This window comes from Streptomyces sp. NPDC002640 (assembly GCF_053592575.1).
The window spans coordinates 1-108,844 of record NZ_JBSFVZ010000012.1 but is presented as its reverse complement, the minus strand read 5'-3'; the positions used below and the strand labels follow the sequence as shown (position 1 = coordinate 108,844).

110 protein-coding genes, 1 pseudogene and 1 riboswitch (1 of these 112 cut by a window edge) are annotated in these 108,844 nt (G+C 72.9%); of the genes and pseudogenes, 52 read left to right on the top strand and 59 right to left on the bottom strand.

From position 1 onward, the window contains the following. Together ACWD3O_RS17945 and ACWD3O_RS17940 are read left to right on the top strand one after the other, a co-directional pair. Window positions 1-86, top strand: the 3' portion of a protein-coding gene (locus tag ACWD3O_RS17945) for a molybdopterin-dependent oxidoreductase (protein WP_451416503.1). Its footprint begins 2,161 nt before the window's first position; only the last 86 of its 2,247 coding nucleotides appear in the window; its start codon lies beyond the left edge, outside the window; its stop codon occupies window positions 84-86. A gap of 258 nt (window positions 87-344) precedes the next feature. Next, window positions 345-1,604 (top strand): PP2C family protein-serine/threonine phosphatase, encoded by a 1,260-nt coding sequence (locus tag ACWD3O_RS17940; RefSeq protein WP_451416597.1) that lies wholly within the window; start codon window positions 345-347, stop codon window positions 1,602-1,604. Window positions 1,605-1,642: 38 nt separating this feature from the next. Here the strand turns inward: ACWD3O_RS17940 and ACWD3O_RS17935 are convergent, their stop codons facing one another. The 6 genes from ACWD3O_RS17935 to ACWD3O_RS17910 form a co-directional block, all read right to left on the bottom strand. Continuing rightward, complete coding sequence (locus ACWD3O_RS17935; RefSeq protein ID WP_451413613.1) at window positions 1,643-2,878, bottom strand: MFS transporter; 1,236 nt, start codon at window positions 2,876-2,878, stop codon at window positions 1,643-1,645. A gap of 133 nt (window positions 2,879-3,011) precedes the next feature. Further along, a complete protein-coding gene (locus tag ACWD3O_RS17930; protein ID WP_451413614.1) occupies window positions 3,012-3,212 on the bottom strand; it encodes a ferredoxin in 201 nt (66 codons plus the stop codon). Between the two features lie 23 nt (window positions 3,213-3,235). Continuing rightward, window positions 3,236-4,450: a cytochrome P450 gene (locus ACWD3O_RS17925; RefSeq protein ID WP_451416502.1), complete on the bottom strand. Its 1,215-nt coding sequence runs from the start codon at window positions 4,448-4,450 to the stop codon at window positions 3,236-3,238. A gap of 248 nt (window positions 4,451-4,698) precedes the next feature. Next, window positions 4,699-5,565: a carbohydrate ABC transporter permease gene (locus tag ACWD3O_RS17920; RefSeq protein WP_451416596.1), complete on the bottom strand. Its 867-nt coding sequence runs from the start codon at window positions 5,563-5,565 to the stop codon at window positions 4,699-4,701. A 47-nt stretch (window positions 5,566-5,612) separates the two neighbouring features. After that, complete coding sequence (locus ACWD3O_RS17915; protein WP_451413616.1) at window positions 5,613-6,548, bottom strand: carbohydrate ABC transporter permease; 936 nt, start codon at window positions 6,546-6,548, stop codon at window positions 5,613-5,615. Between the two features lie 80 nt (window positions 6,549-6,628). Beyond that, window positions 6,629-8,065, bottom strand: a complete 1,437-nt coding sequence (locus ACWD3O_RS17910; protein ID WP_451416501.1) for an ABC transporter substrate-binding protein — start codon at window positions 8,063-8,065, stop codon at window positions 6,629-6,631. Between the two features lie 219 nt (window positions 8,066-8,284). Here ACWD3O_RS17910 and ACWD3O_RS17905 point away from each other — a divergent pair, with 219 nt between their 5' ends. Beyond that, window positions 8,285-8,719, top strand: coding sequence for a hypothetical protein (locus ACWD3O_RS17905; RefSeq protein ID WP_451416500.1), 435 nt, complete (start codon window positions 8,285-8,287; stop codon window positions 8,717-8,719). Between the two features lie 83 nt (window positions 8,720-8,802). Further along, window positions 8,803-9,219, top strand: a complete 417-nt coding sequence (locus ACWD3O_RS17900) for a DUF6766 family protein (RefSeq protein WP_451416499.1) — start codon at window positions 8,803-8,805, stop codon at window positions 9,217-9,219. A gap of 101 nt (window positions 9,220-9,320) precedes the next feature. Here the strand turns inward: ACWD3O_RS17900 and ACWD3O_RS17895 are convergent, their stop codons facing one another. From ACWD3O_RS17895 to ACWD3O_RS17860, 8 genes and pseudogenes are all read right to left on the bottom strand, one after another. After that, window positions 9,321-10,187 (bottom strand): alpha/beta fold hydrolase, encoded by an 867-nt coding sequence (locus ACWD3O_RS17895; RefSeq protein WP_451416498.1) that lies wholly within the window; start codon window positions 10,185-10,187, stop codon window positions 9,321-9,323. Window positions 10,188-10,255: 68 nt separating this feature from the next. After that, window positions 10,256-11,227, bottom strand: coding sequence for an acetamidase/formamidase family protein (locus tag ACWD3O_RS17890; protein WP_451416497.1), 972 nt, complete (start codon window positions 11,225-11,227; stop codon window positions 10,256-10,258). Then, window positions 11,224-11,550: an extradiol ring-cleavage dioxygenase gene (locus ACWD3O_RS17885; RefSeq protein ID WP_451416496.1), complete on the bottom strand. Its 327-nt coding sequence runs from the start codon at window positions 11,548-11,550 to the stop codon at window positions 11,224-11,226. Before ACWD3O_RS17885 ends, ACWD3O_RS17890 begins: the two co-directional genes overlap by 4 nt. A 13-nt stretch (window positions 11,551-11,563) precedes the next feature. Then, window positions 11,564-12,430 (bottom strand): DODA-type extradiol aromatic ring-opening family dioxygenase, encoded by an 867-nt coding sequence (locus tag ACWD3O_RS17880; RefSeq protein WP_451416495.1) that lies wholly within the window; start codon window positions 12,428-12,430, stop codon window positions 11,564-11,566. A gap of 28 nt (window positions 12,431-12,458) precedes the next feature. Further along, window positions 12,459-14,222 carry a hydantoinase B/oxoprolinase family protein gene (locus tag ACWD3O_RS17875; RefSeq protein ID WP_451416494.1) on the bottom strand — a complete coding sequence of 588 codons (1,764 nt, stop codon included), beginning with the start codon at window positions 14,220-14,222 and terminating at the stop codon, window positions 12,459-12,461. A 14-nt stretch (window positions 14,223-14,236) separates the two neighbouring features. Then, window positions 14,237-16,330: a hydantoinase/oxoprolinase family protein gene (locus ACWD3O_RS17870; RefSeq protein ID WP_451416493.1), complete on the bottom strand. Its 2,094-nt coding sequence runs from the start codon at window positions 16,328-16,330 to the stop codon at window positions 14,237-14,239. A 205-nt stretch (window positions 16,331-16,535) separates the two neighbouring features. Further along, entirely contained in the window at window positions 16,536-17,276 is a 741-nt protein-coding gene (locus ACWD3O_RS17865; protein ID WP_451416492.1) for an IclR family transcriptional regulator, read from the bottom strand. A gap of 209 nt (window positions 17,277-17,485) precedes the next feature. Further along, a pseudogene (locus tag ACWD3O_RS17860) lies at window positions 17,486-18,169 on the bottom strand (IS5 family transposase); the annotation flags it as partial. A gap of 182 nt (window positions 18,170-18,351) precedes the next feature. Here ACWD3O_RS17860 and ACWD3O_RS17855 point away from each other — a divergent pair. Beyond that, a complete protein-coding gene (locus ACWD3O_RS17855; protein WP_451416595.1) occupies window positions 18,352-18,771 on the top strand; it encodes a DUF6766 family protein in 420 nt (139 codons plus the stop codon). A gap of 89 nt (window positions 18,772-18,860) precedes the next feature. Here ACWD3O_RS17855 and mmsB read toward each other — a convergent pair whose 3' ends face one another. The 9 genes from mmsB to ACWD3O_RS17810 all read right to left on the bottom strand — a co-directional run bounded on the left by mmsB (window position 18,861) and on the right by ACWD3O_RS17810 (window position 28,648). Then, a complete protein-coding gene (gene mmsB, locus ACWD3O_RS17850; RefSeq protein ID WP_451413630.1) occupies window positions 18,861-20,105 on the bottom strand; it encodes a multiple monosaccharide ABC transporter permease in 1,245 nt (414 codons plus the stop codon). Further along, on the bottom strand, window positions 20,102-21,661 hold the full coding sequence (gene mmsA, locus ACWD3O_RS17845) for a multiple monosaccharide ABC transporter ATP-binding protein (RefSeq protein ID WP_451416491.1): 1,560 nt from the start codon (window positions 21,659-21,661) through the stop codon (window positions 20,102-20,104). The genes mmsB and mmsA overlap by 4 nt, the downstream gene beginning before the upstream one ends. A 32-nt stretch (window positions 21,662-21,693) precedes the next feature. Then, window positions 21,694-22,806 carry a multiple monosaccharide ABC transporter substrate-binding protein gene (gene chvE / locus ACWD3O_RS17840; protein WP_451413632.1) on the bottom strand — a complete coding sequence of 371 codons (1,113 nt, stop codon included), beginning with the start codon at window positions 22,804-22,806 and terminating at the stop codon, window positions 21,694-21,696. A gap of 1,226 nt (window positions 22,807-24,032) precedes the next feature. Beyond that, the gene (locus tag ACWD3O_RS17835) at window positions 24,033-24,644 is read right to left on the bottom strand and encodes an ADP-ribosyltransferase (RefSeq protein ID WP_451413633.1); all 612 of its coding nucleotides are present in this window, start codon (window positions 24,642-24,644) and stop codon (window positions 24,033-24,035) included. A gap of 141 nt (window positions 24,645-24,785) precedes the next feature. Next, entirely contained in the window at window positions 24,786-25,469 is a 684-nt protein-coding gene (gene ligK / locus ACWD3O_RS17830) for a 4-carboxy-4-hydroxy-2-oxoadipate aldolase/oxaloacetate decarboxylase (RefSeq protein WP_451416490.1), read from the bottom strand. A 106-nt stretch (window positions 25,470-25,575) separates the two neighbouring features. After that, window positions 25,576-26,601 (bottom strand): amidohydrolase family protein, encoded by a 1,026-nt coding sequence (locus ACWD3O_RS17825; protein ID WP_451416489.1) that lies wholly within the window; start codon window positions 26,599-26,601, stop codon window positions 25,576-25,578. A gap of 126 nt (window positions 26,602-26,727) precedes the next feature. After that, a complete protein-coding gene (locus ACWD3O_RS17820; protein ID WP_451413636.1) occupies window positions 26,728-27,120 on the bottom strand; it encodes a MarR family winged helix-turn-helix transcriptional regulator in 393 nt (130 codons plus the stop codon). Window positions 27,121-27,186: 66 nt separating this feature from the next. After that, window positions 27,187-27,558, bottom strand: a complete 372-nt coding sequence (locus tag ACWD3O_RS17815) for a VOC family protein (protein WP_451413637.1) — start codon at window positions 27,556-27,558, stop codon at window positions 27,187-27,189. Between the two features lie 184 nt (window positions 27,559-27,742). Further along, entirely contained in the window at window positions 27,743-28,648 is a 906-nt protein-coding gene (locus ACWD3O_RS17810) for a universal stress protein (protein WP_451416488.1), read from the bottom strand. Between the two features lie 149 nt (window positions 28,649-28,797). Between ACWD3O_RS17810 and ACWD3O_RS17805 the strand changes: the two genes are divergently transcribed. The 3 genes from ACWD3O_RS17805 to ACWD3O_RS17795 all read left to right on the top strand — a co-directional run bounded on the left by ACWD3O_RS17805 (window position 28,798) and on the right by ACWD3O_RS17795 (window position 30,578). After that, window positions 28,798-29,286, top strand: coding sequence for a fluoride efflux transporter FluC (locus ACWD3O_RS17805; RefSeq protein WP_451416487.1), 489 nt, complete (start codon window positions 28,798-28,800; stop codon window positions 29,284-29,286). Then, the gene (crcB, locus tag ACWD3O_RS17800; RefSeq protein ID WP_451413640.1) at window positions 29,283-29,663 is read left to right on the top strand and encodes a fluoride efflux transporter CrcB; all 381 of its coding nucleotides are present in this window, start codon (window positions 29,283-29,285) and stop codon (window positions 29,661-29,663) included. The genes ACWD3O_RS17805 and crcB overlap by 4 nt, the downstream gene beginning before the upstream one ends. A gap of 105 nt (window positions 29,664-29,768) precedes the next feature. Continuing rightward, window positions 29,769-30,578, top strand: coding sequence for a maleylpyruvate isomerase family mycothiol-dependent enzyme (locus ACWD3O_RS17795; RefSeq protein ID WP_451416486.1), 810 nt, complete (start codon window positions 29,769-29,771; stop codon window positions 30,576-30,578). A gap of 27 nt (window positions 30,579-30,605) precedes the next feature. Here ACWD3O_RS17795 and ACWD3O_RS17790 read toward each other — a convergent pair whose 3' ends face one another. Continuing rightward, window positions 30,606-31,766 carry a D-alanyl-D-alanine carboxypeptidase family protein gene (locus ACWD3O_RS17790; protein ID WP_451416485.1) on the bottom strand — a complete coding sequence of 387 codons (1,161 nt, stop codon included), beginning with the start codon at window positions 31,764-31,766 and terminating at the stop codon, window positions 30,606-30,608. 131 nt (window positions 31,767-31,897) lie between these two features. On the opposite strand from ACWD3O_RS17790, the gene ACWD3O_RS17785 reads away from it, so the two are divergent. Further along, window positions 31,898-32,611 (top strand): class I SAM-dependent methyltransferase, encoded by a 714-nt coding sequence (locus ACWD3O_RS17785; protein WP_451416594.1) that lies wholly within the window; start codon window positions 31,898-31,900, stop codon window positions 32,609-32,611. A gap of 7 nt (window positions 32,612-32,618) precedes the next feature. Here ACWD3O_RS17785 and ACWD3O_RS17780 read toward each other — a convergent pair whose 3' ends face one another. Continuing rightward, window positions 32,619-33,023 (bottom strand): MarR family winged helix-turn-helix transcriptional regulator, encoded by a 405-nt coding sequence (locus tag ACWD3O_RS17780; RefSeq protein WP_451416593.1) that lies wholly within the window; start codon window positions 33,021-33,023, stop codon window positions 32,619-32,621. A gap of 259 nt (window positions 33,024-33,282) precedes the next feature. Between ACWD3O_RS17780 and ACWD3O_RS17775 the strand changes: the two genes are divergently transcribed. Then, window positions 33,283-34,143, top strand: coding sequence for a putative protein N(5)-glutamine methyltransferase (locus ACWD3O_RS17775; protein WP_451416484.1), 861 nt, complete (start codon window positions 33,283-33,285; stop codon window positions 34,141-34,143). 133 nt (window positions 34,144-34,276) lie between these two features. Here ACWD3O_RS17775 and ACWD3O_RS17770 read toward each other — a convergent pair whose 3' ends face one another. Further along, the gene (locus ACWD3O_RS17770; RefSeq protein WP_451413459.1) at window positions 34,277-34,855 is read right to left on the bottom strand and encodes a hypothetical protein; all 579 of its coding nucleotides are present in this window, start codon (window positions 34,853-34,855) and stop codon (window positions 34,277-34,279) included. 237 nt (window positions 34,856-35,092) lie between these two features. Next, window positions 35,093-36,097, bottom strand: coding sequence for a fibronectin type III domain-containing protein (locus ACWD3O_RS17765; protein ID WP_451416483.1), 1,005 nt, complete (start codon window positions 36,095-36,097; stop codon window positions 35,093-35,095). 445 nt (window positions 36,098-36,542) lie between these two features. On the opposite strand from ACWD3O_RS17765, the gene ACWD3O_RS17760 reads away from it, so the two are divergent. The 5 genes from ACWD3O_RS17760 to ACWD3O_RS17740 all read left to right on the top strand — a co-directional run bounded on the left by ACWD3O_RS17760 (window position 36,543) and on the right by ACWD3O_RS17740 (window position 40,751). Beyond that, the gene (locus ACWD3O_RS17760; RefSeq protein WP_451413461.1) at window positions 36,543-38,081 is read left to right on the top strand and encodes an AMP-binding protein; all 1,539 of its coding nucleotides are present in this window, start codon (window positions 36,543-36,545) and stop codon (window positions 38,079-38,081) included. Between the two features lie 19 nt (window positions 38,082-38,100). After that, complete coding sequence (locus tag ACWD3O_RS17755) at window positions 38,101-38,484, top strand: PPOX class F420-dependent oxidoreductase (RefSeq protein WP_451416482.1); 384 nt, start codon at window positions 38,101-38,103, stop codon at window positions 38,482-38,484. Window positions 38,485-38,753: 269 nt separating this feature from the next. Next, window positions 38,754-39,476, top strand: a complete 723-nt coding sequence (locus ACWD3O_RS17750) for an N-acyl homoserine lactonase family protein (RefSeq protein WP_451416481.1) — start codon at window positions 38,754-38,756, stop codon at window positions 39,474-39,476. Window positions 39,477-39,507: 31 nt separating this feature from the next. Next, window positions 39,508-40,029 carry a hypothetical protein gene (locus ACWD3O_RS17745; RefSeq protein ID WP_451416480.1) on the top strand — a complete coding sequence of 174 codons (522 nt, stop codon included), beginning with the start codon at window positions 39,508-39,510 and terminating at the stop codon, window positions 40,027-40,029. A gap of 35 nt (window positions 40,030-40,064) precedes the next feature. After that, window positions 40,065-40,751 (top strand): leucine-rich repeat domain-containing protein, encoded by a 687-nt coding sequence (locus ACWD3O_RS17740; protein WP_451416479.1) that lies wholly within the window; start codon window positions 40,065-40,067, stop codon window positions 40,749-40,751. Window positions 40,752-40,807: 56 nt separating this feature from the next. Here ACWD3O_RS17740 and ACWD3O_RS17735 read toward each other — a convergent pair whose 3' ends face one another. Next, window positions 40,808-43,204, bottom strand: a complete 2,397-nt coding sequence (locus ACWD3O_RS17735; protein WP_451413466.1) for a SpoIIE family protein phosphatase — start codon at window positions 43,202-43,204, stop codon at window positions 40,808-40,810. Window positions 43,205-43,406: 202 nt separating this feature from the next. Here ACWD3O_RS17735 and ACWD3O_RS17730 point away from each other — a divergent pair, with 202 nt between their 5' ends. Continuing rightward, on the top strand, window positions 43,407-44,723 hold the full coding sequence (locus tag ACWD3O_RS17730) for an MFS transporter (protein WP_451416478.1): 1,317 nt from the start codon (window positions 43,407-43,409) through the stop codon (window positions 44,721-44,723). 106 nt (window positions 44,724-44,829) lie between these two features. Here ACWD3O_RS17730 and ACWD3O_RS17725 read toward each other — a convergent pair whose 3' ends face one another. The 3 genes from ACWD3O_RS17725 to ACWD3O_RS17715 form a co-directional block, all read right to left on the bottom strand. Beyond that, window positions 44,830-45,180: a hypothetical protein gene (locus ACWD3O_RS17725; protein ID WP_451413525.1), complete on the bottom strand. Its 351-nt coding sequence runs from the start codon at window positions 45,178-45,180 to the stop codon at window positions 44,830-44,832. A 59-nt stretch (window positions 45,181-45,239) separates the two neighbouring features. After that, window positions 45,240-45,605, bottom strand: coding sequence for a DUF6479 family protein (locus ACWD3O_RS17720; protein ID WP_451416477.1), 366 nt, complete (start codon window positions 45,603-45,605; stop codon window positions 45,240-45,242). Between the two features lie 74 nt (window positions 45,606-45,679). Further along, entirely contained in the window at window positions 45,680-46,087 is a 408-nt protein-coding gene (locus ACWD3O_RS17715; RefSeq protein WP_451416592.1) for a ChaB family protein, read from the bottom strand. Between the two features lie 96 nt (window positions 46,088-46,183). Between ACWD3O_RS17715 and ACWD3O_RS17710 the strand changes: the two genes are divergently transcribed. The 6 genes from ACWD3O_RS17710 (at window position 46,184) to ACWD3O_RS17685 (ending at window position 50,512) form a co-directional block, all read left to right on the top strand. Beyond that, the gene (locus tag ACWD3O_RS17710; RefSeq protein ID WP_451416476.1) at window positions 46,184-46,558 is read left to right on the top strand and encodes a ferredoxin; all 375 of its coding nucleotides are present in this window, start codon (window positions 46,184-46,186) and stop codon (window positions 46,556-46,558) included. Window positions 46,559-46,600: 42 nt separating this feature from the next. After that, window positions 46,601-46,792, top strand: a complete 192-nt coding sequence (locus ACWD3O_RS17705; protein ID WP_451413469.1) for a DUF2795 domain-containing protein — start codon at window positions 46,601-46,603, stop codon at window positions 46,790-46,792. A gap of 139 nt (window positions 46,793-46,931) precedes the next feature. After that, entirely contained in the window at window positions 46,932-48,449 is a 1,518-nt protein-coding gene (locus tag ACWD3O_RS17700) for an acyl-CoA synthetase (RefSeq protein ID WP_451416475.1), read from the top strand. A 121-nt stretch (window positions 48,450-48,570) separates the two neighbouring features. After that, the gene (locus ACWD3O_RS17695) at window positions 48,571-48,816 is read left to right on the top strand and encodes a DUF397 domain-containing protein (RefSeq protein ID WP_451413471.1); all 246 of its coding nucleotides are present in this window, start codon (window positions 48,571-48,573) and stop codon (window positions 48,814-48,816) included. 217 nt (window positions 48,817-49,033) lie between these two features. After that, on the top strand, window positions 49,034-49,969 hold the full coding sequence (locus ACWD3O_RS17690) for a universal stress protein (RefSeq protein ID WP_451416474.1): 936 nt from the start codon (window positions 49,034-49,036) through the stop codon (window positions 49,967-49,969). A gap of 45 nt (window positions 49,970-50,014) precedes the next feature. Continuing rightward, on the top strand, window positions 50,015-50,512 hold the full coding sequence (locus ACWD3O_RS17685) for a hypothetical protein (protein WP_356127269.1): 498 nt from the start codon (window positions 50,015-50,017) through the stop codon (window positions 50,510-50,512). Between the two features lie 84 nt (window positions 50,513-50,596). On the opposite strand, the gene ACWD3O_RS17680 is transcribed toward ACWD3O_RS17685, so the two are convergent. Then, entirely contained in the window at window positions 50,597-52,582 is a 1,986-nt protein-coding gene (locus ACWD3O_RS17680) for an N-acetylmuramoyl-L-alanine amidase (RefSeq protein WP_451416473.1), read from the bottom strand. 186 nt (window positions 52,583-52,768) lie between these two features. Continuing rightward, the gene (locus ACWD3O_RS17675; RefSeq protein ID WP_451416472.1) at window positions 52,769-53,893 is read right to left on the bottom strand and encodes an aminoglycoside phosphotransferase family protein; all 1,125 of its coding nucleotides are present in this window, start codon (window positions 53,891-53,893) and stop codon (window positions 52,769-52,771) included. A 231-nt stretch (window positions 53,894-54,124) separates the two neighbouring features. On the opposite strand from ACWD3O_RS17675, the gene ACWD3O_RS17670 reads away from it, so the two are divergent. Further along, window positions 54,125-55,609, top strand: a complete 1,485-nt coding sequence (locus ACWD3O_RS17670; RefSeq protein ID WP_451413475.1) for a DNA-binding protein NsdB — start codon at window positions 54,125-54,127, stop codon at window positions 55,607-55,609. 199 nt (window positions 55,610-55,808) lie between these two features. Here ACWD3O_RS17670 and ACWD3O_RS17665 read toward each other — a convergent pair whose 3' ends face one another. From ACWD3O_RS17665 to ACWD3O_RS17645, 5 genes are all read right to left on the bottom strand, one after another. Beyond that, complete coding sequence (locus ACWD3O_RS17665) at window positions 55,809-57,203, bottom strand: PP2C family protein-serine/threonine phosphatase (RefSeq protein WP_451416471.1); 1,395 nt, start codon at window positions 57,201-57,203, stop codon at window positions 55,809-55,811. A 225-nt stretch (window positions 57,204-57,428) separates the two neighbouring features. Beyond that, entirely contained in the window at window positions 57,429-59,045 is a 1,617-nt protein-coding gene (locus ACWD3O_RS17660; RefSeq protein WP_451413477.1) for an alpha/beta hydrolase, read from the bottom strand. A gap of 241 nt (window positions 59,046-59,286) precedes the next feature. Then, on the bottom strand, window positions 59,287-59,550 hold the full coding sequence (locus tag ACWD3O_RS17655; RefSeq protein WP_451413478.1) for a GlsB/YeaQ/YmgE family stress response membrane protein: 264 nt from the start codon (window positions 59,548-59,550) through the stop codon (window positions 59,287-59,289). Window positions 59,551-59,709: 159 nt separating this feature from the next. Then, window positions 59,710-60,141, bottom strand: a complete 432-nt coding sequence (locus ACWD3O_RS17650) for an SPW repeat protein (RefSeq protein ID WP_451413479.1) — start codon at window positions 60,139-60,141, stop codon at window positions 59,710-59,712. Between the two features lie 151 nt (window positions 60,142-60,292). Next, window positions 60,293-60,802 carry a mycothiol transferase gene (locus tag ACWD3O_RS17645; RefSeq protein ID WP_451413480.1) on the bottom strand — a complete coding sequence of 170 codons (510 nt, stop codon included), beginning with the start codon at window positions 60,800-60,802 and terminating at the stop codon, window positions 60,293-60,295. Between the two features lie 111 nt (window positions 60,803-60,913). Here ACWD3O_RS17645 and mgrA point away from each other — a divergent pair, with 111 nt between their 5' ends. From mgrA to ACWD3O_RS17630, 3 genes are all read left to right on the top strand, one after another. Then, the gene (gene mgrA, locus ACWD3O_RS17640; protein ID WP_451413481.1) at window positions 60,914-61,912 is read left to right on the top strand and encodes an L-glyceraldehyde 3-phosphate reductase; all 999 of its coding nucleotides are present in this window, start codon (window positions 60,914-60,916) and stop codon (window positions 61,910-61,912) included. Between the two features lie 195 nt (window positions 61,913-62,107). After that, the gene (locus tag ACWD3O_RS17635; protein WP_451413482.1) at window positions 62,108-62,560 is read left to right on the top strand and encodes an ATP-binding protein; all 453 of its coding nucleotides are present in this window, start codon (window positions 62,108-62,110) and stop codon (window positions 62,558-62,560) included. Window positions 62,561-62,669: 109 nt separating this feature from the next. Beyond that, window positions 62,670-63,017 (top strand): helix-turn-helix domain-containing protein, encoded by a 348-nt coding sequence (locus ACWD3O_RS17630; RefSeq protein ID WP_451416470.1) that lies wholly within the window; start codon window positions 62,670-62,672, stop codon window positions 63,015-63,017. Between the two features lie 47 nt (window positions 63,018-63,064). Here ACWD3O_RS17630 and ACWD3O_RS17625 read toward each other — a convergent pair whose 3' ends face one another. Beyond that, on the bottom strand, window positions 63,065-63,658 hold the full coding sequence (locus ACWD3O_RS17625; RefSeq protein WP_451413483.1) for a ClpP family protease: 594 nt from the start codon (window positions 63,656-63,658) through the stop codon (window positions 63,065-63,067). Window positions 63,659-63,660: 2 nt separating this feature from the next. Then, window positions 63,661-64,311, bottom strand: coding sequence for an ATP-dependent Clp protease proteolytic subunit (locus ACWD3O_RS17620; protein ID WP_451413484.1), 651 nt, complete (start codon window positions 64,309-64,311; stop codon window positions 63,661-63,663). Window positions 64,312-64,502: 191 nt separating this feature from the next. On the opposite strand from ACWD3O_RS17620, the gene ACWD3O_RS17615 reads away from it, so the two are divergent. From ACWD3O_RS17615 to ACWD3O_RS17605, 3 genes are all read left to right on the top strand, one after another. Further along, window positions 64,503-65,000: a VOC family protein gene (locus tag ACWD3O_RS17615; protein ID WP_451416469.1), complete on the top strand. Its 498-nt coding sequence runs from the start codon at window positions 64,503-64,505 to the stop codon at window positions 64,998-65,000. Window positions 65,001-65,192: 192 nt separating this feature from the next. After that, complete coding sequence (locus ACWD3O_RS17610) at window positions 65,193-65,990, top strand: VOC family protein (protein WP_451416468.1); 798 nt, start codon at window positions 65,193-65,195, stop codon at window positions 65,988-65,990. 63 nt (window positions 65,991-66,053) lie between these two features. Continuing rightward, a complete protein-coding gene (locus tag ACWD3O_RS17605; RefSeq protein ID WP_451413487.1) occupies window positions 66,054-66,773 on the top strand; it encodes a ribonuclease H family protein in 720 nt (239 codons plus the stop codon). A gap of 25 nt (window positions 66,774-66,798) precedes the next feature. On the opposite strand, the gene ACWD3O_RS17600 is transcribed toward ACWD3O_RS17605, so the two are convergent. After that, complete coding sequence (locus tag ACWD3O_RS17600; protein ID WP_451416467.1) at window positions 66,799-67,251, bottom strand: SRPBCC family protein; 453 nt, start codon at window positions 67,249-67,251, stop codon at window positions 66,799-66,801. Between the two features lie 150 nt (window positions 67,252-67,401). Here ACWD3O_RS17600 and ACWD3O_RS17595 point away from each other — a divergent pair, with 150 nt between their 5' ends. Further along, entirely contained in the window at window positions 67,402-68,385 is a 984-nt protein-coding gene (locus ACWD3O_RS17595) for an aldo/keto reductase (RefSeq protein ID WP_451416466.1), read from the top strand. A gap of 81 nt (window positions 68,386-68,466) precedes the next feature. Here the strand turns inward: ACWD3O_RS17595 and ACWD3O_RS17590 are convergent, their stop codons facing one another. Continuing rightward, the gene (locus tag ACWD3O_RS17590) at window positions 68,467-68,814 is read right to left on the bottom strand and encodes a hypothetical protein (protein WP_451416465.1); all 348 of its coding nucleotides are present in this window, start codon (window positions 68,812-68,814) and stop codon (window positions 68,467-68,469) included. 144 nt (window positions 68,815-68,958) lie between these two features. After that, the gene (locus ACWD3O_RS17585) at window positions 68,959-69,195 is read right to left on the bottom strand and encodes a hypothetical protein (RefSeq protein ID WP_451416464.1); all 237 of its coding nucleotides are present in this window, start codon (window positions 69,193-69,195) and stop codon (window positions 68,959-68,961) included. An 820-nt stretch (window positions 69,196-70,015) separates the two neighbouring features. Between ACWD3O_RS17585 and ACWD3O_RS17580 the strand changes: the two genes are divergently transcribed. Then, complete coding sequence (locus ACWD3O_RS17580; protein WP_451413528.1) at window positions 70,016-70,498, top strand: DUF6328 family protein; 483 nt, start codon at window positions 70,016-70,018, stop codon at window positions 70,496-70,498. Window positions 70,499-70,641: 143 nt separating this feature from the next. On the opposite strand, the gene ACWD3O_RS17575 is transcribed toward ACWD3O_RS17580, so the two are convergent. After that, window positions 70,642-71,085 (bottom strand): SsgA family sporulation/cell division regulator, encoded by a 444-nt coding sequence (locus ACWD3O_RS17575; RefSeq protein ID WP_451416463.1) that lies wholly within the window; start codon window positions 71,083-71,085, stop codon window positions 70,642-70,644. Between the two features lie 93 nt (window positions 71,086-71,178). Then, entirely contained in the window at window positions 71,179-72,153 is a 975-nt protein-coding gene (locus tag ACWD3O_RS17570) for an LLM class F420-dependent oxidoreductase (RefSeq protein ID WP_451416462.1), read from the bottom strand. Between the two features lie 208 nt (window positions 72,154-72,361). Between ACWD3O_RS17570 and ACWD3O_RS17565 the strand changes: the two genes are divergently transcribed. From ACWD3O_RS17565 to ACWD3O_RS17550, 4 genes are all read left to right on the top strand, one after another. Continuing rightward, on the top strand, window positions 72,362-72,781 hold the full coding sequence (locus ACWD3O_RS17565) for a helix-turn-helix domain-containing protein (protein ID WP_451413494.1): 420 nt from the start codon (window positions 72,362-72,364) through the stop codon (window positions 72,779-72,781). A gap of 10 nt (window positions 72,782-72,791) precedes the next feature. Further along, window positions 72,792-73,205: a VOC family protein gene (locus ACWD3O_RS17560; RefSeq protein WP_451413495.1), complete on the top strand. Its 414-nt coding sequence runs from the start codon at window positions 72,792-72,794 to the stop codon at window positions 73,203-73,205. Between the two features lie 186 nt (window positions 73,206-73,391). Beyond that, entirely contained in the window at window positions 73,392-74,087 is a 696-nt protein-coding gene (locus ACWD3O_RS17555; RefSeq protein WP_451416461.1) for a DUF998 domain-containing protein, read from the top strand. A gap of 271 nt (window positions 74,088-74,358) precedes the next feature. Next, window positions 74,359-75,117: a class I SAM-dependent methyltransferase gene (locus ACWD3O_RS17550; RefSeq protein WP_451416460.1), complete on the top strand. Its 759-nt coding sequence runs from the start codon at window positions 74,359-74,361 to the stop codon at window positions 75,115-75,117. Between the two features lie 22 nt (window positions 75,118-75,139). On the opposite strand, the gene ACWD3O_RS17545 is transcribed toward ACWD3O_RS17550, so the two are convergent. Together ACWD3O_RS17545 and ACWD3O_RS17540 are read right to left on the bottom strand one after the other, a co-directional pair. After that, window positions 75,140-76,000 (bottom strand): aldo/keto reductase, encoded by an 861-nt coding sequence (locus tag ACWD3O_RS17545; protein WP_451416459.1) that lies wholly within the window; start codon window positions 75,998-76,000, stop codon window positions 75,140-75,142. Window positions 76,001-76,143: 143 nt separating this feature from the next. Then, window positions 76,144-76,893 (bottom strand): hypothetical protein, encoded by a 750-nt coding sequence (locus ACWD3O_RS17540; protein WP_451416458.1) that lies wholly within the window; start codon window positions 76,891-76,893, stop codon window positions 76,144-76,146. A 118-nt stretch (window positions 76,894-77,011) separates the two neighbouring features. Between ACWD3O_RS17540 and ACWD3O_RS17535 the strand changes: the two genes are divergently transcribed. Together ACWD3O_RS17535 and ACWD3O_RS17530 are read left to right on the top strand one after the other, a co-directional pair. Beyond that, entirely contained in the window at window positions 77,012-77,719 is a 708-nt protein-coding gene (locus ACWD3O_RS17535; protein WP_451413500.1) for a carbon-nitrogen hydrolase family protein, read from the top strand. 50 nt (window positions 77,720-77,769) lie between these two features. After that, window positions 77,770-77,973 (top strand): type II toxin-antitoxin system VapB family antitoxin, encoded by a 204-nt coding sequence (locus ACWD3O_RS17530; RefSeq protein ID WP_451413501.1) that lies wholly within the window; start codon window positions 77,770-77,772, stop codon window positions 77,971-77,973. A 60-nt stretch (window positions 77,974-78,033) separates the two neighbouring features. Here ACWD3O_RS17530 and ACWD3O_RS17525 read toward each other — a convergent pair whose 3' ends face one another. Beyond that, window positions 78,034-78,696: a response regulator gene (locus ACWD3O_RS17525; RefSeq protein ID WP_451413502.1), complete on the bottom strand. Its 663-nt coding sequence runs from the start codon at window positions 78,694-78,696 to the stop codon at window positions 78,034-78,036. A 14-nt stretch (window positions 78,697-78,710) separates the two neighbouring features. Continuing rightward, complete coding sequence (locus ACWD3O_RS17520; protein ID WP_451416457.1) at window positions 78,711-79,994, bottom strand: sensor histidine kinase; 1,284 nt, start codon at window positions 79,992-79,994, stop codon at window positions 78,711-78,713. Window positions 79,995-80,102: 108 nt separating this feature from the next. On the opposite strand from ACWD3O_RS17520, the gene ACWD3O_RS17515 reads away from it, so the two are divergent. Both ACWD3O_RS17515 and ACWD3O_RS17510 read left to right on the top strand, forming a co-directional pair. Next, on the top strand, window positions 80,103-81,044 hold the full coding sequence (locus tag ACWD3O_RS17515) for an ATP-binding cassette domain-containing protein (protein ID WP_451416456.1): 942 nt from the start codon (window positions 80,103-80,105) through the stop codon (window positions 81,042-81,044). A gap of 2 nt (window positions 81,045-81,046) precedes the next feature. Then, window positions 81,047-81,796: an ABC transporter permease gene (locus ACWD3O_RS17510; protein ID WP_451416455.1), complete on the top strand. Its 750-nt coding sequence runs from the start codon at window positions 81,047-81,049 to the stop codon at window positions 81,794-81,796. A 25-nt stretch (window positions 81,797-81,821) separates the two neighbouring features. Here ACWD3O_RS17510 and ACWD3O_RS17505 read toward each other — a convergent pair whose 3' ends face one another. Further along, window positions 81,822-82,139, bottom strand: coding sequence for a DMT family transporter (locus ACWD3O_RS17505; protein ID WP_451416454.1), 318 nt, complete (start codon window positions 82,137-82,139; stop codon window positions 81,822-81,824). 35 nt (window positions 82,140-82,174) lie between these two features. Further along, window positions 82,175-82,238: riboswitch (guanidine-III (ykkC-III) riboswitch) on the bottom strand. Between the two features lie 188 nt (window positions 82,239-82,426). Between ACWD3O_RS17505 and ACWD3O_RS17500 the strand changes: the two genes are divergently transcribed. The 6 genes from ACWD3O_RS17500 (at window position 82,427) to ACWD3O_RS17475 (ending at window position 91,028) form a co-directional block, all read left to right on the top strand. Further along, window positions 82,427-83,800 carry an alkaline phosphatase PhoX gene (locus tag ACWD3O_RS17500; RefSeq protein WP_451416453.1) on the top strand — a complete coding sequence of 458 codons (1,374 nt, stop codon included), beginning with the start codon at window positions 82,427-82,429 and terminating at the stop codon, window positions 83,798-83,800. Between the two features lie 167 nt (window positions 83,801-83,967). Next, window positions 83,968-84,852: a universal stress protein gene (locus ACWD3O_RS17495; protein ID WP_451413508.1), complete on the top strand. Its 885-nt coding sequence runs from the start codon at window positions 83,968-83,970 to the stop codon at window positions 84,850-84,852. Between the two features lie 193 nt (window positions 84,853-85,045). Then, the gene (locus tag ACWD3O_RS17490) at window positions 85,046-86,719 is read left to right on the top strand and encodes an FAD-binding dehydrogenase (protein WP_451413509.1); all 1,674 of its coding nucleotides are present in this window, start codon (window positions 85,046-85,048) and stop codon (window positions 86,717-86,719) included. Window positions 86,720-86,811: 92 nt separating this feature from the next. Further along, the gene (locus ACWD3O_RS17485; protein WP_451413529.1) at window positions 86,812-87,240 is read left to right on the top strand and encodes a DUF6098 family protein; all 429 of its coding nucleotides are present in this window, start codon (window positions 86,812-86,814) and stop codon (window positions 87,238-87,240) included. Window positions 87,241-87,378: 138 nt separating this feature from the next. Continuing rightward, a complete protein-coding gene (locus ACWD3O_RS17480) occupies window positions 87,379-88,755 on the top strand; it encodes an NAD(P)/FAD-dependent oxidoreductase (RefSeq protein WP_451413510.1) in 1,377 nt (458 codons plus the stop codon). Further along, complete coding sequence (locus ACWD3O_RS17475) at window positions 88,752-91,028, top strand: FUSC family protein (protein ID WP_451413511.1); 2,277 nt, start codon at window positions 88,752-88,754, stop codon at window positions 91,026-91,028. The genes ACWD3O_RS17480 and ACWD3O_RS17475 overlap by 4 nt, the downstream gene beginning before the upstream one ends. Before the next feature lie 111 nt (window positions 91,029-91,139). On the opposite strand, the gene ACWD3O_RS17470 is transcribed toward ACWD3O_RS17475, so the two are convergent. Further along, window positions 91,140-91,571: a hypothetical protein gene (locus tag ACWD3O_RS17470; RefSeq protein WP_451413512.1), complete on the bottom strand. Its 432-nt coding sequence runs from the start codon at window positions 91,569-91,571 to the stop codon at window positions 91,140-91,142. Window positions 91,572-91,894: 323 nt separating this feature from the next. Here ACWD3O_RS17470 and ACWD3O_RS17465 point away from each other — a divergent pair, with 323 nt between their 5' ends. After that, window positions 91,895-92,341 carry a cyclic nucleotide-binding domain-containing protein gene (locus ACWD3O_RS17465; RefSeq protein ID WP_451413513.1) on the top strand — a complete coding sequence of 149 codons (447 nt, stop codon included), beginning with the start codon at window positions 91,895-91,897 and terminating at the stop codon, window positions 92,339-92,341. Between the two features lie 33 nt (window positions 92,342-92,374). On the opposite strand, the gene ACWD3O_RS17460 is transcribed toward ACWD3O_RS17465, so the two are convergent. Beyond that, the gene (locus ACWD3O_RS17460; protein WP_451416452.1) at window positions 92,375-93,718 is read right to left on the bottom strand and encodes an MFS transporter; all 1,344 of its coding nucleotides are present in this window, start codon (window positions 93,716-93,718) and stop codon (window positions 92,375-92,377) included. Between the two features lie 125 nt (window positions 93,719-93,843). Then, complete coding sequence (locus tag ACWD3O_RS17455) at window positions 93,844-94,728, bottom strand: RNA polymerase sigma factor SigF (protein WP_451413515.1); 885 nt, start codon at window positions 94,726-94,728, stop codon at window positions 93,844-93,846. A gap of 466 nt (window positions 94,729-95,194) precedes the next feature. On the opposite strand from ACWD3O_RS17455, the gene ACWD3O_RS17450 reads away from it, so the two are divergent. The 3 genes from ACWD3O_RS17450 to ACWD3O_RS17440 are packed head-to-tail and all read left to right on the top strand — an operon-like array spanning window position 95,195 to window position 96,924. Further along, window positions 95,195-96,052: an RNA polymerase sigma factor SigF gene (locus ACWD3O_RS17450; RefSeq protein WP_451416451.1), complete on the top strand. Its 858-nt coding sequence runs from the start codon at window positions 95,195-95,197 to the stop codon at window positions 96,050-96,052. 4 nt (window positions 96,053-96,056) lie between these two features. Next, window positions 96,057-96,437 carry a DUF5133 domain-containing protein gene (locus ACWD3O_RS17445; RefSeq protein WP_451416450.1) on the top strand — a complete coding sequence of 127 codons (381 nt, stop codon included), beginning with the start codon at window positions 96,057-96,059 and terminating at the stop codon, window positions 96,435-96,437. Window positions 96,438-96,456: 19 nt separating this feature from the next. Next, a complete protein-coding gene (locus tag ACWD3O_RS17440) occupies window positions 96,457-96,924 on the top strand; it encodes an ATP-binding protein (RefSeq protein ID WP_451416449.1) in 468 nt (155 codons plus the stop codon). Between the two features lie 49 nt (window positions 96,925-96,973). On the opposite strand, the gene ACWD3O_RS17435 is transcribed toward ACWD3O_RS17440, so the two are convergent. Beyond that, entirely contained in the window at window positions 96,974-97,414 is a 441-nt protein-coding gene (locus tag ACWD3O_RS17435) for an ATP-binding protein (RefSeq protein WP_451416448.1), read from the bottom strand. 206 nt (window positions 97,415-97,620) lie between these two features. On the opposite strand from ACWD3O_RS17435, the gene ACWD3O_RS17430 reads away from it, so the two are divergent. Beyond that, a complete protein-coding gene (locus tag ACWD3O_RS17430) occupies window positions 97,621-97,854 on the top strand; it encodes a DUF6480 family protein (protein WP_451416447.1) in 234 nt (77 codons plus the stop codon). Between the two features lie 99 nt (window positions 97,855-97,953). Here ACWD3O_RS17430 and glgB read toward each other — a convergent pair whose 3' ends face one another. From glgB to ACWD3O_RS17405, 5 genes are read right to left on the bottom strand one after another with little or no spacing between them, the layout of a single operon-like run. After that, entirely contained in the window at window positions 97,954-100,299 is a 2,346-nt protein-coding gene (gene glgB, locus ACWD3O_RS17425) for a 1,4-alpha-glucan branching enzyme (RefSeq protein ID WP_451416446.1), read from the bottom strand. A gap of 8 nt (window positions 100,300-100,307) precedes the next feature. Then, window positions 100,308-101,672, bottom strand: a complete 1,365-nt coding sequence (locus ACWD3O_RS17420; RefSeq protein WP_451413522.1) for a maltokinase N-terminal cap-like domain-containing protein — start codon at window positions 101,670-101,672, stop codon at window positions 100,308-100,310. A 25-nt stretch (window positions 101,673-101,697) separates the two neighbouring features. After that, window positions 101,698-103,416, bottom strand: coding sequence for a maltose alpha-D-glucosyltransferase (treS, locus tag ACWD3O_RS17415; protein ID WP_451416445.1), 1,719 nt, complete (start codon window positions 103,414-103,416; stop codon window positions 101,698-101,700). Next, on the bottom strand, window positions 103,413-105,419 hold the full coding sequence (locus tag ACWD3O_RS17410; protein ID WP_451416444.1) for an alpha-1,4-glucan--maltose-1-phosphate maltosyltransferase: 2,007 nt from the start codon (window positions 105,417-105,419) through the stop codon (window positions 103,413-103,415). Before ACWD3O_RS17410 ends, treS begins: the two co-directional genes overlap by 4 nt. Before the next feature lie 59 nt (window positions 105,420-105,478). Continuing rightward, window positions 105,479-105,799, bottom strand: a complete 321-nt coding sequence (locus ACWD3O_RS17405) for a DUF5133 domain-containing protein (protein ID WP_451416443.1) — start codon at window positions 105,797-105,799, stop codon at window positions 105,479-105,481. 251 nt (window positions 105,800-106,050) lie between these two features. Between ACWD3O_RS17405 and ACWD3O_RS17400 the strand changes: the two genes are divergently transcribed. Both ACWD3O_RS17400 and glgX read left to right on the top strand, forming a co-directional pair. Continuing rightward, window positions 106,051-106,578, top strand: a complete 528-nt coding sequence (locus ACWD3O_RS17400) for a pep a2 (protein WP_451414333.1) — start codon at window positions 106,051-106,053, stop codon at window positions 106,576-106,578. Then, window positions 106,575-108,722, top strand: coding sequence for a glycogen debranching protein GlgX (gene glgX / locus ACWD3O_RS17395; RefSeq protein ID WP_451416442.1), 2,148 nt, complete (start codon window positions 106,575-106,577; stop codon window positions 108,720-108,722). The genes ACWD3O_RS17400 and glgX overlap by 4 nt, the downstream gene beginning before the upstream one ends. The last annotated feature ends 122 nt before the right edge of the window (window positions 108,723-108,844 follow it).

The window sequence follows — 108,844 nt, the reverse complement described above, 5'->3', positions numbered from 1 at the left end:
AGCTCCTCGACGGCACCCTCCTCGACCCGCTCTCCGGCACCGCCGTCCTCAACGGCTTCCCGGTCACCCTCCAGCCCGCCGGCTGACCCGGAGGGCACGGGTGACGCGCCACGCGGCCGGAGCAGCCGGACGGGCCGCCCCGGCCGCCCCGTGCCAGGGTGGAGACCGTTCGTTCACGGCCGGGACAGGAGCGGGACGGGAGGCGGGGTGCACCGCGCGAGGCAGGAGCACGTCCGGCGGGCGCACCGCGCCGCACGCGCCGGGAGGCGGACGCGGTGAGCGAGCAGCAGCCACGGGGCGAGGCGGTGCCCTTCGCCGACCTGCGACGGCGCCTGGACACCGAGATGGACCAGATCGCCGGGCAGCTGCGGGCACTCGCCCTCACCAAGGAACGCCTCCAGAGCCTGCTCGACGCAGTGCTCGCCATCACCGGCGAGCTCGAACTCGACGAGGTGCTGCGCCGCATCGTCACCACCGCGATGCACCTGTGCGACGCCCGCTACGGCGCGCTCGGCGTCCTCGACGAGGAGGGCGACCACCTCGAGGAGTTCATCACCGTCGGACTCGACGAGGAGGAGTACCGGGCGCTCGCCGGCATCGACTTCCCGCACGGCGAAGGCGTCCTCGGCCTGCTCATCCGGAACCCGGAACCGCTGCGGCTGGACGACATCGCCGGCCACCCCGCCTCGGTCGGCTATCCCCCCGGCCACCCGCACATGCGGACCCTCCTGGGCGTCGCCATCAGCGTCCGCGGCGAGATCTACGGCGACCTCTACCTTTCCGAACGCCTCGACGGCCGCCCCTTCGACCACGCCGACCAGGAGGTGCTGGTCGCCCTGGCCAGCGCCGCCGGCATGGCCATCGAGAGCGCTCGCCTCTTCGAACAGGTCCGCGACAGCGCCGAGACCTTCCAGCGCCTGCTGCTCCCCACCCTGCCCGACCTCGGCCCGCACACCGCCGCCACCGTCTACCGCCCGGCGCTGGAGCCCAACCACCTCGGCGGCGACTGGTACGACGCGATGCGGCTGCCGGACGGCGCGCTGGGCATCGTCATCGGCGACGTCTACGGCCACGACCTGCCGGCCGCCGCGACCATGTCGCAGATCCGCAACATGCTGCGCGCCCTGTTCTACGACCGCCGCACCCCGCCCAGCGACGTCCTGCGGCAACTCGACGTCACCGTGGAGGCGGGCACCGACCAGCCGGTGACCACCGTGCTGGTCGCACGGGTGGAGGCCGCCGGGGGCGAGTGGGTGCTGCACTGGAGCGCCGCAGGCCACTTCCCGCCGCTTGTGATCATGCCCGACGGCCACGCCGAGTACCTGCTGCACGAGCCCGGCCTCCCGCTGGGCGTCGACCCGTCGGTGCCACGCCCCGACCACCGCCGGACGCTGCCGCCCGGGGCCACGGTGGTCTTCTTCACCGACGGGCTGGTCGAGCACCCCGCCCACGCGATCGACGAGGGCCTGGACGCCCTGCTCGAACTCGCCGTGACCTATGCCGCGTTGCCGGTGGAGGAACTGGTGTGCGCGCTCGCGGACCGCCACCCCAGCGACGGACGCGACGACCTGGCCATCCTCGCGCTCCGCCTGACCGAGGGCTGAGCGTCCCCCGCACAGGGTCCCCGGTCGGCCCGCCCGCGTCAGGCCAGGGCGGGCGCCTCCGGAAGAGCCGCCCGCACGCCCCGCCGCAGCACCACCGCGCCCGCCGCCGCCACGGCCAGCGCCGCCCACGCCGCGACGGCCGGGAGCAGGTAGCCCTGCTCCGCTCCCCGACGGTCGACGAACCAGCCGGCCGCGGAGCTGCCCAGGGCGATGCCGCCGAGCAGGGCGGTGGTGGTGAGGGTCATGCCCTCGTTGATCCGCTCCCGCGGCACCAGCTCCTGCACCAGCCCGGTGCCGGTGATCATCGTGGGGGAGGTGGCCATGCCCGCGAGGAACATCAGCGGCGCCAGGGTGCCCAGACCTCCGGCCAGGGACAGCGGCAGCACCAGCAGCGCCATCCCGGCGACCCCCGCCAGGAACAGCGGCACCGGACCGCCGCGCAGCGTCAGCAGACCGAACGCCAGCCCGGACACGGCCGATCCGGCCGCCTGCAGTCCGAGCACCGCCCCCGCCAGCGAGCCGTGACCCGCGGCCTCGGTGAACGCCACGGTGACCAGCTCCAGCGACCCGAACACCGCGCCCGTGCACAGGAAGACCAGGAACACGACCCGGATCCCCGGCACGCGCAGGGGACTGGTGGAGGCCGCGCTCGCGGAACCGGCCCCGGCGCGCACCGGCGGCTCGGTACGGCGCTGGGCCGCGAACAACAGCGTGCCGGCCGAGGTCAGCAGCAGCGAGCAGAGCAGGCCCGCCCACGGCGCGACCGCCGTCGCCAGCCCGACGGCCAGCACCGGCCCCAGCACGAAGCACAGCTCGTCCAGCACCTGCTCGAAGGAGTTGGCCCGGTGCATCGCCGAGGCGTCCCCGTCATGGAGCTCCGCCCAGCGGGCCCGCGCCATCGCCCCCACGTTCGGGGCGGTGGTGGACAGCACGTTGGCGGTGACCAGCGCCCAGGCGGGCGCGCCGAGCACCGCGCAGACCACCAGCACGGCGGTCCACGACGACGCCCACAACGCGGCCGGCACCGCCACCCGCGCCTGCCCGAACCGGTCGACCAGCCGGGCCAGCAGCGGCAGGGTCACCAGGGTGGTGACCAGGGACGCCCCGGTCACCAGGCCGGCCAGGCCGTAGGAGCCGTGCGTCGACGACACGAGCACCACCGTGCCGACGCCCTGCATGGCGAGGGCCAGCCGGGCGAGGAACCCGGCCCCGGTGAACGCGGCCGTCCCCCTGGTGGCGAACAGACGGCGGTAAGGGGCGGGGACCAGACGCACGGCGACTCCGGTGGGGGCGGGGACGGACCGCGCGATCCTGCCACGCGGCCCGCGCCGTGAGCGAACGATTTCCCGGCGGACGACGGCGACGGCAGCGGCAGCGGCAGCGCACCACGCGGAGGGCCGCGCGGTGTCAATCCCCGTCGAGCAGCCGGACGGCCCCCGTCGGGCAGGTCGCCGCCGCCTCCCGCACCGCGGCGGCGTGCCGCTCCCCGGGCTCCGGGTCCAGCAGGAGCACCAGCCCGTCCTGGTCCCCCTGGTCGAACACCTCGGGCGCCAGCATCGCGCACTGTCCGGCGCCGCAGCACACGCCCCGGTCGACGCTCACCTTCACGGACGAAGTCCTCTCCCCGGACGTCACCAGCGGACCGGCAGCTCGGTCAGGGCGGTGACGATCAGCCCTTCCTCGAGCTGCAACTCCTCCACGGATGCGGCCAGTTCCAGTCCGGGAAGCCGCCGCAGCATCACCTCCAGCACCACCTGCATCTCGGTGCGGGCCAGCGCCTGACCGACACAGGAGTGCGGGCCGACGCCGAAGGAGATGTGCGGGTTGGGGCTGCGGTCCAGGACCATCTCGTCCGCCCGCTCGAAGACGGTCTCGTCCCGGTTGGCGGCCGCCATGCTCAGCATCACCGTGGTCCCGGCCCGCAGCACGGCGTCGCCGACCTCCACGTCCTCGCTGATGAACCGGGGCAGTCCCAGGCCGAGTTGGGCGTCGTACCGCAGCGCCTCCTCGACCGTGGTGCGGATCAGCGAGCGGTCGGCGAGCAGGGCCTCCCACCGCGTGCGGTCCGCCAGCAGGAACGCCGTCATCTTGCCGATGCTGTTCGCGGTGGTCTCGTGCCCGGCCGCGAGCAGCGCCTTCGCCGTGTCCAGCAGGTCGTCAGCGGGCATGCGGTACCCGGCGTCGTTGGTCTGCACGATCAGGTTGCTGATGATGTCGTCCCGCGGATCGCTCCGCTTGGCCTCGATGTGGCCGAGCATGTAGGCGTCGAACTCGGCGGTCGAGGCGGCGGCCTCCTCCCGGGAGAACCGGCTGTAGTTCATCATCACGTTGGACCAGTGGGCGAACCGGTCCCGGTCCCCGTCCGGCACGCCCAGCATGGAGCAGATCACCCGGACCGGCAGCGGGAAGGCCAGACGGGCGACGAGGTCGGCAGGCGCCCCCTCCCCGGCCATGGCGTCGATCAGGTCCTCCGCCATCCGCTCGATCTCGGGCCGCAGCGCGGTCATCCGCTTGGCGGTGAACCAGCGGCTGACCATGCGCCGCCACTGCTCGTGGGCCTCGCCGGCCGCCGCCATGCTCTTGGACTCGCTCTGGCTGTACAGGTCCGTGCCGTCCGCGCTGAGGCTCACCGCTCCCTCCGCGGACAGGTCACGCGTGAAGCGCGGATCGCCGGTGACCGCACGGACGTCCGCGTACCGGGTGAGCAGCGTCATCTCGCCGCCGCCCACGGAGATCCGGGCGTGCGGGCACTTCGCCCGCAGGTCGGCGAACTCGGCCGGCGGCTCGAGCGCGGACTGCCAGGGAAACGGGTAACTCAGCGGTGCTGCTGCGTCGTCCACCGACATGGCCGCCTCCGGAAGCGTCGGGAGTGAGATGTCGCGTCACCCTAGGAACGCCCCCGGGCCGCCGCCAGGGAGCCACTTCGGCCGCGCGGCCGGTTCCGGCGGCCGGGCGGAGTGCCCGCCGGGACGGAACCACGCGGTCCACCGGCGCCCGACGGCCTGACCGGGGGCGTCGGAAGCCGGGCCCGCCCCACCGGCGCGCCGCGGATCCGCCCGACTTTGGCCGGAACCGATGCCCGTGGCCGTCCCGCTCAGCCCTTGTCCGCGCCGCTGGTGAGTCCTTCGGTCAGCAGGCGTTCCGCCGCGAAGAAGAGGACGACCACCGGGATCGTCAGCACCACCGAACCGGCCATCAGGACCGTCTTGGGGACCTCCACGCCGTCGGCGAGCTGGGCCAGGCCCAGCGAGACGGTCCACTTCTCCGGATCGGCCGCCAGGAACAGCAGGGCGAACAGGAACTCGTTCCAGGCGATCATGAACACGTACAGGCCGGTGGCCATCAGCGACGGGACGGCCAGCGGCAGCACCACCTTGCGCACCGCCCGGAGCCGGGTGCAGCCGTCCAGCGCCGCCGCCTCCTCCACCGACACGGGCACCGTGACCAGGTAGTTCTTCAGCATGTACACCGAGACGGGCACCGTCTGCGCCACGTACACGACCGCCAGCCCCACCAGACTCGAGGACAGCCCCAGCCGCGCGAAGATCACGAACAGCGGCACGGCCAGCAGGGTGGCCGGGAACATGTACACCGCGAGGAAGAGCGCGCTCACCTGGCGCCGCCCGAAGAACCGCAGCCGGCTCACCGCGTAGGCGCCCGGCACCGACGCCAGCAGCGTCAGCGCCACCGTCCCCAGCGACACCAGTGCCGAGTTGAGGAGGAAACGCAGGAAGCCCTGACCACCGGCGTCCGAGGACCGCAGCACGTCGCGGTAGGTGGACACCGTGAAGTCCTCGGCCGCCACCCAGAACGCGCCGGGGTCCAGCAGCAGCGCGTCGATCGGCTTCACCGACAGCAGCACCATGTACAGGAACGGCACCACCGTGATCAGCGCCAGCAGCAGGATCACCACCGGCCGCACCACCGCGAACAGCCGTTCCTCGAACCGGGCGCGGGACATCCGGGCGCGGGGCATCCGGGCGCGGGGCATCCGGGCGCGGGGCATGCTCACGACTCCTCCTCCTGCGCCTTGTCGCCGAAGAACCGGAAGTAGAGCCCGAGCAGCACCATCAGCGAGGCCGCCAGCACCAGCGCCTGCGCCGCGGCGGCGCCCACGTCGAAGCGCGCGGTGAGGAAGTCGTAGACCCGCACGGCCGCCACGTCGGTGCCCGCGCCGCCACCCGTCAGCAGGTAGACGTCGTCGAACTTGTTGAACGTCATGATGAACCGCAGCACGCACAGCAGCGCGAGCACCGGCGTCAGCTGCGGCAGCAGCACGTACCGGAACCGCTGGGTCGGCGTCGCCCCGTCGACCGTGGCCGCCTCCTCCAGGGTGGCCGGCACCGCCTGGAGCCGGGCCAGCACGAACAGGAACGCGAACGGGAAGTACCGCCAGCACTCGAAGGCGATCACCGTGAGCAGCGCCAGCGGGATGTCGACGTGGACGCCGAACAGGCCCACCTCGTAGCGGCGGGTGGAGAGGAAGGCGATCGGGTCGTCCCAGCCGAGCAGCCGGCCGCCCCAGGCGTTGACGATGCCGTACTGCGGGGAGAGGGCCACCTCCCAGACGAACGCCACCGCGACCACCGGCGCGACGTACGGCAGCAGCATCGCCGCGCGCAGCAGCCCCCGCCCCCGGAACCGGCGCCGCAGGGCCAGCGCGGCGACCAGGCCCAGCAGGATCGAACCGGCCGTGCCGCCCACCGTGTAGACCAGCGTCACCCACAGGCTCTCCCAGAAGCCCGTCGAGCCGAACACCTCGGAGAAGTTCTCCAGCGTCCAGTCGCCCAGCAGCCCCATGCCCTGGATGTCGACCAGCCGGGCGTCCTGGAAGGCCAGCAGCACCGTCCAGAGGATCGGAAGCGCCACGACCACCAGCACCACCACGAAGGTGGGCGAGACGAAGGCGAGGCCGGCCCGGTTGGCCCGCCGGCTCGCCGTCATCGGACGCTCGCGCCGGGGGACACGTCGGGGGACGCGCCGGGGGGCGTGCCGCCCCGGCCCGGGGCCGGGTGCCGCGGTACTCACGGCGACCCCGCGTCGTCGGCGGGGCGGTCGAGCGACTTCCGCAGGTCGGTGACCTCCTCGGCGGCCTGCGCGGCCGCGTCCGCCGGGCTCAGCTGACCACCGGTCATCGCGCCGATCGCCTTGGAGACCGGCAGTTCGCCGCTCGCCGCGCCGACCAGCGCCCCCTCGCCCTCGGTGATGCCCCAGCGGCGCATCCGCCGCACCCCGTCGACCAGCCGGTCCAGCAGCTCCGGCGGGTACACCTCGTCGATCGGGCGGCGCCTGTCCACCCCGAGCTCGCTGCTCCGCCAGGCCCGCAGGTAGCGTTCCGGCTCCGCGGCGGTGCCCCGGCGGACCGGGATCTTGCCCTCGGGCGCCATGCCGAACCAGTCCTGGTAGCCGGCGCCCATCATGTACTCCACGAACCGGCGGGAGGCGTCCTCCTCGGCGGTGCGGGTCACCGCCCAGGAGGTCACCTCCCCGAACTGCGCGGGCTCCTTCGCGTCCGGGCCCCTCACCGCGGTGACCACCCCGCTGTTCTCCGCCAGGAACCCGGGGTCGTCCGCGCACTCCGGGCAGCTGGGCAGGGCGTCGGAGCGCAGGCCCGCCATCTCGTCGAGGACGAACGACGACCAGATCACCAGGGAACTGCTCCCGGAGAAGTAGGTGGCCCGGGTGGAGTCCACGCTCTGGGTGCCCGGCGCTCCGTAGTCCCGGGCCAGCCGGTCGTAGACGGAGAACGCCTCCTCACAGGGCGGGGACTGGAGGGCCACCTCCCCCTCGTCCACCAGACGGCAGTCGTTGGCCAGCGCCAGGCTCTCGAAGCTCTGCGAGGTGAAGACGTCGGCGGGGTCGGTGGCCGCGGAGATGCCGCTGCGGCCGTCGCCGGTCAGCCGCCGCGCGGCGTCCAGCATCCGCGCGTAGGTGTCGGGCGGCGGCAGCCCCCGCTCGGCGAACCGGTCCTCGCGGTAGACCAGCAGCTGCAGCCAGGCGTCGGAGGGGACCGCGAGCCGGGTCGGGCCGTCGGAGGCGAGCGCCAGGGCGTTGGGGTCGAACGTCCCCGGGCCGAGGGTGTCGACGACCCGGCCGGGGATCCGGGTGTTCAGCAGGTCGTTGCCGTGCATCTGCCAGATCTGGCCCAGCGTGGCCGCGCCGATCACGTCGGGCAGGGTCCCGGAGGCCGCCGCGGACATGATCAGCTGGGGCATCTGGGCCTCGGCGACGCCGACGAGTTCGACCTCGACGCCGCTCGCGCGCTCGAACCGTCCGATCACCTTCTCGGTGGCGGCGATCCGGTCGGGGAGGCTCTCCTGCGACCAGACGGTGATCCTGCGGTCGGGGCGGCCGGGCCCCGTCTCCCCGGAACAGCCGGAGAGCAGCCCGAGCAGGAGGGCCGCCGTGGCGCCGAGCGCGGCCGTCCTGGGCCGCCGGGCCTCGCGCATGTGTGACCTCATCGCCTTCCCCTGCGCCGGGCCGCGTCGCCCGGGATCGCCTGCCGGTCCATCAGCATCAAGCGGAACGGCGGCCTCCCGCAACCGGGCGCGCGGTGAAGGGCCGGTGACGCTCCGGTGGGGCCCGTTCGGTCCGCCCCCGGTTGCGGGCGGCGTGCGGCCCGGTTCCGATGGCAGACGGAACGGACGCGGCACGGGTCACACGGACGGCGGGAGGCGGACATGAACGGCAGCCGGTACCGGCACGCGGCCGTGTGCGCGGCGGCGCTCGCCCTGGCGATCACCGGAATCGGCGCCTGCGGAGCGGTCGAGGAGCGGCGCCACGCCGCCCAGGCGGAGGCCACCCGCTTCGCCCTCGACCGCGACGCGGGACGGCACGCGCTGCTGTGCGCGGCGCTGGCCCCGGGCACCCGGGACGAGCTGGAGGAGACCGCGAGGAGCGGGTGCCGCGACGCGATCCGCCAGGCCATCGAGGAGGACGACCTGCCGGCCGCCGGAGCGGTGCGCGCCGTGGACGTCTGGGGAGACCGGGCGCGCGTGGTCCTGGAGGGCGACACCCTGTTCCTGTCGCGGTTCCCGGGCGGCTGGAAGGTCACCGCGGCCGGCTGCGAGCCACGCCCGGATCAGCCCTACCGCTGTGGCATCAAGGGCGGGTGAGCGATGCGGCCGCTGTTCACGGCGACCCTGTTGATCATCTTCGTCGGACTCGCCTACTTCACGGCCCTCGGGCTGATGCGCCGATGAGTCCGGCCGGCCGCGCCCGCCGCTTCCTGCGCGAGAACAGCCTGGGGCTGGTCTTCCTGGCGGGCTTCCTGCTGACCCTGGTGGGCCGGCTCTTCGCCGGACGCGCCGAGCTGAACAACGACCTGGTCTCCGAGGCACTGCCCCCGGTGGGCGTCCTCGCCCACGCCGAATCAGCGCGAAGAGCCCTCGTCCGGAGCAGGTGGAAAAAGGACAGGCAGCACGCGCGGGACGTTCCCAGTCTCTTCGGCTCTCGCCCGCAGTTCCCGAGGCTGCCGAAAGACCTCCACCAGACGCTCGGCCTCGTCGCTCTCACGGCCGCACCGGCCGTGCCGACGGCGGGCCAGCCACCGCACGTGCGCCATGAACACCGGATCCGGAACGATGACGTTCGCCAACTCCCAGCCCACCGTTGAACAAGCTCGCTCGGTCGCGCCGAACGCTTCCGTGGTCCGCTTGTCGACATCGCCCTCGTCGGGCTCCACCGGGGGCCGGGTTCACGCCCGGAAGGGCGCGTTCAGACCTGCCTGCTCTGGTGCCTGAGCAGGTATTGGCCCACGATCTCGTTGAACTCCACGGCGCGTTCCACCTGGGACCAGTGCCCGCACTGGCTGAAGAGGTGCGCGTCGGCGTGCGGGATGGTGTGCAGGAGTTCCCAGGTCCGTGAGACCGGGATGACCACGTCGTGCATGCCGTGGATCAGCAGCAGAGGGATGTCCAGTTCCGCCAGGGCGCCGAGGTCGAGCGGCAATGCGTCCCGGTCCCGGTCGCGGGCCGCCACGACCTCCTCCAGGCGGCTCGACGCGCTGTCGTTCAGGGCCGCCCGGTAGCGCAGGTCCACGAGTTCGTCGGTGACCAACGCCTTGTCCACGACGAACTGCTCGAGCGTGCGACGGATGCCGGCCGGGGACAGTTCGGGTTTGGCATGGCCTGCCAAGGCCGCGGTCTTCTTCGCGCCTCCGGTGCCCATCGAGACGATCCCCAGGACGCGTTCCGGCGCGTCGATGGCGAGTTGCAGGGCCACCCAGCCGCCGATCGAGTTGCCGATGATCCAGGTCTTGTCGATGCCCAGCGCGTCGAGGACACGCAGCGCGTGCCGTCCCCATTCCCGGATTCCGTACTCGGTGCCCGGTGCCACGACGGTCTGTCCGTAGCCCACGGAGTCGATGGCTATGCAACGGCCGTGCCGCGCGAGGTGCGGCAGGTTCAGCCACCAGTTCGCGGCGGCGGTGACCCCGGTGCCCGAGCCGTGCAGGAAGAGGAGCGGGGTTCCCTCACCGATCTCGTGGTAGTGGGTGAGCTCACCGTCATCGGTGGGCAACCACTTGTCCTGGAGACCGAAGAAGGCGTCGGTCCGGTACTCCGGGATCTCGACGGTGGTCATGGGCATTCCTTTTCTTGTTCCTTTCCCGTGGTGTCCGCGCCGGATGTTCTGCGACGGCCGGGCACCGGTTACGGCTGGCGGGTGAGCTTCTCGATGACGGCGTGTACGCCCACGACGTTGTTCACCATTTGGGTCACGCGGACATCGGCGGCGATGGAGCAGAGGCTGTACGCCTCGTCCGGGCTCAGTCCCTCCTCGGTCAGCCAGTTCACGAGGTCGTCCACCGCGTCATGAGCGGCGTCCTCGAGGCTCTGCCCGAAACCGGTGGAGACGAAGTGGGTCTCCGTCTCGGCCCGGGGGGTGCGCAGCCGCGCTCCCCGCTCCAGCGTGAACCGCAACCGGACGTGGTCCATGCCGGTCTCGATGGCGGTCTGATTCACCTCACCGTCGCCCTGGACCGCGTGGCCGTCACCGCAGTAGAAGCCGGCGCCGTCCCGGAAGACGGGGAGCTTCAGGCGTGCGCCCACGACGAGGGCGGAGAGGTCCATGTTGCCGCCGAAACGGCCGGGTTCCACCGTGCTGCGGGGGCCGTCCTCGGCCGGGGCGACGCCCATGATGCCCAGGAACGGCTTGAGGGGCACCCGCACCTTGCCGCCGAGCGTGGTGGTCATCGTGGCCCGGTCCAGCACGAAGTGGCGGATCGTGCCTTTGGGAAACCGGTCCCGCAGGACGCCCCGGCCCCGGGGTTCCGCCACGACCAGGTTGAACCCGTGGGCCGCGGGTGTCAGCGCCAGCACGTCCACCACCAAGGCGTCGCCGGGACGGGCCCCGCGCACCTGGATGGGGCCGGTGATCGAGTGCGGCCCCAAGGCGTCGGGGAAGGCCGCCCGGAGTGCCGGGAAGTCCTCCATGACCGTGTGCGGGGTCACGCGGTTGCCCCAGTGGCCCCAGGTCGACAAGGTGACCTCGTCGCCGGAGTCGATCGAGAGCACCGGCGGCGCGTCCGGGTCGATCGCCCCGACCCGGACGGTCCCGGGACCGGCGGGGAGGTCGTGGACACGACCTCCCCGGGCCTTGGACGGGGCGTTCTCCCGCGTCACGCGCCACCCGCTTCGGCGTCGTCCGGCAGCGGTTCACGACGGATCGAGGCCAGCAGGTGCTGGACGGCGCTGGTGGCACCGGACTTGTTGTTGGCGAACAGGATTCTGGCGAACTGAGCCCCGAGGTAGGGGTGGAACCCCAGGTCGTACAGGGTGCGGAAGTCCCGCTCGTCGATGGCGGTGCGCTCGGCCCCGGTCAGGTCGTAGCGGTCGAGCACGGCCGCCTCGTCCTTGGCGAACTCCTCGCGGAGGTCGGCGTTCCACTTCAGGTCCTGCACCAGGTCGTGCGAGACCAGGGCCCGGTTGATGCCTTCCAGACTCATGGTGATCCCCTTCTCAGCGCCCGGCCGGCGCCGGCGTCATGTCCCAGCTGACGGCACCGATGCCGCAACGCCACTTGTCCCAGGCGGTGTAGCCGAGGACGTCGCAGCGCCGCTCGCCGATCGCGCCCATGACGAGGATCCAGCTCAGCAGCTCCCCGGTGCCGCCGATTCCGGCCTGGTCAAGCCGCTCAAGGGTGACTTCGGCCAGGACCTTCTCGTGGTCGCCGTCGGCGAGCAGACCGAGGAACCAGTTGTCGAACTCCTCGTCGATCCAGAAGTCCCGTACACCGCCGGGCTCGTGGCTCATGCCGCCGGTGGCGAAGAGCCCGACGCGCAGATCGGACGGCAGGTCGTGCTCGACGAGGTCGGCGAGCTGCCGGCCGATCTCGTAGCAGCGGTGCTGGTCGGGGAAGGGCGGGACCGTGACGTTCTGGAGGAGGGGCACGATCGGGACGCCGCTCGCCTCGATGCCGGTCCTGACCACGGGCACCGAGATGTTGTCGTCGAAGTTGAGGTTGTCGCGGGTCGCCGACACCGGAACGCCGCGGCGGTTCAGGCCGTTGAGAATCTTCTCCGCGATGTCGGGGCGCCCCGGTATCCGGTACTCCCCGCACCCCAACCAGTCCTTGAAGAATTCGGCAGGGCCGCTGTGCTCGGGTGCCATGCCGACGACGAAGTCGGGGTACGTGCGGATGCGGTTGTTGGCCATGTGGTCGTTGGCCACCATGAGGATCACGTCGAGTTCGGTCTCGCGGATCTGCCGGGCCAGGGAGCCGTAGGCGGAGGTGACCATCCGCTGTGACGCTTCGGGCGCCTGGTCGAACATGCCGATCAGGCCGGGGGCGTGGCTCGCCGCCACGGCGAGGCTGATGTGGGCCATGATGAGTCTTCCTTCGTCGGTCCGTGGGTCAGGCGGTGGCGCGCAGTTCGCGGGTCTCGTCCTCGCGGACGTCGAGGGTGTCCGTGTCGATGGAGACGCCGTAGACGGTGCGGGCCGCGTCGATCGAGACGACGCCTTCGCGGACGTCGCGCAGCACCAGTTCGGCGGGGCGTAGCCGCGGATCTCCGAACCCGCCGCCTCCGCTCGCGATCACCTCGACGACATCGCCCCTGCCGAGGGTGTAGAAGGAGTTGGAGTCCATTGCGACGGGCTCGGCGCCGGCGCGCGTCAGGGTCAGGCGCTGGACGATGCCGGGCCTTCCGCCGAGGAGACCCACGGGAGCCGTCTCGGGCATGAAGCCGCTGCCGTAGGTGGCGCAGGCGATGTCGTCGGCCAGGACGCGCCACCGGTAGCGCACGCCGAGACCGCCGCGCCACTGACCGCCACCCGCGCTGTCGGGGAGGTACTCGAGCTCCTCCAGCAGGTACGGGGTGTCCAGTTCGTGCAGCTCGGGGTCCGGGGCGCGCAGTCCGCCCAGCGTGTTCGACGGGGAGAGGTGGTCCCAGCCGTCGAAGCCCTCGGTGGCCCCGCTGCCGCCCTTGCCCAGGAAGTGCAGATCGCCGAAGTGGCGTCCGGTGCGCGGGTTCATGCCCATCGTGGCGGGCGTGCACCAGCGGGCCCAGCCGGCGTGCGCGCGGCTGGGCATGGCCTGGGAGAGGGCCACCCATACCGCCGAGGCGATGGCCTCGCACGTCGGGACGGTACAGGCGGCGACGGGCGCCGGTGCGTGCGCATGGGTGAGGGAGCCGGCCGGGGCGATCACGTCGATCGGCTCGATCGCACCGTCGTTGTAGCGGATGTCCGGGTCGATGCACCCGAAGAGGGCCAGGTGGGCAGAGGAGACCGTGTTGGCGATCGTGCTGTTGATGAAGCCCTTGGCCTGCTCGTCGCTCTCGCTGAAGTCGAAGGTGAGGTGCTCGCCCTCGACCCTGATCGTCAGGGCGACCCGGTAGGAGCGGTCCCTGTCGATGCCGTCGTTGTCGAGCAGCGCGTCGGCGCTGTACTCGCCGTCGGGTATCGCGGCGATCTCGGCGCGAACCTGGCGTGCGCTCGCCCTCAGCAGTTCGTCGGTCGCGGCGCCGATGGTCTGGGGACCGTACTTCGCCAAGAGGCCCTTGAGGCGGCGTTCACCGATGGCGGTGGCGCCGATCTGGCAGTTCAGCACACTCTCCACCAGGGCGCGCATCCGCACGTTGGAGAGGATCAGCTCCCAGGCGTCCCGTCGCTGTTCGCCCTTCGCGACGACGCGGGTCGGTGGGATCACGATGCCCTCCTCCTGGACGTCGCGCGCCGCGGGGTTGAACCCGACGACGCCGCCACCGCCGACATCGGCGTTGTGCCCCTTGGTCGTGGCCCAGAAGACGAGTTCGCCCTCCCAGAAGACCGGCCGGGCGATGGTGATGTCGGGCAGGTGCGAGCCACCGTTGAACGGGTCGTTGTGGATGAAGATGTCGCCGTCGTGCACGTCGTCGCCGAAGGACTCGGCGATGGCGCGCAGGGCGAACGGCGTCGCCCCGCCGATGACCGGGATGTAGTGGGTCTGGGCGAGCAACCGGCAGTCGGCGCTGAAGAGGGAGGTGGCGAAGTCTCGGGCCTCGACGAAGATGGGCGACCGCGAGGTACGCAGCATCGTCTGCCCCATCTCCCCGGTGATGCCGTCCAGGGCGCTGCCGATCACGGCGACAAGGATGGGATCGGCCGTGGGGTGCGTCGTGGTCGTCTGCTGTGTCATCTGCTCGATTCCCTTCAGGCCGGCTGGTTCGCCGGTTCGATGACGTAGTTGCCCTGCGCGTCGACCTTCATGACGTAGCCCTCGACGAGGACGACGGTGGTCGTGGGCTGCTCGATGATCGCGGGGCCGACGACGCGGTTGTCGCGGCGCAGGGCGAGGCCGTCGTAGACGTCGGTGAGGACGGTGCGGCCGGAGAAGATCGCCTCACGGGCGCCCTTGCGGGCCGGGCCCGGGTCCGTGCCCGCCGACGGTTCGTCGGCGAGTGCGGGCTTGGCCGTGCGGCCGAGCGAGGTGAGGCGTACGTTGATGAGTTCGGTGGGCTCGCCCGGCATGGCGTACCCGTTGAGTGCCTCGTGCTTCGCCTCGAAGTCGGCCACCAGCTGCTTCAGCGACTCCTGGGTGAGCTCGCCGTCGAAGGTCAGGGGGACCTCGATCTCGGTGAACTGGCCGATGTAGCGCACGTCGGCGCTGAAGACCAGGTCGATGGCGTCGTCCGCGACGTTCTCCGAGCGCAGCGTCTCGACGGCCTCGTCCCGCATCTCGCGGTACAGCTTGCCGACCCGGTCGAGGTCCAACGTGTCGATGTCGGAGACGAAGGTGCGCGCGTACAGGTGCTTGAGGTCGGTCAGGAGGGTGCCGACGGCGCAGAACACCGACGACTCGCGCGGCACGATGATGCGGTTGATGCCGAGTTCCTGAGCGATCGGCACGGCGTGGATCGGGCCCGCGCCGCCCGCGACCACGACGGTGAACTCGCGAGGGTCGACGCCGCGCTTGACCGACACGGCACTGACGGCCTCGGCCATGGTCGCGTTCACCACGCGGTAGATGCCCTCGACCGCCTCGGCGACGGAGAGGCCGAGCGGCCTCGCGACCTTCTCCTCGACGGCCCTGCGTGACGCCTCGACGTCCAGGGTGAAGGCGCCGTCCCCGAACATGTCCGGGTTCAGGTAGCCCATGAGGAGGTCGGCGTCGGTGGTGGTGGGGTTCTCGCCGCCGCGGCCGTAGCAGGCGGGGCCCGGGTTGGCGGTGGCGCTCTGCGGGCCTACCCGGAGGATGCCTCCCGAGTCCACCCACACCAGCGAGCCACCGCCCGCCCCCACCGTGTGGATGTCCAGCATGGGAAGGGCCACCCGGTATCCGGCGATCTCGCTGTCGCCCGTGAGCAGTGACTCCCCACCGCGCACCAGGGCGACATCGAAGCTGGTGCCTCCCATGTCGACGGCTATGACGTCCTCGGCACCGTGCCGACGGGCGTACTGGAGGGCCGCGCCGGGTGCCGCCGCCGGTCCCGACATGAGCGCGTTGACCGCTGACCTGCTGGCGATCTCGGGCGACATCACACCGCCGTTGGACTGCACGATGAGCAGCGTCCCCGAAAAGCCCCGGTCCGCCAGTTGACGTTCGATGTTCGCCAGGTAGTTCTGCAGTGCAGGTCCGACGAAAGCGTTCAGCACCGTGGTGCTGTGCCTTTCGTAGGCGCGAATCTGGGGCACTACGTCGCTGGATATCGTGACGAATACGCCAGGGAGTTCCTCGCGCAGTATTTCCGCAGTGCGCTGCTCGTGAGCGGCGTCCACGAAGGACCACAGATAGGAGACGGCGACCGCCTCGACGCCCTGCTCACGGAAATGCCGTGCCGCCGCGCGCACGTCCTCCTCGTTGAGCGTCACGATCTCGTTGCCGGACACGTCGACGCGTTCGCGGACCGTGGCGATGAGTTCCCGGGGGACGAGCGGGAGCGGCGGCGCGTACTTGGAGTCGTTCTGTCGCTCGCGGATGCCGCGGCGCATGTTCAGCAGGTCGCGGAAGCCGTGCGTCGTGACGAAGCCGGTCTTCGCTCCCTGGTGCGTCAGCACGGCGTTGGTGGCGATCGTCGTGCCGTGCACGATCGTGGACACCGCGCCGAGGAAGTCCTCCAGCGACTCCCCGAAGCTGTCGGCGGCCTTGGTCAGGCCGTTCAGCAGACCGACGGACGGGTCGTGCGGGGTGGTCGGGGACTTGTAGATCCGGGACTCACCATTCCCTTCGACAACGAAGAGATCGGTGAATGTGCCACCGATATCGATTCCGATCCGCCGACTCGCCTTGTTACTTGCCTTCGTCATCGAGGAAACTCCATTGCTGTGAACCGAAAGGGCGCGCAGGAGGGGGTGCAGCACATCGACGCAACTTTGAGATGCGTGAATGGCGCGCGGCCGGTGCGAACCGAGTTCGAGATTTACAGGAAGGTGCGGTGTTTCCTGGACCGTAGTACCTCGTACATGTACCGACAACGAACTGTTCGGCTCAGCCGAACAGGAGCCGCCAGGGTTACGGCGCGCGCTCGGAGAGCCGCCGGGCAGCCTCGACCACGGCGCGGGCGTACGTGTCCCCATGCGTGGACAACCGGTGCTCGGCGAAGCTCATGCTCAGCGCCCACGTGACGTCGCCGTGCCGATTGCTGACCGGCGCCGCGACACAGCAAACGCCCTCGACCGCCTCCTCGGCGTCCAGGGCGTACCCGTGTTCGCGCACCGTGGTCAGCTCCGCCTCCAGCGCCGGGAGCGTGGTGAGGGAACGATCGGTGAGAGGGGTCAGCGCGTCGTGGCCGTAGATGTCGCGCAGTTCGCGGGGGGAGAGGTAGGACAGCAGCATCTTGCCGGGTGCCGTGCAGTGCGCCGGCAGGCGTTCGCCGACACGGGTCGCGTTGACCCGCACCCCGTCGTGGGGCGCGAGCTTCTCCAGGTAGACGACCTCGGTGTGATGACGTGACGACAGCTGCACGGTCTGGTGGTGAGCGGCGACCAGGGCCCGCATCTCCACCCAGGCCGGCTCGGAGATCTCCGAGGTCATCCGCGCGCGCAGGCCGAGCTGGAAGGCGCGCCAGCCGAGCCGGTAGCGGCCACGTCCCGTGCGGCGCAGCAGGCCGAGCGCGACCATGGACTGCATGTGGTCCCAGGTCGTCGTCTTGGGGAGGTCGAGCGCGCGGCACACCTCGCTGACTGTCCGCTCGGGAGCGTCCGAGGAGAAGAGATCCAGGATCCGCACCGCCCGCTCAAGCCCGTCGATCATGCCGCAGCCCTTGCCCACATGATCGACAGGATACGCGGGGCCTCCACGTCCTTCGTCAAGCTGTGCGGGGGCTTCTCGGCTCGTGGTCGGTTCCGTCGCGGAGCACGGCGCCCAGGACGCTGATGTGGTGGCGGACCAGGCGGAGGAGGGCTTGGGCGCGGGTTCTGCCCCCGGGCTCGGTGGCGGTCGTACAGGTCATCTCATGCGGCGAGTCGGCGGCAGCCGGCGAGCCACGCCATGGTGCGTTCGACGGTCCAGCGGTGTCTGCCCAGCCGCTGTGCGGTCTCGACGCCCTTGCGGGCGATGCGGTGCTGGATGCTCTCTGCGAGAGCCATTGCCGCAAGTGGCGGTTGTCGTCGCCCTTGTCGGCATGGAGCTTGCCGGGCCTTCGCCGACGAGGGCCGCGGCGGGACCTGATCGGGGTCATGCCCTCCACGAGCGGCATCGGCGCCTGGCTGTCGTGGACGTTCGTGCCGGAGAATCCGAAGGACAGGGCAGGCCTGACCGCTCGGTGATCAGGTGGATCTTCGAACCGTATTGCCCCGGTCGACAGGATTCGGACACTGTCAGGTCCCCCTCTCCGCAGGGCCCGCATCTCGACCGAGTCGATCGCTGCACCGCGACCAGTCCAGGTCACCGCGAGCACCGAGCTCACCGAGGACCAGGCGGTGGAGCTTGGCCCACACCCCACCTTCGTCCAGCCGCCGCACCTGTGGCGGGCCGTCGCGCCGGACGGGCCGAACGAAGCCGCCGGCAGCTGCTGCCACGTGCAGCCCGAGGTCGCCGTGGCGACGCCGGCCGCCACCCTGCGGTCGCGACGGCGCCTACGGCACCACCCGCTGGAAGAGCTCCCACAGCTCATCCGGCACCAGCCGCTCAACAAACCCCGCCACTGCAGCAGCCCACCCGGCACATGAGATGACCCGTACATCGCCGATTGGCGGGCCGCCCAGGAAGCCGCAGAGCTGGCCCGCCACTACGTGGTTCTGAAGGCTGCCTTCACCTACGCCCACGACATGAAGATCATCCTGCGCAACCCGACCCTGGTGATCAAGCGCCGGGCCGTGCACCCTCTCTGATCAAACCCAAGGAGATCGGCCGGGCGGGCACGGAGTCCGACCGGGAGCAGCGCGTCGGCGCCCACGCCACGGAGGAGTCACCGCGCTGGGCGTCCGCCCCGGGCTGTCGAGGGCTGGTGTTCTCCCGTTCGCTGGGACTGGTGATGGGCGGGATCTTCCTGCTCTCCTGGCCGGCCCAGTCCGTGACAGGCCGGGCCGCCTGCAACGAGGAACGCCTGCGGTCCCTGGAGACGCCGGTCACCTGGGCCGGCTACGTCACCTCCGCCGACTTCTGGGACCGCACGGTGCAGAACTGGCAGTCCGAACTGCTCGCGGTGGCCTCGATGGCGGTGCTCTCCGTCTACCTCCGCCAGCGCGGCAGCCCGGAGTCCAAACCGGTGGGCGCCCCGCACTCGGCGACCGGCGTCGAGGGCTGAGCGCCCACCGCGAGGGGGCTTTGCCGCAAGGGCACGGGGCACCGCCGTGACGGAGGGCTGCCCGCCCGCTCCACCACGTACGACACGGTCTAAGAGCCGACCCTGCGCTTGTTCCACACGTCGAAGCCGACCGCAGCCAGCAGGGCGAGGCCCTTGATGACCTGCTGCCAGTCGGTCCCGACGTCGAGGAGGTTCATGCCGTTGTTCAGCACGCCGAGGACGAGGCCGCCGATGATCGCACCGAGGACGGTTCCCACTCCGCCGCTCATGGACGCGCCGCCGATGAACGCCGAGGCGATCGCCTCGAGTTCGTAGTTCAGGCCCGCCTTCGGCGAGGCCGCGTTGAGACGGGCGGCGATCGCCATGCCCGCCAGGGCCGCGAGCACTCCCATGTTCACGAAGACCAGGAAGGTGACCTTCTTGTCCTTCACGCCGGACAGCTTCGCCGCCGGCAGGTTGCCGCCGATGGCGTAGATGTGACGGCCGAAGACCGTGTTGCGCATGACGTAGCCGTAGCCGACCACCAGCACCCCGAGGATCAGCAGCACGATCGGCGCGCCCTTGTAGCTGGCGAGCAGCAGAGTCACGACGAGGATCGCGGCAGCCATCGCGACGAGCTTGAGCAGGAAGACGTTGCGCGGCAGCACCTCGAGGGCGAACTCCTTCTGCCGGCCCCGGTCCCGGACCTCCTGCAGGACCACGAAGACGATCAGGGCGATGCCCAGCAGCAGGGTGATGTTGTGGTAGTTGCTCTCCGGGCCCACCTCGGGCATGAAGCCGTTGCCGAGCTTCTGCATGCCCTCGGGGAAGGGGCCGAGGGTCTGGCCCGCCAGCAGGATCTCGGTCAGGCCGCGGAAGATCAGCATGCCGGCCAGGGTGACGATGAACGACGGTATGCCACCGTAGGCGATGAAGAAGCCCTGCACCGCGCCGGCCACCGCGCCGACCAGCAGACACAGCACCACGGCGACGGGCCAGGAGATGTCCTGCTGCACGGTGAGCACCGCGGCGAAGGCGCCGACGAACGCCGTCAGTGAACCGACCGAGAGGTCGATGTGGCCCGCGACGATCACCAGCATCATGCCGACGGCGAGGACCAGGATGTAGCTGTTCTGCAGCACCAGGTTGGAGACGTTGCGCGGCAGCAGCAGGTCGCCGTCGGTCAGCCAGGCGAACAGTGCCACGATCAGACCGAGGGCGATCAGCATGCCGTACTGACGCATGTTCCGGCGCAGGCCGTCCCGCATCAGCTGCAGCAGGCCGCCGCCCGAGGCCGGGCCGCCCTTGCCGGACGGCGCCGGAGCCGATGTCGTGGCGGTCGGATGGGTGCTCATCGCGTTACCTCTTCGTCCTTCTCGTCCTTCGTCATCCGACGCATCAGCCCTTCCTGTGAGGCCTCGGCCCGCGAGAACTCACCGGTCAGCCGGCCGGCCGCCATCGTGTAGATGCGGTCGCACATGCCGAGCAGCTCCGGCAGTTCGGAGGAGATGAAGACGACCGCCTTGCCCTCGGCCGCCAGCTGGTCGATGACCGTGTAGATCTCGTACTTGGCGCCGACGTCGATGCCGCGCGTCGGCTCGTCCAGGATCAGCACCTCGGGACCGGCGAAGATCCACTTGCTGAGGACGACCTTCTGCTGGTTTCCGCCGGACAGCTTGCCGACCGGTTCGAAGACGGTCGGCGCCTTGATGTTCATGGATCTGCGGAAGCCCTCGGAGACCTTCCGCTCCTCGTGCTCGTCGACCACGCCCCGCCTGGCGACCTTGTCCAGCGCGGTCAGCGAGATGTTGCGGTTGATGGTGTCGATCAGGTTGAGGCCGTAGTGCTTGCGGTCCTCGGTGACGTACGCGATCCCGTGCGCGACGGCGTCCGCGACGTGCCGGGTCCGGATCTCACGGCCGTCCTTGAGGACCGTGCCGCCCGCGTAGCGGCCGTAGGTCCGGCCGAACACGTTCATCGCCAGTTCGGTGCGGCCGGCGCCCATCAGACCCGCGATCCCGACGATCTCCCCGCGCTGGACGTGGATCGACACGTCGTCGACCACCTTGCGGGTCCGGTCGATGGGGTGGTGCACGGTCCAGTTGCGGATCTCCAGGGCCGGTGCCGTTCCCTCCTCCGGGCGGTGCGGGGTGCGCTCGGGGAAGCGGTGGTCGAGGTCGCGGCCGACCATCCCGCTGATGATCCGGTCCTCGGTGGTCTCCGCGACCTTCACGTCGAGCGTCTCGATCGACCGCCCGTCGCGCAGGATCGTCACCGAGTCGGCGACCCTGCGGATCTCGTTCAGCTTGTGGGAGATGATGATCGAGGCGATGCCCTGCTTCTTCAACTCCAGTATGAGATCCAGGAGTTTGCCGCTGTCCTCGTCGTTGAGCGCTGCGGTCGGCTCGTCCAGGATGAGCAGCTTCACCTTCTTGGACAGGGCTTTGGCGATCTCGACCAACTGCTGCTTGCCCACGCCGATGTCGGCGACGCGGGTCTCCGGGTGGTCGTCGAGCCCCACCCGGCGCAGCAGCCGGGTCGCGTGCCGCAGCGTCTCGTTCCAGTTGATGAAGCCGCGCCGGGCATGCTCGTTGCCGAGGAAGATGTTCTCCGCGAGGGAGAGGTACGGCACCAGCGCGAGCTCCTGGTGGATGATGACGATGCCGCGCTGCTCGCTCGCCCGGATGCTCCTGAAACGGCAGGGCTCGCCCTCGAAGAGGATCTCGCCCTCGTAACTGCCGTGCGGGTGGACGCCGGAGAGGACCTTCATCAGGGTCGACTTGCCGGCGCCGTTCTCCCCGCAGATGGCGTGGACCTCGCCCTGGCGGACGGTCAAGGTGACGTCCGACAACGCCTTGACGCCGGGGAAGGTCTTGACGATCGAGCGCATTTCCAGGACGGGTCCCGCCATGGTCGTGCCTTCCAATCAGTAGGGCGCGGAGATTACTTGAGGTCGCTCGCCTTGATGTAGCCCGAGTCGACGACGACCTTCTGGTAGTTCTCCTTGTCCACGCTGACCGGCTCGAGCAGGTACGCCGGGACGACCTTCGAACCGTTGTCGTAGGTCTCCTCGTCGTTGACCTCGGGCTTCTTGCCGTTGAGGAGGGCATCGACCATGTTGGAGGCCACCTTGGCCAGCTCGCGGGTGTCCTTGTAGACGGTCATCGCCTGCTCGTCCGCGATGATCGACTTGACCGAGGCGATCTCGGCGTCCTGGCCGGTGACGATCGGCAGGGGCTTCGCCTTGGAGCCGTAGTTGTCCGACTTCAGCGCCGAGAGGATGCCGATGGAGATGCCGTCGTACGGCGAAAGCACCGCGTCGACCTTCTCGGACTTGTACGACTTGGTGAGGATGTCGTCCATCCGGCGCTGCGCCGTGGCGCCGTCCCAGCGCAGGGTGGTGACCTGGGTCAGTTCGGTCTGGCCGGAGCGGACGACGAGCTGCTTCTTGTCGATGTAGGGCTGCAGGACCTTCATCGCGCCCTGGAAGAAGTAGCGCGTGTTGTTGTCGTCGTTGGAGCCGGCGAACAGCTCGAGGTTGAACGGCCCCTTCTCGCTGCCGTCCTTCAAGCCGAGCTGTTCGACGATGTACGTGCCCTGCAGCTCGCCGACCTTCTCGTTGTCGAACGACGCGTAGTAGTCCACGCCCTCGGTGCCGAGGATCAGACGGTCGTACGAGATGACCGGGATATCGGCGTCCTTGGCCTGCTGCAGTACGTTGTTCAGCGACTTGTTGTCGATCGCGGCCACGATCAGAGCGTCCACGCCCTGCGCGATCATGTTCTCGATCTGGGAGACCTGCTGGTCCGGCTTGTCCTCGCCGAAGACGAGCTTGGCCTCATAACCCTTCGCCTTCAGGTTGTTCACCACGTTGTCGCCATCGGCGATCCACCGCTCCGAGGACTTCGTGGGCATCGAGATGCCGATGGTGGCGCCCTCGCTGCTGCCCTTGCCTTCCTCGCTGCCCCCCTCGCTGTTCTGGCCGCAGGAAGAGAGAGTGAGGGCGAGAGAGGCGGCGGTGGCGAGGGAGGCGAGCGCGGCTCTGCGGTTGCGCATGGTCAGCATCCTTGCTGTGAGCGGGCGGGGTCTGCGGCAAAGCATGTGCGACGGTGCGGCCAGGCGGGAAGAGGGTCGCCGGGAACGTCAGGGCACGTTCCACACGGGCCGATCGGACGAGGGAGACCTTCCCTAGTGTGAGCGCTAACAAATCCGGTACGCAAGTGTCATGAGCTGGAAAGATTTGCCGTTTCGGCTCGCGCGATCAGCTGAATTGGTGGAGATTTAGTGGCTTCGTCGGTTGACTGGGTGCTCCACGCCTCCGCGTCAAGACAACGAAGGCGTAACACCCGCTTCGCAGGGGTTGAGTCTGTCAGTTGTTAGCGCTAACAACAGCGCGTGCAGACAGGGGCCACATGTACCTCTGCCGGCGCGGCAGCCCGGAGTCCGAACCGGTGGGCGCCCGCGCTCGGCGGCCGGCGTCGAGGGCCGAGCGGCGCGGGCAGGGCCGTGAGGCGGGGTGGCGAGAGGGTATGGCGATTCTCGGCAGGGGGTGGCGAATACCGGCGAAACTCGAACGCCGGTGAATCAGGTCTCCCGCTGCAGGTATGTTGCGACTGTCCGACGGATCTCTCCTGAACTCCCTGCCAACCGGGCAGGGTCCCAACCCAGTTGGGAGATCGAGAGAGGAGTCGGACGGGATGGGACGATCGAGAGGGAGTAGACGTCGCGGGCGCCACCAGTGGATGGACTGGGGGCAAGCCGCGGTGCTGCTTCTGACGGCGATCACTGCCATCGCGGGATGCGTCGAGCATGTCGTGTGACGCTTACGAGTGAGCCCGGCCGAAGGTTAGTCGGCCGGACCCACTCCCGCCCCGCACAACGGCCTGGCTTCGGGTGGCCGCCCGAGGCCAGGCCCTGTGTGTTTCGGGACGGCCGCGAAGTGCCAGGACGTGATCCCGGCCTCCGGACTACGCAGGTAACCCCAACCTCGATGCTTCGGCAAGCACCCGCATGTCGGGGTGCGAGCTTTGTCGCATATGTGCCCGGCGAATGATCATGGCTGGGGGTGGCGAAAAAGGGTGGCGCAAGCAAGCGCCGCAGGCAGGCGACGTGCGGGGGTGGCGAATCCTGGCGTTTCCGCGGGCCACTCCAGCGGAGGCCGTGAAGGGCCCGCCGAGGTTCTCCGCGGACCGGGGAGCCCCGGGCCCGCAGTCACGCCGCGAGGCGCCGCCACGCCGTCGGGGGCGTGGCGGCGCCTCGCTCAGTACTTGCGGGCGTCAGTGTCAGTGCCAGGGCTTGTAGTACGGGTTGCTCCGGCAGTCCTGCATGATCTCGACCTTGTTCACCTTGTCGACCGGGCAGACCCCGATGATGTACTCCCGCGCGATCCCGCCGGGGAAGGCGACCTCGACCTGGTCGGCCCACCGGTGGGTGTCGCCGATGGTCCTGTTGACGTCGATACCGCCGGGGGCGTCGATGTAGTAGTTCCAGCCGGACTTGTACCAGGTCTTGTACAGGTCGTGGTCGTAGGTCGTCGAGACGTACGGGGAGGGCTGGTTGACCAGGACGTACTGCTCGATGTCGTACTGCCCGCCGGCCACGTCCTTGGGCAGGAAGCCGGCCGGGAAGACCGTGTCGGGGCCACGGCTGTCACTGCGGTAGAGAGTGCCGCAGGTGGTGCGCCACGCCGGGGTGGGAGTGATGCGCCCGAGGTCGACACGACGGTCCGCGGCGGCGTGCAGCTTGTCCTCGAACTGCGGACAGGTGGGCGCCGCCGCGGCCACGGCGGGTGCGGGTGCGGCGGGGGTGGCGGGGGCGGCCGCCGAGGTGGTGAAGACGGCGGCCAGACCGAGCACGAGGGATGCGGCTCGCCGCCGCACGGAGCTGTTGATCATGCCGGGAATTCTGGCGGGAGCCCGGTCGCGGGCAGTGGATCTTCACCCGGCAGGGGGCGAGTCGACCGACAGCTGTTCGACGACGACGAAACACCGTCCGGTCGGCAGGACCTCCGCTCCGCGCCGTTCCTCCGGGGACGCTCAGTCGACGTAGCGGAGGCCCGCGGTCTCCAGGGGGCCGCGCATGCCGTACATGTCGAGGCCCAGTTCGCCGGCGGCCAGCCGCTCCCGCTTGAGCTGCTCGTTCTCCTCGCGGCGGCGGGCCGCCTCGGCGGTGCTCGCCACCCGGTCGGCCGGCACCACGACCACGCCGTCGGCGTCGGCCACCACCACGTCGCCCGGACGCACCTGCGCGTTGCCGCAGATCACCGGCACGTTGACGGAGCCCAGGGTGGCCTTGACCGTGCCCTTGGCGTTGACCGCGCGGCTGAAGACGGGGAAGTCCATCTTCTCCAGGTCGGCCACGTCGCGGCAGCCGCCGTCGATCACCAGTCCCGCGCACCCGCGGGCACGCGCCGAGGTGGCCAGGAGCTCGCCGAAGAACCCATCCTCGCACTCGGTGGTGCAGGCCGCCACCAGCACGTCGCCGGGCCGGACCTGCTCGATCGCCACGTGCAGCATCCAGTTGTCGCCGGGCTGCAGCAGCACGGTGACGGCGGGGCCGACCAGCCGGGCTCCCGGGTAGACGGGGCGCAGGTAGGGCCGCATCAGACCGGTGCGGCCCATCGCCTCGTGGACGGTGGCCACCCCGTACGGGGCGAGGGCCTCGACCTCCTCGGCCGCCGGGCGGGGCACGGAGCGGTGGACGACTCCGAGTTCGTACATGACGTGGTTCCTCTCAAGACGTGTCCGGGCGAGACGGTCCGGGCGGGGACGATCAGCGGGGACGGTCCGGGCGAGACGGTCCGGGTGGGGACGGTGCGGGCGGGGGTCAGCGCCCCTGGCGCTTCAGCAGGGCGTCCAGCCGCGGGTACACGCGGCGCGCGTTGTGCTCCTGGACGGCGGCCAGGTCCTCGGCGGACAACTTCGCGGCCTCGGCGTAGCGGCGGGTGTCGTCGAAGTGGTGGCCGGTGCACGGGTCGACGTCGCGGACCGCGCCGATCATCTCCGAGGCGAACAGGATGTTCTTCGCGGGGATGACCTCGTACAGCAGGTCCGATCCCGGCTGGTGGTAGACGCAGGTGTCGAAGTACACGTTGTCCAGGACGTGTTCCTCGAGCTCCGGCCTGCCCAGCGCCATGGCGAGCCCGCGGAAGCGGCCCCAGTGGTAGGGCACCGCGCCGCCGCCGTGCGGGATGACCAGCCGCAGCGTCGGGAAGTCCCGGAACAGGTCGCCCTCCACCAACTGCATGAACGCGGTGGTGTCGGCGTTGAGGTAGTGCGCGCCGGTGGTGTGGAAGGCGGGGTTGACGCTGGTCGAGACGTGGATCATCGCGGGGATGTCGTACTCGGCCATCTTCTCGTAGATCGGGTACCAGGACCGGTCCGTCAGCGGCGGCGCGCTCCAGTACCCGCCCGAGGGGTCCGGGTTGAGGTTGATCGCTACCGCGCCCAACTCCTCGACCGCGCGCACCAGTTCGGGCACGCAGGTGGCGGGGTCGACGCCCGGCGACTGCGGGAGCATGGCGGCGGGCGCGAAACGGTCCGGGTACAGGCCGGCGACGCGGTGCACCAGGTCGTTGCAGACCGACGCCCACGCGGCGGAGACCGCGAAGTCGCCCATGTGGTGCGCCATGAACGAGGCACGGGGCGAGAAGACGGTGAGGTCGATGCCCCGCTCGTCCATCATCCGCAGCTGGGCCGGTTCCACGGTGGCGCGCAGGTCGTCGTCCCCGATCCGCAGCTCGTCGGGCGAGGGCGCGGCCGAGGGGTCGCCGGCCGCGGCGATCTGACGCCTGCGCCACGCCTCCAGGGCGGGCGGCGCGGTGGTGTAGTGCCCATGGCAATCGATGATCATCCGAGTCCTCTCCGGGTGCCTCACGCGCCCACACAGTAACCGCTGACGAAATTGTTGACAATCTGTGCGTGTGGGACCCCGGACCTGCCGCGCCACCTCTCCCGGATGCCTCCGCCGGGGGAGGGCTCAGTCGGTCAGGGTCCTGGAGAGCACCTCACGCTGCAGCGGGCGCACCAGGGCGTACAGCTCCCGGCCCCGCGCGGTCGGGGAGACCCACACCCCGCGCCGGTCCTCGCGGCACACCGTGCGCTCCAGCAGCCCCTCGCGCTCGAGCCGTCCCAGCAGGCGGGAGAGGGCGCTCTGACTGAGGTGGACCCGCTCGGCGATGTCCTGCACGCGGCAGGGGACGCCCGGTCCGTCCGGTGCTCCGGAGACCAGGACCTCCAGCACCTCGAAGTCGCTGGCGCACAGGCCGTACGGATGCAGCACGCGGTCGATCTCGCAGACCGTACGGGAATGGACCGCGAGGATGCCGCGCCACCGTTGCTCCAGCCGCGCACCGGCCGTGTCCGCTGCCATGGAGCCCATCGTAGGACGGTGCCGTCCGGCGGGGGAGACCCCGGAAGCGCCGTTTCCGACAGGCTGTCAGGCGGTCCCCGGCTCCGCCCCGGGCGGGTCCTGGACCAGGCCCACGGGGTTGCCGTCCCGGTCCCGGACGGCGGCCACCAGCTTGCCGCCGCCGACGTCGCGGACGTCCTGCACCGCCTCCGCCCCGGCGGCCAGCAGCGCGGCCAGGGTGGCCCGCAGGTCGTCGACGTGCCAGTAGGGGACCGGACCGGTCAGCCCGGCGTCGTGACCGTGCGGGTCCAGGCCCAGCTCCTGGCCGTCCGCCGTGCGGAAGCCGGCCCAGTGCGCCTCGTCGACGTGCGGTTCGACGCCGAGCAGGGCCTGGAACAGCGCCCGGGCGCCGTCGAGGTCGCCGACCGGGTAGACCAAGGTCCTCAGGTGCGCCGCCATGGCCCCATGCTCGCCGCCCGCGGCGCCCCCCGCATCCGGCGTACGCCCTCCCGGGCAGCCGCCGTCGGTCTTCCGTCGGTCTCCCATCGGTCTCACAGGGCGCCCGCCGCACGCCCGCGTCAGCCTCACGGCAGGCCCGCGTCAGCCTGACGGGACGCCCGCATCAGCCTTCCAGGAGCCGCCGTCAGCGGGGGACGACCGCCACCGGCACCGCGCAGTGCCGCAGCACCGTCCGCGTGACGCCGCCGATCCGGCCGTCCGCACCGCCACGGCCGACGACCAGCAGGGCCGCCTCCGCCGCCTCGTCGACCAGCCGGGCCGCGACCGCGCCGAAGCCCGTCCGCGCGGTGACCCGCACCGCCGGGTGACGTTCCCGCCACGGCGCCAGCACCTCCCGCAGCGCCTGCCGAGCCTCCTCGTCGAGCACCCGGTCCTGCTCCGGGTCCACCCCCGGGGGCCGCCGCCAGGCGTGCACCACCTTCAGCCGGGCGCGGCGCCGCGCCGCCTCGCCGAAGGCGAACGCCACCGCCCCCGCCGCGGCCCGCGCCGGGTCCAGCCCCAGCACCACGTCCCGGTGCCAGGCCCCGGCCCACGACGGTCCCACCGCTCCGTCGGCCCGCTCGTCCTCCGGCGACGTCCCGGCCCGCACCAGCACCACCGGGCCACGGGCCTGGGCCACCACGCTCAGCGCCACCGGGCCCACCGTCCAGACGTCCTCGTATCCGTCCGCGCTCGCCACGGTCCGCGACCCCAGCACCAACGGGCACCCGTGCGACGCCGCCTCCAGCAGGGCCGGAGCCGGGACCTCGCGCACCTGCTCGAAGCTCACCCGCAGCCCCGGACGGTGCGTGGTCAGCCGTTCCGCCGTCTCGCGCAGCACCTGCTGCGTCCACCGCCGCCGCGCCGCCTCGGCCTCCGGATCGGCGGCCCGCGTCCCGTCCCCACCGGCCGTCGCACCGAACGGCTGCCACGACCCGGCGTGCACCAGCCGCACCGGCCGGCTCCACAACTCGGCCTCCCGCGCGGCCCAGTCGGCGGCCGCCAGACTCTCCGGCGAGCCGTCCACACCGACGGTGACGGTACGGGGCATGATGTGTGCTCCTGGGCTCCGGGCGTGCGGTTCTTGCGGTGCTTGCAGGGTGGATGGATCACCTTGTCAGCACCGGCACGCGGGGCGTAGGGCCGACCGGCCCCTCTTTCCCGTCCGCCCTGCTCACACGGCTAGGCTGGCCAACCGACATGAGCGACACCCCCGCACCGCACGGACCCGCACCGCACGGACCCGCCCCGCACGGACCCGCCCCGGACCCGCCCGTGATCACCGTGATCGCCGTGATCGCCCTGGGCGGCGCGATCGGCGCGAGCGCCCGTTACGCCGCCACCCTGCGCTGGCCGGCCGCCGCGGACGCCTTCCCGTGGGCGGTGTTCTGGGTGAACGTCGTCGGCTGTGCCCTGATGGGCGCCGTCACCGTCCTGGCCACCGAAGGACCCCGCACGCCGCATCCGCTGCTGCGCCCCTTCCTCGGCACCGGCGTGCTGGGCGGCTTCACCACCTTCTCCGCCTACGCGCTGGACGCGCACCGGCTGGACGAGGCGGGGGAACGGCCGCTCGCCCTCCTCTACCTCGGCGGGACGCTGGCGGCGGCGATGGCCGCCGTCCTCCTCGGCGCGGTGGCCGGCCGCCGCGCCCTGTCCAGGCGGCCGCCGTTCGCGAGGAGGCGTACGTGAATTGGCTGCTGGTGATCGCCGGCGCCCTGGTGGGCGCCCCGTTGCGCTTCCTCACCGACCGCCTCGTGCGGCTGCGGCTGCGGCCCGGCGCCGTCTTCCCGTGGGGCACCTTGGTCGTCAACGTCGGCGGTTCCCTCGCCCTCGGGCTGCTGACCGGCGCGGTGGCGGCCGGGGCGGCGGGGGAGCGGCTGGGACTGCTGCTCGGCACCGGGTTGTGCGGGGCGCTGACGACGTACTCGACGTTCTCCTGGGAGACCCTGCGCCTCGCCGAGGACGGCTCCCCCCTCCTCGCCGTGCTCAACGTGCTGGGGACGCTCACCGCGGGCCTCGGCGCGATGTACGCGGGTGTCGCGCTGGGCGGCGCGGCCTGGGGCTGAGCGGCCTGGGGCTGAGCGCACCGGACCGTCCGGGCGTCCGATCCCGCCGCAGCCGCCCGGTCCCGCCGCAGTACCGTGGAGACGGAGAGGTCGAGGAGGTGCGGCATGATCACGCCCACTGTCTCCGCCCGGAACATCCCCAGGACCTCGGCGGCCCGCGCCCGCACGGTGAACGAGGCCGAGGTGCGGGCCTCGCTCGGCATCCTGGGCTCACTGCCCGCCGACGCGTGGTCACGGCCCACCGCCTGCACCGGCTGGAGCGTCCGGGACGTAGCCGCCCACGAGGTCGGCCAGTTCGAGGAACTGCTGAAGCCCTGGCTGATGCTCACGCGCGTGCGGCGGGCGCGCAGCGCGCACCCGGAACTCGGCGCGCTGGACGGCCACAACGCGGGCCAGATCGAGGACCGCGAGGGCGAGCCCCCGGACCGGCTGGTCGACGAGCTGGCCGCCTACGGACCCAAGGGCGTGCACGCCCTGGCCCGCATGCCCGCCCCGCTGCGCCGCAGGATGCGCACCAGCCTGGTTTTCCCGGAGGGCCGGTACCTGCCCGAGGACTCGATGGAGTACCTCAACACGGTGCTGGTCGCCCGCGACCCGTGGATGCACCGGATCGACATCGCCGACGCCACCGGCGCGGAGCTGGTGTTCGACCACCACGACCAGGAGATCCTGGACCAGGTCCTGCTGGACCTGGCCCTCGGCTGGAAAGGGCCGCCCTGTCTGCTGGAGCTCTCCGGACCGCTCGGCGGCCGCTACCGGATCGGCGACGGCGGCGGCCCGCCGGCGGTCGTCCTGCGGGCGGACGCGGTCGCGTACGCACGGCACCTCTCCGGCCGGCCCGCCCGCGGCGCCATCCGCATCGAAGGTGACGAGGAGACCGCCGCGGCCCTCGCCGACGCACGGGTCACCTTCTGAACCCGGGCGCGGACGCCCCGGCCCGGCTCACTGCGCCCCGCGCCGCCACCAGCCGCGCCGCCACCAGCCGCGGCGCGCGCCGGCGGCCGTCGCGCCCGCCGTGAGCGCCGCCGCGCAGGCGGCCAGGGCCACCGTCCACCACCCCGGGCCGTCGTCCCGCTGGGAGGCGGCCACCTGCGCGGCCGCCGCGGGCTCCGCGGAGGGGCCGGGCCGGGGCGAGGCCGGGGCGCCCGCCGCGACGGGCGGTTCCAGCGATCCGACGGGGCGGACCCGGCCCGCCGCCCGGAACCCCCAGTCCAGCAGCGACCGCGCCTCCTCGTAGACGGCGCCCGAGCTGCCGTCCTGCGGGTTCAGCACCGTCACCACCAAGGTCCGCCCGCCCCGCTCCGCCGCCGCGATCAGCGTGTTGCCCGCCTTGCTCGTGTACCCGTTCTTCACACCGATCGCCCCGGGATAGGGCTCGACGCCCTCCGCCCCGGTCAGCAGCCGGTTGGTGTTGCGGATGCCGTAGGCCCCCTCACGGCCCGGGAAGTCCGCCATCGCCGTCCGGCAGTACTCGGCGAACCGGGGGTCGCGCAGCCCCTCCCGCCCGAACACCGCCAGGTCGAAGGCGGACGACACCTGGCCCGGCGCGTCGTACCCGTCGGGCGAGACCACACGGGTGTCCCGGGCGCCCAGCCTCTCCGCGGTGGCCTGCATGCGGGCCACCGCCGCCCGCTTGCCGCCGGCCATGGCCGACAGGACGTGCACGGCGTCGTTGCCGGAGCTCAGGAAGACCCCCCGCCACAGGTCGTCCACCGTGTAGTCGCGGCCGGCCTCGACGCCGACCAGGCTGCTGCCCTCGCCGACACCGGCCAGCTCCGCGTCGGTCGCCCGGTGGCGGCCCGCCGGCACCTGGGGGAGGAGGGCGAGCGCGAACAGTGCCTTCAGGGTGCTGGCCGGGGGGAGTTCGCGGTGCGCCTCGTGCGCGGCCAGCACGTCGCCGCTGCGGGCGTCCGCCACCACCCAGGACAGCGCGGACACCTCCGGCACCTTCGGCGTGCCGTCCACGAGCCGCACCTGGGTGCCCGAGGCCCGCAGCGGATCCGGCGGCGCGGCCGACGGCGCGGGCGTCCCCGCCGCCCCCACCGCGAGGAGGGCGCATCCGGCGACGGCCAGGCGGACCGCCCGGCCGGAACCTCGTGACATTAGTGTGATTTTCATATGAGAACGGTAGGAATGGGGCACGGCGACGCGCCGCGCGCCACGGCCGGATCCGCCCGAGCGGCACCCGGATGCCGTACCGCCGCGGCTATGCTCCGAGGATGTTCGGTCGGCAGATCTACGGACCGCAGGGCCCCACCCTCGGCGAACTCGCCGTGCAGGCGCTGTCGTCCGTCGAGCGCGGCTACGACCTGCTCGCCCCCTCCTTCGACAGCACGCCGTTCCGCACCTCGGACCGCTTCCTGCGGGCGACCCGTGACGGACTGGCTCCGCTCGGCCCGTTCCAGGACGGCCTCGACCTGTGCTGCGGCACCGGCGCGGGACTGGACGTGCTGGCCGGCCTGTGCCGGGGGAGCGTCACCGGCGTGGACGTCAGCGCCGGCATGCTCGAGCGGGCCGGTGGCGCGGCACCGTGGGCACGCCTGGTCCGCGCGGACGCGCGCCGCCTCCCCTTCGCCCCGGGCTCGTTCGACCTGCTCGTCACCTTCGGGGCGCTGGGTCACTTCCTGCCCCGCGACCTGCCCGCCCTCTTCGGGCAGGCCCACGCGGTGCTCCGCCCCGGCGGCCGTCTCGCCTTCCCGCTCCCCGGGCCGCCCCGCCCGGGCTCCCGGCAGGCCCTGGAACTGCTGGCCTTCGACACCGCGATGCGGATCCGCAACGCCGTGTGGCGCCCGCGGTTCGTGATGTACTACCGGGCCCTCACCTTCGGTGTGCTCCGCGACGCCCTCGACCGCGCGGGGTTCGCGGTGGAGACCTACGCCATGCCCGAGTTCGGCCGCCGCGACGACGGCAGTCCGCGCTGCCGCCTCGTCGTCGCCACCCGGCCGTGACGGCCGGTCAGTCCTCCGGCGCCGTCGGCCCGGGCGACCCGGCGTTGTAACGCTCCAGGTAGGAGGCGAACCGTGCCAGGTCCTCCTCGCTCCAGCCCGTCAGCCGCTCCCGCAGGGCCGCGCGGCGCCGGTCGGTGACACGGGCGAGGATCCGCCGCCCGGCGTCGGTCAGCTGCAGCACCTGCACCCGCTGGTCGGCGGTGTCCTGCCGGCGCTCCATCAGCCCCTCACGCTCCAGCACCGCCACCTGCCGGCTCACGGTGGACTTGTCGAGCGCGTAGTATTCCGCCAGGTCGGTGGCCCGGCAGCCGCCGCTATCCTCCAGGTGTCCCAGGAGCGTGTACGAGACCAGGGACAGCTCCGGATGGAGCCGTCCGGCCAGCGCGCGTGCCCGGCGCGCGAACGACGTCATCTCACGCTGGATCGTCTCGATCGCCCGGTCGGCGGCTGCGTCCACGGGGAACCTCCTCACGTTCTGGTTGTAGAATACAACCATAAACCCGTGGGATGCGAACGAATGCCGCCCACTCCCCCGGGCCCACTCCCGGCCCACGCCCGCCCGGCCCGCCCGCCGTTCCGCGTGCCCGGCCGCGGGACCGTCGGTAGGGTGGCCGCGCCCGGGCAGGGACCCGGCCGTCCGACCCGCGCCGCCGCCACCGACACCGAGGGCCATGACGACTTCCCGGACACCGCCCGCCGAACCCCCCTCCGTACCGCCGCCCGTGCCCGCGGAACCCCCGGCCGAGGTGGTCGCCGCGCTGCGCGCCGCGGGCTGCGTCTTCGCCGAGGAGGAGGCCGCCCTCCTGGTCCGCGCCTGTGCCTCGCCCGACCGGCTGGCCACCCTGGTGGCCCGGCGCGCGGCCGGCGAACCCCTGGAACACGTCGTCGGCTGGGCCGAGTTCCGCGGGCTCCGGATCGACCTCGCCCCCGGCGTCTTCGTGCCCCGCCGGCGCACCGAGTTCCTCGTCGCGCGCGCCCTCGCCCTGGTGCCCGCGGCGCGGACGGTCGTCGACCTGTGCTGCGGATCCGGCGCCCTCGGGGCCGCGCTCGCCGCCGCGCTGCCCGGCGCGGAACTCCACGCCGCCGACATCGACCCGTCCGCCGTGGCCTGCGCGCGGCGCAACCTCGCCCCCTACGGCGGCCGGGTCCACCACGGCGACCTGTTCGCCGCGCTGCCCGGCGCGCTGCGCGGCCGCATCGAGATCCTCGCCGCCAACGTGCCCTACGTGCCCACCGCCGACATCCGCCTGCTCCCCGCGGAGGCCCGCGACCACGAACCGGCGGTCGCCCTGGACGGCGGGCCCGACGGTCTCGCCGTGCTGCGCAGGGTGGCCGAGGGCGCGTCCGGCTGGCTCGCCCCGGGCGGCTGCGTGCTCGCCGAGACGAGCGCACGTCAGGCGCCCGCCGCCCTGCGGGCCTTCACGGAGGCGGGCCTCACCGCCGGGGCGGCGGTGTGCGAGGAGAGCGACGCCCATGTGATCACCGGAGTGCTGCCGCCCGGGGAACGCCCGGAACGCCCGGAACTCCCGTAGCTCCCGGGCGGACCCGGTGACCTTCCGGCGCCGCACGCGCGTCGGCCGTCGCCCGGTGCATCACCGGGCGACGGCCGTGACGGTCGAACGCCGTTGCCGTTGCCGTTGCCGTGGGCGTGGGCGCGGGAACCGCTCAGAAGCGGTGGGGCTTGGCGCGGCGCCGCACGTACCAGGCCGTGCCGCCCACGCCGGCCGCGACGAGGACGCCGCCCGCGACCAGGGTGAGGGTGGTGTGGTCCTTCACCGCGCCGCCGATGCCGCCCATCACGCCGCGCGTGGGGGAGGCGGTCGCCGACATGGTCGGGGTCGCGGTGGAGGTGGGGGTGGACGTGGGAGAGGCCGTGGCCGTCGGCGTCGCACCGGAGACGATGACGGACTGGGTGCCCGCCGTGCTGTTGTTCGCGCACCGCACGATCACCGTGTAGGTGCCGGGCGAGACGCTGGACCAGGCGGCCGACTGGCTGGTGGCCGAACCGGACAGGGCGACCTGCCGGCCCTCGGCGAAGGTGTTCTGGGTGCTGTTCAGCAGCGAGGCGGTGCCCCAACTGCCGTTGACCTCGGAGCAGGCGCTGGTGGTGACCGCGACGGTGGTGCCGCTGGTGCTCACGGAGATGCCGGGGCCGGCGTCGGCCGGCCCCGCGAAGGCGAGCGGCAGGGCGGCGGCGGCAGCCACGGTCAGGCCTGATCTGACGATGACGCGAGATGTACGCATGGTCTGACCTCCGGCGGCACGGCTGGCGGACATCCCTAGCGCCGCCGAGGATCGGGAACGCCCGTACCGCCCTCGGGGACAGCCAATGTCCACGACGCGCCGGGCGCACCCGGAGAGCACCCGGACAGGTGACGCCGCACTCCGCGCCGTGCCCGACGCCGCTTCCCGAGCCGCCCCCTGCGCCGCGCGCCGCGCGGCGTGCCGCCGCGCCCGCCCGTGCCGGTCGGCCCGCGCCCCTCAGCGCCCTGTGGTGACCGTGCGTTCGGGGGAGTAGCCGCCCCAGGTCCCGTCCGGCAGCTTGGCGCGCAGGCGGACCCGGTGCGTCTCGCCGGCCTCGCCGCCGAGGTAGAACCGGTGCGTCGCCCGCCCGCCCGGGGCCTTGCCGCCCCACACCAGCGTGGTGGCCGGGCGGCCGTCGAGATGGATCTGGTACTCGGTGACCACCCCGTCGACCGGGGGCGGTTCCCAGGAGATCTCCAGGTGCCAGGCGCCCTCCGCCCGCACCGCCGCCGCGCGGAAGGCCACCGGGGCCGTGCCCCGCCCGCTGTCCTCCGCGGTGCCGGAGGTGGTGACCCGGACCGGGTCGCCGGCGGGGGAGAGGTTGTCGGCGGCGTCCTTCGCGCGCACCGTGAAGGAGTACCGGGTGCCCGGCCGCAGCCCGGTGACCACGGCGGCGGTCTGGCCGCCGCCCACACTGTGGATCTTCGTGGAGCCCTGGTAGATGTCGTAGGACGCCACCTCATGGTCGTCCGTGGAGGCCTTCCAGGAGAGCTGGGCGGCCCGGCTGCCGACCGCGCGGCCCTCCAGGCCCCCGGGGCGGGAGGGCGGACGGGTGTCGGCGACGGTCTCGGCGCGCGTGGTCGAGCGCACCTCGGCGCTCTGCGGACCCAGCCGTCCGTCGGTGGAGCGGGCCCGCACCCGGAAGGTGTAGGTGGTGCCCGGCTTCAGCCCGGTGACGTCCACCATGTGCTCGTCGGCGGGAACCTCCTCGACCTTGGCGCGGCCCCGGTAGACCTCGTAGGCCTCCACCTCGGAGCCGTTGTCGGCGACCTTGTTCCACATGACGTGCACACTGGTCGCGCTGCCGGCCTGCGCGGTGACCCCGACGGGTGCGCCGGGGAGCCGGCCGCCGTCCTCGGCGTCGGCCGTCGCGCCCCAGCCGCAGGACGTCGCCAGAGCCGCCGTCAGCAGCACGCCGCAGCACCGGGTCGCCACCCGGGGAGCACGATCCACACCAGCCATACCGGGCACCTCCGCGGACGCCGCGCGAACATTGGTCCGTACCAATATGCGCATGGTGACGCGATCACATCAAGTGGTGGTCGTTGACCGGGCGGGGAGAGCTGTACGTATGCTGAACCCCCCCTTGCCGCAGGCCCGCCTGACGACGGGTCGGCCCGCGGCCGCCGGCGCTGAACCGCTGTCGTCGCCGCTCACGCGCCGGCCGGGGAGCGGGGGCGGGCCTGGGCGCAGGCCCGGCCGGCCCCCGCTCGCGGCGGCCGTCCGCCGTCCGTCGCGTGCCCGCAGACCTTCACGGTCCTTCCCGCACACCCTTCACGATCTTTTCGGCCGCACCCGTCGCCGAGGTGTTCACCTGTGGCCACAGGGGTGATGAGATGTTCGGACCCTGGCCGACCCGGCCGGCCGGCGAGGCCGCGCCGGGCCACCGTACGGAGGAGTGAGAACGATGCGGGTGCCCATGACCATCGCGGACTTCCTCGAGCGGGCGGAGATCGGCTTCGCCGACAGCCCCGGAGTGGTGGACGAGCCGGTCCAGCCCGCGACGCCGGTGCCCGACGGCGGCTACGGGCGGTTCGCCGAACGGGTCCGCGCCTGGCAGGCGGGCTTCGACGCCCTGGGCGTCGCGGAGGGCGAACGGATCGCCGTGGTCAGCCACAACTCGGCGCGGCTGCTGGAGCTGCTGTTCGCGGTGCCGATGAGCGGGCGGATCTGCGTCCCCGTCAACTTCCGGCTGAAGCCCGAGGAGGTCGACTACATCGTCCGCCAGTGCGGCGCCTCGGTGCTCCTCGTCGACCCCGAACTCGACGCCGACCTGGCCCGGGTCACCGCGCCCCACCGCTTCGTCCTCGGCGAGGAGACGGAGGCGCTGATGCGGTTCGGCGTGACGCCGCGGCCCTGGTCGAAGCCGGACGAGGACGCCACCGCCACCATCAACTACACCTCCGGCACCACCGCCCGCCCCAAGGGCGTCCAGCTCACCCACCGCAACATCTGGGTGGACGCGGTCACCTTCGGCCTGCACACCCGGGCCTGGGAACGCGACGTCTACATGCACGTCCTCCCCATGTTCCACTGCAACGGCTGGGGCATGCCGTTCGTGATGGCCGGTCTCGGTGTCCCGCAGATCGTCCTGCGCAAGGTCGACGGCACGGAGATCCTGCGCCGCGTCGAGCGCCACGGCGTCACGCTGATGTGCGGCGCGCCCGCCGTCTGGAACGCCGTGCTCGACGCCGCCGCCGACTGGGAGGGCGAGATCCCCGGCCGCGACCGGGTGCGCATCGTCTGCGCGGGCGCGCCGCCGCCGAGCCGCACCATCCAGCGGGTCGGCGAGGAGCTCGGCTGGGAGTTCCTCCAGATCTACGGCCTCACCGAGACGGCCCCGCTGCTCACCTTCAACCGCTCGCTGCCCGCCGACGACGCCCTGCCCGCGCACGAGCGCGCCCACCGGCTGTCGCGCGCCGGGCTGCCCACCCTGGGCACGCGGCTCGCGGTCTCCGACTCCGGTGAGGTGCTGGCCCGCTCCAACACCGTGATGGAGGGCTACTGGGAGAAGCCCGAGGCCAGCGCGGAGGCACTGGAGGACGGCTGGTTCCACACCGGCGACGGCGGCTTCCTCGACCGGCGGGACGGCCACCTCACCATCTCCGACCGCAAGAAGGACGTCATCATCACCGGCGGCGAGAACGTCTCGTCCATCGAGGTGGAGGATGTCCTGTTCAGCCACCCGGCGGTCGCCGAGGTGGCGGTCATCGGCGTGCCCCACGAGAAGTGGGGCGAGACGGTGAAGGCGCTGGTGGTCCTCGCCGAGGGCGCCAAGGCCGAGGAGGCCGAGATCATCGCCCACTGCAAGGAGCGGATGGCCGGCTACAAGGCGCCCACCAGCGTCGAGTTCCGCGCGTCCATCCCGCGCACCGCCACCGGCAAGATCCAGAAGTTCAAGCTGCGGCAGCCGTACTGGGAGGGCACCGACCGCGCCGTCAACTGAGCCGGGTAGCCTGCGGACCATGAGCGCTCTCGACGGCCTGGCCGCCGCCCCGTACGTCTCCGTGACGACCTTCCGCAAGGACGGGCGGGCGGTGGCCACGCCCGTCTGGGTGGTCCCCGACGGCGACGGCGCGCTGGCCGTGTGGACCCGCGTGGACAGCGGCAAGGTCAAGCGCATCCGCCGCGAGGGCCGGGTGACCGTCGCCCCCTGCGACTTCCGCGGAAACCTCCGCGGCGAGGCCGTCGAGGCCCGCGCCCGGCTCGGCACCCCCGAGGAGACGGCGCGGGTCCGCCGCGCCATCGCCCGCAAGTACGGCGTCACCGGCCGCCTGACCCTCCTCGGCAGCCGCCTCCGCGGCGGCCTCGCCGCGACCACGGCGGTCCTCATCACCCCGGCCGCCTGACCGACCCCGGCGTCCGCTTCCGGGCCGCCTGACCGACCCCGGCGTCCGCTTCCGGGCCCCCTGACCGACCCCGGCGTCCGCTTCCGGGCCGCCTGACCTACCTCGGTGCCAGGAGTCCCCGGCCGCCTGACCTGCCTAGGCGCCAGCAGCCCTCCCGCCGCCTGACCGGCCGTGGCATCCCGGGCCGGGCGGCGCCGCCGGGAGCCCGGCCGCTCTGCCCTCGGCAGAAGCGGCCGACCGCGCGCCGACGCACCCGCAGGATGGGACGCGTGAGTGACTTCGCCGTCTCCGTGCGCCGACTCGACCTCGGCTACTTCGTCCGCCCCGTCTCCGAGACGGGCGGGCCAGAACCGCGGGTGGAGCCCGTACTGGCCTACCTGGTCCGGCATCCGCGCGGGCTGCTGCTGTTCGACACCGGGATGGGGGACGCCGGACCGGAGACCGAGGCGCACTACCGGCCCCGCCGCCGCTCGCTGCGGGCCGCGCTCACCGCGGCCGGCGTGGGCCTGGAGGACATCGATCTGGTGGTCAACTGCCACCTGCACTTCGACCACTGCGGAGGCAACCCGGCGCTGGCGGGACGCCCGGTCGTCGTCCAGCGGGCGGAACTGGCCCTCGCCCACGCCGGGGGCCACACCGTCGGCCACCTGGTCGACTTCCCCGGCGTGCGCCACGAGGAGCTGGACGGCGAGGCGGAGATCCTCCCCGGCATCCACGTCGTGCCCACACCCGGGCACACCGACGGTCACCAGTCCCTGGTCGTGCGGACGCCCGAGGGTGCCGTCGTGCTCGCCGGGCAGTCCCATGACCTCGCCTCCCACTTCACCGCCGAACACCTGGCCCGCCGGGCGGCGCTGGACGGCGTCGAAGCGCCGCTGCCGCCCGTCCGGCCCTGGATGGAGAGGCTGGCCGAGTTCGCCCCCCGCCGGGTGCTCTTCGCGCACGACTGCGCCGTACGGGAGCCGTGGGAGGGTCGGACGGCTACCGTGTGAGACGGACCGCTCGCGGCGGAAGGAGTCCGAGATGGCGTACCGGAAGCGGGGGAGGGCCCCGGCCCTGCTGGTCGCGGCGGGGCTGACGCTCGCCGCCTGCGGGTCCGTGGAGGCCTCCGAGCCTGGAGGCCCCTCGCGTTCCCCGGGCCCGGCCGAGGTCTCGGCGCCCGCCCGGGAGTCCCCGTCGCCGGGGCAGGGAACGCCCACGGAACGGGCCGAGCAGGTGCGTCTCACGGTCACCGGAGGCATCGCCGGCGTCCACCGCTCCATCCTGGCGTCCACCGACGGCACCGTGGAGATCAGCGACCGCACGGAGGGCACCCGGGAGGCCGACCCCCTCTCCGGCGCGGAGCGGGCCCGGCTGAAGGACCTGCTGGTCGAGGTGGACTTCGCCCGGCTGCCCGCGCGCAGCGTCAACGACGGCGCCCGCGACATGTTCCTCTACGCGCTGGAGCACGACGGGCACGTCGTCGTCACCGACCGCAGCGTCCCGCTGGGCACGGCCGACGACCTGATCGCCCACCTGGAACGCCACCTCGAGGAGCGGCTCTGAGCGTCCTCGACCTGTGGCGCCGGCGCCTGGGCGTGGTGCCGGACTCCGTGTGGGAGCGGCACGACCTGCGGGTGCTGATCCTCGCCGACAACGACCTGACCCACCTGCCGCCCGCCGTCGGCGGGCTCCACCGGCTCGCCACCCTCGACCTCGGCCACAACGCCCTCACCGAACTGCCGGGTGAGATCGGGTCGTTGTCGAGCCTGACCGGCTGCCTCTACCTCCACGACAACCGACTCACCCGGCTGCCGGACGAACTCGGCGCACTGACCGCGCTCCGCCTCCTCAACGTCGGCGAGAACCGCCTCACCGCCCTTCCCGACTCCCTGACCCGGATGGCGTCCCTGGTCGAACTGCGCTGCCAGTTCAACGAGTTGACGACCCTCCCGGACCGCATCGGAGACCTGGCGAACCTCCGCGAGCTGTGGCTCAAGGGCAACCGCCTCGCCCGGCTCCCGGACTCGGTCTCCCGCCTGCGGGAGTTGCGCCACCTCGAGCTCCGCGACAACCTGCTGGAGGCCGTGCCCGACCGCCTCGCCGGACTGCCGCTGCTGCGCGTCCTGGACCTGCGCGGCAACCGGATCCGGGCGCTGCCTCCCTGGCTCGCGGAGCTCCCCTCGCTGGAGAAGCTGGACCTGCGCTGGAACGACCTCGCCGTCGACCCCGCCGACGACCCGGTGGCCGAGGCGCTGGAGAAGCGCGGGTGCGTGGTACTGGCCTGACCCTGACCCCCGGGTACCGCCCCCCGTGTCCCCCGCGTCCCCGCGCTCCTTGGGGGTCAGCCGTCCGCCGCGTCCTCGCCGTATACCTGCTCCGTCCAGATGGTCTTGCCCTCGGCGGTGTAGCGGCTGCCCCACCGGTCGGTCATCTGGGCGACCAGGAACAGCCCCCGGCCCCCCTCGTCGGACGCCCGCGCCCGGCGCAGGTGAGGCTGGGACTGGCTCGGGTCGGAGACCTCGCAGATCAGCCGGTCGTCCTTGATCAGCCGCAGACCGATCGGTCCGCCCGCGTGGCGGAGGGCGTTGGTGACCAGCTCGCTGACGATCAGTTCTGTGCTGAACACCAGCTCCTCCAGCCCCCAGGCGGTGAGCTGGGCCGAGGCCAGCGCGCGGGCGTGGTTGACCTCGCCGGGCTCGGCGGACAGCTCCCAGTGGGCCGTGCGCGTGGGCGGCACACGGTCCATCCGCGCCAGGAGCAGGGCGACGTCCTCGGCGCGCGGCCGGGACCGCAGGCGGCGCAGGAGCGGGGCGGTGAGCACAGCCACCGGGATGTCGCTGCGGGCGGCGGCGCGGGCGCTCTCGACGAGGTGGCCCAGGTCTCCCGCACCGGCGGGGGAGGGCCCCGTGGACGTCCCGCTGTGGAAGGCGAGGACGTCACCGGGCTCCAGGAGGAACCGCACCGGCTCGAACGGCTGCTTGGCGCCGCTGCCGAGCGCGGGCCCCGGTTCCAGGCCGGCCCGCGTCACCTCACCGGTTCCCCGGCGGCCCACCAGCGGCGCCGGATGACCGGCGCTCGCCATGCAGCACACGCCGCCGACCGGGTCGTAGGTGGCGTACACGCACGTCGCGCCGTGGAGGGAGCCGGCGGTCGACGCGGGACGGTCGCCCTCGTCCTTGCCCATGCGGCTCACCAGGTCGTTGAGATGGCCGAGGAGTTCCTCCGGCGGCAGGTCCACGTCGGCCAGGGTCTGCACGGCGGAGCGCAGCCGGCCCATCGCGCCGGCGGCGTGCACCCCATGCCCGGCGACCCTGCCGATCACGAAGGCCGTCCGCGCCCCGGACAGCCGGATCACGTCGTACCAGCTCCCGCCCGTCCCGGCCGCGCTGCTCGCCGGGGCGTAGACGCCCGAGCTGTGCGCGGCCGCCGTCCGCCGCACCGGGGGCGGCAGCAGACTCCGCTGGAGCTCCTCGACGGTGCGGCGCTCCCGGGTGTAACGGCGGGCGTTCTCCAGGCTCAGCGCCGCCCGCGAGGCGATCGACTCGATCAGCGGGACGTCGTCCTCCCGGAACGGCAGCCGGTCCGAACGACGCCATGCCGACAGGACGCCCAGGACGTGCCCGCGGGCCACCAGCGGCACGAACAGGGCGGAGGACGCCGCCGCGGGGAGGAGCAGCCGCTGCCGCTCCTCGTCGACGTCGGGGCGCCGCCGCAGCCGGTCCAGATCGGGCACCACCTGCGTGCCCCCGCCGCCGACGGCGTCGGTCTCCAAGCTCCTGGCCCGCACCGGCTCGTCCAGCTGGTAGAGCTCGGGAGGCCAGGCGCCGTCCGAGGAGGCGACCGCGACCCTGCGCAGCGGCGTGCCCGGCGCGAACGCCCCGGCCTCGTCCCCCCGGCGCGCCCGGTCCGTCACGTCGAGGCAGGCCAGGTCCGCGAAGTCCGTCACCAGCAGCCGCACGACCTCCTCCGCGGTGCGGGTCACGTCCAGAGTCCCGCCCAGCCGGTAGGCCGAGGAGTGGAGCAGCGACAGTTCGCGCTCCGCGGCGTTCCGCTCGGTCACGTCGGTGAGCACCGCGGCGGCGCCGAGCACCCGGCCGCCGGCGTCCTCCAGACGGAACGCGGACGCGGAGACCGACCGCTCCCGCTCGGGCAGGCCCGCCCAGCGGGCGAGGAACTGACGATCGGCGGGCGGCTCCCCGGTCTCCAGCACCTGCCGCAGCCAGGTGCCGATCCGGGCGGCGTCCTCGGCCACCAGGACGTCCTCCAGCCGCCCCTCGTACGGGCCGCCGCCCAGCGGGCGGTCCAGCCCGAAGAAACCCGGACCGAGCAGCAGGCGCTCCGGCGCACCCACCCCGCGGACGACCAGTCCCACCCCGCTCTGCTCGAACAACCCGCGTACCAGGGCCTGGTCCCGGCGGACCCGCGCGACGGGGCCGAGCAGGACCAGGAAACCGCGCGGGCCCCCGGCGGGCAGCGGCACGACGTCGGCCTCCGCCTCCACCCGGGAGCCGTCCCGGCGCCGCAGGACCAGGGAGGCCGCGCCCCTGCCGACCCGGCGGCCCCAGCCGCCGGCGGGCGCGGCGGCGCACAGATCCGCCAGCGGGCGACCCTCGACCTCCCGCGCGCTCAGGCCGAGGAGGTCGTCCACGGCCTCGGTGCACCGCATCACGGTCCCCTCCTCGTCGAGCAGGAACACCACCGGCCGGCCGGACGCCGCAGCGGTCTCCTCACGACGCACACCCTCACCCACCTGCTCGCCGCCTCACTCGGTACCGGGGACACTCCCCTCATTGGAGGGAAGACGGCGTCGCTTGACCACTCGCCATGCCGGACGCACGGGAAGGAAGAAACCGATGCCGCCGGGGCCGTGACCGGCCCAACCGGCCGCGGCGCATCCGCCGGGTTGACGCCGGACGGGACCCGGGCCGCAAGCTGTCCCGGTGACCGCACCCAGATCCCGGTGGCCCCGGCTGCCCCAACTGCCCCCGGCCTACCGGCCGGTGCTCGCCCACCGTCCCTTCCGGCGACTGCTCCCGGCCTTCGTGGCCTCCGACTTCGGCGACGGCATGGCCATCGTCACCGTGCCGTGGCTCGCCGTGCTGCTCGCGCCCGAGGGCAGCCGCGGCCTCTACGTCGGCACCGCCGTCGCCGCGTACGCACTGCCCGGAGCCCTCGGGGCACTGCTGCTGGGGCGGTGGATGCGGCGCTTCCCGGCCCGGCGCCTGCTGTTCACCGACGCGGTGCTGCGGGCCTCCATGCTCGCCTGCGTGCCGCTGGCCTGGGCCCTGGGCGTGCTGACCCCCTGGCTGTACGTGGTGCTGCTGGCCGCCTCCTCGCTGCTGCACGCGTGGGGGAGCGCCGGCAAGTACGCGCTGCTCGCCACGCTCCTGCCGCCCGGACAACGGCTCGCCGCCAACGCCCTGGTCAGCGCGAGCGCCTCGGCGGCGATGGTGTTCGGGCCCGCCGCGGCCGGAGTGCTGATCACCGTGGTGCACCCCGCCTGGATCATCGGGATCGACGCCCTCACCTTCGCCGTCCTCGCCCTCGGCGCCGCCCGCGTCCGGCCCGAGGCACCCGGCGAACCCGCGGCACCCGACCCGGCGGCCGACCCGGTGGGCGGTGCCGGCGGGAAGGCGTCGGCCGCCCTCGCCCTCTTCCGGCAGCGGCCCGAACTGCTGGGCATCCTGGCGCTCACCTGGTTCTTCTACTTCCTCTACGGCCCCGTCGAGGTGGCCCTCCCGCTGCACGTCACCGACGACCTGGACCAGGGCGCCGGGCTGCTGGGCCTGTACTGGACGCTGTTCAGCGTCGGCGCGGTCCTCGGCGGACTCGCCGCCGGGCTGCTGCGACGGCTCCCGCTGTGGCCGACGGCGCTGGGCATCGTCGCCGGATGGGGTCTCATCCTGCTCCCCTTCGGCCTCGGAGCGCCGCCGGCCGTCACCGTGGCCTGCTTCGCCCTGGGCGGCGTGATCTACGGCCCCTTCACCGCGCTGTCGTTCACGCTGTTCCAGGACCGCACCCCCGAGGCCTGGCTGACCACCGTGCTCGCCGTCCGCGCGGCCGCCCTGCTCGCCTCCTCACCGCTGGGCACCGCCCTCGGCGGCCCGCTCACCGCCGCCTTCGGGCCCCGGGCCGTCCTCGCCGGATCCGGTGTCGCCACGCTCGTTCTCGTCGCCGGAGCGGTCGCCCTCGGCCTGCGGGCCAGGATCCGGGGCAAGGGCGCGAAGGCGGCACCGGACCCGGCCGGAGCCGCCTGACCCGCCGCTCCCCACGCGCGGAGCTGACACCGGGCCCGCCCCGGCACACGCGCGCGGGCCCCGGGGCGGGAAGCGCCCGGGGCCCGCGCGAGGGAGCGCGTGAGGGTCAGAAACGGTCGCCCTTCGGCCTGCCACGCTGGTCGGGAGTGCCGTGCGGCGGCGGGCTGAACGGCTGCGGGGACGTCCTCGGCGACACCGGGGAGCCACCCGCCACGCCACCCTGCTCGGGACGCAGGCCCGTGGGGTCGCCCCCGGTCGGCTCCGCGCCGTGGCGCAGCTGGTCCAGACGCGCGGAGAGCACCTGGGTGGCCGGCACCCGGTGACCGTGCTCCTTCTCGTGCGTCAGGAGCTTCTCCACCTGGTCCGACGTCAGCGAACGGATCCGGCTCTCCAGCGAGCCGAGCGGCAGCTGGTCGTAGTCGGGGAGCGGCAGGTCGTCGCGGCCGGAATGGGACATGGTCACTCACTCACTTCCTGCGATGAGGGTGCGATGGTGCGGGGAGCGCCGCGACCGCCTCAGCGGTGGCCGCCGCCCCCGCTGCCGAAGCCGCCGCTGCCGCCCTCGTTCCAGCGCGGGCGCGGCGGTTCCTCCTCGGAGGGGACGGTCCCCTGCGGGTCGAGCTGGTACGGCGTGAGCCGGTCGTGGTCGTGCCTCGGCACGTCGTCGGCGTCGCGGGTCGTCCGGTCCTCGCGCACCGGCCCGCCCGGAGGCATCTTGGGCTGCTCCTCCGGAGTGGGCCTGCGCGGCTCGCGCTGGCGGACCCGCCAGCCGAAGATCACCGCCGCGATCAGCATGGCCGCCACGATCGCGCCGAGGATGAACGGAGCCAGGCCGCCGATATGCCCCTCTTCCAGGGCGAAATGCACCCATTCGTCACTCATGGTACGTACCTACCCTAGATCGCCGAATATGAACCGATCATCGTCCTGCGTCGTGCCGACCGGCCGGACCGGGCTCAGTCCCCCTCCCGGGCCGACCGGGTCCGTGAACGGTTGGCCTTGCGGATCGCGTCCAGCAGCTCCGGCTTGTCCATCCGCGACCGGCCGGGCACCTCCAGCCGCCGGGCCAGCTCGTACAGGTGCTCCTTCGAGGCGTCTTCGTCCACCCCCTCGCCGCTGCGGCCGCCCTGCTGCCGCGGCCGCGCCGACCGAAGGTCGGAGGGCCCCTTGCGGCCACCCTCCTTGCGTTCCCAGTGGTCGCCGACCTTCTCGTGCGTGTGCTTCAGCGCCCCGTACGCCACCCGGTGGGCGCGCTCGCCCTCGCCGTACTGCTCCACGGCCGAGTCGTGCGCCTTGATCCAGGTGCGCCGCGCCTCCTCGGAGGAGCGTTCGAGCGTGGACGGCAGTTCCTCACGGCCGGGCAATCGGATCACCCCTTCCGTTCGTCGACCCCTTCGTCCTCGTCGCCGGGTGCCCGGCGACAGGCGTTTGACACCGCCGGACGGGGCAACTCGGGCCCCGTGACGAGCGCATCCCAGGACGAGCTCTACCGGTTCCTGGAGGACCGGTTCGCCTGCGCGCAGGCCTGCACCCAATGTGCGCGGGCCTGCGCCCTGCGCGCGGGTTTCATGGATCCGGACGGCACCGAGGCGCAGGACCGCGCCCGGCGCAAGGGCATCATGTGCGCCGAGGTGTGCGACGCGACCTGCCGGGTGCTGTCCGAACAGACCGGACTGGACGAGGCAGGGCTGCGGATGCAGGTCGAATGGTGCCGCACCGTCTGCCTCGAGTGCGCCGAGGTCTTCGACGCCTGCCCCGGTGCGGAGGAGGCGGCCAAGGCCTGCCGCCGCTGCGCCGAGGCCTGCACGGAGTTCCTCGCCACGCTCGCCGCGTAGCGCGGGCCCGAACCGACGCACCACCCTCCCAGGAGGTACACCATGGCCGACACCAACCCGATCGAGCTGCAGAAGGCCCTCAGCGGCATGGACTACCCGACGGACAAGAAGTCCCTGGTGGACCGCGCCAGGAACAACCACGCCGACGGCAAGCTCGTCGAGAAGCTGGAGAACCTCAAGCAGGACAGCTTCGACGGCCCCAACGAGGTGCAGAAGGCGGTGTTCAAGGGCTGATCCGCCGTCGCCGGCCACCGCCGCGCCCGGCGGGGCCGGACGCCACGAACACCGACCGCCGCCGCGGTCCCGAGGACGGAACGGGACCTCGGCGGCAGACGTCTTGACCCCGGCAGCGGGCCCGCGCAGGATCGGCGCCATGAGCCCAACCGCCGCCGGCAACGGCAACGCCAGCACCGTCGACGCCGTCCTGCGCCGCAGCGCGCACCGCACCCCCGGCCGGGTGGCGGTCGACTACGCCGACCGGTCGTGGACCTACGCCGAACTCGACGACGCCGTCTCCCGCGCCGCCGGCGTGCTCCTCTCCGAAGGCCTGGAACCCGGCGACCGGGTGGCCTCCTACGGGCACAACTCCGACGCCTACCTGATCGGTTACCTCGCCTGCGCCCGCGCCGGGCTGGTGCACGTGCCGGTCAACCAGAACCTCGTCGGTGACGACCTGGAGTACCTGCTCGGCCAGTCCGGCAGCGGCCTGGTCCTCGCCGATCCGGCGATCGCCGGGCGCCTCCCGGCCGGCGCCCGCGTCCTCGCCCTGCGCGACGGAGACGACTCCCTGCTCGCCCGCCTCGCCTCCGCCGCCCCCTACGACGGGCCGGGACCCGACGCCGAGGACCTGGCCCAGCTCCTCTACACCTCCGGCACCACCGCCCTCCCCAAGGGCGCGATGATGACCCACCGCGCCCTGGTCCACGAGTACCTGAGCGCCGTCACCGCCCTCGGCCTGAGCGCCGACGACCGGCCCGTGCACTCCCTGCCGCTGTACCACTCGGCGCAGATGCACGTCTTCCTGCTGCCCTACCTCGCGGTGGGCGCGCGCAACACCATCCTCGACGCCCCCGACGGCGACCGCCTCTTCGACCTGATCGAGTCCGGGCGCGCGGACAGCGTGTTCGCCCCGCCCACGGTCTGGATCGCCCTCGCCAACCGCCCCGACTTCGCCACCCGCGACCTCAGCGCGCTCCGCAAGGCCTTCTACGGCGCGTCGGTCATGCCGGTGCCGGTCCTGGAGCGGCTGCGCGAACGCCTGCCCGGCCTCGCCTTCCACAACTGCTTCGGCCAGAGCGAGATCGGCCCCCTCGCCATGGTGCTCGGACCCGACGAGCACGACGGCCGGATGGACTCCTGCGGCCGCCCCGTCCTGTTCGTCGAGGCACGCGTCGTCGACGAGGACGGCAAGGACGTCCCCGACGGCACACCCGGCGAGATCGTCTACCGCTCCCCGCAGCTCTGCGAGGGCTACTGGGAGAAGCCCGAGGAGACCGAGGAGGCCTTCCGGGACGGCTGGTTCCACTCCGGCGACCTCGCCGTCCGCGACGCCGAGGGCTACCACACCATCGTCGACCGGGTGAAGGACGTGATCAACTCCGGCGGGGTGCTGGTCGCCTCCCGCCAGGTCGAGGACGTCCTCTACACCCACCCGCAGGTCGCCGAGGCCGCCGTGGTCGGGCTGCCCGACGAACGCTGGATCGAGGCCGTCACGGCCTTCGTGGTACCGCGCGGCGAGGTCACCGAGGAGGAACTGGTCGCCCACGCCAAGGAGCGGCTGGCCTCCTTCAAGGCGCCCAAGCGGGTCGTCCTCGTCGACGGACTGCCGCGCAACGCCAGCGGGAAGATCCTCAAGCGCGAGCTGCGCGACCGGTTCGGCGCCACGGGCTGAGCCGGCGTCCCCGTGCCGCGGCACGGCCGCGCCCCGTGCCGTTCGAGCGCGGCACGGGGCCTGTCGGCGGACCCGACCGGTCGGTAGGCTGTCCGCCGACGACAACGGGAGGAGCACGGACGTGGCCGACAGCACCACCCAGCAGCAGCGCCGCACCGGCTGGGACAAGCCGGACCACCTGGACCTCAGCAACGCCGAATGGCGCTCCAGCAGCCGCGGCCGCGGCGACGTCCAGATCGCCTTCGTCGAGGGCTTCGTCGCGATGCGCAACAGCCGGCGGCCCGAGAGTCCGTCCCTGATCTTCAGCCCCGACGAGTGGGGCGTCTTCGTCTCCGACGCCCGCGAGGGCGAGTTCGACCTCACCTGACCGCCCCGCCCTCGCCCTCGCCCCCGGCCCTGCTGCCCTCCGGCCCTCCCGGTCCGGGTCCCTCCGCACGGCCCGTACCGCAACGGCCCATGCCGCCGCGGGAGGGTTCCCCGCCCGGAATCCGGACACTCGGCCACCGCTTCCCGTCCCGGCCCGCCCTCCGGGCCAGGCCGGGCGGGGACAGGCGGAAGATCGACATCCGGAGGTGAGGGACTCCATGACCACCCTGCCGGTCATCGCGGCGGTCGACGGATCCGAGGACAGCCTGCGCGCCCTGGACTGGGCGGTGCGGGCCGTGCTGATGCGGGAGGCGCCGCTGCGGGTCGTGCACGTGCGCCAGTACCCGGCCTGGGCGCCCCCCGAGTTCGTCGCCGTGGACACCGCCGACGACCCGGTCCTCGACCAGGTCCGCGCCCGCGTCGAGGAGGGCACCGGAGGCCGGCCGGAGGTCGAGTACCTCAGCCGGGTGGGAGCCCCCGGAGCGGTGCTGCCCGAGGTCAGCACCGAGGCGTCCCTGCTGGTCGTGGGATCGCGGGGCCGCGGCGGCTTCGCCAGCCTGCTGCTCGGCTCCACCGGTATCGCCGCAGCCCGCGACGCGCACTGCCCCGTCGTGGTCGTGCCCCGGCCCGGCCGCCAGGTCCCCGAGGACCTCACCGGCGCCTCCGAAGGGCCCCGCGTCGTCGTCGGCCTGGGCGTCGACCGCGCCGGCGACGACGCCCTGGAGTTCGCCTTCGCCGAGGCGGAGCGGCGCCGGGTGCGGGTCCAGGCCGTCACCGTCTACCCGTGGCCCCCGCAGATCTGGGCAGCGCCCGGCGAGTTCGCGCTGCCGGTGATCGAGGAGGCCGGGATCGCCGCCGAGACCAGGTCGCTCGCCGAGGAACGGCTCGACCCGCTGCGCGAACGGTACCCACGCGTCGCCGTCGACCTCGCGGTGGACAGCGGCGACGCGGCGGGCCGGCTGGTCGCCCACTCCCGGGGCGCCGAACTGGTCGTCGTGGGCCGCCACCAGCGGCGGCTGCTGGTCCCCACCCGGATGGTCGGCTCGGTCACCCAGGCGGTGCTGCTGCACGCCGCCGCCCCGGTGGCCGTGGTCGATCCGCACGGCGCGGGACACCACGGCGGCACCGACGGGGACCGGACCGACGAGGAGTGAACTCCCGCACATGGTGAAGCCCGGCGGGCCACGTACCATTGCGGCATGTCGTTCCTCCGCCGCCGCAGCGCCACGCCCGCCGGGCCCGACTTCGACGTTCTGGCCATGGACCCGGGCGACTGGCCCGGCAACCTCGGCGCCGGCCTGCTGCCCGCCCCCGACGGCACGTGCCAGGGCGTCTTCCTGCGCTACGACCTGTTCGGGAACCGCGGCCCCGCGATGATCATCGGGAACCTCCCCGAGGGCTCGCCCGCCCGTGACGTCCCCGAGGGGGAGGTGCCGTTCGAGGTGGCCCAGCTGCTGCTGGCCCTGGAGAACGACGAGGAGGTGACCGTCGTCGGCTCCGAGGACGTACCGGTCCTCCAGGGCGACAACCTCCTGGTGGTCCGCCGCGTCAAGCTCTCCGAGAGCCGGATCTCCTGCGTGCAGTTCGACCGCAGCGACAACGTCCTGGTGACCATCGCCTCCTGGGACCGCCCGATCACCGAGGACCTGTACGCCCTCCTCAAGCCGCTGCCCGCCGAGCTCTTCCGCCAGGGCTGAGCCCCACCCCCCGCCGACACGTCAAGGGGCCGGACCACCTCGGTGGTCCGGCCCCTTCGTCGTTCCGCTTCGTTCACCCGCCGGTCAGGACACCACGTCCACGTCGGAGACCTTCACGAAGGCCACCCGGTGCCCGAGCTGGATCTGGTAGTAGTCGTCCTGGCCGCGCACCACGGTGCCCCGGCCGCCGAACGTCGTGTTCCAGAAGTACTCGGGGTGGAACCGGTCACCCGCCACGTACCGCTGCCCGGCCTCGAACCGGTACGGCAGCGGAGCCAGCGACTGCACCGGTACGCCCGGCGGGTAGGCCGAGGCCTCCGGATACGCGCGCCCGTACACCGGCACCGACGTCAGGCCGGCCTTCGGCGTCACCACCAGACCCTTGGTCGGCACCGCGGCCGGCCGGTCCGCCGGGTTGCGGAACCATGCCTTCTGCCCCAGGTACCAGATCGCCGTCCAGTCGCCGGCCCGCTCCGCGACCACGTACTGCTGGCCCGTCGAGGCACGGGCGCCGACGTCGTTGACGCCGATCGTGGTCCGGCCCTCGTTCTTCGGGTACAGACCGATGTCCCGCACCAGCGGCGCGTCCTCCGACGGCGCCGAGTACAGCCGCACCTCGCTGGAACCGTGCGGCGCGCAGGCCACCCCGGCGCGGACGCAGCCCGTGTACACGGGCTGGTTGGAGGCGTAGTCCGGGCGGATGGTCACCACGTCGTCGTGCGGGTTCGCGTTCTGGTGGAACGGCTTGCCCATCAGCTGGAAGTAGTGCGCCCAGTCCCAGTACGGGCCGGGGTCGGTGTGCATGCCGGGAACGTTGGCGGCGGTCACACCGGGGATCGCGTCATGGCTCAGGATGTGCTGCCGGTCCAGCGGCACCCCGTGGCGCTTCGCCAGGTACTTCACCAGACGGGCCGACGAACGGTACAGCGACTCCGTGAACCACGCGTCCGGCTGCGCGAGGAACGCCTCCTGCTCCACGCCGATCGAGTGCGAGTTCACGTACCAGTTGCCCGCGTGCCAGCCGACGTCCCGGGCCTTGATGTGCTGGGCGATGTGACCGTCCGAGGAACGGATCGAGTAGTGCCACGCCAGGTAGCTGGGCCGCTGCACCAGCATCAGGGTGGTGTCCCAGGTCGCCTCGGTCGAGTGCACCACGATGTAGTCGATCGACTGGTCGGCCGGGCGGTTCGCCAGGTCGTGGTTGCCGTAGTCGCCCGGATCGTCACCGCCCAGGTGCTCGTACGGGGCCGGGATCCACTCGCAGGCCACGGTGGGCGGGCACTCCGTGCCGTCCTGGTCCAGCCTCTTCAGACCGGCCCGCTCCAGCTGCGCCGGATCGGCCTCGGCCCGCGGGTCCGCGGCCAGGACGATCCGCTCGCCCGTGTCGGTCACCCGCTCCTGGCCGGCCGAGATCACCGAGAACACGTCCTGGGCGAACATCGCGGCCGTCGCGCTGTTGTCGGCACCGGAGTAACGGGCGATCGCCGCGTACCAGTCGGCCGGGTCCTCGCTGAGCGGCAGCCCCAGTTCACGCTGGGTCCGCGCCAGCAGGGCCGCCCCGCCCTCGACGTTGGCCGCGGGATCCTCGCGCAGCTCCGTCACGGACCGGCCGGTGAGCTCGGCGGCCTCGGGCAGGGTCCGCAGGTGCGCGGGGAGCTTTGACGCCTCGGGGACCGGGAGGTCACCCGCCTCCGGCGCCGCCATCGGCCGGGCGTCGTCGCCCCGCGGGTCCTCCTCGCCGTGGCTGTGGTGCGGCGCCTCGGCCAGCGCCACCGAGAGGTCGGTGAGGTGCATCGGGCCGTAGCCGCCGGCGACGCTGGGGGCGCCGTTGTGGGCGTCCCAGCGGGACTCCAGGTAGGAGACGCCGAGCAGCACGCTCTGCGGCACGCCGTACTCTGCGGAGGCCCTGGCGAAGGCCTCCCGCAGCGGCGCCCCGCCCGCCGCCTCCCCGGGCGCCGCGCCCAGCAGGGGCAGCAGCAGGGCGGCCGCGGCGACGGCTCCCGCCACGCGTCTCGGCAGCGGGCGTCGGGCCCCCGGTGGGGGAGTGGGGGCGGTGGCGGTTCCTCGCAAGGCATCCTCCCGGGGACGGCTGTGCGCTGGTGGGACGGTCGGGACGTGGGGTCAGGGATATCGGTATCCCGTCGCCCCGTCAATGGCATGCCCACGCAACGGTGTTGACCGGGAGGGAGCACGTCGTCCCCCGGAAACGCCGCAGGACCCGGAAGGGACCGGGTCCTGCGGCGATACCGGACAACGTCAGCGGGTGCCGACCGCGGCGCGCACCGCCCGCCGCGCCATCTGCGCGTCGTCGTGCAGCCGGCGCAGCAGCAGCCGTTGTTCCTCGCCCGAGGGGATGGCCCCGGCCGGCGCCCCGACCGGCGGGGGCGTGAGGTCGTGCATGGTGCGCTGGACGGCCGTCTCGTAGGTGCGGATCTCCCGGGTGAGGATCAGCATCAGGTTGACCAGGAAGGCGTCCCGGGCGGCCGGCCCCTGGGACTGGGCGAGCTGACTGATCTGGCGTCGTACGGCCGGCGCGTCTCCCAGCACCGTCCACAGCGTCGCCAGGTCGTACCCCGGCAGGTACCAGCCCGCGTGCTCCCAGTCCACCAGCACCGGTCCCGTGGGGGCGACCAGGATGTTGGAGAGCAGCGCGTCACCGTGGCAGAACTGCCCCATGCCCTGCCTGCCCGACGTGTGCGCGATGCCGTGCAGCAGCTTCTGCAGGTCCCCCAGGTCGCGGTCGGTGAGCAGGCCCAGCGCGTGGTACCGGTTGATCCGCGCCGCGTAGTCCAGCGGGGCGGAGAAGGTGCCCGCCGGAGGCCGCCAGGCGTTCAGCCGGCAGATCGCCCCCAGGGCCGCCCGGAGGTCGGCACGCGGCGGAGCCTCCGCCGGGTGCCGGTGCAGCGCCGCGGCCCGCCCCGGCACGCGCTCGATCACCAGCGTGCAGTTGTCGGGGTCCGCCGCGATCAGCCTCGGCACCCTGACGGGGGGCCGGTGCCGGACGAAGGACCGGTAGGCAGCTATTTCGTGCCGGATGCGCTCGGCCCAGGCCGGCGAGTCGTCCAGTAAAACCTTGGCGACCGCGGTGGTGCGCCCGGTCGTCCCGACCAGGAGCACCGAGCGGCCCGTCCGCCGCAGGACCTGGACGGGGGCGAACTCGGGGCAGATGCGGTGCACCGAGGCGATGGCGGTCCGCAGCTGCGCGCCCTGCGGACCGGACAGGTCGAGCCTGCCGCTGAGCGTCCCGCTCCCTTGCGGCGGCAACCGCCTCAGCCGGGGACCCGAGGGCTGCATCGGGCGGGTCGGGTCGAGGAAGGGGCCGGCGCCCGGGCGGGGTTGCGGCCGGAGCGGGGCGGACACGGAGGACGACACTGCGTACATGGGAGACGGTTCCCTTCGTGTGCCAAGGAGAGGTACCGCACCATCCGCCCCGGCCCCTGAGGGCACCCTGGGGAGAGCCCCCGGAGGACCGGGGCGGGATGGCGCACTTCTACTCCACCGCAACCAGCCCCATGGCTGACAACTGGCGACCCCTGGCGAACCCTGGCGAATAGTCGCTTGGCACTTTGGCCCGCGTTAGTGTCAAGTCAGCCGAGATCCTGGGGGCTTGACGTGAGCGGACAACCCAACACCCGCCTGGCGGACCTGTTCGGCCTGGCCGGCTGGACCAAGGGCGAACTCGCGAGGCTGGTCAACCGGCAGGCGGCGGCCATGGGCCATCCGCAGCTGGCGACCGACACCTCCCGGGTGAGGCGCTGGATCGACATGGGGGAGATCCCCCGCGATCCGGTGCCGCGGGTGCTGGCGGCTCTGTTCACCGAGCGTCTCGGCCGTGTCGTGACCATCGAGGATCTCGGACTGGTCCGGCGAGGGCGAACGGGGAAACGGCAGCGCGGCGAGGAGAATCCCGACGGTCTGCCGTGGGCGCCCGAGCGGACGGCTGCGGTCCTCACCGAATTCACGGGAATGGACCTCATGCTCAACCGACGCGGCTTGGTGGGCGCGGGCGTCGCGCTCACCACGGGAGCGGCGCTCCACAGCGCCATGCACCAGTGGCTGAACACGGACCCGGCCCTCGCGGCCGACGCCACCCACACTGACGAACTGTTCCACGCGGAACCGGCCGGCTTCGACCGCTACGAGGCGGCCCCGGTGGGGTCCGAGGAGGTCGAGGAGCTGGAACGCTCCGTCGAGGTCTTCCGCGCCTGGGACGCCTCGCGCGGCGGGGGACTGCAACGCAAGGCGGTCGTGGGGCAGTTGAACGAGGTGGGCGGCATGCTCGCCTACCGCCACCCCGAGCACCTGCAGCGCCGCCTGTGGGGCGTCGCCGCGAACCTGGCCGTCCTGGCGGGGTGGATGTCGCACGACGTGGGCCTGGAACCCACGGCGCAGAAGTACTTCGTCATCGCGGCGCACGCGGCGCGCGAGGGAGGCGACCGGCCACGGGCCGGTGAGGCGCTCTCCCGGGCCGCCCGGCAGATGGTCCACCTGGGCCGTCCCGACGACGCCCTGGACCTGATGAAGCTGGCCAAGTCCGGCGCAGGTGAGGAGGTGCTGCCGCGGACCAGGGCCATGCTGCACACCATCGAGGCCTGGGCCCAGGCATCCATGGGCAAGGGCCAGGCCATGCGCCGCACGCTGGGGCAGGCCGAGGAGCTCTTCGTCTCCGACAAGGGAGACGTGGCCCCGCCGAGCTGGATGCAGATGTTCGACGAGGCGGACCTGCACGGCATGGAGGCCCTGGCCTACCGCACCCTCGCCGAGCACGAGTCGTCGGCGGCCTCCCTGGCGCAGAACCACGCCAAGCGGGCGCTGGACCTGCGGGCCAACGGCCGGGAGCGCTCCAAGATCTTCGACTGGCTCTCCCTGGCGTCCGCCTGCTTCATCGCCGACGACCCGGAGCAGGCCGACCGTTACGCGCGCCTGGCACTGGTGTCCATGGGGAACAACTCCTCGCACCGGACGTGGGACCGGCTGAGGGAGATGTACCGCCTCACCGGTCAGTACGCCAGCTATCCGAAGATCGATGAACTGCGGGAGGAGATCCAGCTGGCCCTGCCCAAGCCCAAGCGGCCGGGAAGCGGCGCGGCGGTCTGAGGGGTGGGGCCCCGCCCACCGGGTGGGCCCGGCATCCCTGTGCCCGACCGGGCGTCAGTGGTCGTCCGGCCGGTCGTTGTCGTGCCGGTCGTCGTTGTGCCGGTCGTGGTCCGGCCGTGGACGTGCGCGTTCTCCGCGCGCCGGTGCTCAGCGGGTTCGCAGCCGCTGTTCAGCCCTGCACGCGTCAGTCCTGCACGCGTCAGTCCTGCACGCGGGCGACGAGGAACCAGGCTGTCCCGGTGTGCCGTTCGGCGGCTGTGGCGAACGCGTCCGCCAGCACGCGCGCCGCGCCCTGCGCGGTGGGTTCCGCCAGGAGGGTCCGGGCCAGGTCGGTCAGTCGGCGCTCGCCGTCCTGGCCGGTGACCGGTCCCGGAGCGTGGAGGACCAGCAGGTCGCCCGCCTCCAGCCGGTGCTCGGCCTCGGCCTGCCCGTCGGGGGTGCGCAGCCGCCGGCCCGTCCCGTCCCGGAACAGCATCGGGGCGGGACGGCCGGCCCACCGCAGGGTCCTGGTCTCCGCCCGGTACCGGCAGCACACGGCCGGTCCGGTGAGCGGCAGGGCGGTCCGGCTCATCAGGTCGCCCAGCCAGGCGGTCAGTTGTCCGGGCGCGGTGCCGGCCATCGCCATGCCGCGCAGTCCGCCGATCACCATCGCCGTCCCGGAGGCGACGGCGGAGGGCTCCCCGTCGAGGGAGCCGAGGCCGAGCAGCGTCTCGCCGTCGGGGAGTTCGCAGGCGTCGTACCAGTCGCCGCCCGCGGGCTCACCGGGTCCCTCGAACGGCAGCCGGTGGGCCGCCACTTCCAGGGAGCCGGGCCCGTCCTGTCGCGGGAGCCGCAGGAAGCCGTGCCACGGGGGGAGCAAGGCTTCCTGCGGCTCGACCACGAGCCCCTGCCCGGACCGGGCCGGCCGACGGTGACGGAGCGAGTCACGGGTCTCGCTCACCGTCCGCCGGTGACGGCGCAGTTCGCTGACGTCACGCAGCACGGCCCACATGGAGGCGGTGTTGCCGTCGGCGTCGAGCACGGGCTCGCCCTTCATGTGCACGCTCCGCACCCTGCCGTCGTCCGGCCGGGTGATCCGGAACTCGCCGTCGATGGGACGTCCGTCGACCAGACAGTCCGTCACCATCGCGGTGAGCCGGGGCCGGTCCTCGTCGAGCACCAGGGACGGCAGCTCGTCGAGGGTGAGGGCGTGGGCGGTGGGAGCCATGCCGAGGATCTCGTAGAACTCGGCGGACCAGCGGACCTCGTCGGTCAGCAGTTCCCACTCCGCGCTGCCGATCCGGCCGGGGGCCGTGGCAGGCCCGCCATCCGCGGCCGGCGAGGCGGGCAGCGCCTCGGGGGAACCGGCCGTGGGCGGGGGGCCCTCGCGGAGCTGTGCCAGGTGTTCGTCGAGGTCCTCCAGGTGGTGCAGCGCGAGGTCGTAAAGAGCGCGCTGCCACCGGTCCGCGGGGTCCGTGCCGTTGCTCTCCGTGTCGCGGCGGACCGCGTCCATGTCCGTCCTGAGCTGCCGTGTCCGCGTGATGAGGGCCTCCACCGGGCCGGCGCCGGAGGGCGCGCGGTCGGCGGGGCGATCCGCGGACAGATGGGACGGCATGACGAACTCCGGTGTCTGAGAGACGGTGCGGCCGGGGCCGGTCGGTGAACCGGATACGACTCTCGCACAGCTCGCCACCCGCTGTAAGGGATTTGGCAACACTCGATGGGGTGGTGCTTCTGGCATATGTCAGAGTCTTCCGGGACCTTCGGCCCCAGGGAATGGGGACCAACGTCACTGGCGCGCGGGCAAGTTGGCGGCCAGGACAATCTACCTGACTAGGCGTCAGTTCCCCGCGTCGGGCTCCTCCGCAGGGCAGGAACCGCCCTTCAGTTCCCCGTGGAGGAGGAAATTCTCCACGGTCCGTTGTACGCAGCGTGATGATCCGTACCCCGTGTGGCCCTCGCCCTTGTTGTCCAGGACCACCGCCGACGGGCCCAGCCGTCGTGCCGTCTCCACCGTCCAGCGGTACGGCGTCGCGGGATCGCCGCGGGTGCCCACCAGGAGCATCCTGGCCGTGTCGAGGTTCCGGACCCGCTCGCGCACGAAGTCGGTTCCCGCGGGCCGCCCGTAGCACATCAGCGCCTCGGCCAGCCGGTAGCGGCCGAAGACCGGGGACGCCTTCTCGTAGGACGTCCGCATCGCTCCCAGCCGCGCCGCGATGCGCGCCGCGGACGGGCGTTCGGGGGAGTCGGCGCAGTTCACGGCCAGCAGCGCGGCCGGGGGATTGTCCAGGGGCACGGGTTGCCGGCGCCGGTCCCCCTTCTCGCGGCCGAGCACCGGGGGAGAGAAGGAGCCCTGGGTGAAGGAGCGCAGGCCACGGGGGTCGCCGTACTCGACCAGGTCGGCCACCGCCCGCTCCAGCGGGGGCCACAGCGCCCGGCTGTAGAGCGCCTGTCCCAGGGCGGCCACCAGGTCCTGGCCGGTGAAGGGCCTGCCGTCCGGCGAGGGGGCCGGGCGGGCGTCCAGGATGTCGACCAGGCGCTTCACCTGCCGGGGCGCGGTGCGGGCGTCGCGGCCGAAGGGGCAGGCGATGTCCCGCACGCACCACTCCAGGAAGCGCTCGAGGGCGGCCTGCTGGCCCGCCGCGCCGGCCCGGGCCTGCTCCACCGGGGACGCGGTGAGCGTGTCCACGCCGTCCAGGACGAAGCGTCCGACCCGGTCGGGGAACCGCGCCGCGTAGACGGCTCCCAGCCGGGTGCCGTAGGAGAAGCCGAGGTAGTTCAGGCGGCGGTCGCCGAGGGCCTGGCGGATGACGTCCATGTCCCGGGCCGCGTCCACGGTGCCCATGTGTTCGAGGACCGGGCCGGAGTGGGCGGCGCAGGCCTCGGCGACCTCGCGCAGCCGGCGGAGGTAGGCGTGCGGTTCGCCGTCCGCGACCCGGTCGGGCGAGGCGCTCTCGTCGGGTCCCTCGCCGTCCCCCTGGCCGGTCTCGTTCCCGCCGGAGTACACGGCCTCACCGCAGGTCACGGGGGAGGACCGGCCGACGCCGCGCGGGTCGAAGGTGACCACGTCGTAGCCCTCGGCCAGCGGCATGAAGTCCTTGCCGGCCATGGCCAGCCGGCCGACGCCCTCGCCGCCGGGACCGCCGAAGTTCAGGACCAGCGAGCCGCGCGGCCGGTCGGAGGTGGAGCGGTAGCGGGCCAGCGCCAGGTCGATCGTGCCGCGACCCGGCCGGGCGTAGTCCAGCGGCACGGTCACGGCCGTGCACTGGAACCCTCTCGGGGCGCCCTCCGCGTCGCAGGGGTGCCAGGTGACGCGCTGTTCGTAGAAGCGCCGCAGCGACTGCGGCACGTCCGCCGCGTCGCCCTTCGCCGCGGCCGGGGCGGCGGGCAGCGCCGTACAGAGCACGGCCAGCGCGGCCGCCCTGGCCGCGACACGTATGGAGCACGGTCCCTGCATACGAGCCTCCTGGGGTGGACGGCCGTGACCCACCCTAGGCGCGCCCCGCCGGCCTCGCCTGTTCACCGGCCGTCCGGGACCGCACCCCCGTGGCCAGGAACCGGTCCGGGGCGCCGTGCGGGTGGCGCTCGTCGCTCCCGTCCCTGCGGGACCGGCGGGACCGCGGGACCGAACGGGTGACACGGCGAGGGCGGAGGGGAAGTCGTTCCCCTCCGCCCCGGTGTCCCTCCGGCGGGACGCGTCAGCGCGTCGCGCGGCTGCGGTCCAGCGCTGCCACACCCAGCGCGGCCAGCACGACCTGGATCAGCCACTCCACCCAGTCCGGCCCGTCGGTGTCCGCGACGCCGAACGCCCCGGCGAGCGCCGAACCGATCAGCGCCGCCGCGATGCCCACCACGATCGTCCACAGCACCCCGATGCGCTGGCGTCCGGGAACCACGAGACGTCCCAGCACGCCGATCACGATGCCGATGAGGATCGCGCTGATGATGCCCGAGACCTCCATCTTGCGCCCATCCCTTCGGTTGCGTCGTCTCCCCTCCTTCTGCCCCGCGTCGGGAGCCGCACGCGCCTCCCGACGGGAGCGCGGGCACGCGAACGGGGCCGGACCGGGGGTAACCCCGGCCGGCCCCGCCGTGGTGGCGCAGGACCGCGAGAGGCGTCGTCAGAACCTCGACGACGCCTTGGCGGCCTTCGCCTTCTTCATGCCCAGCGCCGCGCACGCGGCTCCGAGGCAGATCGCCAGCGCGCCGATGCAGATGTGGGTGATGATCACGCCGGCGTCGGGTGCTGTCCCGACCACCCAGGGGGCGATGATCATCCACACGCCGAGCGCGGCGGCCGCCCAGCCGAGCGCGCCCATCCGCGTCGGGTTGGCGGCCGCGCAGATCGCCAGGGCGGCTATCGCCGCGCCCACGATCAGGTTGTGCGCCACCAGAGGCGGCTGGCTCCCGGTGAAGTGCAGGATCCAGGGCGACGCGGCGCAGAACACGCCGACCAGGGCGAGCGGCGCGGCGAGCATCCCCAGATTCGGTCCCTGCTGCTGGGAGCGGGCGTACTGTTCCCTCATTTCGAGCACGTCGGGGTGACTAGCCATGTCACCACGCTGGTGCGAGACATTGGCCATGACTCGGCTCCTTCGAGATCTCAGGCCTGACCGCGGGTGCGGACGGAAGGAATCGAATGTGTGCGGCTTTGCCCGCACCTGTTCCATTCTGCCCCCAATCGCCCGTTATGTGTAATGCGGGTCACATGCGTTCGACCAGACCCCGGACGTAGGCCGCCTGCCCGACGTGCTGCAGGTCGTCGGAGAGCACGCTGACCAGGCGTACTCCCAGCGTCACCGGCGGATCCCACCGCTCGTCGACGATCCGCCCCAGCTCGCTCGCCGTCAGGGAGCGCAGGAAGCCCAGCGTCTGCTCGTACACCGCGTCGTGGTACCCGGTCAGCAGGTCCGCGGAGTCCACCCGCACCGCGGCGACCCGCGCGGCGTCGTGCCCGAAGCCGGTGTCGGAGGCCGGCAGGTCCAGGGCGAAACGGCCGTACCAGTCCTGCGCCGTCCACACCTGCTCCAGGCCGGCCGCGTCCGCGACGTGGTCGTCCTGGACCCGGGTCAGGTGCCACACCAGCCAGGCCACCGGATTCGCCTCCGCGTCGGGGCGTGCGGCGAGCTGTCCGGCGTCCAGGCCCTGGACCGCCGCGTGCACCTCCTCGCGGATCCGGCCGTACCCGTCGATCAGAATGTCCCGTGCGTGCATGCCTCCAGCCTCCTCCGGATCGGGCCTCCTCGCTCGGCGGTTGGACCGGGGGAGGGGTGGTGAGGAAGAGTGATCGCGCAGTTCCGGACACGTCCACCACCAGGAGTCGCGTTGTACACCGCCCATCCCGACCGCTACGAGCGGATGCCCTACCGGCGCACCGGACGCAGCGGCCTGAAGCTGCCCGCGCTCTCGCTCGGCCTGTGGCACAACTTCGGTCCCGACCGCCCCGTCGAGACCCAGCGGGCCATCCTGCGGCGCGCGTTCGACCTGGGCGTCACCCACTTCGACCTGGCCAACAACTACGGCCCGCCGCCCGGTGCCGCCGAGTCCGCCTTCGGCGAGGCCCTCAAGGCCGACCTGCGCCCGTACCGCGACGAGATGGTGATCTCCACCAAGGCCGGCTACCTGATGTGGGACGGCCCGTACGGCGAGTGGGGCTCGCGCAAGTACGTGCTCTCCTCGCTCGACCAGAGCCTGTCGCGGATGGGTCTCGAGTACGTCGACATCTTCTACTCGCACCGTCCCGACCCGGACACCCCGCTCGAGGAGACCATGGGGGCGCTGCACTCCGCCGTGCAGCAGGGCAAGGCGCTCTACGTCGGCGTGTCGAACTACTCGCCGGAGCAGACCCGCGAGGCCGCCCGCATCCTCGCCGACCTCGGCACGCCGCTGCTGATCCACCAGCCGCGCTACTCGATGCTCGACCGGCGCCCCGAGGAGACCGGTCTGCTCGACGCGCTGGACGAGCTCCAGGTCGGGTCGATCGTCTACTCGCCGCTGGAGCAGGGGCTGCTCACCGGCCGTTACCTCGACGGCATCCCGGAGGGCTCCCGCGCCGCGAGCGACAGCCCCTTCCTGACCGCCGACAAGGTCACCTCGGAGCTCGTGGAGCACCTGCGCGCGCTGAACGGGATCGCCGCGGACCGCGGCCAGTCGCTGGCCCAGATGGCGCTCGCCTGGGTGCTGCGGGGCGGCAGGGTCACCTCCGCCCTGGTCGGCGCCAGCAGCCCGCAGCAGCTCGAGGACTCCGTCGCCGCCATCGGCAACCTGGACTTCGACGACGACGAGCTGTCCCGGATCGACGCGATCGTCCGCGCCGCCGGCTGATCCGGGCGGGGCCACCGGCGTGGTTCCTGTGCGGGGGAGGGCCGAGGTCCCCGGCCCCCACGGACCCCACAGGAACCACGCCATGTGTACGCACGGTGACGCGTGCGTCAAAATAGGGGGAGTGCCGTGGCCGTACCCGGGTACAAGGACAGGCGCATCAGTATCCGGCCGGGCCGGCATCCGAGAGAGAAACGCATGATCGAGCACCTGGACGGGACCGTGGTGACGACGGGCTTCGACGTGCCCGTGGAACCTCTGCGGCGCGCGACGCACTTCACCGGTGAACCGGGGTGCATCGCCGAGGCGCGTGAGTTCGCGGGGCACTTCCTCGAGCAGTTGAGGAACGAGTGGTGTGCGACGGCCGACGAGCGGTACGGCGCCGAACTCCTTCTGGTGGTCAGCGAACTGGTCACCAACGCGGACCGCCACAGCCACGGCCCCTACATCCTCGAACTCGAGGGTTCGGACCACCGCGTGACCGTCACGGTCTACGACAGCAGCGTCGCCCTGCCCAAGATCTTCCCCCGCGACCCCGAGCGGGTCGGCCGGCACGGCCTGGAGATCGTCCACGCGCTCGCCGACGAGGTCGTCGTGGAGCGCGTCCCGGTCGGCAAGCGGATACGAGCCACCCTCCGCCTCGCGCGCTGACCCCCCGGGTCGCCCCCGTCCCCCGGGCCCGCCCGGTGGCGATTCACCTCTGAGCGGAACCACTGCGGGCGGTCTTGCCGCGACCGGAGCGCCGCCTAGGCTGAACAGGGTGAGCGACCACGCATCTTCCCGGACCCCCGTTCCCCTCCGCCGCCCCGACCGGGCCAAGGAGCCGCTGTGGCGCGACCTCGTCGGCGAGGCGCTCCGGCGCGAGAGGCTCGCCCAGGGGCGCACGCTCAAGGAGGTCGCCGAGGCGGCGCGGATCTCCATGCCCTACCTCTCCGAGCTCGAGCGCGGCCGCAAGGAAGCCTCCTCGGAGGTCCTGGCCGCCGCCGCCCGTGCCCTCGGTCTGAGCCTCGGAGACCTGCTGATCCGCGTGCACAGCGACCTCACCACCCGGTCCACGGCCCTCACGTCCGGTGTCCCGCACCGCGGCGGTCTCTGCCTGGCGGCCTGACGGTGCGGGTCTGACGGAGCCTCAGGGGCGCGTCTCGGAGGTGCGTCTCACAGGCGCTCGGTGAGCACCTCGTCGGCCAGCCCGTAGGCCACCGCCTCCCGCGCGGTGAACACCTTGTCCCGGTCCATGTCGGCGCGCAGCGTCGCCGTGTCGTGGCCCGTGTGCCGGGACAGCACCTCCTCCGTCTGGGCCCGGATCCGGCCCATCTCCCGGGCCCGCAGCGCCAGTTCGGCCACCGTCCCCTGGCTGCCCGCGCTGGCCGGCTGTCCCAGCAGCACCCGCGCGTGTTCCAGCACGAACCGCCGCCCCGGGTCGCCGCCCGCCAGCAGCACCGCCGCCGTCGACGCCGCCTGCCCCACGCAGAAGGTGGCGATCGGCGCCCGCACGAAGCGCATGGTGTCGTAGACGGCCATCAGCGACGTGACCGAGCCGCCGGGGGAGTTGAGGTACAGCGCGATCTCCTGGTCGGGGGCCTCGGACTCCAGGTGGAGCAGCTGGGCGATGACCACGTTCGCCACGCCGTCGTCGATCTCGGTGCCCAGGAAGACGATCCGCTCCGACAGCAGGCGGCTGAAGACGTCGTAGGACCGCTCGCCCCGGGCGGTGCGCTCCGTCACGTACGGAACCGTGTAGCTTCCCATGATCACAGCCCCATCCGGCGTCGGGAGGTGCTGGGACGCACCTCGTCGAAGGAGTCCACGAGACGGTCGACCATGCCGTACTCCCGGGCCTGCTCCGCGGTGAACCAGCGGTCGCGGTCGGAGTCCCGGGCGATGGTCTCCCGCGTCCGACCGGTGTGCTCGGCGAGGATCCGCTCGATCTGCGCCCGGGTGAACTCGAGGTTCTCCGCCTGGATGGCGATGTCCGCGGCCGAGCCGCCGATGCCGGCGGACGGCTGGTGCATCATGATCCGCGCGTTGGGCAGCGCGTACCGCTTGCCCGGTGCGCCCACGGTCAGCAGGAACTGGCCCATGCTGGCCGCGAAGCCCATCGCCAGGGTCGACACGTCGTTCGGGATCGCCCGCATGGTGTCGTAGACGGCCAGCCCGGCCGACACCGAGCCGCCGGGACTGTTGATGTAGAGGCCGATGTCGGTCCGCGGGTCCTCCGCGGACAGCACCAGCAGCTGGGCGCACACCCGGTTGGCGGACACCTCGTCGACCTGGGTGCCGAGCATGACGATGCGCTGTGCCAGCAGCGCCTGGGCCAGCTGGTCGTCGAAACGGGTGTACGGGGTGTCGCCGTCCTGGGCGCGGGGCGCGCCGTGCGGTCCTGGGGCGAGCGGCGGAAGCATCGTGGGTCCTCCTGAGGACTGGTGCCGGAAGGGTCTGCTTCGACTGTGCCCCCGGCCTCGTCCCACCAGGGCATTTCTCTGCCCGCGGCAGATTCGCCGACGGCAGATCCCCGGGGAGCGGCCGCGGGCCGATGAGTTTCGACGGCGCCACGGGTCGACAGTGGTGAACGGCGGACAATCGGGAGGAACCGATGGACATCAACGGATTCATCACCTGCCTCTGGTTCGACAACCAGGCGGAGGAAGCGGCCAACTACTACGTCTCGGTCTTCCCGGAGTCCCGGATCGAGCGCGTCGACCGGTACTCCGAGGCCGGCCCCGAGCGGATCGTCCCGGACGACGAGGGGTCGGTCGCCGAGGTCCTGTTCACCGTCAACGGCCAGCGGTTCTCCGCGCTGGACGGCGGACCCCTGTTCCACTTCGACGAGGCGATCTCCTTCCAGATCATGTGCGACAGCCAGAAGGAGGCCGACCACTACTGGAACACGCTGATCGGCGACGGCGGCAAGGAGAGCCAGTGCGGCTGGCTGAAGGACAAGTACGGGCTGTCCTGGCAGGTCATCCCCAAGGAGGCCCTGGAGATCATGCGTGACCCCGACCGGGCGAAGGCCGCCCGCGCGATGGCCGCGATGCTCACGATGCGGCGGCTCGACGTCGCCGAACTCCGCGCCGCCGCCGAAGCGGCCTGATCCCGGCCGTGCCGCCGCCCCGGCCCGCCGCGCCGCGCACCGCCCGGTCTCGGCCGGCGCTGCCCGACCGCGGCCCGCGGCCCGCGGCGCCGCCCGGACGCGGCCGGTGCCGCGCGGGCGGGCGTCCGACGCGCGGGGCGGGCCGTACCTGACTAGCGTGAGAACCGAACCACCACGAACGGAGGCCGCACCATGGCCGCACAACCCGAGGGCACCCCGATCTGGGCGGACGCGATGTTCGCGGACCTGGAGGGGGCCAAGAAGTTCTACGGCGAGGTCCTCGGCTGGACCTTCGGCGAGTCCAGCAGCGAGTTCGGCAACTACACCGAGGCCTACGCGGACGGGAAGGCCGTCGCCGCGGTCGTCCCGCCGATGCCCGGCGCCGAGGAGCAGTCCGCCTGGTGCCTCTACCTCGCCACCGCCGACGCCGAGGCCACCGCCGCGCGTATCCGGGAGAACGGCGGCGAGATCGTCCTGGAGCCGATGCAGGTCGCCGACTTCGGCACGATGTGCATCGCCCGCGACCCCGGCGGCGTCGCCTTCGGCCTCTGGCAGTCCGGCAAGCACACCGGCTTCGACGCCGTCGGCACGCCCGGCGCCTACTGCTGGGCCGAGATCTACACCCGCGAGGCCGGGAAGGCGGACGGCTTCTTCCCGAAGGTCTTCTCCTACACGCAGAAGGACATGCCCGACGGCGAGATCGACTTCCGGGTCTACGAGCTGAACGGCGCCCCGCTGCTCGGCCGGCTGCGGATGACGGACGAGTTGCCGCCGGAGGTCCCGGCGTTCGTCAACGTCTACTTCACGGTCTCCGACTGCGACGAGGCCGTCGCCAAGGCCGGGAAGCTGGGGGCCCAGGTCCTGTTCGGGCCGGTGACCAGCCCCTTCGGCCGCTTCGCCACCCTTACCGACCCGCAGGGCGCGCCGTTCTCGCTCCTCGACCCGGAGAAGACCGAGGGCGAGATGCCGCAGCTCAACGAGGTCGGCTGACCGTCGCCCCACCGGCCCGCGGTCCCGTTCCCCTCGGGGACGGGACCGCGCGACGTGCGTGGGATGATCGGATCCATGCGTGCTGAACGACTGGTCGCCGCCTGCGACGGCGCCTGCAAGGGAAACCCCGGTCCCGCCGCCTGGGCGTGGGTCCTCGCCGAGAGCGGGACCGCTCCGGACACCCCCACCCGCTGGGAGGCCGGCCCCCTCGGCACCGCCACCAACAACATCGCCGAGCTGACCGCCCTCGAGCGGCTGCTCGCCGCCACCGACCCCGCGGTGCCGCTGGAGGTCCGGATGGACTCCCAGTACGCCATGAAGGCCGTCACCACCTGGCTCCCCGGCTGGAAGCGCAACGGCTGGAAGACCGCCGCGGGCAAGCCGGTCGCCAACCGGGAACTCGTCGTCCGGATCGACGAACTGCTCGCCGGACGCACCGTCGAGTTCCGCTACGTCGCCGCCCACCAGGTGGACGGCGACCCGCTCAACGACTTCGCGGACCGGGCCGCCAGTCAGGCGGCGAGCGAGCAGCAGCCCGCGGGCAGCGCCCTCGGATCGCCGGAGCCCCCGCCCTCGCCGACGCCCGCGGGCAAGAAGACGCCCGCCCGCACGCGCGGTGCGCGTACGGGCGGGCGGGCCGCCTCGGCCGGGGGGTCGGCGCGGACCATCAAGGCCAAGTTCCCCGGCAGGTGCGGAGTCTGCGGACGCGGCTATCCGGCGGGCGGGTCCATCGCCAAGAACGACCAGGGCTGGGGCCATCCGGAGTGCCGCGCGGCCGGCTGAACCGGCCTTCGTCGGCGTGGCGCCGTCAGAGGACGGTGCCGCGCCACTCGCCGGTCTCGGTGCCGCGCTCCTCGATGAACTTCTTGAAGCGCTGCAGGTCGGCCTTGGCGTTGCGCTCCACGAAGCCCAGCTTGTCGCCGAGCTTCTCGGCGGCGCCCTCCGGCTGGAGGCGCATGCGCAGGTTCACCTTGGTGGCGCCGGGGGCGACCGGCTGGAAGGTCACCCGGCCCTCCTGCTCGGTCTCCCCGCCGACGGTGGTCCAGCTGACGCACTCGTCCGGGATCTGCTCGGTGATCTCGGCGTCGAACTCCCGCTTGACGCCGTCCACCTTGGTGACCCAGTGCGTGAGCGTGTCGGTGCGCTGCTCGATCCGCTCGACCCCGCTCATGAACTCGGGGAAGGTCTCGAACTGCGTCCACTGGTTGTACGCGGTGTGCACAGGAACTCGGACCTCGATGGATTCCTCGATCACGGACACGTGATGTCCTCCTTCGTGTAGCTTGCGTGACTTGCGTCTTGCCGCCCGCCCCTCCGGCAAACCGGGTCGCCCGGAAGAAACGGAACGGCGCTCTCCGGGACGACCGCCGCCCCCGTGGGGGCGGCCCGGGCCCCGTGGCAGACTGACGGCATGGAACAGCGAGTAATCGGCAGGTCGGACCGGAGTCTCTCGGTCATCGGACTCGGCACCTGGCAGTTGGGCGCGGACTGGGGCGACGTCGAGGAGAAGGACGCCCTGGCGGTCCTCGATGCCGCGGCGGAGTCCGGCATCACCTTCTTCGACACCGCGGACGTCTACGGCGACGGGCGCAGCGAGCAGACCATCGCCGCCTTCCTGCGCGGCCGCCCGGACCTGGACATCACGGTCGCCACCAAGATGGGCCGCCGGGTCGACCAGATCCCGGAGAACTACGTCCTTGACAACTTCCGGGCCTGGAACGACCGCTCCCGCCGCAACCTCGGCGTGGACCGGCTCGACCTGGTCCAGCTGCACTGCCCGCCCACCCCCGTCTACTCCACCGACGAGGTATTCGACGCCCTGGACACCCTGGTCGAGGAGGGTCGCGTCGCCGCCTACGGCGTGAGCGTCGAGACCTGCGCCGAGGCGCTCACCGCCATCGCGCGGCCGAACGTGGCGAGCGTGCAGATCATCCTGAACCCGTTCCGGATGAAGCCGCTGCTGGAGGTGCTGCCCGCCGCCCGCGAGGCCGGCGTCGGCATCATCGCCCGTGTCCCGCTGGCGTCCGGTCTGCTCTCCGGCCGGTACACCAAGGACACGGTCTTCGCCGCCAACGACCACCGGTCGTTCAACCGGCACGGCGAGGCCTTCGACCAGGGCGAGACCTTCTCCGGCGTCGACTACGAGACCGGTGTCGAGGCCGCCGCGGAGTTCTCCGGCCTGGCCCCCGCGGGCTTCACCCCGGCCCAGACGGCGCTGCGCTGGATCATGCAGCAGCCCGGCGTCACCACGGTGATCCCCGGCGCCCGCAACCCGGAGCAGGCCCGCGCCAACGCCGCCGCGGCCGCGCTGCCGCCGCTCTCCGAGGAGACGCTGGCCGCCATCCGCGACCTCTACGACAGCCGGATCAAGGAGCAGGTCGAGAACCGCTGGTAGTCACCGCGGGCACGAGCGAGGGCGGGGCCGTTCCGGTGTCGGAACGGCCCCGCCCTCGGCGTGACGTCGGCGGTGCGGCCGTCACGCCTCGACGAGCAACTCCTGCTCCAGCTCCTGGTCCCCGGAGACGCTTCCCTTGTCGCGCACGGTGAACGCCCCGGAGAGCGCCTCACCCGCCTTGTGGACCGCCTCGGGCGTGCCCTGCAGGGTGACGGTCACCGGCTCGGCGACCCCGGTGCGTCCCGACTCGTCCGGCGGGGTGGGGGCCGAACCCTCCGACCCGCCGAAGATGGCGGTGTGCACCGTGGCGTGCTCGTCCTTGGGCTGCGAGTCCGGAGGACCGAAGACGGGCTCCAGCGCACGGAGGACGGCCTGCGCGTCGGTGCAGTGTCCGCCGCTGAGGGTGATGGTGAGCTGTGTGCCGGTCATGTTCCGCGGGTCCCCTCGGCCGAATTCGCCTGGCTTCTTGCAGTGCGACGGGTAACCGTGCGTCCGATCCCCGAAACCGGAAGTCTCCGCATCCGGCCCGGGACCGGGGGGTGCGGGGCGCCGCCGGGGCGCTGCCGGGGGGTGTCAGTCCGCTTCCGTCACGGGGATGCACACCGCGTAGACGGTGTAGGTGCCGGTGGTCCCCGCCGAGTTCACGAACGACACGGTCCAGGTGTCCCCGTCGGAGGGGTAGGACTGGTACAGCTGCGTGGTGAGGTTGTTGCCGCCGAGCGGGGTCACCAGGCCGCCGCCGGTGACGGAGGAGCCACTCGGGCAGTCGACGCTCGCGGTGTTGACACCCGTCGCCAGGAGGGGGCTCACCTGACGGATCTCGGTCGGCAGAGTCGGCCCCGCGGGGCCTTCGGGTCCTGCCGGTCCTTCGGGTCCTGCCGGTCCTTCGGGTCCTTCGGGTCCTGCCGGTCCCTCCGGTCCTGCCGGTCCCTCCGGTCCTGTGGAGCCTGCCGGTCCTTCGGGTCCGGACGGCCCCTCGGGCCCCTCGGGCCCCTCGGGTCCTGCCGGTCCCTGGGGACCTGCCGGGCCCGCGGCGCCCTCCGGTCCCGCGGGACCGGGCTGCCCCGCGGGGCCTTCGGGCCCGGCCGGTCCGGCTGCCCCCTCCGGTCCCGCCGGGCCCGCGGGTCCGGCGGGACCGGCCGGACCGGGAGGACCGGGTTCCGGGCTCGGGCAGGTCTCCGAGCAGCCGTGCTGCCCGTGGCCGTGGCCGTGGCCGTGTCCGTGGCCCCCGTCGTCACCGCTCGTGCCGGCCGCCGCGGCCGTCGCCGCGGCGCCCGCGAGCAGGGCCGTGGCCAGGATCGGTGCGGCGGCGCGGCACAGCAGGGATATGCGGTCGAGTCCCATGTCGTCCTCCTTGAGATGCGGGGCATGCCGTCCCGCCCGCGTCGCCGGTCCGGAAAAGGGACGATCGGGTCGAAACGGTGCCGGTCAGGGAGATGTCACCACGCCGCTACGGCGCCCGCCGCCGGTGCGCGGCCTTTCGGGGCGTCCCGGACGCGCCAGGTGCGCCCATACACCGGTTGGCCCGGGGAACTCTGGGCAGAAGGGGCTGTCGACAGTGCCCCCGGTGACAGGAGGAAGGGTGACCGGCAACCGAACCGGTGACGACGAGGACGACTTCGGCGGCGGCATAGGCCGGCGGCCCGACAGAGGCCGCAACGAGACCCAGGAGGAGGCCGCCGACCGGAAGTGGGGTGAGCTGATCCAGGAGGTCAGGGTCGCCCAGACCGGCGTGCAGATCCTCTTCGGCTTCCTCCTCACCGTCGTCTTCCAGCCCGGCTACGAGGAGCTCGGCTCCACCGACCGGAAGATCTACCTCGTCACCGTCGTGCTCGGCGCCCTGACGACCGGCGCGCTCATCGCCCCCGTCGCTCTGCACCGCATCGTCGCCGGCCGCCGCGTGAAGCCGCAGGCCGTCCAGTGGGCGGCCCGGGTCACCTTCACCGGGCTGGTGCTCCTGCTCGGCACCATGACCTCGGCGCTCCTGCTCATCCTCCGCGTCGCCACCCACGACGGCTACGTGCCGTTCCTCGTCGCGGGCGTGCTCGCCTGGTACATCCTCTGCTGGTTCGTGCTGCCGCTGTGGACCCGCTACCGCTACACCTCCAAGTAGCCGGCCCCCACGCGGAAGGCCCGGCCCCTCTGCGGGGCCGGGCCTTTCCGATGCCGTGCGGTGCTCTTCGTCGTGCAGTGGTCTCCGTCGTGCGGTGGTCCCTGCGGTGCCGGTTGTCGCGCGCGTGCCCCGGAGGCGTCACGTCATCCGTTCGCCAGCAGCTCCGAGAGGAAGCCGTCCACCTCGACGTGCTCGCCGCCGGGAGCCACCACGCGGTAGCTCTCCTCCAGGAACCGCTCCACCGCCGGCGCCCAGGCGTGCACCACCGCGTGGTGACGTTCGCCGTCGCCCCGGTGCTCCCCGTAGAAGTCCATGCGCAGCTCGTGCCAGCCGCGGGCGTAACGGGGGGAGAAGCGGACGTCCCCCTCGCCGACGGGACGGCGCAGCCCCTCCGCGAGCATCTCGCGGGCCAGGCGCCAGCGGGCCAGCACCCGCCCGTCGTGGCTGAAGGTCGCGGTGACGGCGAACGGGTCGTCGCGGTCGTAGCTCAGGTGCGCGAGCACCGCGAAACGGTTGGCGTCGCTGCCGCTCCCGCCGGACTGGAGCTGCATCACAACGGCCCTGTGCACGAACGCGCTCGACTTCATCGAGACCTCCGGGGGGAGTGGAAGATGTACCGTGCACACCCTGTTACCCCCACTCCCCGCACCCATGGCCACCGACTTCCAGGGGGCAACGGGTCAGCCGAAGGCGTTGCGCAACTCGGGCAGCAGGGTGCGCTCCGACCACTCCAGGAACGGGTGCTGGGCCTCGTCCCCGCCGATCTGGACCAGGGCCAGCTCGGTGAAACCGGCCTCGACGTACGGCCGCACCGCCTCGACGAAGGCCCCGGGGTCGTCACCGCAGGGGATCGACGACGCCACGTCGTCCGGCGTCACGAACTGGGTGGCCGCGGCGAAGGAGTCCGGGTGCGGGAGCTCGGCGTTCACCTTCCAGCCCAGCCCGAACCACCGGAACATGTCGTGCGCCCGCCCGACCGCGGCGTCCTTGTCCGGGTCGAAGCAGACCGGGAGCTGCCCGACCCGCGGCTTGCCCTCGCCGCCGTGCTGGTCGAACATGTCCAGCAGCTCCTTCTTCGGCTCCGTCGCGATCACCAGGTCGGCGTAGTGGCCGGCCAGCTCGCACGACTGCTCGCCGGAGACCGCGATCCCGATGGGCGGCGGCTCGTCGGGCAGGTCCCACAGCTTGGCGGAGTCCACCTGGTAGTGCTCCCCGTGGTACGTCACGTGACCTCCGTCGAAGAGGGCGCGGATGATCTCCACCGCCTCCTCGAACCGCTCGTGCCGCACGTCCACCGCCGGCCAGCCCTGGCCGACCACGTGCTCGTTGAGGTTCTCCCCGGACCCCAGCCCCAGCCGGAACCGGCCCTGCGAGAGCAACTGCACGGTCGCCGCCTTCTGGGCCACCACGGCCGGGTGGTACCGGAAGGTCGGGCAGGTCACGTACGTCATCAGCGGGATCCGCGAGGTCGCCTGCGCCGCCGCGCCCAGGACCGACCAGGCGTACGGGGAGTGCCCCTGCTCGCGCAGCCAGGGGAAGTAGTGGTCCGAGGTCACCGAGAAGTCGAAGCCCGCCTCCTCGGCCCGCACCACATGTCCGACCAGCTCCCGCGGTCCGGCCTGCTCGGTCATCATCGTGTATCCGATTTGCACCATGCCCGCCGCGTTCCCGACAAAGCGGACAGGAAACCGGGAGGGTGGCCGGGGACCGGGGGTGCCGCACCGTGGGCCGCGTGACGCGGCGTCATGCGGCGGAGCCGGGCAACCCCACCCCGAGACCATCGCCTGGGGCGTCCGCGAACGCTGATCCACCGGCGCCCCGGATGCCGCGAACGCCACCGACGCCGCGTGAGAGGCTGGACGGGTGACGCTCGAGGATCTGGTCCGGCTGCGCCGGGCGCGTGACACGATGGACCGCGACTACGCGGAGCCGCTGGACGTCCCGGCGCTGGCCCGGGTCGCGCTGATGTCGCCGGGGCACTTCTCCCGAAGCTTCCGCGCCGCCTTCGGCGAGACCCCGTACAGCTACCTGATGACCCGCCGCGTCGAGCGGGCCAAGGCGCTGCTGCGCCGGGGCGACCTCTCGGTCACCGAGGTCTGCTTCGCGGTCGGCTGCACCTCCCTCGGCTCCTTCAGCTCGCGCTTCACCGAGCTGGTCGGGGAGACCCCCAGCGCCTACCGGGCCCGCGACCACTCGGCGGAGGCGGCCGTCCCGCCGTGCGTCGCCAAGCTCTACACCCGACCGGTCAGGAACGGAGAAGCGAACACCAGGCCCCGCGCCTAGCGTGGAGCACATGGACATCAGACTCTCGCAGTGCTTCATCGCCGTCGACGACCACGACAAGGCGCTCGCCTTCTACCGGGACGCCCTCGGGCTGGAGGTCCGCAACGACGTCGGCTTCGAGAACATGCGCTGGGTGACCCTCGGATCCCCCGAGCAGCCCGACGTCGCCGTGGTGCTCGAGCCGCCGCTGGCCGACCCGAACGCCTCGCCCGCCGACCAGCAGGCCATGGCGGAACTGCTCGCCAAGGGGCTGCTGCGGGGCGTCATCTTCGCCACCGGTGACGTCGACGCCACCTTCGAGCGCATCCGCTCCAGCGGCGCCGGCGAGGTGCTCCAGGAACCCACCGACCAGCACTACGGCGTGCGGGACTGCGCCTTCCGCGACCCGGCCGGGAACATGATCCGCTTCCAGCAGGCCCGCTGACCGCGCCGCACCCCGGTCGCCCAACCGGCCGGGGGCCGGGCCGCCCGCGGCGGCACCAGCCGCACGTCAGCCGTTCGCACCCTCCCGTCGCGCCTCCCGGGGCGCGGGCCGGGAGCATGAGGAGGAAGCGGCGGGCGGGGCCGGCGACGCGGCCCGGCCGGCCCACCCGGCCCCCGGGAGGCACAGGTGACGGCTCGGCTCGGCGGCGCCGCCTGGGCGATCGGCGTGGCGCAGTTCTTCACGGCCCACGCCGTCGTCGAGACCGCCTGGACACGGCCGTACAGCTGGTCGGCGCACAACATCAGCGACCTGGGCAACGTCCGCTGCGCCGTCCAGGGCGACGCCGACCCCCGCTACGTCTGCTCGCCCCAGCACGCCCTGATGAACGGCTCGTTCGTCGCCCTCGGCGCGCTGTTCCTGGCCGGAGTGCTCCTCACCCGCCCGTGGTGGGGCGGCGGACCGGCCGCGGCGGCCTCCCGCGGCCTGCTGGCCGCCGCGGCGGCGGGCTTCGCCCTGGTCGGCCTGGCCCCCGCGGACTCCGCCGAGAGCCTCCACGTCCTGGGCGCCCTCCTGGCGATGGGCGCGGGCAACGTGGGCCTCGTCCTCGCGGCGGGCGGCCTCGCGGACCGGGTGTCCCGCGCCTGGCGCCACGCCGCGGCCGCCCTGGGCCTCACCGCCTTCGCCGCCTGCGGCCTGCTGCTGGTGCGTGAGTACCTCGGCCTGGGCATGGGTGGCATGGAACGCGTCGCCGCCTTCCCCCTGCTCCTGTGGGCCTTCGCCCTGGGGCTCGCCGGTCTCCTCGGCCGGGTGGGCCGGGAGCACCCGGTGACACGGTCCGTCCGCCCCGCACCCCTGCCCGGGGGAAGCGGACGCCGCACCTGATCAGGTTCCGCCGGAGGGCGGTTCGAGGCCGCACCAGTACAGGACCTCCAGCGCCGGCCCGACTCCTTCTGGGCCGACGGCGACTGACGGCCCCGCCGACGACGTGCGACCCGCACTCGGCGGCGTGCGCGGCCTCCCGGACCGGGACGCCGCGCACAGCCGTACCGGAGGTGCGGCGCACGTCCGGGAGGTGCCGCGCGGAACTCCGACGGGCCTGGGGCAACTGGCCATGGGGGAATAGGATTTGCGGATGGATCGCACCCCTCGGAGCATGCGCAGCATTCGTACCGTGGACGATGTCCTCCGGCTGATGGACGGGCTGTTCGCGCCCGGCGCGGACCGGTGGACCGACGACGGCGGAGCCGACTGGTGGGACCGGTTCTACGCCGACCGCTCGCGGGGCGTGCCGTTCTTCGTCGCGCGGCCCGACGAGAGCCTGGCGTCCTGGCTGGAGGACGGCACCGTCACCCACGGTGCCCGGGCCCGCGCCCTCGACCTCGGGTGCGGTGCGGGGCGCAACACCCTGCTGCTGGCGCGGCACGGCTTCACCGTGGACGCCGTCGACCTGTCGCCGAAGGCGCTGGCCTGGGCGCGGGAACGGGCCGAGGACGCGGGGGTCCGGGCCGCCTTCCACCGCGCCGACGCGTTCACCCTGACCGAGCGGGACCTCGACGGCCCCTACGACCTGATCTACGACTCGGGCTGCTTCCACCACCTGCCCCCGCACCGGCGCGTCAGCTACCTGGCGTTCCTCGACCGGTTCCTGGCCCCCGGCGGCGCCTTCGGGCTGAGCTGCTTCGCGACGGGGTCGGAGGACTCCGGCTCCGAGCTCTCCGACCTCGACCTCTACCGGGAGGCCCGCCTGCACGGGGGAGTGGCCTACGGCGCCGACGACCTCCGCTGGATCTTCTCCGACCTGGCCGAGGCCGAGCTCCGCCGGATGCGGAAGCCGGACCCCGCCTCCGGAACGTTCGGCGAGCCGTTTCTGTGGGCCGCCCTCTTCCGCAAGGCGGGGCCGCCGCCTGCCTGAGGACACCCCCGGGCCGGAGCCCCTAGACCCCGGCCGCGGCCCGGTCCAGGCGGGCCCGCAGGTCGTCCGTGAGCCGCAGGGCGCCCGCCGCGACGTTCTCCTCCAGGTGGGCCGCCGACGCCGTGCCGGGGATCGGCAGCATCACCGGCGAACGCGCCAGCAGCCACGCCAGCAGCACCTGCTGCGGCGTGGCCCCCAGCTCGGCGGCCACGGCGTCGACCTCCGCGGACCGCTCCGCCGCGACGGGCCGCCACGGCAGGAAGGCGATCCCCGCCGCCTCGCACAGCTCAAGCACCCCCTCGTGCTCCCGGTCGAACAGGTTGTACCGGTTCTGCACGCTCGCGATCGCCGCCGTCCTCCGCGCCTCGGCGAGCTGCTCCACCGTCACCTCGGAGAGCCCGATGCCGCCCACCAGGCCGGCGTCGCGCAGCTCCCGCAACGCCCCGACCTGGTCCGCCACCGGCACCGCCGGGTCGAGCCGGTGCAGCTGCAGCAGCTCCACGCGCTCCAGGCGCAGCCTGCGCAGCGCCTGTTCGGTCTGCCGGCGCAGACTCTCGGGGCGGCCGTCGTGGGCCCAGCCCTCGCCCTCCTCGGACGGCACGATGCCGACCTTGGTGGCGATCAGCAGGCCCTCGGGGTACGGGTGCAGCGCCTCCGCGAGCAGTTCCTCGTTGGCGCCCCACCCGTACATGAAGGCCGTGTCGATCAGGGGAACGCCGAGTCCGACCGCGCGGCGCGCCACCGCGAGGGCCCGCTCGCGGCCGGGGCCCGGAGCCGCGGGCAGGCGCATGGCACCGAACCCGACCCGTCCGACCGGCAGTCCGGAGCCACCGGGCACCAGGCCCGCCACCGGCGGGTGGTCGAGGTGGGTGCGGTCGGACATGGGTCCCCCTTGGACGACCGGTGCGTGACCGGGGTGGTGAGCCGGTTGCTGATCAGGCCGGTGAGCCGGTTGCTGATCAGATCGGTGAGCCGGTTGCTGATCAGGCGTCACCCTACAAAGCGATGGACCCCCGTGTGCGGGATTCACCCGGGGCCCTCCTTGTCCGGGCGTCCCCCGATCCAGTCCTGCACCGTGCGCAGGCGGCCCGACCAGCGCTGTTCGTGCCGCCGCACCCGGCGCTCGGCGCGGGCCAGGGTACGGGGCCGGTTGCGGTAGAGACGGCGGGCCCAGGGCGACCCGGGGCGGGCGAGACGCACCGCGCCGAACAGGGCGACGAAGGGGACGACCATACCGAAGACGGCCGTCCGCGCCTTCCCCTTGGTCAGGGCCACCAGGGCGAGGAGGAAGTGCGCCACGACGGTGCCCACCAGGGTGCCCCGGCCGTCCCGGTCGTCCTCGTCCAGGCCGTTCACCCCGAACGGCAGGAACCCGGCCAGCAGCAGCCCGGCCAGCGCCGCGGTGATCACCACCACCTCGACGCTCCTGCGGCCCGCCTCCGACCAGTACACGTCGGCCAGGTGCAGGATCAGCGCGAACTCGTCGAGCACCAGCCCCGCGCCCACCCCGAAGACCACCGCCGCCGCGCAGGCGCCGAAGCCGTGGCTGCCGCTCGCCACCGCGCCGAAGCCGCCCGCAACCGTGAGGATCACCCCCGGCACGACATGGTGGACGTGGACCCCACCGCTCTCCACGTCACGGAACGGCCCCCGCCCCGCCCGGATCATCCGGGTCACCAGCCGGGTGACCGCGAAGGTGATCACGAAGGCCGTGAGGGCGAGCAGCAGGGGGAGCTTGCCGGGCTCGACGATGTTCCGGTACAGCCAGTGACCCATGCGACGAATCTAGGGCGACCTGCCCTCTCCGCCCGGCTTCGGCCGCGATCGCCGGGCGCGTCGCCCTTCTCATCGCCCCATAGGATGACCAGGCACAACGACTTCCGGAAGGACGCTCATGGCCGGCGCAGCCCTGACCATCGCCGTCGCGCAGCCCCGCTGCGTGGCCCACGACGTGACGGGCAACGCCGTCGCCCACGCCGAGGCGGTACGGGCCGCGCGGGCCAGGGTCGTGGTGTTCCCCGAACTCTCCCTCACCGGCTACGAGCTGGACGCGGCCCCGGTCGCCCCCGACGACGAGCGCCTGGCGCCCCTGGTCGCCGCCTGCGCCGAGACCGGCTCGCTGGCCCTGGTCGGCGCGCCGGTCCCCGGACCGCACATCGGGGTGCTCGCCGTGGACGGCGAGGGGGCCCGCGTGGTGTACGGCAAGACGCACCTGTACGGGGCCGAGGCCGACCACTTCCTGCCCGGCGAGCCCACCGTGCTCGAGGTGGACGGCGTGCGGCTGGGCCTCGCCGTCTGCCGGGACACCGGCCTGCCCGAGCACGCGGCAGCCACCGCCGCCCTCGGCATGGACGGCTACGTGGCCGGCGTGGTGCACGCCGACACCGAGGCCGAGGTGCACGGCGAGCGGGCCCGCCGGGCCGCCACCGACCACGGCGTCTGGGTGGCCACCGCCGCCTTCGCCGGCCCCACCGGCGGCGGTTTCGACCGCACCTCCGGCCGCTCGGGCGTCTGGGCGGCCGACGGCACCCTGCTCGCCGAGGCGAGCGACCTCCCCGGCGACCTGGCCCGGGCCGTCGTGCACGGGGCGGACAACGGCTAGAGTCCCCTCAGAGCCCGTCCACCCGGCGGGCCGGGGGCAGGAGGAGAGCCGTGGCCAAGGTCGCCGTCAGCCTGGACGCCGAGCTCGTCGTGGAGGTGATGGTCCTGTCGGGGACCAACACCCCGCAGGACGCCGTGGAGTTGGTGATCCGCGACTACATCGCCCGCGGTCACCGCACCGAGGCCCGAACCGAGCTCAAGGACGAACGCCTCCGCGACGTCGACTCCCAGCCCCAGGAACCGCACAGCGGCTGACCGGCCGCCGGGACCCCGCGGCCCGGCCGGGACCGCCCAGGCGGGCGGGGACGGGCCGGCTCAGCCGGGGGAGACGAATCCCGACTCGTAGGCGACGATCACCGCCTGCGTGCGGTCCCGCACGCCCACCTTGGCGAGCACACCGCTGACGTGCGACTTCACCGTCTCGGTGCCCACGAACAGCCGCTCGGCGATCTCCGCGTTGGACAGGCCCCGGGCCATCAGGCGCAGGACCTCCGCCTCCCGCTCGGTGAGGTCCGCGCGCTCCAGCCGCGCCCGGGCCCCGGCGTTGCCGCGCGCCTCGCCGTGGGAGGCCGCCAAGCGCCGCAGCGCCGCGGGGAAGAGCAGCGAATCGCCCTCGGCCACCAGCCGCACCGCGTGCACGATCTCGGTGGGGCGGGCGCGCTTGAGCAGGAACCCGTCGGCGCCCGCCCGCAGCGCGCCGTACACGTACTCGTCGTTCTCGAACGTGGTGACCACCAGGATCTTCGGCGGGTCCGGAACCGTGCGCAGTACCGCCCGGGTCGCCTCGATGCCGTCCATCAGCGGCATCCGCACGTCCATCATCACCACGTCGGGCCGCAGCCGGCGCACCAACGGGATCACGGCCGCCCCGTCGGCGGCCTCCCCGACCACCTCGAGGCCGGGCTGCGCCTCGAGCACGGCGCGCAGACCCGTCCGCACCAGCGGTTCGTCGTCGACCAGGAGCACGGTGACAGGCATTCCCGCAGCCTAGGTCAGGTCAGCGGAAGATCGACACGGAGCACCCACAGGCCGTCCTCGGCCCCGGCGCCGGCCTCGCCGCCGAGCAGCGCGGCCCGCTCCCGAATGCCGCGGACCCCGCTGCCGCCGCCCCGGACGGCGGCCCCGGCGCCCTCCAGGGGGAGCGGATTCCGCACGTCCAGCCGCAGCCTGGCCTCCTCCACCGCGATCCGCACCCGGACGGGCACCGGACCGGCATGGCGCAGCGCGTTGGTCAGCGCCTCCTGGAGCATCCGGTAACCCTCCCGGGACACCGGACCCGGCACGCGCTCCAGCGGTCCCGTCACCTCGGCCTCGACCCGCGCGCCCGAGGACCGGGCGGACTCCAGCAGCCGGCCGGCCTCGCCCAGCCCGGGCCGGGGGCCCGCCGGACGGGCCGGCTCGCGCAGCACCACCAGGACCCGCTCCAGGTCCTCCAACGCGGCCCGCCCCGTCTCCTCGATGGCGTCCAGCGCCCGGTCGGTGAACTCCCGGTTCCCCGCCGCACGGGCCGCGCCGGCCTGCACCACGGCCAGGGTGAGGGCGTGCCCGATGGAGTCGTGCAGCTCGCGGGCGATGCGGTTGCGCTCCAGCAGCCGCTCCGTACGCTCCTCCAGCTCGGCGAGACGTTCCCGGGGCGAAGGACCCAGGAGCCGCTGGGCGGCCCGCGCCGCGAGCTCCCCGGCGGCGGTCACCACGGCCAGCAGCACCAGGACGTCCACCAGCGCGAGCAGGCCGTACCACCAGCCCGTGCCGGGCAGGCGGAGCACCTGGGCGACGCCGGGGTCGCCGAAGGCCGCGCCGAGGCACGCCAGGAAGAGACCGCCGCCCAGGTTGGACGCCACGCCCACCAGGAACCCCAGCTCGAGCCGCAGCACCAGCCACAGGCCCGTGCGCAGGCGGTCGCTCCACGACGCGGACGGAGCCGTCGTGATGCCGGTGCCGTCGTCGGGGAGACCGTCCCCTCCCCGGGCGTGGCGGAGACCGTCCCCGCCCTGGCCGTGGTCGTCGGGGGAACCGTCCGCGCCCCTGGCGTGCGGGCCGGGGAAGAGCATCAGCCGCGCCTGCAGGCCCTCCGCGCGCCGGGTCGCCGGCAGCATGGCCACCAGCAGCAGCAGGGGGATCGGCTGCACCGCCACGATCACCCAGTCGATCCAGGTCAGGCCGACGAACCCCGGATGGGCGAAGGCGACGACCAGCGGGATCACCGCCGCCACCAGCAGGTGGAGCCAGCGGGTCCAGGTCACCGCACGGGTCAGGGGTCGCAGGATCCGGGGCACCCCGACATGCTGCCAGAGCCGCCGCCGGCGGCGGCTCCCCCGCACGTGGGAGACGTTCCCCACCGGCGGGGGATCTCCCCGGCAGGACGCGCCGACAGGCTGGTGGCCATGACCAGCATCCAGCTCGTTGAGCTCACGAAGGAGTACGGCGGCGCCCGGGCCGTCGACCACCTCACCTGCACGGTCGGGCCCGGGCGGGTCACCGGGTTCCTCGGTCCCAACGGCGCGGGCAAGTCCACCACCATGCGGCTCGTCCTCGGCCTGGACCGGCCGACCTCCGGCACCGCCACCGTGGGCGGGCGGGACTACACCACCCTGGAGTCCCCGCTGCGCACCGTCGGCGCCCTGCTGGACGCCCACTCCGCCCACCCCTCGCGCACCGCCCGCGACCACCTCCGCTTCCTCGCGGCGAGCAACCGGATCCCGGCCCGCCGGGTCGACGAGGTGCTGGAGGAGGCCGGGATCGCCTCGGTGGCCGGGCGCCGCGTCAGGACGTTCTCGCTCGGCATGCGCCAGCGCCTCGGCATCGCCGCCGCGCTGCTCGGCGACCCGCCGGTGCTGATGCTGGACGAGCCGACCAACGGCCTCGACCCCGAAGGGTTCGTGTGGATGCGGCAACTGCTGCGCCGGCTCGCCGGAGAGGGCCGCACCGTGCTGATGTCCAGCCACCTGATGAACGAGACGGCCGCCGTCGCCGACCACCTGCTGGTGCTGGGACGCGGGCGGCTGCTCGCCGACGTGGGCGCCGAGGCGTTCGTCGACGCGCACTCGGCCCCGCGCGTCCAGGTCCGCACCAGCGACCCGGCGCGGCTGCGGGCGAGCATGGCCGCCAAGGGCCACGAGACCCGCGAGGCCGAGGGCGGCCGGTGGGTGGTGGAGGGCGCCACCGCCGAGGAGGTCGGCGCGGCAGGCGCCAGGGAGGGCATCCCCGTCTTCGAACTCCTCGACCTGCGCGTGTCGTTGGAGGACGCCTACCTCACGCTCACCTCCGGGGCGGCCGAGTTCGCCACCCCGTCCCCCCGCACCCCGACCAGCCCCCAGGAGGCCTGACCATGTCCTTCGCGTCCGCCACCCCCGTGCTCCGATCGGAGTGGATCAAGATCAGGTCGGTGCGCGCGAGCTGGGGCTCGCTGCTGGCGGTCCTGCTCGTCACCACCGCCCTCACCGTCCTGACCTACGGCACCATCGGCGAGGCCGAGGCCGAGGCGGCCGGCGGCGGCCGGCAGGTGAAGGAGGCCTTCTACACGCTCAACTTCGCGCAGGTGGCCGCCCTCGCCTACGGGGCCACCGCCGTGTCCTCCGAGTACCGGGAGGGCGCCCTGCGGGTCTCGCTGGCGGCCGTGCCGCGGCGCGGACTGCTGTACTGGTCCAAGACCGCGGTGATCGCCGTCACCGCCCTGCTGGTCGCCGTGCCGACGACCTTCACGGCCTTCCTCGTCGGCCAGGCGCTGATCGGCGACCACGCGATCGGCCTCGACCACCCCGGCGTGCTCCAGGCCTGCGCCGGTGGGGCGGTCTACCTGGTGCTGATGACGCTGCTGGCCACCGGCCTCACCTTCCTGCTGCGCAGCGCGGTCGGCACGCTCGGCATCCTGGTCCCGTTCATCCTGGTCGGGTCCTTCGTGCTCGGCGACGCGGCCGGCGGGATCGGCGCCTACCTGCCCGACCGGGCCGGCAGCCACTTCTTCCGCGAGACCTCGCCGGGCCCGCTCGGCCCCTGGGAGGGGCTCGGCGTGACCGCCCTGTGGGCCGCCGCCGCGCTCCTCGCCGGGTGGTGGGCGGTGCGGCGCCGGGACGCCTGAGCCTCCGGCGTCCCGGCGCGGCGGGTCAGTGCAGGAACTTGAGCCCGACCACCCCGCCCACGATCAGCGCCAGGCAGAGCAGACGGGCGGCGGTGGCGGGCTCGTGCAGGAAGGCCATCCCGTAGAGCGCGGTGCCGACGGCGCCGATGCCGACCCAGACCGCGTAGCCGGTGCCGATGGGCACCGAGCGCAGGGCGTAGGACAGCCCGCCCATGCTGAGCAGCAGGGCGACGGCGAAGATCACGGAGGGAACGAGGCGGGAGAACCCGCGCGAGGCGCTCAGGGCGACCGCCCAGACGGTTTCGAGCAGACCGGAGACGATCAGTACGAGCCAGGCCGACATGACGGCGGCACCTTTCGGACGAGACGACGGTGATCGCTACGCCGTCTTGTCCTGACCGGGTACGACGCGCTCGTCCGGGGCCGCGCGGGGCGACCACGATCGAGGCTAACACGGGGTGCGCGCGGTGCGCGGAGCCGCTTCCCGAGGCCCGGACCACACCCGCACCCCCTGAGCGCATCCGCGACACCTGCCCCGAAAAGGCGTGTGGTGCGCGTGGTTCACGGGCGCCGGAGTGACGTGGTACACACGGCTGATCACAGTCCTGTCCGCCAGCAGGAAGGTCGCACATGTCCGCCACACGACGTCAGATGCTCGCCCGCTCCGGTGCCCTCGGAGCGGGCGTCGTCGTCTCGGGGGCCGTCGCGGAACTCTTCTCCGCGTCCGCCGCCGCCGCGCTGCCGCTCACCGAGGAGGGGTACGGCCCGCTGGTCCCCGACCCCGACGGCCTGCTCGACCTGCCGAAAGGTTTCCGCTACCGGGTGCTCTCCCGCGAGGGCGACGCCCTCCGCTCCGGCGAGGGCCCTGTTCCCTCCCACTGCGACGGCATGACGGCGCTGCCCGGCAGGAGAGGCCGCGTCCACCTCGTCCGCAACCACGAGAACCGCTCCACCGCCGCGCTCGGCGTGCCCACCGTCGACGGGCTGACCTACGACCCCGCGGCCAAGGGCGGCTGCACCCTGCTCACCCTGGACGGCCCCGGCGGCCGGGTGCTGGACGAACGCGTGGCCGTCGCCGGCACCGCCGTCAACTGCAGCGGCGGGCCCACCCCGTGGGGCACCTGGCTGACCTGCGAGGAGACCGAGGACACGGCCGGGGTCGCGGGCTACGCCAAGGACCACGGCTTCATCTTCGAGGTCGACCCCGCCGACCCGCGCCGCAGCGGCGCCGTGCCGCTCACCGCGATGGGCCGGTTCCAGCACGAGGCGGTCGCCGTCGACCCCGTCCACGGCATCGTCTACGAGACCGAGGACGCCTTCGTCGCGCCGTTCGGGCTCTTCTACCGCTTCCTGCCGCACCGCCCCGAGGGCGGGCTCGGTTCGCTCCGCGCCGGCGGACGCCTGCAGGCGATGCGCGTCCCGGACCTGCCCGACCTGTCCGTGGTCGCCGAACCCGGCGCGAGCTTCGGGGGCGTCACGTGGGTGGACGTGCCCGACCCGCTCGCCGCCCGCACTCCGACGCGACTCCAGGACTACGGCCCCGGCGGCGTCACCCGGGGGCAGAAGCTGGAGGGCTGCTACTGGGGCGGACGCTCCGTGTACTTCGTCTCCTCCTACGCCCGCACCCGTGAGGGCTCCGGCGCCGACCACCACGGCCAGGTCTGGCGCTACGACCCGGGCTCCCGCCGCCTCACCCTGGTCGTCGTCTTCGGCCCCGGGGCGGACGTCCGGCTGCCCGGCGAGTCCCCCGACAACATCTGCCTGGCGCCCGGCGGTTCCCTGATGGTCTGCGAGGACGGCAGCGGCGCCCAGCACGTCTACGGCGTGACCCGGCGCGGCGAGGTCTGCACCATGGCCCGCAACCGGCAGAACATCGGCACCGCGGAGGACCCGGAGTGGGGTGAGTTCGCCGGCGTCGCCTTCTCGCCGGACGGCGGCACCATGTACCTCAACTGCTACGACCCCGGCACCACCTTCGCGGTCACCGGCCCCTGGCGCCGGTAGCGAACGGGGGGCGGCCGCCCCGCGGCGTGCCGCCCCCCGGGCCCGCCGCCGTCGCGGCGGGCGGGGCGGACGCGCCGTGATCTTCGGGCGCGCGTGGTCCAGACTGGTCCCGAGCGAGTGCGTCATGACACGACAGCGGCCGAGGGCCGTGAGCAGGGAGGCAGCTGATGACCCGTCCGATCGCCGCGGGAGTGGACGGAACCCCGGAGAGCCTGGCCGCGCTGGAGTGGGCCGCCGTCGAGGCCGGCCGGCGGGGGGTCGAGCTCAGGGTCGCCCACGCCTGGGAACCGCGCCGGGTGAGCGGCGCCGAGGAGGAGAGCGGCAGCTCCCAGGAGCAGGAGCGGTGGGTGCGGCAGGGCGTCGAGGACTCGGTCCGCGGCCTGTCCGAGCGCCACCCGGGCCTGACGGTGAGCACCCGCATCCACCGCGGCGAGGCCGTGGACGGGCTGCTGGAGATCGCGGACGGCGCGGAGATGCTGGTGCTCGGCTCCCGCGGCCGGGGCCTGCTGCTCGGCTTCCTGCTGGGCTCCGTCGGCCGCCAGGTCATCAGCGACGCCCACCTGCCGGTGGTCCTGGTCCGCGCCGACGTCAAGGACGAGACCGCCGCGACGGGCGAGATCGTCGTCGGCCAGCACGGCGACCCCGAGGACAGCGCCGAGGCGCTGCGCTTCGCCTTCGAGGCGGCCGCCGCGTCCGGCGCCCCGGTCCGCGCGGTGCGGGCCTGGTCGCTGCCGCCGGTCTTCGCCTTCAGCCCCGGCTCCCTGAAACTGCTCGACGAGGCCGGCGGTCCGGTGCCGTTCGAGCAGAAGGCGCTGGCCACCGCGCTGGCGCCCTGGAAGGAGCGGTACCCGGACGTCCAGGTGAGCGAGCACGTCGAGATGGGCAGCGCCGGTGAGGTGCTGCTGTCGGTGTCGTCCGGGGCCCGCATGACGGTGGTCGGCCGCCGCGCCCACCGCGCCGCGATCGGCACCCGGCTCGGCTCCGTCGCCGACGCGGTGATCCACCACGCGCCCTGCCCGGTGGCCGTCGTCCCGCCGGGACCGGCCGCTTAGGTTCCCCTCGGCAGGTTCCCGGCGGCGCAGGTCACGGGTTAGATTGCCGCGCGCCCCCGCACACCGCCGCGGGCGCGTGGCCGGTTCCGCCCGGCCCGCACGGCAGAGCACGACCGGGCGAGACCGGTCGTGCCCGCGAGAACCCGAGAAAAGCCGAGAAAAGCCGAGAAAGTCGAGAAATGGGGACACCGTCATGGACGCGGACGTCATCGTCGTCGGAGCCGGCCTGGCGGGGCTGGCAGCGGCCCACGAGATCACCCGCCAGGGGCGCAAGGTGCTCCTGCTGGACCAGGAGGGTCCGGCCGACCTCGGCGGCCAGGCGTACTGGTCCTTCGGCGGGCTCTTCCTGGTCGACTCCCCGGAGCAGCGGCGGATGCGCGTCAAGGACTCCTTCGAACTGGCCTGGAGCGACTGGCAGGGCAGCGCCGCCTTCGACCGCACCGACGACGAGGACTCCTGGGCGGTCCGCTGGGCCCGCGCCTACGTGGAGTGGGCGGCGGGGGAGAAGCGCTCCTGGCTGGACGGCCACGGCATCACCTTCCTGCCCACCGTCGGCTGGGCCGAGCGCGGCGACCTGCGCGCCGGCGGGCACGGCAACTCCGTGCCCCGCTTCCACGTCGCCTGGGGGACCGGAACCGGCGTGGTCGCGCCCTTCGTGAAGTACGCCCAGCAGGCCTTCCAGGACGGCCTGCTGACCTTCCGCCACCGTCACCGCGTCGACGAACTGGTCGTGGAACAGGGCGCGGTGCGCGGCGTGCGCGGCACCCTGCTGGCCGAGGACGACACCCCGCGCGGCGTCGCCTCCAACCGCGACGCCGTCGGCGCGTTCGACCTGACCGCCCAGGCCGTGGTGGTCACCACCGGCGGCATCGGCGCCAACCACGACATCGTCCGCCGCTACTGGCCCGAGCGGCTCGGCACCGCCCCGGCCGGCATGGTCACCGGTGTCCCCGCCTACGTCGACGGGCGGATGCTGGAGATCGGCGAGGCGGCCGGGGTCCGGCTGGTCAACCGCGACCGCATGTGGCACTACACCGAGGGCGTGCGCAACTGGGACCCGATATGGGCGGGCCACGGCATCCGCATCCTGCCCGGCCCCTCCTCCCTGTGGCTCGACGCGCTCGGCCGCCGCCTCCCCGCCCCCTACCTGCCCGGCTACGACACCCTGGGCACCCTCCGGCACCTGCGCACCGCCGAGGGCCTCGCGGAGCACGGCCACTCCTGGTTCGTCCTCACCCAGAAGATCATCGAGAAGGAGTTCGCGCTCTCCGGCTCCGAGCAGAACCCCGACATCACCGCCAAGGACCGCAAGGCCTTCCTCAAGGAGCGCGTCCTCGGCAAGGGCGCCCCCGCCCCGGTCGACGCGTTCAAACGGCACGGCGCCGACTTCGTGGTCGCCACGACCGTCGAGGAACTCGTCGAGAAGATGAACGCCCTCACCGACGAGCCGCTGCTCGACCCGGCCGAGGTGCGCCGGCAGATCGAGGAGCGCGACCGGCAGCTCGCCAACCCGTACGCCAAGGACGCCCAGATCCAGGGCATCCACAACGCCCGCCGCTACCTCGGCGACCGGCTCGGCCGGGTGGCGGCCCCGCACCGCCTCCTCGACCCGGAGGCCGGCCCGCTGATCGCCGTCAAGCTGCACATCCTCACCCGCAAGACCCTCGGCGGCATCCAGACCGACCTGGACTCCCGCGCGCTCGGCCCCGACGGCTCCCCGATCGAGGGCCTGTACGCGGCCGGCGAGGTGGCCGGCTTCGGCGGAGGCGGCGTCCACGGCTACAACGCGCTGGAGGGCACGTTCCTCGGCGGCTGCCTGTTCTCCGGCCGCGCCGCCGGCCGCGCGGCGGGCCGCGCCGTGTCCTGACCTGCCCGAAGGAGGGATTCCGCGTGCCGTCGCCGGGTACCCCGGTCCTCTACGGGAGGTGATCGCGCGTGGAATCCGCCGAGCGGGACGGCATGCCCGTGCTGCACACCATCGAGGAGCTCGCGAGTCTCCTGGAGCGGCACCACGGGCTCTACCTCCGCTGGTCCAGGGGGCCGGGCGTCGACCTGGCCAGGGTGTCCAGCCGCGACGAACTGACGGGCATCGCCATGCCGGGACTCTCCGCCAACCCGCTGGACGTCGAGAAGTGGTGGGAGGACCGCCCGCTCCACCTGTGGGCGGCCCGGCGCGTGTACGACTACGAACACCTGCCCCGCGAGAAGGGGCCGCAGGTGCGCCCCTGGGTGCTCAAGGGCGTCGAGGCGGGCCGCGGCCCCGACAACGAGCCGCTGGTCGTCGACGTCGAGCCGCTCTGCTGGGTGGGCGACGAGGTGATCGAGGCATCCCGCGCCGAGGTGGCCCGCCACCGCGAGGAATGGGGCCCGCTGAAACGCGGTCGCTGAGCCCACGGAACCCCGAAGAGCTGCCCGAGTGGCGAAAGACCTCGGAACGGGGTGGGATCAAAGGGTCCTTCGGGGGCATTCGGACCGTGTTCCGTTCCAAGCACACGACCGATCAGCCGACCCAGGAGCCGCAGAAAGGTGGCCATCGTGACACGACCCAGGATCCTGGTGGTGGGCGCGGGCTTCGCGGGAGTGGAGTGCGTCCGCCGCCTCGAGAGGAAACTCGGGCCGGACGAGGCGGACGTGACCCTGGTGGCCCCGTTCTCCTACCAGCTCTACCTGCCGCTGCTTCCCCAGGTGGCCTCCGGCGTGCTCACCCCCCAGTCCATCGCGGTCTCACTGCGGCGCAGCAGCCGTTACCGCACCCGGATCATCCCGGGCGGCGCCATCGGCGTCGACAGCAAGGCGAAGGTCTGCGTCATCCGCACCGTCACCGACGAGCTGATCGACGAGCCCTACGACATCCTGGTGCTGACCCCCGGCAGCGTCACCCGCACCTTCGACATCCCCGGCCTCACCGAGCACGCCAGGGGCATGAAGACGCTCGCCGAGGCCGCGTACGTCCGCGACCACGTCATCCAGCAGCTCGACCTCGCCGACGCCAGCCAGGACCCCGCCGAACGCGCCGCCCGGCTGCAGTTCGTGGTGGTCGGCGGCGGCTACGCCGGCACCGAGACCGCGGCCTGCCTGCAGCGGCTGACCCACAACGCGGTCAAGCGCTACCCGAGGCTGGACCCCGGGCTGATCAAGTGGCACCTCATCGACATCGCCCCGCGGCTGATGCCCGAGCTCGGCGAGAAGCTCGGCGAGACCGCCCTCGGCATCCTGCGCAGGCGCGGCATCGAGGTCTCCCTCGGCGTCTCCGTCGCCAAGGTGGCGCCCACCGAGGTCACCTTCACCGACGGCCGCGTGGTGCCCAGCCACACCCTGATCTGGACGGCGGGCGTCGCCGCCAGCCCCCTGATGTCCACCCTCGGCTGCGAGACCTCCCGCGGCCGGCTGGTCGTCGACCCGGAGATGACCGTCCCCGGCTGCCCCGACGTCTTCGCCCTGGGCGACGCCGCCGCGGTGCCGGACCTCGCCAAGGGCGAGGAGGGCGCCGTCTGCCCGCCCACAGCGCAGCACGCCATGCGCCAGGGCAAGGTCGTCGCCGACAACGTGATCGCCAAGGTCCGCAGGCAGCCGATGCGGCCCTACGTCCACAAGGACCTCGGCCTCGTCGTCGACCTCGGCGGCCTGGACGCCGTTTCCAAGCCGCTGGGCGTGGAGCTCAAGGGCCTGCCCGCCCTCGCGGTGGCCCGCGGCTACCACTGGTCGGCGCTGCGCACCGGCGTCGCCAAGGCCCGCGTGGCGACCAACTGGGCGCTCAACGCGGTGGCCGGCGACGACTTCGTCCGCACCGGCTTCCAGGCGCGCAAGCCCGCCACCCTGAAGGACTTCGAGTACACCGACGCCTACCTCACGCCCGAGCAGATCCGGGAGCGCGTCGAACGGCACAAGCTGCGCGAGGCGTGAGGGCGGCGGCACGGGCGCGATCGGGCTGGGCGGCCTTCCGCGACCGGGTCGCCGCGTCCGACCCGGGGCTGCTCCGGCTGACCGCCGGACTGCGCACCGTCAGTTCGCTCGCCCTCACCCTGGGCGTCGTGGCCGTGGTCGGCGCGCGGATCGAACAGCTCGTCGCCGGGGCGATGGCGGCGATGGTGGCCACCTTCGCGGTGCGGGAGAAGGAACGGCGCGGGCAGGCCCTCAGCCTCGCGGCAGGCCTGCCCGTCGCCTGGACCTCCCTGACCCTGGGCACCCTGCTCAGCGGGACCTTCGTCGGCGTCGCCGTCTTCGTGCTGCTCATCTTCGGCGCCGTCTACTGCCGCCGCTTCGGCGACCGGGGCTTCGCGCTCGGGATGATCGCCTTCCAGTCGTACTTCCTCTCCCAGTTCCTGGGCGTCGGCACCGACGGGCTGCTCGGCCTCTACTGGCCGGTCGGCGCGGGCTTCGCCTGCAGCGCGGTGATCCGCTTCGGCGTCGTCCAGGCCAGCCCCGAGCAGGTGCTGGGGCGGCTCCGCGCCGCCTTCCGGGCCCGCTTCGCGCAACTGGTGAGCGCCCAGATCGACCTGCTCGACGCCGGCCCGGACCAGGTCGACAAGGCCCTCGACCAGCTTCGCTCCCGCACCGCGCGGCTCCACGAGACGGCCATGATGATCCAGGCCCGGCTCACCGAGGGCACCCCCGACGACCGGGCCGCCTCCCTGGTGCAGCGGCGCATCGCCGACGCCGAGATCGCCGCCGAACGCCTCGGCCTGCTGATCCTCACCGCCCGCACCGCCCGCGCCACCGAACACGCCGACACCCTCACCCTCCACCTGCCCGGCGCCGCCCTCCCCGAGAGCGGCCTGCAGCCCGTACGGGACCGTGCCGTCGCGGCCCTCCACCGCGACCTCGGCGCCCTGCGCACCCTGGTGCTGCGCTCCGCCGACGAACACCGGGGCACCGGGCTGGCGCAGCTCCGCAACCGCCTGCTCGGCTACCGCGACGACGACAAGCTGCCCGCGCAGGCGTCCGCCGCCGTCCGTGACGTCTTCCGCGGCGTCGGCGAGGCCGCCCGCGCCGTGCTCGGCCTGCGGATCGCCCTCGGCGGCGGCCCCGACGACTCCGACGACAGCCCCGAGACGGCCCGCTCCCGTGAGGAGATCGAGGCCGAGGACGCCGCCATCGCGGTGGCCGAGACCGTCGAGGACGCGCGGACCGAGGAACCCGCGGGCCTGGAACGCCCCACCACGCGCAGCGCCGTCCAGGTCACCGTCGGCTCCGTCCTCGCCATCGCGGGCGGCGAACTGCTGTCCCGGGAACGCTGGTACTGGGCCGTGCTCGCCTGCTGGATCGTCTTCGTCAACACCAGCTCCACCGGCGAGATCCTGGTGAAGGCCTACCGCCGCCTGCTGGGCACCCTGCTCGGCGTGGTGGCGGGCATCGTGCTGGCCGGCCTGGTGGGACAGCGGGTGGGACTCGCCTTCGCCCTCGTGCTGGTGCTCGTCTTCCTCACCCACTACCTGGCCCGCCTGTCGTACACCCTGATGTCGTTCTTCGTCACGGCGACCCTCGGGCTGCTCTACACCCTGCTGAACACCTACAGCCTCGACGTGCTGGTGCTGCGCCTGGGGGAGACCGCGCTGGGTGCCGCCTGCGGGCTGGCCGCCGCGGTGCTGATCCTGCCGGTGCGCACCGCGCACCGCACGGACGAACTGCTGGTGACGGTGCTGGAGCGGCTCGCCGACGTCACCCGCTCCGCGGCCGAGCAGCTCAGCGGCGGCCCCCCGGCGGACCTCCTGGACCAGGCGCGGGAACTCGACGAGGCACTGGGCGAGCTGCGGTCCTCCACCCAGCCGCTGACCCACCCGATCACCCCCATGCGCACCCGGCGCGACACCGCGCGGTACGTGGTGGCCCAGCTGGAGACCTGCGCCTACCACGCGAGGTCGCTGGCCGCGACGGCCGAACTGCTGCCCAGCCAGACGGCGATCGCCGCCGACCCCCGGCTGGCCGGCGCCGGCGAGCGGATCGTGCGAAACATCGAGACCGTCGCGGCGCACGTCGAGGGCCGCAAGGACGCCGGAGAGCTGGAGACCGGCTCCAGCATCGCCTCGCTGCTGGAGCCGGGCACGCCCGCCGCGCCCCGGTACGGGCGCGTCACCGACCGGGTCCTGGGACACCTCGGCCGCCTCGACGACGCCGTCACCGGCCTCGCACGGCCCCTGGAGGTGCCGCTGCGCTCGACCGCGCGGCAGCGGGCCTGACGGGCAGCGGGCTTGAGAGGCAGCGGGCCTGAGGGGGCGGCGGGCATGGAGTGGCGGCGGGCATGGGAGAGGGCCCCGGCGGAGCCGGGGCCCGGTGGGGGAGGGGAGCGGTCAGAAGTCCGTGGGCAGGTCGCTCGCCTCGGCGATGCCGCGCAGCTCCTCGTCCTCGCGGCGGCGGCGCAGCAGGGAGTCGGCGATCTCACGGCGCCGGTCGGGGTCGGCGGCGCTCGCCGCGTCGGTGACGACCCGGATGGGACCGGTGTCCTCGTAGTCGAGTTCGATCAGGACGTTGTCGAGACGGCCGGTGACCGCGGCGGCGATCACCAGGGCTGCCTCGTCGCGGATCTCCTGCGGGACCGGACCCGCGTCCACGCAGTCGCCGTCGGGTTCCATGTCGGCGAGGTCGAGATCTTCACCGAGCGCCCGCAGGGCGGGCCGGACCAGACGGAGCAGGAGGTCGTATTCCTCTGGACTCAGGCGGAGGCGCAGAAGGTCGAGGTAGAGCTCGACCGGTTCGCCGTCCGGCAGGTGCGGTTCGCTCATCGGCTCCGTGTTCCCCGAGTGGGACGTCGATCACATGTCGGCGGCCGATTCGTCCGAAGGGGTGGGGATGGTTTAAACTTCATGTACACGGCGCTCAGTCGTCGTACCCTGTGCGGCCCCGACCGGTCTCCCCCGTCCGGTCGGGGTCTTTTCGTGCGCCGCTCCCGGCCCTTGCCCGCCCCTCCCCGGTCTTTCCGCGCCCTTCTCCCGGGCGTCCACGGCTTTGCCGATCCTTCACCCGTTCGAAGTGCTCCGGTCGTGGGGACCCGCTGACAATGGGGGGAGGGTGTCCGTTGTCCGCCCGGCCGGCGAGGAGCGCTGCGATGACCAAGCCGATCAAACTGCTGACCGCGCTGACTCCGGACCGCCGGGAACGGCTGATGACGCTGGCGCGCGAGGTGTCGTTCCCCGAGGACGCGCCGATCTTCGACGAGGGCGGGCCGGCCGACCGCTTCTGGGTGGTCCGCTCCGGCCGGGTGGACCTGTACCAGCAGGTCACGCAGTTGCGGCGGGTGACGGTCGCGAGCCTCGGCTCGGGGGACCTGCTGGGGTGGTCCTGGCTCTTCCCGCCCCACGAGTGGGACTTCGGCGCGGTGGCCTTCAGCCCGGTGCGGGCCTACGAGTTCGAGGCGTCGCCCGTGCTGGACCTCGCCGAGGAGGACCCCGGGCTCGGGCTCTCCCTCATGCGGATCGTCGCCGAGATCCTCGCCTACCGCCTCGAATCCACCCGGGTCCAGCTCCTCGAGTCCTTCCAGCACGCCCGCCACTGACCCGCCGCAGTCGCGCCCGCGCGGTGGCGGTGGTCAGACGCGGTAGCGGCGGAGCGACGGGGTGGCGAAGGCGAGGACGAGGGTCAGCACGACGACCAGGACTCCGCCGCCCACGACCGCCCACCGCGTCCCCACCGCCGCGGCCGCCGTCCCGTGCAGGACGTCGGCCAGCCGCGGACCGCCCGCGACCACCACCGTGAAGACCCCCTGCATCCGCCCCCGCATGTCGTCCGTCGCGGCGGACAGCAGGATCGCCCCCCGGAACACCATGGAGACCATGTCGGCCACCCCGCCCGCCGCCAGGCAGGCCACGGCCACCCACAGGTTCCCGGTGAGTCCGAAGCCGATGACGGCGAGGCCCCAGCCGACGACCGAGCCGATCACCATCCAGCCGTGCCGCCGAGCCCGCGAGAACGCGCCGGAGAACAGCCCGCCGATCACCGCGCCCACCGGGATGGCGGCGAAGAGCAGGCCCAGCGCGAACTCCGAACCGTAGGAGCCGAAGGTCTCCTCCGCCATCTGCGGGAAGAGCGCCCGGGGCATGCCGAACACCATGGCGATGATGTCCGCGAGGAAGGACAGCAGCAGCACCTGCTGCATGCCGATGTACCGGAAGCCGTCCAGGACCTCCCGCAGCCCGGCCCGCCGGGGCGCGCGGCCGGTGTCCAGCGGCGGCAGCGCGGGGAGCCGCCAGACGGCCCACACGGTGGCGCACAGGGCCAGCGCGTCGATCAGGTAGAGCTCGGGCAGCCCGACGACGGGTATCAGCGCACCGGCCAGCAGCGGCCCGGCCACCAGGCCGGTCTGCATCACGGTGGAGCCCAGCGCGTTCGCGGCGGGCAGCTCGTCCGCGGGCACCAGCCGCGCGATCGACGCCGTCCGGGCCGGGGAGTTGAGGCCGAAGAACGCCTGCTGCAGCGCGAGCAGCACCATCAGCACCGCGACCGACTCCAGCCCGGCCGCAGCCTGGACCCAGAAGAGCACCGAGGTCACCGCGATGCCGATGTTGGTCACCAGGAGCAGCTTCCGGCGGTCCACGGTGTCGGCCACCGCGCCGCCCCACAGCGCGAAGACCACCATCGGCACCAGGCCCGCGAGGCTGGCGTAGCCGACCCACGCCGACGACCCGGTGATGTCGTAGATCTGCTTGGGGACCGCAACCGCCGTGAGCTGACTGCCCACCGCGGTCACGACGGTGGAGGACCACAGCCTCCGGTATGCGGGCCGCCGCAGCGGACGGGTGTCCATGGCGAACCGGCGCCAGCCACGACGCGGGGCGGCCGCGGACGGGCTCGTTCCCTGCCCGTCCGCGGCCGCCCGCGTGGTGTCGTCCCCGCCGTCGCGATCCTCGACGCTGCTCCGACTGTTCGTGTCCACGTACTACCGCGCGCTCTCTCGATGCTCCATACAACTATCTGTACGAAAAACATCCTCCCTCATGCCCGGACCGGTGCGGGCACCGGTTCGCGCACGAGGGAGGAGAGAGGACGGGCAGCGGCGGCTCAGGCCACCGACGGGTCCAGCAGACCCTTGCGGAGCTTCTTGATGATGCGGCTCAGCAGGCGGGAGACGTGCATCTGGGAGATGCCCAGCTCCTCGCCGATCTGCGCCTGGGTGCGCTCCTCGACGAAGCGCATGTGGATGATCTGGCGGTCACGCTCGTCCAGCTCGGCGATGAGCGGGGCCAGCGAGTGGAAGTCCTCGACCAGCTCCAGCGACGCGTCCTCGGCGCCGATGAAGTCGGCCAGCACGGCCTCGCCGTCGTTGCCGCCGTCCCGGGTGAGCGCCGCGTCCAGGGAGGAGGAGGTGTAGCAGTTGGACGCCTTCTGGGCCTCCACCACCTCCGACTCCGGCAGCGACATGAGCTCGGAGAGCTCCCGGGTGGTCGGCGTCCGGCCCAGCCGGCTGCGCAGTTCCTCGGTGGCCCGGGCCAGCTCCACGCGCGCCTCCTGGAGACGGCGCGGGACGTGGACGGCCCAGCTGGTGTCACGGAAGAAACGCTTGATCTCGCCCACGATGTACGGCACCGCGAAGGAGGTGAACTCGACCTCGCGGGTCAGTTCGAACCGGTCGATCGCCTTGATCAGGCCGATGGTGCCGACCTGGACGATGTCCTCCATCGAGTCGTCGCGGCCGCGGAAGCGGGACGCGGCGTAGCGAACGAGCGACAGGTTCATCTCGATGAGCGTGTTCCGCGCGTACTGGTACTCCGGCGTGCCCTCTTCCAGCACGGCGAGGCGGCTCAGGAACTCGCGCGACAGTTCCCGGGCGTCCCGGGGGGCCACTGCGGAGGGGTCCTCGATGTACGGGAGCCCCGCGGTCGTCTCCTCGGTCCGGACCTCCCACTGCGCCGTGGTCGTTGCCTCTCCCGCGGTCACGGCTGCCATGCTGTTCCTCTCTGTTCGTCTGCAGTCATCGAACACTCCGTCCAGGTCCGTGAAGAGAACCTCGTACACGGAGTATCCGTCCTCGTAGCTGCGTGCCACCCTGCTGCTCGGTGACATGGCTCGCTTGCCCCGGGTTGTGCGTCGTACTCCACCTGAACGAAAACTTTTCTGTGAAGCAGATCTCATCATGGCCTGACCAGGGCTTTCGCCAGAAGTGACCCCGCGGGCGCGGCGCGGCCGCGCCGCGCGTGAGCCGCCCGCGTGCGGGGTTGCGTGACGCCAGTCACAATATTGGAGATCGAGGCGTTTGCCGTCCGACCCCTGGGGCAGGTGGGGTTTCGTGCTTCGGACCGGATAAGCGCGCCGCAGGTCGGCGCGACCGCCCGGCACCCGAAACCTCCCGGCGACCGTGGGCAGCGTTTCCGCGGCAGTTCCCTGACCCCCCACTGCTCAGGAGCTCAATCGCATGGTCATCGATATGTCGACAAGTCGCTCCGTAAACGGACAAAACACAACGCACCGGACATCCGGTGGGCGCCGGACCCACGACGACGCCCCGGACACCGCGGCGGCCTTCGCCAGGCTCGCCGGACTCGGGGACGGGCCGGAACGCGACGCGGTGCGTGAGGAGCTGACCGAGGCCTGGCTGCCGATGGCCCACCGTATCGCCAGTCGCTTCCGCGACCGCGGTGAGTCGGTCGAGGACCTGCGGCAGGTGGCCGCCCTCGGACTGGTCAAGGCCATCGACCGGTTCGACCCCTCCCGTGGCGCATTCGAAAGCTACGCCGTCCCCACCATCACCGGGGAGATCAAGCGTCACTTCCGCGACCGGATGTGGGCCCTGCGGGTCCCGCGCCGGGTGCAGGAACTCCGCAACAAGGTCCGGGTGGCCCGCCGTGAGCTCACCCAGAGCCCCGGCAGCCCGGAGCCGAGTACCTCCCGGATCGCGGAGTACACCGGACTCACCGAGGAAGAGGTCGCCACCGGCATGGAGGCGCTGGAGAGCTTCAGCACCCTCTCGCTGGACGCCGAGCTCTCCTCGGACGACGACGGCTACAGCCTCGCCGACACCCTCGGCGCGTCGGACTCCGCGTACGACGTGGTGGTCGACCGGGAGGCGGCGAAGGAGGGCCTGCGCCGGCTCCCCGAGCGGGAGCGGGCCATCCTCTACATGCGGTTCTTCGAGGACATGACACAGAACCGGATCGCTGACCGGCTGGGCATCTCCCAGATGCACGTCTCGCGGCTCATCAGCCGCAGTTGTGCACGGGTACGGGAGGAAGCCCTCGGCCAGGGCATGCGAACCGCCTTCGCGAAGGAGTAGGTCCATGCTGACGCCCCACCCCGCCACCCTGCGCAAACTCGTCGACGAGTACCACGCCCTGCTCGCCGAGGAGGCCGAGCGGGGCGGCCCGCGCGCCGGCAGGCGTTCCGAGGACCTGGCGTACACCCTCTGTGTCTCCACCGGGACCCGGGACGTCCGCGCCGCGCTGGCCGTGGCCCGGCGGATGCTCACCGGCGCGGCCCTGCCCGCCGGCGCGGCCGTGGCGGGAGTCCCCGCGGGCGGCCACCACCTGCCGGGCGGCCCCCTGGCGGCGGGCACGCTCCCCAAGGCGGGCCTGCCCCAGGACGGGCGGATGGCGGAGGGCCGGATCCGCGGGGCCGGCCGAAGGGTGGTCGCCGAGGGCGGCGAACCCGTGGCCTCATGACCGGCCGGGGTACGGTCCGGTGAAGGGCGACCGGGGTACCGGCGCCCAGCCCGTACGTGAGCGGCCGCGGGCCGCCGTGGCGAGCGCCTCGGCGGCCCGCGCCTACGCGGTCTCGGTGGTCCGTGACGAGTGGGAGACCCCGTACCGCAGGGCGCCCGAGGGCGCCCTCGTCGACCTGCGCCTGGTCGTCTCCGAGCTGGTCTCCAACGCGCTCCGGCACGGAGGCGGCCTGACCGGTTTCGAGGTGCGGCCCGAGGCCGTGGGGGTCCGGGTCTTCGTCCACGACGCCAGTGAACGCGTTCCCAGGGCGATGTCCGCGGCCGGAGGCTTCCCGGAGGGGGAGGAACACCTGGAGCGGACCGCGCCGGGCGGCTACGGGTGGCCGTTGATCCACCGGCTCGCCCGCGACGTCCGCGTGGAACGGCTCCCGGAAGGGGGCAAGGCCGTCAGCGTGCTGGTCCCGCTGACCTCGGCCCGGGAGGACTGACCGGCCCGGGACGTCCTCACCGGGCCGGGCGGTCGCTCCTTCGAACTCCTCACCAGGGCAGGAACACGTGGATGTCCTTGCCGTCGTCCTGGCGCACCACGCTGACCTGGTCGGACAGGGTGTGCACCAGGTGCCAGCCGATGCCCCCGCCGCCACGACTGGGCTGGAAGGGCCGGGGTGACGGCGGTGTGGGATTGGTGTCGCTCATGACGACGTGCACCCCGTCGAAGGTGCGGCGCATCCGCAGTTCGAAGGGGCCGGGTGCGTACTGGATCGCGTTCGCGGCGAGCTCGGTCACCACCAGCAGGATGTCGTCCCAGTGCTCGGGCGCCGTCGGAGGACACGGCCGGGACAGGGCCCGGAGGAACTCCTCGGCGGCGAGCCTGGCCTCCGTGACGTCCGGCAGTTCACCGGTGAAGTCCGCGGTCAGGCTCTGTACGTCTTCGGTGTGGTGGGCAAGCGCGTCGTCCCCGCGCGGCTCGGATGCCATGGTGCCTTCCCCAGCCCGTCGGGCGCGGTGCTGTCGCGCAGTCTCTCGTCTTCCTCCGTTGCTTGTTCCCGGAGGCGGAGAGGCTACGCGCCCGCCCTGGTGTGGGATGGGTCCCGTGGGAACGGCCGGACGGGTGGTGGGGGAGACGGCGCCCGCGGGGAGCGGAACGAACGGTTCCGGCGGCCGGGCGGGGGAACCCGGCTGGCATGAGCTACTCGAATCCCGATCCGGACCCGTCCCGTACCTCCGGCCTGGAGCCCGGCGGGGGAGTCCCGCCGGGTGAGACGCCGCCCGCGGAGAGCAGCATGCCGGAGGCCGGGCCCCAGGAGACCCACAACCCGCCCAAGGGGTGGGCCAAGGGGCCCCTCACCCTGATCCTCCTGCTCGTGCTGCTGGTGGCGGTCGGCCTGATCGGCTACGCCGTCACCGTGTGGAACTGAGCGGGACGACGACCGTGCGCCCCCGGTGGGCGCGGCGCGATCGCGCCGCGCCCACCGGGGGCGCCTCGGGTCGGGCGAGGGCCGGGCGAGGACCCCGGGTCAGGCGGGGCTCAGCCAGACGGTGGCCAGCGGCGGGACGGTCAGCCGCAGGAAGCCGTCCTCGTGCCGGCGCACCGGCCCCTCGTTGCGGACGTCGCTTCCGCCGTACCGCAGGTCGTCCGTGTTCAGCGTCTCCCGCCAGACCGTGCCCGCCTCCTCCGGGACCCACAGCGCGTAGTCGTGGCGGACCACGGGGGAGAAGTTGCTGACCGAGAGCAGCGGGGCCCCGTCCCGGCCGAAGCGCAGGAACGCCAGCAGGTTGTCGTCCGCGCTGTCACAGGCGACCCAGCGGAAGCCGGCCGGGTCGGTGTCCCGCTGCCACAGCGCCGGCGTCGCGAGGTACCGCGCGTTCAGGTCGCGCACCAGGTCCTGCACGCCCTGGTGGTCGGCCCGGGCGTCGTACGCCGCGTCCAGCAGCCACCACTCCGGCCCGTTCTGCAGCCGCCATTCGTCGCCCTGCGCGAACTCCTGCCCCATGAACAGCAGTTGCTTGCCGGGGTGGGCCCACATGAAGCCCAGGTAGGCGCGGTGGTCGGCGCGGCGCTGCCACCAGTCGCCCGGCATCTTGGAGACCAGCGCCCGCTTGCCGTGCACCACCTCGTCGTGCGAGATCGGCAGCACGTAGTTCTCGCTGTAGGCGTAGATCATCGAGAAGGTCATCTCGTGGTGGTGGTACTTGCGGTGCACCGGCTCGTGGCTCATGTACTCCAGCGAGTCGTGCATCCACCCCATGTTCCACTTCAGGCCGAAGCCCAGACCGCCGCTCTCGGTGGGCCGAGTCACGCCCTCCCACGCGGTGGACTCCTCCGCGATCGTCACCACACCGGGGTTGCGCCGGTACACGGTGGCGTTCATCTCCTGCAGGAAGCGGACCGCCGCCCAGTCCTCCCGCCCGCCGTGCTCGTTCGGCTGCCACTGCCCGTCCTCGCGGGAGTAGTCCAGGTAGAGCATCGAGGCCACCGCGTCGACCCGCAGGCCGTCGATGTGGAACTCCTCGCACCAGTACACGGCGTTGGCGACCAGGAAGTTGCGCACCTCGGTGCGGCCGAAGTCGAACTCGTAGGTGCCCCAGTCGGGGTGCTCGGCCCGCATCTCGTTGCCGGGCTCGTAGAGGGGGAAGCCGTCGAACCGGGCCAGCGCCCAGTCGTCCTTCGGGAAGTGGGCGGGCACCCAGTCCATGATCACGCCGATGCCGGCCCGGTGGAGGCTGTCGACCAGGTACTTGAAATCGTCGGGGGACCCGAGGCGCGCGGTCGGGGCGTAGAAACCGGTCACCTGGTAGCCCCAGGAGGGGGCGAACGGGTGCTCGGCGACCGGCATCAGCTCGACGTGGGTGAAGCCGAGCTCCTTGACGTACTTCGGGAGCTGCTCCGCGAGCTGCCGGTAGGTGAGCCCGGGACGCCAGGACGCCAGGTGCACCTCGTACACCGAGAAGGGCGCCTCGTGCACCGGCCGGTCGCCCCGGTGCGCCATCCACTCCTGATCGGCCCACTCGTAGTGCGAGGCGGTCACCACGGAGGCGGTGGCCGGGGGGCACTCGGTGCGGCGGGCCATCGGGTCGGCCTTCAGCAGCCGCGTGCCGTAGCTGGTGGCGATCTCGAACTTGTAGAGGGTGCCCTCGCCGACGTCCGGCAGGAACAGCTCCCACACGCCGGACGCGCCCATGGAACGCATGGGGAAGGCGGTGCCGTCCCAGAACGTCGACTCCATCGCGACCCGCACGCCGGAGGCGTTGGGCGCCCAGACGGAGAAGCGGGTGCCGGTCACGCCCTGGTGGACCATGGGCTCCGCGCCCAGGGCCTTCCACAGCTGCTCGTGGCGGCCCTCGCGGATCAGGTGCAGGTCGAGCTCGCCCAGCGCGGGCAGGAAGCGGTACGGGTCCTCGGTCTCGACCTCGGTCTCCGGGTAGACGACGTGCAGCCGGTACTCCGGGACCGCCTCGAGCGCGAGCAGGCCGCCGAACAGGCCGTCGCCCTCGTCGTTCAGCGGTACGTGCCGGCCGCCGTCGAGGACCAGGCTGACCCCGTGCGCCCCGGGCCGCAGGGCCCGGAAGACGACGCCCTCGGCCACCGGGTGGGCGCCGAGCAGGGCGTGCGGGTCGTGATGGCAGCCGGAGAGCAGACGGTGACGGTCGCCCGCGTCCAGCGGGGGCGCGGGCGACGCCCCCGGGACGACGGGCCTGCGCACCACCGGCGCCGAGGCCCGGCGCCTGGCCCGGGCGTGCGCCCGTCCGGCGCCGGCCGCGTCCGCACCGCCCCGGCCGGCCTCGGCGGGGGCGGTGCCGGCCGGGGCGGCGCCGGGGCGAGGGGCGGACGGCTCGGGGGGAGCGGTCTCACGCAGTGCCATGGTCGGGTTCAGCCTCCTAGAACGGCGAGACGCCGGATCGCTGCCATCGGAACGGGGAGCCAGTCGGGCCGGTGCCGGGCCTCGTAGAGGACCTCGTACACCGCCCGGTCGGTCTCGTAGGCGCGGAGCACGCCGGGCTCGTCGCGGGGGTCCCACCCCGCGCCGCGTGCGTAGCCCGCGCAGTAGGCGTCACGGCACTGCCGGGCCCACTCGGGGTGCCACGGCCGGCGGGTGCGGGCCGCGTAGTCGAAGGAACGGAGCATGCCCGCCACGTCCCGGACCGGGGACTGGACGCCGCGGCGCTCGGCCAGCGGCCGGGACGGCTCGCCCTCGAAGTCGATCACGAACCACTCGCTGCCGGCCCGCAGCACCTGGCCCAGGTGCAGGTCGCCGTGGATGCGCTGGGCCGGACGGTCCGCCTCCAGCGAGGCGAACGCGGCGGAGAGCCCCGGCACGTACGGCCGCAGGTCGGGCACGGCACGGGCGGTGGCGTGCAGCCGCTCGTTCATCTCCCGCGCCAGCCTGCCCCGCTGCGGCGCCGCCTCCGCGCCGGGCGGACCGCTCGGGAAGGCGGCGGCCAGCGCCTGGTGCACCTCCGCGGTGGCCCGGCCCAGGGCGTGCGCCTCGCGGGTGAAGTCGTTGTCGGCCGCGAGCGCGTTGAGGCCCAGCGTCCAGCCGTCCGTCGCCGACGGCAGGAACGGCTGGAGCACGCCCAGGGTCGCCTCGAACGGCTGCGAGGTGCGGAACCAGGCCGTCGGCGCCGGGACCCGGGTGCAGCCCGTCCGCGCCAGCGCCCACGGCACCTCCCAGTCCGGGTTGATGCCGGGCTGGATGCGGCGGAACACCTTGAGGATGTACGCGTCGCCGTACACCAGCGAGGTGTTGGACTGCTCGGCCGCGAGCAGCCGCGGGGCCAGCCCGGCCGGCAGGCAGACGCCGGGGTCGCGCTCGAAGGTGAGCGGCCCGGTCGTACCCGGGTGACGCAGCCGGTCGAGCAGCAGGGCCGCCGAACGGGGCTCGCGCAGTGCGTCGTAGACGGCCAGGCCGGCCAGCGGGCCGGAGCCCGCCCGGCCGATGAACGCCTCCGCGAGCCGCGGCGGAAGCTCCCGCCGGGCCCCCAGCAGCAGCTGGTAGCAGTCGCCCGGAGGGGAGCCGCCCGGAGTGGGCAGACCGGTGTGCTCGGCGTGCACCAGCAGGTGCAGGCAGCCCGGGTGCAGTTCCGTCATGGACAGCAGCTTCAGGTCCGCCACGGGGCGGTCCTTGCCCGCGAACCAGCGCTGCTGGGGCAGCCATTCGAGCAACAGCCCCTTGAGGGAGGCCATGGGCTCGGCGGCGACCGGGAGGGCGGTGCGGAGCGGTGCTGTCTTCGTCATGGCGTGTCCTTTCGCGGGCTCAGGCTCACAGTCGTCGGCTGGCGCGGGGTGCGACTCGGACGAGCCGGAACCAGTAGAAGCCGTGGCCTGCCAGGGTGAGCAGGTACGGCAGTTCGCCGATGGCCGGGAAGCGGACTCCGCCGAACAGTTCGACCGGGTGACGCCCCTCGAAGGCGCTCAGGTCGAGTTCGGTGGGCTGGGCGAAGCGGGAGAAGTTGTGCACGCACACGACGGTGTCGTCCTCGTACTCGCGCAGGAAGGCGAGCACCGCGGGGTTGGAGGACGGGAGTTCGGTGTAGCTGCCGAGTCCGAACGCCGGGTTCTGCTTGCGGATCTCGATCATCCGGCGGGTCCAGTGCAGCAGGGAGGACGGCGAGGCCATGGAGGCCTCGACGTTGGTGACCTGGTAGCCGAAGACCGGGTCCATGATGGTCGGCAGGTACAGCCGCCCCGGGTCACAGGCCGAGAAGCCGGCGTTGCGGTCGGGGGTCCACTGCATGGGGGTGCGGACGGCGTCGCGGTCGCCGAGCCAGATGTTGTCGCCCATGCCGATCTCGTCGCCGTAGTACAGGACGGGCGATCCCGGCAGGGAGAGCAGCAGGGCGGTGAAGAGCTCGATCTGGTTGCGGTCGTTGTCGAGGAGGGGCGCGAGGCGGCGGCGGATGCCGATGTTGGCCCGCATGCGCGGGTCCTTGGCGTACTCCGCGTACATGTAGTCGCGTTCCTCGTCGGTGACCATCTCCAGGGTCAGCTCGTCGTGGTTGCGCAGGAAGATGCCCCACTGGCAGTTCTTCGGGATCGCCGGCGTCTTGGCGAGGATTTCCGAGACGGGGTAGCGGGACTCGCGGCGGACGGCCATGAAGATCCGCGGCATCACCGGGAAGTGGAAGGCCATGTGGCACTCGTCGCCGCCGGCGGTGAAGTCGCCGAAGTAGTCGACGACGTCCTCGGGCCACTGGTTGGCCTCGGCCAGCAGGACCGTGTCCGGGTAGTGGGCGTCGATCTCCTTGCGGACCCGCTTGAGGAACTGGTGGGTGGCCGGCAGGTTCTCGCAGTTGGTGCCGTCCTCCGCGTAGAGGTAGGGGACGGCGTCCAGGCGGTAGCCGTCCACACCGAGGTCGAGCCAGAAGCGCAGGGCCGCCAGGATCTCCTCCTGCACCGCCGGATTCTCGTAGTTGAGGTCCGGCTGGTGCGAGAAGAACCGGTGCCAGTAGTACTGGCCCCGGACCGGGTCGTACGTCCAGTTGGACGTCTCGGTGTCGACGAAGATGATCCGGGCGTCCTGGTACTGCTTGTCGTCGTCGGCCCAGACGTAGTAGTCGCCGTAGGGGCCGTCGGGGTCCTTGCGGGACTCCTGGAACCACGGGTGCTGGTCGCTGGTGTGGTTCATGACGAAGTCGATGATCACGCGCATGCCGCGCTGGTGCGCGGCGTCGACGAACTCCACGAAGTCCGCCAGGTCGCCGAACTCGGGCAGCACCGCCGTGTAGTCGGAGACGTCGTACCCGCCGTCGCGCAGCGGCGACTTGAAGAACGGCGGGATCCACAGGCAGTCCACGCCGAGCCACTGCAGGTAGTCCAGCTTGGCGGTCAGACCCTTGAGGTCTCCCACGCCGTCGCCGTTGGAGTCCTGGAACGAGCGGACCAGTACCTCGTAGAAGACGGCGCGCTTGAACCACTCGGGGTCGCGGTCGCGGGCCGGCGTGTCCTCGAACGTGTCCGGAACGGGGTCGTTGACGGTCATGGCGCCGTGGTCCCTCCGGCCTGGGTGTGGACGCCCTCCACGTGGAAGACGTGGGCCGGCCGGACGCCGGGCTCCAGGCGCACGTAGTCGGCGCCGCTCCAGCGGTACGTCTCGCCCGTCAGCTCGTCCCGGAGGGACACCGGCCCGTGCGGGTCGACGCCGAGCCGGGCCAGGTCCGCGCGGACCGTGGCCTCCTGGGCGTGGTGCGGGTCCAGGTTGGCGACGACCAGGACGGTGTCGTCGCCCTCGCGCTTGCTGTACGCGATCACGGCGTCGTTGTCGGTGGGATGGAATCGGAGATTGCGCAGCCGTTGCAGCGCCGGATGGTGCCGGCGGATCTCGTTCAGCCGGGTGACCAGCGGGGCGATGGTGCGGCCCTCGCGTTCGGCGGCCTCCCAGTCGCGGGGGCGGAGCTGGTACTTCTCGGAGTCCAGGTACTCCTCGCTGCCCTCGCGGACCGGGGTGTTCTCGCACAGCTCGAAGCCGGCGTAGACACCCCAGGTGGGGGAGAGGGTGGCGGCCAGGACCGCGCGGACCTCGAAGGCCGGCCGGCCGCCGTGCTGCAGGTAGGCGTGCAGGATGTCCGGGGTGTTCACGAACAGGTTGGGCCGCAGGTAGTGCGCCGTCTCCCCGCTCAGCTCCGTCAGGTACTCGGTCAGCTCGTGCTTGGAGTTGCGCCAGGTGAAGTACGTGTAGGACTGCTGGAAGCCGACCTGCGCCAGCGTCTCCATCATGGCGGGGCGCGTGAAGGCCTCGGCCAGGAAGATGACGTCCGGGTCCGCGGCGTTGATCTCGCCGATCACCTTCTCCCAGAAGACGACCGGCTTGGTGTGCGGGTTGTCGACGCGGAAGACGCGGACGCCGTGCTCCATCCAGAAGCGCAGGACGCGGACGGTCTCCTCGACCAGGCCGGGCATGTCCTGGTCGAAGGCGATCGGGTAGATGTCCTGGTACTTCTTCGGCGGGTTCTCCGCGTAGGCGATGGACCCGTCGGGGCGGTGGTGGAACCAGTCCGGGTGCTTCTCCACCCACGGGTGGTCGGGGGAGCACTGGAGCGCGAAGTCCAGCGCGATCTCCAGATCGTGCTCGGCGGCCTTCGCCACGAACGCGTCGAAGTCGTCCAGCGTCCCGAGGTCCGGGTGGACGGCGTCGTGCCCGCCCTCCGGGGAACCGATGGCCCAGGGCACGCCGACGTCCCCCTCGTGGGCGGTCAGCGTGTTGTTGCGGCCCTTGCGGTGGGTGAGGCCGATCGGGTGAATGGGCGGAAGGTATACGACGTCGAAACCCATCGCGGCGACGGCCGGCAGCCGCTCGGCCGCGGTGCGGAAGGTCCCGCTGACCGGCGGACCGTCCTGCGGGACCACCGCGCCCTCCGAGCGGGGGAAGAACTCGTACCACGCCCCGTACAAGGCCCGTTCCCGCTCCACCAGCAACGGCATCGGCCGCGAGGCGGACACCAGTTCCCGCAGCGGGTGCCGGTCCAGCGCCTCCTCGGCCGCCGGGTCGAAGGCGGCGGCGAACCGCTCGTCCACGTCGAGGGAGTCGTCGCCCAGCGCCCGTGCCGCCGCCCGCACCGCGTCCCGTCCCGGCCCCTTCGGGACCCGGCGGGCGGCCCGCGCGAACAGCTCGGCGCCCTCCTCCAGCACCAGCCCCACGTCGATCCGGGCCGGGATCTTGATGCGCGCGTTGCGCCGCCAGGTGGACACCGGGTCGCTCCACGCCTCCACGGTGTACGTCCACAGACCCGTCCGACGCGGCGTCACCAGGGCGCCCCACCGGTCGGTCCCGGGGGCCTGCTCGCGCATCGGCGTCCACGGGCCCGGCCGCCCGTCCGGATCCCTCAGCACCACATTGGCCCCGACCGCGTCATGGCCCTCACGGAAAACCGTCGCCGTGACCTCGAAGGTCTCGCCGACGACGGCCTTCGCGGGACGTCTGCCGCACTCGACCGCGGGACGGACGTCGCGGACGGGAATGCGGCCGATGGCCTGGGGTCGCTTCATGGTTCTGCCTTCGACGTGATCGGAATGCCGGGAGGGGAACGGGGCGGGGCCGGCGGTGCCTACCGGCCCGCGGGCGAACGGCGGCCGTTCGGCGGCCCCCGCCGCCCCGGCCGGGCGGAGGAGCGCCGCCCGCCGAGCGGCGACGGCGCCTTCCGCCGTTCCTGGCGCAGGTAGGAGACGAGACCGGAGCGCAGGTACCGCTCGGCGGCGTCCGCCGCCTCGCGCGCACAGCGCTTTTGCATCAGGGCGCACAAGGTGTAGCCCGAGTCCTCGAAGCGGTCGCGCACCGTGGGGTCGGCGGGGGATGCGAGCATCACCCGTTCCCAGGCCCGGTACCGGCTGAGGTGCCGGGCCACTTCGGCCTTGGCCGGGAGCAGCATGGGGCGGGCCCCCTCTCGATGCTTCGGACGTTTCCTGGGCAGGCTTGTCACCCATGGTGCACATGTGACCACGCAGCGTCTTGTTGGGGGTTCAACGACCGCAGGAGTCGTCTCGGGTTGCACGAACGGCGTAAGACTCTCACCCTGAAGGTGACTCAGAAGCGAACAACGCTCACGCTTCGTGTTCGGGGCTCGTGTCCGCCAAGTGGCACGAGGAGGCGGGGAGCTTCGCCGGTGAGGAGCCAACGACGATGAAGACCGCAGTGCCCTGCTACTACCACCTCGACGTGGAGGTCGGTCCGCAACGGGTCGACCAGGTCGGCCGGATCCTGGCCGCCCACCTCCGGTTCTGGAGCCTGGACAACCTCGTCGATCCCGTCCGCCGCGGCGCCGAGGTGCTGCTGCGCGCTATCGACGAGCACGCCACCGACAAGAAGACCTCCATCGAGATGTGGTGGAACGGCCAGCACCTGATCACCGCTGTCGGCCAGAACGACCGCAACCTCCGGCCCGACCTCGAACTGCGTCCCTGCCTGACCCACATCGCCGCGCACAGCGACGGGTGGGGCTGCTGCGACACGGTCGCCGGCCGGATCATCTGGTTCACCCGGCGCGCCCGCTCCGGGGAACGTGTCCCGCTGGTGCCCAGGGGCCCCGAGCCGCTGGTCGACGAGGCCCTCGACCTGCCGCGGGACACGGAACGCGTGCCGGCCCTGGCCGGCTCCCTGCCACCGCTCGAGGTGGCCGCCGCGGTGCGCGAGAGCGTGGTGTCGCGGTGACGGCGCGCAGGACCGAGAGCGCAGGGGCGCCCGTGTGGAGCGGGCGCCCCAGCCCGCTGGGCGCGACCTACGACGGGCAGGGCACCAACTTCGCGCTCTTCAGCGAGGTGGCCGAGCGCGTGGACCTCGTCCTGGTCGACGACGACGGGACGTACCGCACGGTGACCCTCCACGAGGTCGACGGCTTCGTCTGGCACTGCTACCTGCCCGGCGTGGGCCCCGGCCAGCGCTACGGGTACCGGGTCCACGGGCCCTGGGACCCGTCGATGGGACACCGCTGCAACCCCCGGAAGGTGCTGCTCGACCCGTACGCCCGGGCCGTGGACGGCATGCCCGACGACCACCCCTCGCTCTACGAGCGCGCCCCCCGCGGCCCTTCCTCGGCCGACAGCGCGGGCCACACCATGCTCGGCGTGGTCACCGACCCGTACTTCGACTGGGGCGACGACCGCTCACCCGGACGGCCGTACGCGGACTCCGTGATCTACGAGACCCACGTCCGCGGTCTCACCCGCACCCACCCCAAGGTCCCGGCCCGCCTGCGCGGCACCTACGCCGGCCTGGCCCACCCCGCGGTGGTCGAGCACCTGACCTCGCTCGGGGTGACGGCCGTCGAACTGATGCCGGTGCACCAGTTCGTCCAGGACGGCGTGCTGCTCGGCAGGGGACTGACCAACTACTGGGGCTACAACACGATCGGCTTCTTCGCCCCGCACAACGAGTACGCCGCCCGCGGCACCCGCGGCGAACAGGTGAACGAGTTCAAGGCGATGGTGAAGGCCCTCCACGAGGCCGGCCTCGAGGTCATCCTCGACGTGGTCTACAACCACACCGCCGAGGGCAACGAGAAGGGTCCCACCCTCTCCTTCCGCGGCATCGACAACGCCTCCTACTACCGCCTGGTCGACGGCGACTGGGGGCACTACTACGACACCACCGGCACCGGCAACAGCCTGCTGATGCGCCACCCCTACGTGCTGCAGCTCATCATGGACTCGCTGCGCTACTGGGTGACCGAGATGCACGTCGACGGCTTCCGCTTCGACCTGGCGGCCACCCTGGCCCGCCAGTTCCACGAGGTGGACCGGCTGTCGGCGTTCTTCGACCTGATCCAGCAGGACCCGGTGATCAGCCGCGTGAAGCTGATCGCCGAGCCCTGGGACCTCGGCGACGGCGGCTACCAGGTGGGCAACTTCCCGCCGCTGTGGTCCGAGTGGAACGGCCTCTACCGCGACGCGGTCCGCGACTTCTGGCGCGCCGAGGACCACAGCCTCGCCGAGTTCGCCTCCCGGCTGACCGGCTCCTCCGACCTGTACGAACGCGACCGCCGCCGGCCCCGCGCCAGCATCAACTTCGTCACCGCCCACGACGGCTTCACCCTGCGCGACCTGGTCTCGTACAACGACAAGCACAACGAGGCCAACGGCGAGGACAACCGGGACGGCGAGAACCACAACCGCTCCTGGAACTGCGGCGTCGAGGGCGCCACCGACGACGAGGGGATCCTCGAGCTGCGGGCCCGGCAGCAGCGCAACCTCCTGGCCACCCTGCTGCTCTCCCAGGGCATCCCGATGCTCTGCCACGGCGACGAACTGGGCCGCACCCAGCAGGGCAACAACAACGCCTACTGCCAGGACAACGAGATCTCCTGGATCGACTGGCGCGGGCTCGGCGAGGAACAGCGCGAGCTCATCGACTACACCGCCCGCCTGATCACCCTGCGCCGCGAGCACCCCGTACTGCGGCGCCGGCGCTTCTTCCGCGGCGACACGCCGGTCGACGAGGCGCAGCCGCTGCCCGACCTGGTATGGCTGCTGCCCGACGCCACCGAGATGGCCGACGAGGACTGGCACCGTTCCGACGCCCACGCCATCGGGGTCTTCCTCAACGGCGACGCCATCGCGGAGCGGGACTCCTACGGGCAGAGGGTGGTGGACGACTCCTTCCTGCTGCTCCTCAACAGCTACTGGGAGCCGATGACCTTCCGGCTCCCGTCGGCCGCCTACGGCGAACGGTGGACGGCCCTGGTCGACACGGCCGACCCGCAGGGGGTTCCCGACGAGGCCGAGCACAAGGCCGGCACCGAGCTGATCGTCGAGTCCCGCAGCCTGGTGGTGCTGTCCCGGCCCTCGCTCACCGGCTGACGGTCCGCTACGAGGAGTACGAGGAGGCGGGGGGGGGGGGGGCGGGGGGGGGGGGGGCCGCCCCCCCCCCGGGGGGGGGGCGGGGGCCGGGGGGGGGGGGGGGGCCGCGGCCCCGCGGCGGG

What these genes read in the sequence shown, in the direction of transcription:
- ACWD3O_RS17685 (WP_356127269.1), top strand. Translation starts at nt 50,015, where the DNA reads ATGTCGTTCCTCCGCCGCCGCAGCGCCACGCCCGCCGGGCCCGACTTC.
- ACWD3O_RS17485 (WP_451413529.1), top strand. Translation starts at nt 86,812, where the DNA reads ATGCCCGTGCTGCACACCATCGAGGAGCTCGCGAGTCTCCTGGAGCGG.
- ACWD3O_RS17400 (WP_451414333.1), top strand. Translation starts at nt 106,051, where the DNA reads ATGAAGACCGCAGTGCCCTGCTACTACCACCTCGACGTGGAGGTCGGT.
- ACWD3O_RS17895 (WP_451416498.1), bottom strand. Translation starts at nt 10,187, where the DNA reads ATGACCACCGTCGAGATCCCGGAGTACCGGACCGACGCCTTCTTCGGT.
- ACWD3O_RS17515 (WP_451416456.1), top strand. Translation starts at nt 80,103, where the DNA reads ATGACCAGCATCCAGCTCGTTGAGCTCACGAAGGAGTACGGCGGCGCC.
- ACWD3O_RS17700 (WP_451416475.1), top strand. Translation starts at nt 46,932, where the DNA reads ATGAGCCCAACCGCCGCCGGCAACGGCAACGCCAGCACCGTCGACGCC.
- ACWD3O_RS17910 (WP_451416501.1), bottom strand. Translation starts at nt 8,065, where the DNA reads ATGAGGTCACACATGCGCGAGGCCCGGCGGCCCAGGACGGCCGCGCTC.
- ACWD3O_RS17665 (WP_451416471.1), bottom strand. Translation starts at nt 57,203, where the DNA reads ATGCCGTCCCATCTGTCCGCGGATCGCCCCGCCGACCGCGCGCCCTCC.
- ACWD3O_RS17725 (WP_451413525.1), bottom strand. Translation starts at nt 45,180, where the DNA reads ATGTCCCATTCCGGCCGCGACGACCTGCCGCTCCCCGACTACGACCAG.
- ACWD3O_RS17835 (WP_451413633.1), bottom strand. Translation starts at nt 24,644, where the DNA reads ATGATCAACAGCTCCGTGCGGCGGCGAGCCGCATCCCTCGTGCTCGGT.
- ACWD3O_RS17405 (WP_451416443.1), bottom strand. Translation starts at nt 105,799, where the DNA reads ATGCTGCTCCCGGCCAAGGCCGAAGTGGCCCGGCACCTCAGCCGGTAC.
- ACWD3O_RS17450 (WP_451416451.1), top strand. Translation starts at nt 95,195, where the DNA reads ATGGTCATCGATATGTCGACAAGTCGCTCCGTAAACGGACAAAACACA.
- ACWD3O_RS17430 (WP_451416447.1), top strand. Translation starts at nt 97,621, where the DNA reads ATGAGCTACTCGAATCCCGATCCGGACCCGTCCCGTACCTCCGGCCTG.
- ACWD3O_RS17435 (WP_451416448.1), bottom strand. Translation starts at nt 97,414, where the DNA reads ATGGCATCCGAGCCGCGCGGGGACGACGCGCTTGCCCACCACACCGAA.
- ACWD3O_RS17825 (WP_451416489.1), bottom strand. Translation starts at nt 26,601, where the DNA reads ATGATCATCGATTGCCATGGGCACTACACCACCGCGCCGCCCGCCCTG.
- ACWD3O_RS17490 (WP_451413509.1), top strand. Translation starts at nt 85,046, where the DNA reads ATGGACGCGGACGTCATCGTCGTCGGAGCCGGCCTGGCGGGGCTGGCA.
- ACWD3O_RS17940 (WP_451416597.1), top strand. Translation starts at nt 345, where the DNA reads ATGGACCAGATCGCCGGGCAGCTGCGGGCACTCGCCCTCACCAAGGAA.
- ACWD3O_RS17510 (WP_451416455.1), top strand. Translation starts at nt 81,047, where the DNA reads ATGTCCTTCGCGTCCGCCACCCCCGTGCTCCGATCGGAGTGGATCAAG.
- ACWD3O_RS17495 (WP_451413508.1), top strand. Translation starts at nt 83,968, where the DNA reads ATGACCCGTCCGATCGCCGCGGGAGTGGACGGAACCCCGGAGAGCCTG.
- ACWD3O_RS17760 (WP_451413461.1), top strand. Translation starts at nt 36,543, where the DNA reads ATGCGGGTGCCCATGACCATCGCGGACTTCCTCGAGCGGGCGGAGATC.
- ACWD3O_RS17780 (WP_451416593.1), bottom strand. Translation starts at nt 33,023, where the DNA reads ATGACGTCGTTCGCGCGCCGGGCACGCGCGCTGGCCGGACGGCTCCAT.
- ACWD3O_RS17675 (WP_451416472.1), bottom strand. Translation starts at nt 53,893, where the DNA reads ATGTACGCAGTGTCGTCCTCCGTGTCCGCCCCGCTCCGGCCGCAACCC.
- ACWD3O_RS17880 (WP_451416495.1), bottom strand. Translation starts at nt 12,430, where the DNA reads ATGGCCCACATCAGCCTCGCCGTGGCGGCGAGCCACGCCCCCGGCCTG.
- ACWD3O_RS17875 (WP_451416494.1), bottom strand. Translation starts at nt 14,222, where the DNA reads ATGACACAGCAGACGACCACGACGCACCCCACGGCCGATCCCATCCTT.
- ACWD3O_RS17615 (WP_451416469.1), top strand. Translation starts at nt 64,503, where the DNA reads ATGGACATCAACGGATTCATCACCTGCCTCTGGTTCGACAACCAGGCG.
- ACWD3O_RS17870 (WP_451416493.1), bottom strand. Translation starts at nt 16,330, where the DNA reads ATGACGAAGGCAAGTAACAAGGCGAGTCGGCGGATCGGAATCGATATC.
- ACWD3O_RS17465 (WP_451413513.1), top strand. Translation starts at nt 91,895, where the DNA reads ATGACCAAGCCGATCAAACTGCTGACCGCGCTGACTCCGGACCGCCGG.
- ACWD3O_RS17775 (WP_451416484.1), top strand. Translation starts at nt 33,283, where the DNA reads ATGACGACTTCCCGGACACCGCCCGCCGAACCCCCCTCCGTACCGCCG.
- ACWD3O_RS17755 (WP_451416482.1), top strand. Translation starts at nt 38,101, where the DNA reads ATGAGCGCTCTCGACGGCCTGGCCGCCGCCCCGTACGTCTCCGTGACG.
- ACWD3O_RS17820 (WP_451413636.1), bottom strand. Translation starts at nt 27,120, where the DNA reads ATGGCAGCGGACACGGCCGGTGCGCGGCTGGAGCAACGGTGGCGCGGC.
- mmsA (WP_451416491.1), bottom strand. Translation starts at nt 21,661, where the DNA reads ATGGCGGGACCCGTCCTGGAAATGCGCTCGATCGTCAAGACCTTCCCC.
- ACWD3O_RS17690 (WP_451416474.1), top strand. Translation starts at nt 49,034, where the DNA reads ATGACCACCCTGCCGGTCATCGCGGCGGTCGACGGATCCGAGGACAGC.
- ACWD3O_RS17470 (WP_451413512.1), bottom strand. Translation starts at nt 91,571, where the DNA reads ATGAGCGAACCGCACCTGCCGGACGGCGAACCGGTCGAGCTCTACCTC.
- ACWD3O_RS17455 (WP_451413515.1), bottom strand. Translation starts at nt 94,728, where the DNA reads ATGGCAGCCGTGACCGCGGGAGAGGCAACGACCACGGCGCAGTGGGAG.
- ACWD3O_RS17900 (WP_451416499.1), top strand. Translation starts at nt 8,803, where the DNA reads ATGAGTCCGGCCGGCCGCGCCCGCCGCTTCCTGCGCGAGAACAGCCTG.
- treS (WP_451416445.1), bottom strand. Translation starts at nt 103,416, where the DNA reads ATGACCGTCAACGACCCCGTTCCGGACACGTTCGAGGACACGCCGGCC.
- ACWD3O_RS17805 (WP_451416487.1), top strand. Translation starts at nt 28,798, where the DNA reads ATGAGCGACACCCCCGCACCGCACGGACCCGCACCGCACGGACCCGCC.
- ACWD3O_RS17645 (WP_451413480.1), bottom strand. Translation starts at nt 60,802, where the DNA reads ATGCACGCACGGGACATTCTGATCGACGGGTACGGCCGGATCCGCGAG.
- ACWD3O_RS17605 (WP_451413487.1), top strand. Translation starts at nt 66,054, where the DNA reads ATGATCGGATCCATGCGTGCTGAACGACTGGTCGCCGCCTGCGACGGC.
- ACWD3O_RS17445 (WP_451416450.1), top strand. Translation starts at nt 96,057, where the DNA reads ATGCTGACGCCCCACCCCGCCACCCTGCGCAAACTCGTCGACGAGTAC.
- ACWD3O_RS17500 (WP_451416453.1), top strand. Translation starts at nt 82,427, where the DNA reads ATGTCCGCCACACGACGTCAGATGCTCGCCCGCTCCGGTGCCCTCGGA.
- mmsB (WP_451413630.1), bottom strand. Translation starts at nt 20,105, where the DNA reads ATGAGCACCCATCCGACCGCCACGACATCGGCTCCGGCGCCGTCCGGC.
- ACWD3O_RS17610 (WP_451416468.1), top strand. Translation starts at nt 65,193, where the DNA reads ATGGCCGCACAACCCGAGGGCACCCCGATCTGGGCGGACGCGATGTTC.
- ACWD3O_RS17810 (WP_451416488.1), bottom strand. Translation starts at nt 28,648, where the DNA reads ATGCCCCGTACCGTCACCGTCGGTGTGGACGGCTCGCCGGAGAGTCTG.
- ACWD3O_RS17705 (WP_451413469.1), top strand. Translation starts at nt 46,601, where the DNA reads ATGGCCGACACCAACCCGATCGAGCTGCAGAAGGCCCTCAGCGGCATG.
- ACWD3O_RS17635 (WP_451413482.1), top strand. Translation starts at nt 62,108, where the DNA reads ATGATCGAGCACCTGGACGGGACCGTGGTGACGACGGGCTTCGACGTG.
- ACWD3O_RS17885 (WP_451416496.1), bottom strand. Translation starts at nt 11,550, where the DNA reads ATGAGTCTGGAAGGCATCAACCGGGCCCTGGTCTCGCACGACCTGGTG.
- ACWD3O_RS17620 (WP_451413484.1), bottom strand. Translation starts at nt 64,311, where the DNA reads ATGCTTCCGCCGCTCGCCCCAGGACCGCACGGCGCGCCCCGCGCCCAG.
- ACWD3O_RS17720 (WP_451416477.1), bottom strand. Translation starts at nt 45,605, where the DNA reads ATGAGTGACGAATGGGTGCATTTCGCCCTGGAAGAGGGGCATATCGGC.
- ACWD3O_RS17570 (WP_451416462.1), bottom strand. Translation starts at nt 72,153, where the DNA reads ATGGTGCAAATCGGATACACGATGATGACCGAGCAGGCCGGACCGCGG.
- ACWD3O_RS17790 (WP_451416485.1), bottom strand. Translation starts at nt 31,766, where the DNA reads ATGTCACGAGGTTCCGGCCGGGCGGTCCGCCTGGCCGTCGCCGGATGC.
- ACWD3O_RS17590 (WP_451416465.1), bottom strand. Translation starts at nt 68,814, where the DNA reads ATGACCGGCACACAGCTCACCATCACCCTCAGCGGCGGACACTGCACC.
- ACWD3O_RS17595 (WP_451416466.1), top strand. Translation starts at nt 67,402, where the DNA reads ATGGAACAGCGAGTAATCGGCAGGTCGGACCGGAGTCTCTCGGTCATC.
- ACWD3O_RS17920 (WP_451416596.1), bottom strand. Translation starts at nt 5,565, where the DNA reads ATGTCCCGCGCCCGGTTCGAGGAACGGCTGTTCGCGGTGGTGCGGCCG.
- ACWD3O_RS17765 (WP_451416483.1), bottom strand. Translation starts at nt 36,097, where the DNA reads ATGGCTGGTGTGGATCGTGCTCCCCGGGTGGCGACCCGGTGCTGCGGC.
- ACWD3O_RS17575 (WP_451416463.1), bottom strand. Translation starts at nt 71,085, where the DNA reads ATGAAGTCGAGCGCGTTCGTGCACAGGGCCGTTGTGATGCAGCTCCAG.
- ACWD3O_RS17660 (WP_451413477.1), bottom strand. Translation starts at nt 59,045, where the DNA reads ATGCAGGGACCGTGCTCCATACGTGTCGCGGCCAGGGCGGCCGCGCTG.
- ligK (WP_451416490.1), bottom strand. Translation starts at nt 25,469, where the DNA reads ATGTACGAACTCGGAGTCGTCCACCGCTCCGTGCCCCGCCCGGCGGCC.
- ACWD3O_RS17410 (WP_451416444.1), bottom strand. Translation starts at nt 105,419, where the DNA reads ATGAAGCGACCCCAGGCCATCGGCCGCATTCCCGTCCGCGACGTCCGT.
- ACWD3O_RS17925 (WP_451416502.1), bottom strand. Translation starts at nt 4,450, where the DNA reads ATGTCGGTGGACGACGCAGCAGCACCGCTGAGTTACCCGTTTCCCTGG.
- ACWD3O_RS17545 (WP_451416459.1), bottom strand. Translation starts at nt 76,000, where the DNA reads ATGTCCGACCGCACCCACCTCGACCACCCGCCGGTGGCGGGCCTGGTG.
- ACWD3O_RS17540 (WP_451416458.1), bottom strand. Translation starts at nt 76,893, where the DNA reads ATGGGTCACTGGCTGTACCGGAACATCGTCGAGCCCGGCAAGCTCCCC.
- ACWD3O_RS17505 (WP_451416454.1), bottom strand. Translation starts at nt 82,139, where the DNA reads ATGTCGGCCTGGCTCGTACTGATCGTCTCCGGTCTGCTCGAAACCGTC.
- ACWD3O_RS17420 (WP_451413522.1), bottom strand. Translation starts at nt 101,672, where the DNA reads ATGACGAAGACAGCACCGCTCCGCACCGCCCTCCCGGTCGCCGCCGAG.
- ACWD3O_RS17525 (WP_451413502.1), bottom strand. Translation starts at nt 78,696, where the DNA reads ATGCCTGTCACCGTGCTCCTGGTCGACGACGAACCGCTGGTGCGGACG.
- ACWD3O_RS17915 (WP_451413616.1), bottom strand. Translation starts at nt 6,548, where the DNA reads ATGACGGCGAGCCGGCGGGCCAACCGGGCCGGCCTCGCCTTCGTCTCG.
- ACWD3O_RS17535 (WP_451413500.1), top strand. Translation starts at nt 77,012, where the DNA reads ATGGCCGGCGCAGCCCTGACCATCGCCGTCGCGCAGCCCCGCTGCGTG.
- ACWD3O_RS17770 (WP_451413459.1), bottom strand. Translation starts at nt 34,855, where the DNA reads ATGCGTACATCTCGCGTCATCGTCAGATCAGGCCTGACCGTGGCTGCC.
- glgB (WP_451416446.1), bottom strand. Translation starts at nt 100,299, where the DNA reads ATGGCACTGCGTGAGACCGCTCCCCCCGAGCCGTCCGCCCCTCGCCCC.
- chvE (WP_451413632.1), bottom strand. Translation starts at nt 22,806, where the DNA reads ATGCGCAACCGCAGAGCCGCGCTCGCCTCCCTCGCCACCGCCGCCTCT.
- ACWD3O_RS17905 (WP_451416500.1), top strand. Translation starts at nt 8,285, where the DNA reads ATGAACGGCAGCCGGTACCGGCACGCGGCCGTGTGCGCGGCGGCGCTC.
- ACWD3O_RS17865 (WP_451416492.1), bottom strand. Translation starts at nt 17,276, where the DNA reads ATGATCGACGGGCTTGAGCGGGCGGTGCGGATCCTGGATCTCTTCTCC.
- ACWD3O_RS17655 (WP_451413478.1), bottom strand. Translation starts at nt 59,550, where the DNA reads ATGGAGGTCTCGGGCATCATCAGCGCGATCCTCATCGGCATCGTGATC.
- ACWD3O_RS17745 (WP_451416480.1), top strand. Translation starts at nt 39,508, where the DNA reads ATGGCGTACCGGAAGCGGGGGAGGGCCCCGGCCCTGCTGGTCGCGGCG.
- ACWD3O_RS17625 (WP_451413483.1), bottom strand. Translation starts at nt 63,658, where the DNA reads ATGGGAAGCTACACGGTTCCGTACGTGACGGAGCGCACCGCCCGGGGC.
- ACWD3O_RS17560 (WP_451413495.1), top strand. Translation starts at nt 72,792, where the DNA reads ATGGACATCAGACTCTCGCAGTGCTTCATCGCCGTCGACGACCACGAC.
- ACWD3O_RS17815 (WP_451413637.1), bottom strand. Translation starts at nt 27,558, where the DNA reads ATGGCGGCGCACCTGAGGACCTTGGTCTACCCGGTCGGCGACCTCGAC.
- ACWD3O_RS17650 (WP_451413479.1), bottom strand. Translation starts at nt 60,141, where the DNA reads ATGGCTAGTCACCCCGACGTGCTCGAAATGAGGGAACAGTACGCCCGC.
- ACWD3O_RS17795 (WP_451416486.1), top strand. Translation starts at nt 29,769, where the DNA reads ATGATCACGCCCACTGTCTCCGCCCGGAACATCCCCAGGACCTCGGCG.
- ACWD3O_RS17550 (WP_451416460.1), top strand. Translation starts at nt 74,359, where the DNA reads ATGCGCAGCATTCGTACCGTGGACGATGTCCTCCGGCTGATGGACGGG.